The 112,463-nt window shown below is 57.7% G+C and carries 109 protein-coding genes, 6 tRNA genes and 1 riboswitch (2 of these 116 only partly in view); of the genes, 58 read left to right on the forward strand and 57 right to left on the reverse strand.

Features of this window, described 5'->3' with window-relative positions; translation table 11 throughout:
* From ONZ54_RS02300 to ONZ54_RS02345, 10 genes are all read left to right on the forward strand, one after another.
* Nucleotides 1-105: the 3' portion of a hypothetical protein gene (locus ONZ54_RS02300; RefSeq protein WP_271787367.1), read on the forward strand. It extends 213 nt beyond the left edge of the window; 105 of the gene's 318 nt are visible here — the last part of the coding sequence; the start codon falls outside the window, past its left edge; it ends in the stop codon at nt 103-105.
* Nucleotides 106-1,914: 1,809 nt separating this feature from the next.
* Nucleotides 1,915-2,427, forward strand: a complete 513-nt coding sequence (locus ONZ54_RS02305) for a hypothetical protein (RefSeq protein WP_271787368.1) — start codon at nt 1,915-1,917, stop codon at nt 2,425-2,427.
* A 59-nt stretch (nt 2,428-2,486) separates the two neighbouring features.
* On the forward strand, nt 2,487-5,105 hold the full coding sequence (locus tag ONZ54_RS02310; protein ID WP_271787369.1) for a DNA polymerase type-B family protein: 2,619 nt from the start codon (nt 2,487-2,489) through the stop codon (nt 5,103-5,105).
* On the forward strand, nt 5,098-5,355 hold the full coding sequence (locus ONZ54_RS02315; protein ID WP_271787370.1) for a hypothetical protein: 258 nt from the start codon (nt 5,098-5,100) through the stop codon (nt 5,353-5,355). The genes ONZ54_RS02310 and ONZ54_RS02315 overlap by 8 nt, the downstream gene beginning before the upstream one ends.
* 295 nt (nt 5,356-5,650) lie before the next feature.
* Nucleotides 5,651-8,191, forward strand: a complete 2,541-nt coding sequence (locus ONZ54_RS02320; protein WP_271787371.1) for a hypothetical protein — start codon at nt 5,651-5,653, stop codon at nt 8,189-8,191.
* 9 nt (nt 8,192-8,200) lie between these two features.
* The gene (locus ONZ54_RS02325) at nt 8,201-10,072 is read left to right on the forward strand and encodes a DUF2357 domain-containing protein (protein ID WP_271787372.1); all 1,872 of its coding nucleotides are present in this window, start codon (nt 8,201-8,203) and stop codon (nt 10,070-10,072) included.
* A gap of 108 nt (nt 10,073-10,180) precedes the next feature.
* Nucleotides 10,181-10,256 (forward strand) — tRNA-Asn (locus ONZ54_RS02330).
* Nucleotides 10,257-10,546: 290 nt separating this feature from the next.
* Nucleotides 10,547-11,890 (forward strand): potassium channel family protein, encoded by a 1,344-nt coding sequence (locus ONZ54_RS02335; protein ID WP_271787373.1) that lies wholly within the window; start codon nt 10,547-10,549, stop codon nt 11,888-11,890.
* A gap of 65 nt (nt 11,891-11,955) precedes the next feature.
* On the forward strand, nt 11,956-12,471 hold the full coding sequence (locus ONZ54_RS02340; RefSeq protein WP_271787374.1) for a ClbS/DfsB family four-helix bundle protein: 516 nt from the start codon (nt 11,956-11,958) through the stop codon (nt 12,469-12,471).
* A gap of 306 nt (nt 12,472-12,777) precedes the next feature.
* Complete coding sequence (locus tag ONZ54_RS02345; protein WP_059113481.1) at nt 12,778-13,950, forward strand: CD0519/CD1768 family membrane protein; 1,173 nt, start codon at nt 12,778-12,780, stop codon at nt 13,948-13,950.
* A 97-nt stretch (nt 13,951-14,047) separates the two neighbouring features.
* Here the strand turns inward: ONZ54_RS02345 and ONZ54_RS02350 are convergent, their stop codons facing one another.
* Nucleotides 14,048-14,740, reverse strand: a complete 693-nt coding sequence (locus tag ONZ54_RS02350) for a B3/B4 domain-containing protein (RefSeq protein WP_271788239.1) — start codon at nt 14,738-14,740, stop codon at nt 14,048-14,050.
* 334 nt (nt 14,741-15,074) lie between these two features.
* On the reverse strand, nt 15,075-16,088 hold the full coding sequence (locus ONZ54_RS02355; protein ID WP_058394563.1) for a chemotaxis protein: 1,014 nt from the start codon (nt 16,086-16,088) through the stop codon (nt 15,075-15,077).
* A 208-nt stretch (nt 16,089-16,296) separates the two neighbouring features.
* On the opposite strand from ONZ54_RS02355, the gene ONZ54_RS02360 reads away from it, so the two are divergent.
* Nucleotides 16,297-17,016, forward strand: a complete 720-nt coding sequence (locus ONZ54_RS02360; protein ID WP_271787375.1) for an SDR family NAD(P)-dependent oxidoreductase — start codon at nt 16,297-16,299, stop codon at nt 17,014-17,016.
* Here the strand turns inward: ONZ54_RS02360 and ONZ54_RS02365 are convergent.
* Nucleotides 17,003-19,069 (reverse strand): tRNA(Met) cytidine acetyltransferase TmcA, encoded by a 2,067-nt coding sequence (locus tag ONZ54_RS02365; RefSeq protein WP_271787376.1) that lies wholly within the window; start codon nt 19,067-19,069, stop codon nt 17,003-17,005. The genes ONZ54_RS02360 and ONZ54_RS02365 overlap by 14 nt on opposite strands.
* Nucleotides 19,066-19,380, reverse strand: coding sequence for an HlyU family transcriptional regulator (locus ONZ54_RS02370; protein ID WP_058394560.1), 315 nt, complete (start codon nt 19,378-19,380; stop codon nt 19,066-19,068). Before ONZ54_RS02370 ends, ONZ54_RS02365 begins: the two co-directional genes overlap by 4 nt.
* Before the next feature lie 138 nt (nt 19,381-19,518).
* On the opposite strand from ONZ54_RS02370, the gene ONZ54_RS02375 reads away from it, so the two are divergent.
* From ONZ54_RS02375 to ONZ54_RS02390, 4 genes are all read left to right on the forward strand, one after another.
* Nucleotides 19,519-19,725, forward strand: a complete 207-nt coding sequence (locus ONZ54_RS02375) for a bacterioferritin-associated ferredoxin (RefSeq protein ID WP_162626254.1) — start codon at nt 19,519-19,521, stop codon at nt 19,723-19,725.
* Between the two features lie 146 nt (nt 19,726-19,871).
* On the forward strand, nt 19,872-20,351 hold the full coding sequence (gene bfr, locus ONZ54_RS02380; RefSeq protein ID WP_005314068.1) for a bacterioferritin: 480 nt from the start codon (nt 19,872-19,874) through the stop codon (nt 20,349-20,351).
* A gap of 201 nt (nt 20,352-20,552) precedes the next feature.
* The gene (locus ONZ54_RS02385; RefSeq protein ID WP_271787377.1) at nt 20,553-22,658 is read left to right on the forward strand and encodes a DUF885 domain-containing protein; all 2,106 of its coding nucleotides are present in this window, start codon (nt 20,553-20,555) and stop codon (nt 22,656-22,658) included.
* An 88-nt stretch (nt 22,659-22,746) separates the two neighbouring features.
* Nucleotides 22,747-23,205: a methylglyoxal synthase gene (locus ONZ54_RS02390; protein ID WP_021139003.1), complete on the forward strand. Its 459-nt coding sequence runs from the start codon at nt 22,747-22,749 to the stop codon at nt 23,203-23,205.
* A 113-nt stretch (nt 23,206-23,318) separates the two neighbouring features.
* Here ONZ54_RS02390 and ONZ54_RS02395 read toward each other — a convergent pair whose 3' ends face one another.
* Nucleotides 23,319-23,906, reverse strand: a complete 588-nt coding sequence (locus ONZ54_RS02395; RefSeq protein WP_017412541.1) for a superinfection exclusion B family protein — start codon at nt 23,904-23,906, stop codon at nt 23,319-23,321.
* Between the two features lie 204 nt (nt 23,907-24,110).
* Nucleotides 24,111-24,218, forward strand: a riboswitch (yybP-ykoY riboswitch).
* Between the two features lie 88 nt (nt 24,219-24,306).
* Between ONZ54_RS02395 and ONZ54_RS02400 the strand changes: the two genes are divergently transcribed.
* Entirely contained in the window at nt 24,307-25,293 is a 987-nt protein-coding gene (locus tag ONZ54_RS02400) for a sodium:calcium antiporter (RefSeq protein WP_271787378.1), read from the forward strand.
* A gap of 103 nt (nt 25,294-25,396) precedes the next feature.
* On the opposite strand, the gene ansB is transcribed toward ONZ54_RS02400, so the two are convergent.
* The 9 genes from ansB to ONZ54_RS02445 form a co-directional block, all read right to left on the reverse strand.
* Nucleotides 25,397-26,455, reverse strand: coding sequence for an L-asparaginase 2 (gene ansB, locus ONZ54_RS02405; RefSeq protein WP_271787379.1), 1,059 nt, complete (start codon nt 26,453-26,455; stop codon nt 25,397-25,399).
* A gap of 131 nt (nt 26,456-26,586) precedes the next feature.
* Entirely contained in the window at nt 26,587-26,781 is a 195-nt protein-coding gene (locus ONZ54_RS02410; protein WP_271787380.1) for a heavy-metal-associated domain-containing protein, read from the reverse strand.
* 62 nt (nt 26,782-26,843) lie between these two features.
* On the reverse strand, nt 26,844-27,806 hold the full coding sequence (locus tag ONZ54_RS02415) for a LacI family DNA-binding transcriptional regulator (protein WP_021138999.1): 963 nt from the start codon (nt 27,804-27,806) through the stop codon (nt 26,844-26,846).
* A gap of 132 nt (nt 27,807-27,938) precedes the next feature.
* A complete protein-coding gene (locus tag ONZ54_RS02420; protein WP_271787381.1) occupies nt 27,939-29,078 on the reverse strand; it encodes a carbohydrate porin in 1,140 nt (379 codons plus the stop codon).
* 241 nt (nt 29,079-29,319) lie between these two features.
* Nucleotides 29,320-30,249, reverse strand: coding sequence for an ROK family protein (locus tag ONZ54_RS02425; RefSeq protein WP_271787382.1), 930 nt, complete (start codon nt 30,247-30,249; stop codon nt 29,320-29,322).
* Between the two features lie 11 nt (nt 30,250-30,260).
* Nucleotides 30,261-30,572, reverse strand: a complete 312-nt coding sequence (gene chbA, locus ONZ54_RS02430) for a PTS N,N'-diacetylchitobiose transporter subunit IIA (RefSeq protein WP_271787383.1) — start codon at nt 30,570-30,572, stop codon at nt 30,261-30,263.
* 72 nt (nt 30,573-30,644) lie between these two features.
* Nucleotides 30,645-32,030: a glycoside hydrolase family 1 protein gene (locus tag ONZ54_RS02435; RefSeq protein WP_271787384.1), complete on the reverse strand. Its 1,386-nt coding sequence runs from the start codon at nt 32,028-32,030 to the stop codon at nt 30,645-30,647.
* A gap of 53 nt (nt 32,031-32,083) precedes the next feature.
* The gene (locus ONZ54_RS02440; protein ID WP_042467704.1) at nt 32,084-33,412 is read right to left on the reverse strand and encodes a PTS sugar transporter subunit IIC; all 1,329 of its coding nucleotides are present in this window, start codon (nt 33,410-33,412) and stop codon (nt 32,084-32,086) included.
* A gap of 40 nt (nt 33,413-33,452) precedes the next feature.
* Nucleotides 33,453-33,758: a PTS sugar transporter subunit IIB gene (locus ONZ54_RS02445; protein ID WP_042467706.1), complete on the reverse strand. Its 306-nt coding sequence runs from the start codon at nt 33,756-33,758 to the stop codon at nt 33,453-33,455.
* A 264-nt stretch (nt 33,759-34,022) separates the two neighbouring features.
* Between ONZ54_RS02445 and ONZ54_RS02450 the strand changes: the two genes are divergently transcribed.
* A complete protein-coding gene (locus ONZ54_RS02450) occupies nt 34,023-35,315 on the forward strand; it encodes a PTS sugar transporter subunit IIC (protein WP_021138992.1) in 1,293 nt (430 codons plus the stop codon).
* Nucleotides 35,316-35,324: 9 nt separating this feature from the next.
* Here ONZ54_RS02450 and ONZ54_RS02455 read toward each other — a convergent pair whose 3' ends face one another.
* Nucleotides 35,325-36,275 (reverse strand): AEC family transporter, encoded by a 951-nt coding sequence (locus tag ONZ54_RS02455; protein WP_271787386.1) that lies wholly within the window; start codon nt 36,273-36,275, stop codon nt 35,325-35,327.
* A gap of 140 nt (nt 36,276-36,415) precedes the next feature.
* Here ONZ54_RS02455 and treR point away from each other — a divergent pair, with 140 nt between their 5' ends.
* The 5 genes from treR to ONZ54_RS02480 all read left to right on the forward strand — a co-directional run bounded on the left by treR (nt 36,416) and on the right by ONZ54_RS02480 (nt 42,040).
* Nucleotides 36,416-37,363, forward strand: a complete 948-nt coding sequence (gene treR, locus ONZ54_RS02460) for a trehalose operon repressor TreR (protein WP_271787388.1) — start codon at nt 36,416-36,418, stop codon at nt 37,361-37,363.
* 191 nt (nt 37,364-37,554) lie between these two features.
* The gene (gene treB, locus ONZ54_RS02465; protein ID WP_256685919.1) at nt 37,555-38,985 is read left to right on the forward strand and encodes a PTS trehalose transporter subunit IIBC; all 1,431 of its coding nucleotides are present in this window, start codon (nt 37,555-37,557) and stop codon (nt 38,983-38,985) included.
* Nucleotides 38,986-39,055: 70 nt separating this feature from the next.
* A complete protein-coding gene (gene treC, locus ONZ54_RS02470; protein ID WP_271787389.1) occupies nt 39,056-40,717 on the forward strand; it encodes an alpha,alpha-phosphotrehalase in 1,662 nt (553 codons plus the stop codon).
* A gap of 3 nt (nt 40,718-40,720) precedes the next feature.
* Entirely contained in the window at nt 40,721-41,332 is a 612-nt protein-coding gene (locus ONZ54_RS02475; protein WP_271787390.1) for a sugar O-acetyltransferase, read from the forward strand.
* 375 nt (nt 41,333-41,707) lie between these two features.
* Nucleotides 41,708-42,040 (forward strand): hypothetical protein, encoded by a 333-nt coding sequence (locus tag ONZ54_RS02480; RefSeq protein WP_271787391.1) that lies wholly within the window; start codon nt 41,708-41,710, stop codon nt 42,038-42,040.
* A 91-nt stretch (nt 42,041-42,131) separates the two neighbouring features.
* On the opposite strand, the gene nhaC is transcribed toward ONZ54_RS02480, so the two are convergent.
* Nucleotides 42,132-43,541, reverse strand: a complete 1,410-nt coding sequence (gene nhaC, locus ONZ54_RS02485) for a Na+/H+ antiporter NhaC (protein ID WP_058394547.1) — start codon at nt 43,539-43,541, stop codon at nt 42,132-42,134.
* A gap of 301 nt (nt 43,542-43,842) precedes the next feature.
* Here nhaC and ONZ54_RS02490 point away from each other — a divergent pair, with 301 nt between their 5' ends.
* Nucleotides 43,843-44,052, forward strand: coding sequence for a hypothetical protein (locus ONZ54_RS02490; protein WP_212540790.1), 210 nt, complete (start codon nt 43,843-43,845; stop codon nt 44,050-44,052).
* On the opposite strand, the gene ONZ54_RS02495 is transcribed toward ONZ54_RS02490, so the two are convergent.
* From ONZ54_RS02495 to rsmC, 9 genes are all read right to left on the reverse strand, one after another.
* Nucleotides 44,047-44,319 (reverse strand): late competence development ComFB family protein, encoded by a 273-nt coding sequence (locus ONZ54_RS02495; protein ID WP_170946462.1) that lies wholly within the window; start codon nt 44,317-44,319, stop codon nt 44,047-44,049. The two genes, ONZ54_RS02490 and ONZ54_RS02495, sit on opposite strands and share 6 nt — an antisense overlap.
* Before the next feature lie 109 nt (nt 44,320-44,428).
* Nucleotides 44,429-44,514, reverse strand: a tRNA-Leu gene (locus ONZ54_RS02500).
* 71 nt (nt 44,515-44,585) lie between these two features.
* Nucleotides 44,586-44,671 (reverse strand) — tRNA-Leu (locus tag ONZ54_RS02505).
* A 44-nt stretch (nt 44,672-44,715) separates the two neighbouring features.
* A tRNA-Leu gene (locus ONZ54_RS02510) sits at nt 44,716-44,801 on the reverse strand.
* 44 nt (nt 44,802-44,845) lie between these two features.
* A tRNA-Leu gene (locus tag ONZ54_RS02515) sits at nt 44,846-44,931 on the reverse strand.
* 53 nt (nt 44,932-44,984) lie between these two features.
* Nucleotides 44,985-45,070: transfer RNA gene (locus ONZ54_RS02520), tRNA-Leu, on the reverse strand.
* 116 nt (nt 45,071-45,186) lie between these two features.
* Nucleotides 45,187-46,647: a glycogen synthase GlgA gene (glgA, locus tag ONZ54_RS02525; protein WP_271787392.1), complete on the reverse strand. Its 1,461-nt coding sequence runs from the start codon at nt 46,645-46,647 to the stop codon at nt 45,187-45,189.
* Nucleotides 46,637-47,896: a glucose-1-phosphate adenylyltransferase gene (glgC, locus tag ONZ54_RS02530; protein WP_271788240.1), complete on the reverse strand. Its 1,260-nt coding sequence runs from the start codon at nt 47,894-47,896 to the stop codon at nt 46,637-46,639. The genes glgA and glgC overlap by 11 nt, the downstream gene beginning before the upstream one ends.
* Before the next feature lie 107 nt (nt 47,897-48,003).
* Nucleotides 48,004-49,032: a 16S rRNA (guanine(1207)-N(2))-methyltransferase RsmC gene (gene rsmC / locus ONZ54_RS02535; protein WP_271787393.1), complete on the reverse strand. Its 1,029-nt coding sequence runs from the start codon at nt 49,030-49,032 to the stop codon at nt 48,004-48,006.
* Between the two features lie 279 nt (nt 49,033-49,311).
* On the opposite strand from rsmC, the gene dapA reads away from it, so the two are divergent.
* The 4 genes from dapA (at nt 49,312) to ONZ54_RS02555 (ending at nt 53,683) form a co-directional block, all read left to right on the forward strand.
* Entirely contained in the window at nt 49,312-50,184 is an 873-nt protein-coding gene (dapA, locus tag ONZ54_RS02540; RefSeq protein WP_005314009.1) for a 4-hydroxy-tetrahydrodipicolinate synthase, read from the forward strand.
* A 94-nt stretch (nt 50,185-50,278) separates the two neighbouring features.
* A complete protein-coding gene (locus tag ONZ54_RS02545) occupies nt 50,279-51,919 on the forward strand; it encodes a GGDEF domain-containing protein (protein WP_219614682.1) in 1,641 nt (546 codons plus the stop codon).
* Between the two features lie 4 nt (nt 51,920-51,923).
* Nucleotides 51,924-53,027 carry an EAL and HDOD domain-containing protein gene (locus ONZ54_RS02550; RefSeq protein WP_271787394.1) on the forward strand — a complete coding sequence of 368 codons (1,104 nt, stop codon included), beginning with the start codon at nt 51,924-51,926 and terminating at the stop codon, nt 53,025-53,027.
* A 65-nt stretch (nt 53,028-53,092) separates the two neighbouring features.
* Nucleotides 53,093-53,683 (forward strand): HAD family hydrolase, encoded by a 591-nt coding sequence (locus ONZ54_RS02555; protein WP_155602450.1) that lies wholly within the window; start codon nt 53,093-53,095, stop codon nt 53,681-53,683.
* 136 nt (nt 53,684-53,819) lie between these two features.
* Here ONZ54_RS02555 and hfq read toward each other — a convergent pair whose 3' ends face one another.
* Nucleotides 53,820-54,179 carry an RNA chaperone Hfq gene (hfq, locus tag ONZ54_RS02560; RefSeq protein WP_005313994.1) on the reverse strand — a complete coding sequence of 120 codons (360 nt, stop codon included), beginning with the start codon at nt 54,177-54,179 and terminating at the stop codon, nt 53,820-53,822.
* 175 nt (nt 54,180-54,354) lie between these two features.
* Between hfq and ONZ54_RS02565 the strand changes: the two genes are divergently transcribed.
* The 3 genes from ONZ54_RS02565 to ONZ54_RS02575 are packed head-to-tail and all read left to right on the forward strand — an operon-like array spanning nt 54,355 to nt 57,840.
* A complete protein-coding gene (locus ONZ54_RS02565; protein WP_034524269.1) occupies nt 54,355-55,632 on the forward strand; it encodes a paraquat-inducible protein A in 1,278 nt (425 codons plus the stop codon).
* A complete protein-coding gene (pqiB, locus tag ONZ54_RS02570; RefSeq protein ID WP_111588861.1) occupies nt 55,625-57,271 on the forward strand; it encodes an intermembrane transport protein PqiB in 1,647 nt (548 codons plus the stop codon). The genes ONZ54_RS02565 and pqiB overlap by 8 nt, the downstream gene beginning before the upstream one ends.
* Complete coding sequence (locus ONZ54_RS02575; protein ID WP_265431138.1) at nt 57,271-57,840, forward strand: PqiC family protein; 570 nt, start codon at nt 57,271-57,273, stop codon at nt 57,838-57,840. Before pqiB ends, ONZ54_RS02575 begins: the two co-directional genes overlap by 1 nt.
* Nucleotides 57,841-57,915: 75 nt before the next feature.
* Here the strand turns inward: ONZ54_RS02575 and ompA are convergent, their stop codons facing one another.
* Nucleotides 57,916-58,947 carry a porin OmpA gene (gene ompA / locus ONZ54_RS02580; protein ID WP_096119937.1) on the reverse strand — a complete coding sequence of 344 codons (1,032 nt, stop codon included), beginning with the start codon at nt 58,945-58,947 and terminating at the stop codon, nt 57,916-57,918.
* Nucleotides 58,948-59,180: 233 nt separating this feature from the next.
* Between ompA and ONZ54_RS02585 the strand changes: the two genes are divergently transcribed.
* Nucleotides 59,181-59,915, forward strand: a complete 735-nt coding sequence (locus tag ONZ54_RS02585; RefSeq protein WP_181455304.1) for a substrate-binding periplasmic protein — start codon at nt 59,181-59,183, stop codon at nt 59,913-59,915.
* A 59-nt stretch (nt 59,916-59,974) separates the two neighbouring features.
* On the opposite strand, the gene ONZ54_RS02590 is transcribed toward ONZ54_RS02585, so the two are convergent.
* Entirely contained in the window at nt 59,975-60,982 is a 1,008-nt protein-coding gene (locus ONZ54_RS02590) for an SGNH/GDSL hydrolase family protein (protein ID WP_271787395.1), read from the reverse strand.
* Between the two features lie 239 nt (nt 60,983-61,221).
* Here ONZ54_RS02590 and ONZ54_RS02595 point away from each other — a divergent pair, with 239 nt between their 5' ends.
* Entirely contained in the window at nt 61,222-61,602 is a 381-nt protein-coding gene (locus tag ONZ54_RS02595) for a YgiW/YdeI family stress tolerance OB fold protein (protein ID WP_058394537.1), read from the forward strand.
* A 68-nt stretch (nt 61,603-61,670) separates the two neighbouring features.
* Here ONZ54_RS02595 and mltC read toward each other — a convergent pair whose 3' ends face one another.
* The 5 genes from mltC to ONZ54_RS02620 all read right to left on the reverse strand — a co-directional run bounded on the left by mltC (nt 61,671) and on the right by ONZ54_RS02620 (nt 66,628).
* The gene (mltC, locus tag ONZ54_RS02600; RefSeq protein WP_125608465.1) at nt 61,671-62,771 is read right to left on the reverse strand and encodes a membrane-bound lytic murein transglycosylase MltC; all 1,101 of its coding nucleotides are present in this window, start codon (nt 62,769-62,771) and stop codon (nt 61,671-61,673) included.
* Between the two features lie 89 nt (nt 62,772-62,860).
* A complete protein-coding gene (locus tag ONZ54_RS02605) occupies nt 62,861-63,133 on the reverse strand; it encodes an oxidative damage protection protein (RefSeq protein WP_025328361.1) in 273 nt (90 codons plus the stop codon).
* Nucleotides 63,134-63,141: 8 nt separating this feature from the next.
* On the reverse strand, nt 63,142-64,203 hold the full coding sequence (mutY, locus tag ONZ54_RS02610) for an A/G-specific adenine glycosylase (RefSeq protein ID WP_111588859.1): 1,062 nt from the start codon (nt 64,201-64,203) through the stop codon (nt 63,142-63,144).
* Nucleotides 64,204-64,304: 101 nt separating this feature from the next.
* On the reverse strand, nt 64,305-64,985 hold the full coding sequence (exeB, locus tag ONZ54_RS02615) for a GspB family T2SS assembly factor variant ExeB (protein WP_111588858.1): 681 nt from the start codon (nt 64,983-64,985) through the stop codon (nt 64,305-64,307).
* Nucleotides 64,985-66,628, reverse strand: a complete 1,644-nt coding sequence (locus ONZ54_RS02620; RefSeq protein ID WP_271787396.1) for an ExeA family protein — start codon at nt 66,626-66,628, stop codon at nt 64,985-64,987. Before ONZ54_RS02620 ends, exeB begins: the two co-directional genes overlap by 1 nt.
* A gap of 291 nt (nt 66,629-66,919) precedes the next feature.
* Here ONZ54_RS02620 and ONZ54_RS02625 point away from each other — a divergent pair, with 291 nt between their 5' ends.
* A complete protein-coding gene (locus ONZ54_RS02625; protein WP_271787397.1) occupies nt 66,920-68,161 on the forward strand; it encodes a multifunctional CCA addition/repair protein in 1,242 nt (413 codons plus the stop codon).
* A 65-nt stretch (nt 68,162-68,226) separates the two neighbouring features.
* Here ONZ54_RS02625 and ONZ54_RS02630 read toward each other — a convergent pair whose 3' ends face one another.
* Nucleotides 68,227-69,492 carry an inorganic phosphate transporter gene (locus ONZ54_RS02630; protein ID WP_021140559.1) on the reverse strand — a complete coding sequence of 422 codons (1,266 nt, stop codon included), beginning with the start codon at nt 69,490-69,492 and terminating at the stop codon, nt 68,227-68,229.
* Between the two features lie 25 nt (nt 69,493-69,517).
* Entirely contained in the window at nt 69,518-70,198 is a 681-nt protein-coding gene (locus ONZ54_RS02635; protein WP_021140558.1) for a TIGR00153 family protein, read from the reverse strand.
* 169 nt (nt 70,199-70,367) lie between these two features.
* On the opposite strand from ONZ54_RS02635, the gene ONZ54_RS02640 reads away from it, so the two are divergent.
* Complete coding sequence (locus tag ONZ54_RS02640; protein ID WP_271787398.1) at nt 70,368-71,336, forward strand: CYTH domain-containing protein; 969 nt, start codon at nt 70,368-70,370, stop codon at nt 71,334-71,336.
* Between the two features lie 94 nt (nt 71,337-71,430).
* Here ONZ54_RS02640 and ONZ54_RS02645 read toward each other — a convergent pair whose 3' ends face one another.
* Both ONZ54_RS02645 and lpxL read right to left on the reverse strand, forming a co-directional pair.
* Nucleotides 71,431-71,898, reverse strand: a complete 468-nt coding sequence (locus ONZ54_RS02645) for an energy transducer TonB (protein WP_021140556.1) — start codon at nt 71,896-71,898, stop codon at nt 71,431-71,433.
* A 154-nt stretch (nt 71,899-72,052) separates the two neighbouring features.
* A complete protein-coding gene (lpxL, locus tag ONZ54_RS02650) occupies nt 72,053-72,976 on the reverse strand; it encodes an LpxL/LpxP family Kdo(2)-lipid IV(A) lauroyl/palmitoleoyl acyltransferase (RefSeq protein WP_271787399.1) in 924 nt (307 codons plus the stop codon).
* Nucleotides 72,977-73,285: 309 nt separating this feature from the next.
* Here lpxL and hldE point away from each other — a divergent pair, with 309 nt between their 5' ends.
* Nucleotides 73,286-74,713: a bifunctional D-glycero-beta-D-manno-heptose-7-phosphate kinase/D-glycero-beta-D-manno-heptose 1-phosphate adenylyltransferase HldE gene (gene hldE, locus ONZ54_RS02655; protein ID WP_271787400.1), complete on the forward strand. Its 1,428-nt coding sequence runs from the start codon at nt 73,286-73,288 to the stop codon at nt 74,711-74,713.
* Nucleotides 74,714-74,881: 168 nt separating this feature from the next.
* On the opposite strand, the gene tolC is transcribed toward hldE, so the two are convergent.
* Nucleotides 74,882-76,207 carry an outer membrane channel protein TolC gene (gene tolC, locus ONZ54_RS02660; protein WP_011898310.1) on the reverse strand — a complete coding sequence of 442 codons (1,326 nt, stop codon included), beginning with the start codon at nt 76,205-76,207 and terminating at the stop codon, nt 74,882-74,884.
* Nucleotides 76,208-76,514: 307 nt separating this feature from the next.
* Between tolC and nudF the strand changes: the two genes are divergently transcribed.
* The 9 genes from nudF to ONZ54_RS02705 all read left to right on the forward strand — a co-directional run bounded on the left by nudF (nt 76,515) and on the right by ONZ54_RS02705 (nt 85,660).
* A complete protein-coding gene (gene nudF / locus ONZ54_RS02665) occupies nt 76,515-77,156 on the forward strand; it encodes an ADP-ribose diphosphatase (protein ID WP_059169797.1) in 642 nt (213 codons plus the stop codon).
* A gap of 108 nt (nt 77,157-77,264) precedes the next feature.
* Entirely contained in the window at nt 77,265-77,711 is a 447-nt protein-coding gene (locus ONZ54_RS02670; RefSeq protein WP_021141263.1) for a DUF1249 domain-containing protein, read from the forward strand.
* Between the two features lie 26 nt (nt 77,712-77,737).
* Nucleotides 77,738-78,556 (forward strand): 3',5'-cyclic-AMP phosphodiesterase, encoded by an 819-nt coding sequence (cpdA, locus tag ONZ54_RS02675; RefSeq protein ID WP_011898312.1) that lies wholly within the window; start codon nt 77,738-77,740, stop codon nt 78,554-78,556.
* A 12-nt stretch (nt 78,557-78,568) separates the two neighbouring features.
* A complete protein-coding gene (locus ONZ54_RS02680) occupies nt 78,569-79,156 on the forward strand; it encodes a YqiA/YcfP family alpha/beta fold hydrolase (RefSeq protein ID WP_271787401.1) in 588 nt (195 codons plus the stop codon).
* A gap of 2 nt (nt 79,157-79,158) precedes the next feature.
* The gene (locus tag ONZ54_RS02685; RefSeq protein WP_271787402.1) at nt 79,159-79,782 is read left to right on the forward strand and encodes an NUDIX hydrolase; all 624 of its coding nucleotides are present in this window, start codon (nt 79,159-79,161) and stop codon (nt 79,780-79,782) included.
* A 37-nt stretch (nt 79,783-79,819) separates the two neighbouring features.
* Nucleotides 79,820-80,221: a GFA family protein gene (locus ONZ54_RS02690; RefSeq protein ID WP_271787403.1), complete on the forward strand. Its 402-nt coding sequence runs from the start codon at nt 79,820-79,822 to the stop codon at nt 80,219-80,221.
* Between the two features lie 228 nt (nt 80,222-80,449).
* The gene (gene parE / locus ONZ54_RS02695) at nt 80,450-82,345 is read left to right on the forward strand and encodes a DNA topoisomerase IV subunit B (RefSeq protein WP_021141154.1); all 1,896 of its coding nucleotides are present in this window, start codon (nt 80,450-80,452) and stop codon (nt 82,343-82,345) included.
* A 148-nt stretch (nt 82,346-82,493) separates the two neighbouring features.
* Complete coding sequence (parC, locus tag ONZ54_RS02700; protein WP_271787404.1) at nt 82,494-84,788, forward strand: DNA topoisomerase IV subunit A; 2,295 nt, start codon at nt 82,494-82,496, stop codon at nt 84,786-84,788.
* Between the two features lie 59 nt (nt 84,789-84,847).
* Complete coding sequence (locus ONZ54_RS02705) at nt 84,848-85,660, forward strand: hypothetical protein (RefSeq protein WP_271787405.1); 813 nt, start codon at nt 84,848-84,850, stop codon at nt 85,658-85,660.
* Nucleotides 85,661-85,770: 110 nt separating this feature from the next.
* Here ONZ54_RS02705 and ONZ54_RS02710 read toward each other — a convergent pair whose 3' ends face one another.
* On the reverse strand, nt 85,771-86,679 hold the full coding sequence (locus ONZ54_RS02710) for a LysR family transcriptional regulator (protein ID WP_271787406.1): 909 nt from the start codon (nt 86,677-86,679) through the stop codon (nt 85,771-85,773).
* Between the two features lie 87 nt (nt 86,680-86,766).
* Here ONZ54_RS02710 and ONZ54_RS02715 point away from each other — a divergent pair, with 87 nt between their 5' ends.
* Nucleotides 86,767-88,011, forward strand: coding sequence for an MFS transporter (locus tag ONZ54_RS02715; RefSeq protein ID WP_416995601.1), 1,245 nt, complete (start codon nt 86,767-86,769; stop codon nt 88,009-88,011).
* A gap of 150 nt (nt 88,012-88,161) precedes the next feature.
* On the opposite strand, the gene atcC is transcribed toward ONZ54_RS02715, so the two are convergent.
* From atcC to atcJ, 4 genes are read right to left on the reverse strand one after another with little or no spacing between them, the layout of a single operon-like run.
* Nucleotides 88,162-89,067 (reverse strand): cold adaptation protein AtcC, encoded by a 906-nt coding sequence (gene atcC, locus ONZ54_RS02720; RefSeq protein ID WP_271787408.1) that lies wholly within the window; start codon nt 89,065-89,067, stop codon nt 88,162-88,164.
* Between the two features lie 11 nt (nt 89,068-89,078).
* Nucleotides 89,079-89,840, reverse strand: a complete 762-nt coding sequence (atcB, locus tag ONZ54_RS02725; RefSeq protein ID WP_005313872.1) for a cold adaptation protein AtcB — start codon at nt 89,838-89,840, stop codon at nt 89,079-89,081.
* 13 nt (nt 89,841-89,853) lie between these two features.
* A complete protein-coding gene (atcA, locus tag ONZ54_RS02730; RefSeq protein WP_021139714.1) occupies nt 89,854-90,384 on the reverse strand; it encodes a cold adaptation protein AtcA in 531 nt (176 codons plus the stop codon).
* A 6-nt stretch (nt 90,385-90,390) separates the two neighbouring features.
* Nucleotides 90,391-90,675 carry a cold adaptation protein ActJcold adaptation protein ActJ gene (gene atcJ, locus ONZ54_RS02735; RefSeq protein ID WP_005313867.1) on the reverse strand — a complete coding sequence of 95 codons (285 nt, stop codon included), beginning with the start codon at nt 90,673-90,675 and terminating at the stop codon, nt 90,391-90,393.
* Between the two features lie 133 nt (nt 90,676-90,808).
* Here atcJ and ONZ54_RS02740 point away from each other — a divergent pair, with 133 nt between their 5' ends.
* Complete coding sequence (locus ONZ54_RS02740; RefSeq protein ID WP_271787409.1) at nt 90,809-90,973, forward strand: hypothetical protein; 165 nt, start codon at nt 90,809-90,811, stop codon at nt 90,971-90,973.
* 3 nt (nt 90,974-90,976) lie between these two features.
* Here ONZ54_RS02740 and ONZ54_RS02745 read toward each other — a convergent pair whose 3' ends face one another.
* The 5 genes from ONZ54_RS02745 to ONZ54_RS02765 all read right to left on the reverse strand — a co-directional run bounded on the left by ONZ54_RS02745 (nt 90,977) and on the right by ONZ54_RS02765 (nt 95,363).
* Nucleotides 90,977-91,453: a DoxX family protein gene (locus tag ONZ54_RS02745; RefSeq protein ID WP_042868234.1), complete on the reverse strand. Its 477-nt coding sequence runs from the start codon at nt 91,451-91,453 to the stop codon at nt 90,977-90,979.
* Between the two features lie 184 nt (nt 91,454-91,637).
* Nucleotides 91,638-92,162, reverse strand: coding sequence for a protein disulfide oxidoreductase (locus ONZ54_RS02750; RefSeq protein WP_087756581.1), 525 nt, complete (start codon nt 92,160-92,162; stop codon nt 91,638-91,640).
* 2 nt (nt 92,163-92,164) lie between these two features.
* Nucleotides 92,165-92,896, reverse strand: coding sequence for a DsbA family protein (locus ONZ54_RS02755; RefSeq protein ID WP_271787410.1), 732 nt, complete (start codon nt 92,894-92,896; stop codon nt 92,165-92,167).
* Nucleotides 92,893-94,935, reverse strand: a complete 2,043-nt coding sequence (locus ONZ54_RS02760; protein WP_271787411.1) for a protein-disulfide reductase DsbD family protein — start codon at nt 94,933-94,935, stop codon at nt 92,893-92,895. The genes ONZ54_RS02755 and ONZ54_RS02760 overlap by 4 nt, the downstream gene beginning before the upstream one ends.
* A gap of 50 nt (nt 94,936-94,985) precedes the next feature.
* Nucleotides 94,986-95,363, reverse strand: a complete 378-nt coding sequence (locus tag ONZ54_RS02765) for a hypothetical protein (protein WP_059168844.1) — start codon at nt 95,361-95,363, stop codon at nt 94,986-94,988.
* Between the two features lie 176 nt (nt 95,364-95,539).
* Here ONZ54_RS02765 and ONZ54_RS02770 point away from each other — a divergent pair, with 176 nt between their 5' ends.
* The 4 genes from ONZ54_RS02770 (at nt 95,540) to pspG (ending at nt 97,615) form a co-directional block, all read left to right on the forward strand.
* Entirely contained in the window at nt 95,540-96,268 is a 729-nt protein-coding gene (locus ONZ54_RS02770; protein WP_271787412.1) for a 1-acylglycerol-3-phosphate O-acyltransferase, read from the forward strand.
* Nucleotides 96,269-96,478: 210 nt separating this feature from the next.
* Nucleotides 96,479-97,141 carry a phage shock protein PspA gene (pspA, locus tag ONZ54_RS02775; RefSeq protein WP_271787413.1) on the forward strand — a complete coding sequence of 221 codons (663 nt, stop codon included), beginning with the start codon at nt 96,479-96,481 and terminating at the stop codon, nt 97,139-97,141.
* 2 nt (nt 97,142-97,143) lie between these two features.
* On the forward strand, nt 97,144-97,350 hold the full coding sequence (locus tag ONZ54_RS02780; RefSeq protein ID WP_021139706.1) for a PspC domain-containing protein: 207 nt from the start codon (nt 97,144-97,146) through the stop codon (nt 97,348-97,350).
* 46 nt (nt 97,351-97,396) lie between these two features.
* Entirely contained in the window at nt 97,397-97,615 is a 219-nt protein-coding gene (gene pspG, locus ONZ54_RS02785; protein ID WP_059168842.1) for an envelope stress response protein PspG, read from the forward strand.
* A gap of 9 nt (nt 97,616-97,624) precedes the next feature.
* On the opposite strand, the gene ONZ54_RS02790 is transcribed toward pspG, so the two are convergent.
* Nucleotides 97,625-98,023 (reverse strand): GIY-YIG nuclease family protein, encoded by a 399-nt coding sequence (locus ONZ54_RS02790; RefSeq protein ID WP_271787414.1) that lies wholly within the window; start codon nt 98,021-98,023, stop codon nt 97,625-97,627.
* A 44-nt stretch (nt 98,024-98,067) separates the two neighbouring features.
* Between ONZ54_RS02790 and ONZ54_RS02795 the strand changes: the two genes are divergently transcribed.
* Nucleotides 98,068-98,799 carry a substrate-binding periplasmic protein gene (locus ONZ54_RS02795; RefSeq protein ID WP_271787415.1) on the forward strand — a complete coding sequence of 244 codons (732 nt, stop codon included), beginning with the start codon at nt 98,068-98,070 and terminating at the stop codon, nt 98,797-98,799.
* Here ONZ54_RS02795 and rarD read toward each other — a convergent pair.
* Nucleotides 98,781-99,683, reverse strand: coding sequence for an EamA family transporter RarD (gene rarD, locus ONZ54_RS02800; RefSeq protein ID WP_271787416.1), 903 nt, complete (start codon nt 99,681-99,683; stop codon nt 98,781-98,783). The two genes, ONZ54_RS02795 and rarD, sit on opposite strands and share 19 nt — an antisense overlap.
* Nucleotides 99,684-99,785: 102 nt before the next feature.
* On the opposite strand from rarD, the gene ONZ54_RS02805 reads away from it, so the two are divergent.
* Nucleotides 99,786-100,367, forward strand: a complete 582-nt coding sequence (locus ONZ54_RS02805; protein WP_021139702.1) for a uracil-DNA glycosylase family protein — start codon at nt 99,786-99,788, stop codon at nt 100,365-100,367.
* A 1-nt stretch (nt 100,368) separates the two neighbouring features.
* Here the strand turns inward: ONZ54_RS02805 and ONZ54_RS02810 are convergent, their stop codons facing one another.
* Nucleotides 100,369-101,226, reverse strand: coding sequence for a DMT family transporter (locus ONZ54_RS02810; RefSeq protein WP_271787417.1), 858 nt, complete (start codon nt 101,224-101,226; stop codon nt 100,369-100,371).
* A 91-nt stretch (nt 101,227-101,317) separates the two neighbouring features.
* On the opposite strand from ONZ54_RS02810, the gene ONZ54_RS02815 reads away from it, so the two are divergent.
* Complete coding sequence (locus ONZ54_RS02815; RefSeq protein ID WP_005313826.1) at nt 101,318-102,226, forward strand: LysR substrate-binding domain-containing protein; 909 nt, start codon at nt 101,318-101,320, stop codon at nt 102,224-102,226.
* Nucleotides 102,227-102,334: 108 nt separating this feature from the next.
* On the opposite strand, the gene znuB is transcribed toward ONZ54_RS02815, so the two are convergent.
* Both znuB and znuC read right to left on the reverse strand, forming a co-directional pair.
* A complete protein-coding gene (gene znuB / locus ONZ54_RS02820) occupies nt 102,335-103,114 on the reverse strand; it encodes a zinc ABC transporter permease subunit ZnuB (RefSeq protein ID WP_005313824.1) in 780 nt (259 codons plus the stop codon).
* A 20-nt stretch (nt 103,115-103,134) separates the two neighbouring features.
* Nucleotides 103,135-103,899: a zinc ABC transporter ATP-binding protein ZnuC gene (znuC, locus tag ONZ54_RS02825; RefSeq protein WP_087756571.1), complete on the reverse strand. Its 765-nt coding sequence runs from the start codon at nt 103,897-103,899 to the stop codon at nt 103,135-103,137.
* Between the two features lie 98 nt (nt 103,900-103,997).
* Between znuC and znuA the strand changes: the two genes are divergently transcribed.
* Together znuA and ONZ54_RS02835 are read left to right on the forward strand one after the other, a co-directional pair.
* On the forward strand, nt 103,998-104,933 hold the full coding sequence (znuA, locus tag ONZ54_RS02830; protein WP_058394510.1) for a zinc ABC transporter substrate-binding protein ZnuA: 936 nt from the start codon (nt 103,998-104,000) through the stop codon (nt 104,931-104,933).
* Between the two features lie 75 nt (nt 104,934-105,008).
* Nucleotides 105,009-105,683, forward strand: a complete 675-nt coding sequence (locus ONZ54_RS02835) for a transglutaminase-like cysteine peptidase (RefSeq protein WP_017411535.1) — start codon at nt 105,009-105,011, stop codon at nt 105,681-105,683.
* Here the strand turns inward: ONZ54_RS02835 and ONZ54_RS02840 are convergent.
* Complete coding sequence (locus ONZ54_RS02840; protein ID WP_271787418.1) at nt 105,678-106,619, reverse strand: TAXI family TRAP transporter solute-binding subunit; 942 nt, start codon at nt 106,617-106,619, stop codon at nt 105,678-105,680. The genes ONZ54_RS02835 and ONZ54_RS02840 overlap by 6 nt on opposite strands.
* On the reverse strand, nt 106,616-107,914 hold the full coding sequence (locus ONZ54_RS02845) for a LapD/MoxY N-terminal periplasmic domain-containing protein (RefSeq protein WP_271787419.1): 1,299 nt from the start codon (nt 107,912-107,914) through the stop codon (nt 106,616-106,618). The genes ONZ54_RS02840 and ONZ54_RS02845 overlap by 4 nt, the downstream gene beginning before the upstream one ends.
* 260 nt (nt 107,915-108,174) lie before the next feature.
* Here ONZ54_RS02845 and mepM point away from each other — a divergent pair, with 260 nt between their 5' ends.
* Nucleotides 108,175-109,512: a murein DD-endopeptidase MepM gene (gene mepM, locus ONZ54_RS02850; protein ID WP_005313809.1), complete on the forward strand. Its 1,338-nt coding sequence runs from the start codon at nt 108,175-108,177 to the stop codon at nt 109,510-109,512.
* A gap of 71 nt (nt 109,513-109,583) precedes the next feature.
* On the opposite strand, the gene ONZ54_RS02855 is transcribed toward mepM, so the two are convergent.
* Complete coding sequence (locus ONZ54_RS02855) at nt 109,584-110,528, reverse strand: D-2-hydroxyacid dehydrogenase (protein ID WP_087756568.1); 945 nt, start codon at nt 110,526-110,528, stop codon at nt 109,584-109,586.
* Nucleotides 110,529-110,690: 162 nt separating this feature from the next.
* Between ONZ54_RS02855 and ONZ54_RS02860 the strand changes: the two genes are divergently transcribed.
* Complete coding sequence (locus ONZ54_RS02860; RefSeq protein WP_005313805.1) at nt 110,691-111,272, forward strand: YjaG family protein; 582 nt, start codon at nt 110,691-110,693, stop codon at nt 111,270-111,272.
* Between the two features lie 79 nt (nt 111,273-111,351).
* On the opposite strand, the gene ONZ54_RS02865 is transcribed toward ONZ54_RS02860, so the two are convergent.
* On the reverse strand, nt 111,352-111,831 hold the full coding sequence (locus tag ONZ54_RS02865) for a MarR family winged helix-turn-helix transcriptional regulator (protein ID WP_005313803.1): 480 nt from the start codon (nt 111,829-111,831) through the stop codon (nt 111,352-111,354).
* 162 nt (nt 111,832-111,993) lie between these two features.
* Between ONZ54_RS02865 and ONZ54_RS02870 the strand changes: the two genes are divergently transcribed.
* Nucleotides 111,994-112,463, forward strand: partial view of a hypothetical protein gene (locus ONZ54_RS02870; RefSeq protein ID WP_005313801.1) — the 5' portion only. It continues 58 nt past the right edge of the window; only the first 470 of its 528 coding nucleotides appear in the window; it begins with the start codon at nt 111,994-111,996; its stop codon lies off the right edge, out of view.

Here is a 112,463-nt window from a genome sequence, read left to right on the forward strand (position 1 = left end):
GTGAGTGGCACATTCACATATGGGGATATACCTGTACGGGGCATGCTTCAGATGTGGGTTCAAGGTGAGGAGTTCAGCGTTGAAGCGCTGGAGATAAACGGCTAGCCACAGTCGGAGATCATGATAGATGCACTGTTAGATAAGATGTGCGAGGCAGCACAGAGCCAACAGCCCACAGGGCTACAGGAGTCGTCTCAAGCCCGAGCTGATTTACCATTTGTAGGCAAACGGCGTTTCAACTTCTCGGGAGGCAGTGGTACCACCAAGTTCATCACGATCCAGAGTAACGGCCATACCGTTGTTGAGAGTTGCGGCTTGGAATGCAGTACTGATTTTGAAGGACCATTCACTAACCCGCTCAAGTCGCAGTACGGGATCTATCGAGTCGAGGCCAAGCGGATTTTCGAGCTCGATGAGAAGGGAAGGAGCAAAACCTGCCAGAAGGAGCTGGGAGAGCCGAGAGATACAAAGTGCAGTGTAGAGCTATACGTCGCTCAGTAAGAACATAAGGCGGGATCAATCCCGCCTTACTTTTTTCAAGCGTCAGATCTGCAGTTGAGAGGGAATGAACAGGGGCATGTGCGCGGGATCTCAGAGGGCTCAAGAGGCCAGGGCAGATTGCCCCAGCTCAGCAGCCCAAATAGAGAAGAAGGATTGGACCGCGAGAAGGACCACGAAAAGATAAACATATTAGTAACATTGGTGTCCCGGAGGGAGCTGAGTTCAGCTAGCCAGGAAGGCAAGGCCAGTCAGAGCCAAGTCGGTCACTCAGATGGGAAACCAAGTGAGTTTTGGCAATTGTGGGAACCAGCAGGCAACGCTGATAGGGAATGCTGGAGGGGGAATATTGCGATAGCAGGGATGCCATAACTACGCAGAGAGTGCATCAGGGGGGCAAAGCCCCAGATGAGGGCGGGTGGGGCTCTCCCTCATCCCCAACGGTCATAAAACACCGATCCACAAGACCATGCGCCGTATGCGCTCCTGAAATTTGCAACTACGCGGAACCCGATTTTTAGCGCATTTTTTCTGGTCTTTTCGGCACCGTTCGAAGCAGGTTTTACAGCTTGAATGCTGAGGGTGGGCATCGGCAGAGTGATAAACGTTGATGCCAATAACCCAAACGTTCCTGAGCGAGGCAGGGGCATTGCCATTACCTTCGTGTCAGCCGGGTGCCTTATCGACGAGGTGCCCATAGGAAGCCACGCAAGGTGCAAATCGACTGCGCAGTTTTTTGGGATGTGCGCAAGCTTGGCATGCGGAAAAGACTGATACATCAAGGTGGCGTTGAGTAGTGTTATAGCGCGGAGGGGGATGGAGAGCGGATCACCCGCCACACCGAAGCGAGCTCCATCCCCTACCATGATGCTTATACAGTTATCTGACAGTGTGGCTAAGCGCGGCTCTTCGTTTGGATACTGCAAATTGCCATCGTAGACACCTGAAGTGTGAACATGCCACTCGCGTAGTCATCAAGATTCATTCGTTGCTCATGATAGGGGGGAGAAGGCGGTGGATCTGCCTTCTCCCCCTCCAACCTGTTACACCACGGCGGTGGTGTTTATCTGAGGCGGGTTTCCCAGTTTAGGTATTGCGCACGATCGAGGTTATGTGCGCAAAGGGCTCGTTCTGATGTGATGATGGATGCCTCCACACACCCCAAACAAACAGTTTGCTCATATCATTTTTTTTCTGTATCTTTTTCGGCGCACGGGAAAAAGTTACTTATATGTAGGTATATGGATATTACCTATCCGTCTTCGACGGCACCCGTTGCAACCACGCCTCAATGTCAGCCAACTTGTCTGATGGTGATGGGACTGCCTGGTTAACTTAGAAAATCAAAGTGTTATGGGTCGGCGATTAGTTTCGTTGACGTTTGATTTACAAAGTTTTCCTTAAGAGGTAGTCCAAATGACAGTTAAACCGTCCTGCAAACCCCAAAAGCCTGCTACTGCTACTGCTACTGCTGTAGCCAAGCCATTAGTCATCATTGGCCGAAATCTCGTCAATTTGACGCACATCGCCTATACCAAACGTTATCAACCGCTGAATGATCCTTTGGAGGAAATGACTCCCGAGGCCATTGCGCGGTTGGGTATTGGGATCAACAGTCTTGAACGACAAATCGCTTTCGATGCCACTGCTGAATCAGAAAAGCAAATTCAGCTGCTCAAGGATGTTCGCGATGCGTTGGCGAATGCAGGTCTTCTTGAAAAGTACTTTGTTTTAGAAGATGGCACCATTGTCTTACCGGAGTTGGTCAAGTCTGCTGATTACGGTGAAATGGGTAATGGGCATGTTGTCCGCTTATATGCTGGCGGCGCCGAGAAGGCCATAATGACATGCCTCTGCTCATCTGAAGCCGCATGTGTCCATTTGTTGACAGAGCTGTCTGATCGCCTGAACGGGTCATCAACTCAATAACCTCGCCAACCTAACCCCTCCCTGCATGCAGGGAGGGGTTATTTGTATGGAGAAAATTCATGTTTGAATTTAAGAAGGCGGAAATTGGGGTTATAGAAGAGGATCAGCCGGAGCATCTTCACCTTCCTTTCGAGATCCGTAAGGTTCGCTTTGATGAAAAAACAGCCAAGCAAGACATCCAACTTGCTGATGGCGAGGACCTTTGGATCGGGGTTGACGCAGAATGGGTGACCCGCAATGGGCGGAATACCGTGCTGTCCTATCAGAGTTATTGCATCAATAGTCGTGGTGAAGAGCGCGGGATGATCCACTATCCCGAATCTGGCAAGCGCTTCTCTTTTGAAAAGTTCATTTCCCGAGTGGTGGAGGATTGTCGTGCTGCTGGTTTGATTAAGAAGTGGCCTCATACGATAGTCGTCGTAGCTCACTTCATTAGGGCTGATATCACCACATTCAGTAATTTCTGGGGGTTGAAGACCCAAGTGAAGGCGCAGGGTGGAAGTGTGGTTGGCCGGATACTGACTGGCAGTGGTTACGGGGTTGATGAGACAGTTGAGAGAGCTCGTAAAGCAAAGCCTGCCCCTATAGTGTTCCGTGATCGCAACCATAGGAAACAGCAGTCAATTATAGAGTTTGTTGACACTTTGTTCCTCGCCCCGAATAAGTCCCCTTTGTCTGCGCTCGGTGCAATGCTTGGTTTACCCAAGTTGGAAATCCCTGATGGCTACAGTATCGAGCGCATGGACGAGCTCTTGGCCGGTAACAAAGAGGCGTTTGAACAGTATGCTCTGCGGGATGCTGAGATTGCTGTGAAATATGCCCTGAAAGTACGCGATTTTCTCGGCGGCCAGTTTGGCTTGCAGAAGTTGCCACGATCGCTCGGTGCGGTAGGTGTGACAGTGTTTCGTCAGCTACTCAAGGCGGCGGATGTGGATTACATGTCTACCTTTGGGCTGGTGATCAAGAAGGAGGAGCACTGGAATAGTGGTAAAGGGAAGGTGACTACCAAGTCGATGAAACGTCCTTCTCCTGATCGTGGGTTGTGTGAGGCTCTCGCCATCTGCTGTTACCACGGTGGGCGTAATGAGTCATTCATGATGGGACCAACGTTGCTAGTGTGTTTCTATGACTGGGACCTGAAGGGCGCTTACACTACAGGGCTTTGTGACCTGTTGGTGCCGGACTACGCCAACATGCGTATGAGCTCAGATCCCTATGATTTCATCGGCCATGTCATGGGCTTCGCGTACGTTGAGTTCACTTTCCCTGCTGGCACTCGCTTCCCTTGTTTACCTGTTAGATCCGAGCAATATGGACTGCGCTTTCCTTTATCAGGGTTAACGTATGTCACCGCACCTGAAATCGAGTTGGCGTTATCCATGGGGGGGACCATTGTGATCAAGCACGGTGTCATTGTGCCGTGGATCGCAGGTAGTCAGCCCTTGTTTGAGGACTTCACTCGGATGATCCAGCGGTTACGCCGGGAGTATCCCAAAAAGAGCCTCGAAGAAGTGATGGTCAAGGAAATCGGTAACTCGCTCTACGGGAAGCTGGCCCAGGGGCTTAGCGATAAGACAGCGTTCGATACTGCTACAGGTTTGAGCAAGAAGATCGGCCCCTCGGCTGTGACCAATCCGTACATGGCGGCCCATACAACGGGCCTGATCAGGGCTGTGTGCGGTGAGCTGCTTCACCGGATCCCCTCACATCGCACGGTGGTATCGGTCACTACCGATGGTTTCCTCACTGATGCTCCGTTGGAGGAACTCGACCAGACTGGGCCTCTGTGTCGTCGTTATCAGGCGCTGTGTCAGCAGTTGCATGGTGATGAGAGTGGTGAATCCGTGCCGATGCTGGAATTGAAGCACCATGCTCGCCAGATTGTGTCTATCAAAACGAGGGGTCAATGCACCGCTATCCAAGGTGATACGCCCCCTGTGCTGGCTAAGGCTGGCGTTAAATGTGCGGGAACGACAGAGGAGCAGAACGCATGGATCCTGAGGCTCTACCTTGACCGTGAGCCGGGACAGAAGATCGACGCCAGTCACCTGATCTCGCTTCGGGAGCAGTGGCTGACGGAAAGCGACCTGATCGAAATAAAGAAGAAGATCAGGCTGAGTTATGAGTTCGACCAGAAGCGGCAGCTGGTGAACCCACGGGTGGTTGAAGTTGCCGGTGAAACGCATATTGCTTGCGATACGGTGCCTTGGGGCGATGCTGGCATGGCGGATCATTGCCGTGCCCGTTTCGATGGATGGCGAGAGGCCAACTGCCTCAAGACCATGGAGGACTGGGCTAGTTGGGAGGACTACTACGAATCTGCGCTGGCCCTGCAAGGTTCCACGATGCGGATCCGAGAGGATGGCTCGCTGGGCATCTTGACCCGCATCCTGACCCGCTCACTGGTGCAGAAGGCTTGGTTCGACCACACGATGACTTACGGCGAGATTTCGGCGCTGCTGACGTCGGTGGGCTTGCCTGTGACGGTCGACACCTGCAAGAACAGCAAGCGGGCCGCTCTGCCGGAGAATGTCGTGCCTGTCACTGGCGAGGTGCTGCGGGTGCTGGCTCTGCTGCTACGTCAGCTCCCTGGCTACCCTCTTGAGCCTCTGTTTAAGCCCGGGCGGCTGGCTGAGGTTAAACGTCGTTTGGCTGAAGTGGAGATTACCCATGACTGATTTTCTTGACCTTGATGATTGCGACTTTCACATGGAGCCCAGTGGTGAACAGTTCTTGTTGGAAGCTGGCCGGTTGTGGGTCGATTTGAAGGCTAGGAATGTGACCTGCCGCGTTGATACTCTTCGCAAGCTGGTTGAGCGGCGCTTGGAAACGCTGCCTTACGATCCTACCCTTAAGGTTCAGGTTGATGTCTTGTTGGTTGAGAAGCAGGGCTGGGGTCGCTGCGATTTCATCAACCGGTTGTACTAGCAGGTGGGAGAACTTTATGGGGGTGGATGTACCGCGTGAAGAGCCTAAACCCCGACGGTGTTGATTAAAACGTGGAGTATAAAAGACCCCTAGCCTACCGGCTAGGGGTCTTTTTCTATGGCAAAATGTGAGCGTTATCCTTGTCCATTACCTCATTTTGCAAGATGATATCCGCGTTTTCAGCACAAATGAAAACGACCTCACTCAGAGATCTAATACGTTAGATTCATTGCGGGAGGACGTCATTTATTACTGCGCTGCCTTGATTTTAAAATAAAGACATAAGGGATGTCTCATGGGACGATTGATTGTAGTAAAAGACTCGACTAACTTTAATCCAGAACTCGGAAATGTAATACCGGTTGCAATGGAGCATGAAGACGGTGTTTTTAAAAACGTAAATATTACAGACTTTCCTAACTCTGGAGTTTTCATATCTAAAGAATACCAAAAAATTGATGAGCTCTTTAAAGATGATGAGCTATTCATCATTACCGAGTGGCATGAGACTGATAATGAATGGCAGGAAAACAAAAGAAAGCAAAAATATTACTCAAAAGGAGAGTGGGCTGAAAGGCTTGAGCACAATGCACTCATCCCAGTGATAAGCATGCCTATGCCTGATATCGATACTGGTAAAGTTAGTTTGGGATATGATTTACCTAAGAATACTTCATTTTTTATCGATGATTCAGGTGCGATCAGTGGTCCTTTTAATGCGACCAAAGATGACGATGACTGGTTTCTGACGACCTCAACGGTTTTGACGCCGTTAAATCTTCCAACGGATCATATCGCTCAGTTTGATAAACATGTACTAGAAGAAAGTGGGGAGCTGCTACGCTTTGAGGTTAGAGGTGATCTACGTACATTTATCACATCTCTGAAAAAAATACAGAGAGTCTCATTTGAAAAAGTTGATTATATTTCTGCTTCAAGACTAATAAAATATTATACAAAGGCCGGATTTGGAAAAAGTAGTGGCACTTTAGGCAAGAATGAAGCCAATAAATTGACGCAGATAATCGATGCCTACAAGAAGAAAAACAAGGCCATGGATAATGATGGTCGTCTCAAACGATTAGAGAAAGTATTATCTGAATTTCTTGATGATGAGGGTTACGGCAAGGCTATAATTGAGGACTTCCTTCAAGATAATATTGAGGGAAAGAAATATCTAGATGGTTACTTTGCAAAAAATAAAGACTTGCTTATAAAAGAGAAAATAGCTGAGATTGATGCTCAAACGAATGCAAAGAAAGAGCAGGTTCAGCGGGAAATTAAGGAGCTTTCACGGGTGGCTGAATCCCGTAAAATGGAGTTGGAGGTAATAGAACAAAATGTAGCGCGCGCTCGGGTCGATGCGGATCTAGAAGTTAAAAGAATACAAGAACAGTCAGCCGAGCAAGCACATCAAAGTTTGCTTGAGAAGCAAGCCTCTCTGACAAATCAGAATACTGCGCTTGAGCAAAAAATAAAGGAAAACCAAAAAGTATTAGACGAAATTTTTGAGAAAAATCAGGATCTAAAAAATGTTGTTCGCTTGAAAGACGAAATTCAGTTTCAGCAGCGTACAAGTCAGATGAAGCATAAGGAGAATAGTGATCTAGAAAGGACTTTGGCAAATCAACGAACGTTGATTGCGTCACCGCAGCTAGGGGAAAAACTTACTGAGCTAAAAACTTTAATTCAAATGTTAAATGGGAAGCCTGATTATGAGGCAACGATAGATGTTAAATATCCCCCCCTGAAAGTCTCTGAGGTGGAGTTAACTAAGTCGAACAGGGCTGAATACATTTATAATTTGCTCGACTCATTTCACTCCGACGAGGGGCGCCCATTTACGTATGATGAGATGTTAAATCTGGTAATTAGCACTACGCAATCTTTCCTTACCATATTATCCGGCCCACCCGGTACAGGTAAAACCTCAACGGCGATTAGATTGGCAAATGCTCTGTGCATTGATAGTGGTGAAGGGCACAATGCCTCAAACTTCTTAAATGTTGCTGTAGGTCGGGGGTGGGTAGCTGGTAGAGATATCTTGGGCTTCTATAATTCTCTAAAAGATGTTTATCAGCCATCTAGAAGTGGGTTGTACCAATTTCTGAGAAATAAAGATAGCTCCGATAACTTTCTAAAGTTTGTGCTTCTCGATGAGGCTAACTTATCAAGTGTAGAGCATTATTGGTCTGATTTCTTAGGCATGTGTGATACCGAGGGGGCTAAACGCTGTATAGATCTTGGTATTCCTGATGCAGGGCAGCGTTTTCTGGAGGTTGGACCTCAGGTACGATTTATTGCCACTATAAATAATGATGCAACAACCGAAAAACTGTCACCACGCTTAATCGATCGCGCCCCTATAATCACATTAGGTGAAGACGTAAGCATGGATGATTTATCTGATTTTACAAGGAATGTTGGTTTCAACGGGGCTATTCCAATTACTCAAATTGATCTTGCCTTCAATATATCCTCTGGAGAGGCTGATTTCCTACCTGATGAGCAAGCTGCCCTTGAACAAGTGCTAGCAATTCTTGCGGCTCCGGCATCTAAGACGAGCTCAATTCATATTAGCAAGCGTAAGATAAAGGCAATACGACGCTATTGCTTCGTGGCTAATGAAGTGGGCGGTATGAGAAATAGGCCTCTTGACTACGCTATTGCTCAACATATTCTTCCCGCGATTGAGGGGTACGGATCAGGCTTCAGGGAGCGACTAGTCAGACTTGAACAGAAATTAGCCGATCTCGACTTGAACATGTCGAAAAGAGCACTGAAGTCTATCATCGAGGAAGGAGATAGTTATGCAGATACTTACTCTTACTTCTAAGGTGTCCGTATGAAGCTTACTGCGAAAATAATAAGCGGAAAGAGGAGTGGTCTAGAGGTTGAGTTGACTGCCTTTGGTCATCACTCTTCTAATCAGAATTTTTTCCTAGAGGACGAGGCTCTGGAGTTTAGTCTAGAAGTCGCCGCTCCGTTGAATGATGTTTTTTTGTGTCTTCATGAAAATGAAATCGGTGTGACCAGTAGTAAGGAATGTAACGGATTATGGATTTACGAATGGAAGCCAAAATCCATTAGTCGGTCAATGTTTGAGTGCTTCTTTCATAACTATTACGGTATGGCGGAGCTCTCAATAGCAACTAAAATTGATGGGGTGGGTGAAAGAGTTATACTCGAACAATATGCCCCCGTTGAAGTGCTTGCCAAAAAATTGAATGCTGAACGGGCTGAAAAAATGCTCGATTTTTTGGCATCCCATGATAACGATGCTCTAGCGGCATTTTTCCGAGTAACTCGTTTAAAAGCAGGATTCAAAGAAGGGGAGAAATCGGTTGGTTTTTTGATCGAGCAACTAGAAAGAAATGTGTTGTTGCTAATTACAGAGCTTCCAAAAATATACTCCAAACCAATTGCAAAGCTTACACCTGTGACTAAAGTTGTCGTAGTCTCTGAGCGTTCAGTTACCGACGATACCACCCTGGCTTGGCTGGCAGAAAACTCTGACAGCCTATATCCAGTCGATGATCAAGAACGGGCTATATTGGAATTAGATGGTGCTTATTATTCTTCAGAGAAGATTTTGGAAAATCATCTAAAGGAAGAGCTAAATATTTATGAAAACCAAGTCGTTCATGGTTTTATAATATCACTTATGCGCGCCGCTTCAGATGTTCTGAGAGGTCTTGAAGACTATCCATCATCCAAAATTCGTGCACCATCTAGTATATCTGGATATCTTTCATTTTTTACACAATTAAGTAAGTTTGCCAAATCTATTAATAAAAATAAAGTTGCACGATGTAAAGACTTGATTACCAATCTACAGCGATTAAAGCGTACTTTCGATGAACGAGTTCCTGTATCCTGTGCCGTGATTGGTACTCCTCAATTTACAAGGAAAGCTAGATACAATCTTCATTATCAGAAGATTTTTCACAAAATAATTGCTTGGCATAGATTCGGTGCACCTGATTGGAGCATGCAAGAGGAACTTTTTTCGATTCAAAGTATCCCAAAACTTTTTGAGTACTACCTATTGTTTTTGATTAAGTACCACTTTGACAATGCGCGGCTATTGGGGATGAAGCTTGATTTGATAAACAGTCCTGTAGTGGACCGAAATAATTTCGAGTATGACTGGGGTGGTTATACCGTACGACTCCTCTATGAAATGAAAGCGTGGACTCCTGATCATGCAAGTTCTTTTGGTGCGACTCTGATTAACACTGAGGGGTGGACTATCAACTCTGCGAATGGTGACCTGAAACCTAGGGGGCAGTACGGGCCTTACGCTAACCGGTCACCAGATATGATTGTTTGTATTTCAACTCCTACGGGTGAGCAAAGGCAATTAATCCTGGATGCGAAATATACGACTAGTAAAAAGGCATTTACTCATTATCTCCCGGAACTTACGATGAAATATCTTCACGGTATTCATGAGAAAAGTACCGGAAAGAGTTTGTCTTCTGGATTGATGATTGTAAATCCGAGTGAGTCTTGTGGGACTCGGCATTTTCATCACGAGAGGTATAGTATTTACGGGGCTAATCCTGTCACGCCGGCTTTATTGGTTAGCTCTGTGGCTCCTGGCGTGGCTGAGGATCATGACTCAGACTTCAGAACTAATTTGTCCCAGTTTCTTATTTTAATGAGGGCTTCCCTTGGGGGGGAGCAACGACGGTATCTTGAAATAGTTGCTTAAGGAAAGTGAGAATAAGTGTCATAGGCATATAAAATATAAGCCTTAAATTAAAATAAGCTCTTTGACCGTGTCGGCGGTTCGATTCCGTCTCTGGGCACCAAGTACAATTCCTCCTTAGTTCAGTCGGTAGAACGGCGGACTGTTAATCCGTATGTCGCTGGTTCAAGTCCAGCAGGAGGAGCCAACACAAAAGCCCAGCAGCAATGCTGGGCTTTTTCTTTGCCTGTTTGCCACGGCCATTGTCACCCAAGCGTTGCGCAATAAGTGTGTACCTGAGGGACAAACTGTCGCATCCATCCCCCCTTATTCCTTCCCTGTCAGTGACTTGCCTTCTCTTTCTCGCCTAGTATGGTGACGTGCTGGGCGTTTGTCGCGCCGCTTTTCCTGTGCCTGACCCGCCGTATCCGCCAGGGCTTTGTGCACCATGACTCTCAATCTGGCGAGGGCGGGACATCTTTGTGATCGAGGTAATGTATGAATGCAACCGAGCTTTGGCAGCTTTCTCCCGAAAAGTTCAACGAGTGGCGCCGGGAGAATGACTATCCCTTGATTTGGGATCTGCTGGTGGCCTCGCTACCCCATTTCGGCGACTGGATGACGGAGCAGAAAATAGAGAAAAGCGTCATCTTCCAGATCGGTATCGCTCGTTTCATCAGCTCGCGATCCGTGCTCAGCCTCTGCGTCTACATGAGCGACGACAAGATAAGGCTGTATGAAACCGCCTCGATCGCGCTGGAATCGCTGCGCAAGAGCGGTCTCATCCGCTCAGAGATGCGTTTTGAACCCTATTGCATGTGGCTGGCCGGCAAGCATGGCAAAGATGAGGTGAAGCGGGTGCAGAGCCTGCTCTCCGTCTCCGAGAACAACAAGGGAGAGGCACAGGTTCTGGGCAAGCATCGCCTGCTCAACATCGGCGGCGTCGAGCTGAAGAGCCCCATCATCTCCGGTCGGCTGCTCGATTTCACCTGCCTCGACGAGCTCTCGCTGGATGGTGCCGTCAATAACTCCAAGGTCTATCTGTGGCACTGCTCGGCCAAGGGCGTACGGGTCAATGGCGGTGTGATCGGACTCGATCTGTTCGATTCCCTGCTGTGGGATCACAGGGCCTGGGCCAAGAAGCGGGAGCTGGCGCTGGAGGACGGGGTATTTCAGGACTTCACCATAGAGTGCGAGGAGATCCGTTTTCACTCCTCCCGGGCCGTGCTGAAAAACTTCAACGTACGTGCCAAGAACTTCGACGCCACCATGGAGCATACCAATCTGGACAAGGTGCAGGTGGCCTATAACGAGAACGGCCGGATCGATCACAGCGAGGCCAGCAAGTTGTACCGCAACGCCAAGCGGCTCTTCTCCAGCGTGGGGGATACCGTCGATGCCGGTGAGTGCTATTACCAGGAGAAGCTGCATGAGATGAAGTCCCTGGCAAGCCCGAGGGAGCTGTTCAAGGAACGCTGGCTGCGCAGCGGCCCGCTGAGAAAGGGGTGGCTCTCTCTGCTTTGTTATTTGAAGTGCGGTTCCAAGTTTGTCAGTTTCATTACCTGGGGCTTTGGCGAGCGGCCCATAAGAAGCCTGCTGATGTCGATGGTGGTCATATTGCTGGCGACTCTGACCTATTTTCTGGCGCCCGCCTCCGTCACCTATCACCACCTGGGGCGCTCCCTCTACTTCAGCATTGTGACCTTCGTGACCCTGGGTTACGGCGACATTTCCCAGACGTCCTCCCCGCTGCAGCTGCTGTCGGCCATCGAAGCCTTCTGCGGCATGTTTCTGACCGGCCTGTTCCTCGCGGGATTTGCGTCGAAAACCAAGCAGTATTGATGACGGTGCCGACCTGTCGGGGCCGCCATGCCCCGACCGGGTGGCAGGCATGAAGGAGGAAGGTGATGGGGATCCCCAGCAACAAGGCCGAGCTGCTGCTCGCCATCGACACGCATTTTGGCAAGCTGCTCAAGGCGTTGCAGGCCGTCCCCGAGAGCCGGGTGCAGGAGCTGGTGATGGAGGGGCACAGCAAGGGCACCTCCATGAGCGTGGCCAACCTGGTGGCCTACCTCATCGGCTGGAATGAGTTGGTGATCAAGTGGATAGAGCGGGATGCGGCGGGCTTGCCGGTAGATTTTCCCGAGACGGGTTTTAAGTGGAACGAGCTGGGCAGGCTGGCCCAAAAGTTCTATCGGGATTATGAGGGGCTGGCCTATCCGGCACTGCTGGCCCGGCTGATGGCAGCCAGGGCCCGCATCGTCGAGCTGATCGTGACGCGGGGTGACGATGAGCTGTATGGTCGCCCCTGGTATGAGCAGTGGACCCTGGGGCGGATGATCCAGTTCAATACCGCCTCTCCCTACCACAATGCCAACGGGCGATTGCGCAAGTGGTTGAAGGGGAACGGTATTCGGGTATGAATGTTCCCGGTGTTGCAGATGGTGATGCTGGCTGAGGCGGCCGGTATTCTTTCGCTGACTTGCCCCGGTTGTTATACTCCCGCCCCTCCATTCTCCCGGGTGCCGGATTTGTCTTCTCCCTGGCGTGAGGCGGCTTGCCATGCTGCCTTGTCTGGCAAACGGGTGTTTCCTCCTGAGTTCAGTCGCCAGTTCGGCGGGCTGTTCATCCGGATATTACCGTAGCCCTTGTTGTGAGACGAGGGCTCCGGTGTCATGAGTTCAATAACAAAAACAACGATTCACACAGAGACAGTCATCAGGATTGGTATGGAAAATCAAGCAGTTAAAGATTCGCATGCAACGCAAACCTCCCTTCGCCGCTGGCTGGAGCCGGTACTGGTACTGGCCATTCTGGGCAGCCTGTTCGGTTACCTCGGCAGCCTGATGGGGCTCTCCGCCCTGGTCAACACCCTGTTCAATACGGCCCATCAGCTGCTGCTCAATACTGTGCTCTTCATCATGGGGATTACAGTGCTATCCGGGGCGCTGAGCCAGCTGCTCAGCGAGTTCGGAGTGATCCGCTTGCTGGAGGTGCTGCTGGCGCCACTGATGAAGCCCATCTTCCGTCTGCCGGGCCGCACTGCCCTGGCGGCTCTGATGACGTTCTTTTCCGACAACCCGGCGGTGATCAGCCTCGCCAAAGACAGTCGCTTTCGCAAGGGCTTCACCCCCTGGCAACTGGTGTCTCTGACCAACTTCGGGACGGCTTTTGGCATGGGGCTGATCGTGGTGACCTTCATGGCCACCCTGCAACTACCGAGCGGCGAATCCACTGCCAGTGCGGCTTTGATAGGTCTGCTCGGCGCCCTCATCGGCTCAGTGGTCTCGACCCGGCTGATGCAGCGCATGATCAGGCCGCTGGTGGGGGAGACCCTGATTGATGACGAAGTGGTGAGCGTGGGCGCCAAGCCCGGGCTGAGTCAGGAAGCGGCTCCCACCTGGCTCCGGGTGCTCAATGCCCTGCTCGATGGTGGCAAGTCCGGGGTGGAGCTCGGCATGGCGGTGATCCCGGGTGTGCTCATCATCAGTACCTTCGTCATGTTGCTGACCTTTGGCCCTGGCGACAAGGGTTATACCGGCGAGGCCTTCCAAGGGGTGGCGCTGCTGCCCGTGCTGGCGGCCAAGGTGGGCTGGCTGTTCGAGATGCTATTCGGTTTTACCCATGCCGAGCTGGTGGCCTTCCCCGTAACTTCACTGGGAGCGGTCGGGGCCGCCATGTCGCTGGTGCCTCCTTTCATCGGCAAGGGTTGGATCACCGGCAACGAGGTGGCGGTATTCACCGCCATGGGCATGTGCTGGAGCGGCTTTCTGAGTACTCACACCGCCATGCTGGATGCGCTCGGTTATCGCCATCTCACCTCCCGCGCCATAGTGGCTCATACCATAGGTGGCCTCTGCGCCGGTGTGGCGGCCCATCAGCTCTACCTGCTGCTGGGCTGAGTCGGGTTCAGATAACAAAAGAGGCTCTTCGGAGCCTCTTTGCATTTCTCGTTGCGATCACGCGGGCAGCATCGAGACGGCCAGCCCGGCGTTGTAGTCACTCGACATGGCCAATGACGGTTTGTTCTATCACGGCTCCGGGCATCATCTGTTGTATGCCTTCAATCAGCTTGTTCCCGGCTGCTTGCAAAGCGTCCAGGGGCATTTCGGGCAAGCTCTCCAGAATGAACCACATCATGCTCGATTCCACACTGAGCCTGGTCCTGACCCCCTGTCTCCAGTTCCAGCGTCGGCACGTCACCCCCTTGTCATCCCGCCATACCACTTCACCGGGTTCTGGAGATTCATGAGCCACTTCGCCGCCCTTCATTGTGTCGAATAGCTCGCTGCCATCGGCAACCACCAACCTTGGTGTCCCTTCATAGGTGGTCAGGTTTTCGCCCCCTACCGGGATGGCGTACTCAATGCTGATGGCGTTATAGAGGTCAACGACAGGATCGATACTCGGCAGGCTGCCATCACGGACAAGCCGTTTTCTCAGGGCTTCGGCGGAGCAGGGAGTGCGCTGTGGTTTGGCGCCAAACTTTCTAAAGAGGTCCGCCCAAGCAGAGAGGTGTGCATCAGCCCAGGGTGCATCTTCTCTGGCCATGGCAAGAGAGGCTTGTGCCAGAGCCCGCGTCCCCACAGTGGGGTCTGCAATGGCAGCCGCCTGGACAGTGATACTCAAGGCCCGGAATCCGGGGGCCATATCGGTCACTTCAGGGGTGATTAACGGCTTGAACAACGGCATAGCGACTCCAAGGGATTCATTGATAGAGACGACATTTGATGTCTCGATGGCGCATGGCATCAGCCACATCAAACTCAATTTGAGAGCCATCTTGCTTGGGCGATGGCAATAAGAAAATTTACGAAATCTTAAGGCCAATAAGGATTTGGAATGACAAGCAGCCCGTCAGTGAACGATTGGCCTCGGATCTCGATCCAGAAGGAAGCTCTGGCTTTTCATTGATCTCTCGCGAAATGGGATGAGCCGCTCAGGAGCGCTATTTCTGATGCTGCTGAAAAACATCAACAACAAGGGCGCCGAGGCGCCCGTTTGCTTGAGTGTCAGACTGACGACATTACAGATTGCCCGGTTTGGGAATGGGGATGCCGAGCAGCAAGTTATCCATCATGCCGACCATGCGGCCCAGCTCGGGTTTGGTGATGGTGTCATTGGCCCCCAGCTGCAATGCCTTCTGGCGGTTGTCATCACTCATCAGCGACGAGAACATTATGATGGGGGTAGTTTTGAAGGCGGGGGTGTCCCGCAGCCGTTTGAGCAGGTGCATGCCATCCATACGGGGCATCTCGACGTCTGTGATGATGCCGCTGACAAACTCGGACACAGGTATCTTCTCCTCCTGCGACAGACGGTCAAACTCCGTCAGCATCTCCAGCCCTTCTCCCCCGTCCTTGGCCGTCACCACGTTGTAGCCAGCGGTGCGCAGCGTGGTCTCTATCATCTTGCGGATGAAGGCCGAGTCGTCGACCACCAGAACGCTCTTGGCCTGACGCAGTGCCATCATGCGATCGTCGATGATGACCTTGCGATCCTGGGTCACATCGTATTTCTCCATGCTGAGCTCTGGGTTGATGTCGGCGATGATCTTCTCGAAGTCGAGGATCATGATGAGGTTGCCATCGCGCCTGACCACGGCGACCACGCAGTCATTCTCGCCCGCTTCCAGAAACTGGCTGGGGGATTCCACATCCTCCCAGGAGACTCTATGGATCCTGCTGACGCTGTCGATGAGAAAGCCGTTCGCCATCTTGTTGAAGTCGGTGACGATAACCACTTTGTTGCTGTTGTCCGGGTTAGTGCGGATCCCGAGCCAGCCCGCCAGATCCACCAGGGGGATCAGCCGTTCACGCAGCGAGAAAACCCCGACCATGTGGCGCTGGGCATTGGGGTAGTCGGTAGTTTCCGGTACCCGGATCACCTCGCGCACCTTGGCGACGTTGATACCGTAATAGGCAATCTTCTCCCTGCCATCGGGCAGATGCTTCTTGAGATGAAACTCGATGATTTCGAGCTCGTTGGTCCCGCTCTCGGTCAGGATGGATTTACGCTCTTCCCCGTTTTTGGACATCATGGCGACTCTCGTGCTTCTGGTTGCGCTGGCAGCACCGGCTGCGGTTTTCCCTCAGTATAGGAATGGATCCGTCCACACCGGAGAGATCCACACAACATAACCCTCATAACTGCTTGATCCCGCAAGTAGGAAGGCACGTAACAGCTTAACAGGGAAACAAAGATGCGATGGAGAAGACCATCACACTCACCACAAACAGGAGCGGAGCATGGCAGAGGCTGTGGTTGTGATAGGGGCAGGGGGCGGAATCGGGCAGGCACTGGTGGCGCACTGGCTGGCGGCAGGAGCCAACCCAGTCATTGCGGTCAGCCGACAGCAAGCTCCCGTCGGGTTTGATGATCCTCGCGTGCATTGGCTGCCCTGTGATTACAGCGACCAGCAGATGAGCCACTGCGTCAGCCATATTGCCGGACTGGCTCCCGGTTTGCGCCATCTGGTGATCTGCAATGGCGTCTTGCATCAGGGGGAGATCAAGCCGGAAAAACGGCTGGAAGCGCTCAATGTCGAGGCCATGACCCGCCTCTACCAGACCAATGCCTTGCTGCCGCTGTGCTGGATCAACCAGCTGCTCCCGCTGTTTGGCACCTCACCCTGCACCCTGGCTGTACTCAGTGCCAGGGTCGGCAGCATTGGTGACAACCGCGCTGGTGGTTGGTATGGCTATCGTGCTGCCAAGGCCGCTCTCAATATGTTGCTCAAGTGCGCGTCCATCGAACTCGCCCGGCGTGCCCCGGGCGTCAAGCTGCTGGCATTTCATCCGGGCACTGTGGATACCCAGCTCTCGCGCCCGTTTCACGCCAATGTGCCGGCCGGTAGCTTGCAGACGCCAGAGCAGGTAGCTCGTCATCTGGTGAGTTTGATGGCGGGACTTGTGCCTGATGGCGAACTCAGCTATCTCGACTGGCAGGGCAAGACTATCGAGTGGTAGGGGCATCCAGCAGGCGAGCCAGCAGGGCTCGCAGCGCCTTGATGATGGCTGGCTTGCCCGCCAGTTGCAGCCTGGCAGCCAGTCGACCCCAGTCCGCGTATTGCCAGATGGTGGCGATCAGCAGCTGGCATTCGCTTGGCGTCAGGGAGGCCAGTCGCGGCAGATTGCCTGTCAGCCAGCGCTGTAGAGTGGATTGGCACAGTTCGAACGGCTTGTGGTGATGGGCGAAGCAATCAAGCTCATCCCGTTCAAACGCATCCAGCTCAGGCACGGCCAGCTCTTGTCCCTTCACACATTGCCACACCAGTGCGGGATCCAGCTCTTTCAACTCCCCGGCCAGCAGGGTAGGTAGCTGTTGTACGAAGCGCTGGCGCCACAGGTCCAGCTCGGCTTGCCACTCGGGTTTCAACGCCTTGAGCAGCAGGGCGGCATGGCTGCCGCTGGCGGCATCCCGCTGCAAACCGATGCGCAGTGTCACCAGCCCGGCCTTGTGCCAGAAGGGCAACAAGTCGGCGCTGGCCGAGAAAGCGGAGCCGAGATAATCGAGCCCTTCCTCCCGGTAGTAGTCCTCCAGCTGGCCGAGCAATCGTGAGCCGAGCCCGTGACGATGCAGCGCCGGGTGGATGGCGATGCGCATCACCCTAGCGTAGCTGCGTCCCCCGGCTGTCTTGAAACCAGCGTGGGCAAGCAGGGACTGGGGCAGCAGATGGCCGCGCGGGCGTCGTCGGCCCGCCCAGATAGCCTCGGCGAGTTTGGGGGCGATATTGCCCTCCCGCGCTACCAGCGCGACCCCCAGCAGGCTCTGCGCCTGTTCCAGCAGGTGGATGTCGAGATCCGGACTCTCCAGCAGAGATCTGAGGTCGCTCGGCGTGGTCTGGTAGTGGGCCAGCACCAGCAGGCCGAATACTTGATTCAGCAGTGCCTCATCGGCGGCCAGCGTCCCTTGCCCGATCAGCCGCCAGCTCGGGTTGGTCGGCGGTTGGGGAGCATCTACCTCGGTATTGAGGCCAAGGAGGCGAAACACCAGCGGTTCCAGCGGGTCGCGAGTGCTCCAGCGGATGGGCTCGGCCAGGTGGATCTCCTGCCAATCCGGCGTCTGGCGGTCAAGCACTCGCTTGAAACGCAGGTGAAAGCCGCGTCCCGTCCCCTCGTAGCCGTGTTCCGTGGTGGCGAAGACAATGCGACTGTGGCGGGCCAGCATGGCCTCCAGCAGCGGCGTAGGGATGGCGGCGGCTTCATCCACCAGCAACAGATCGGGTTGCAGCGCCTCATGTACCAGTCGATCCGGTGAACAGAACTCGAGGCCCACAAGCTGCTCTTGGGTGGTATCGAGCGCCCGGGCGGCGTGGGCGAACAGGGTGGCGACAGTGGCCTGAGAGGGTGCCGTCACCACTATCTTCAGGTCGGGTTGCTGGCGCAGCAGCCCGGCGGCGGCGAGGCCCAGCAGGCTGCTCTTGCCGCGTCCCCGATCGGCGCTCAGCACCAGGGGGCGGCGGCGATGGCCGTGCAGCACCCTGTGGATGGCGGGCAGAGCAAGAACCTGATCGTCACTCAATGGCCGTTCGGCGCCTATCGGTTGCCAGGGCTGTGGGCTGGTGGGCGGGAGCAGGGAGAGCGCAGGATCGCCTGTCAGCAGCCGCACCAGCCGGGCGATAAAGCCGTGACCCGCCCGGCTTGCCTCCTCCGGCTGGGCCACCAATCTGATCCGGTCGGGATCCGGCCATGCTGGCCACAGCTCTCTGGGTGGCGTCAGCAGCAGCAGCAGGCCCCCTGCGCGCAGTGTGCCCGCCAGGGCGCCGAAGGCGTCGGGGTGAAAACCGCTGAAAGCGTTGAAGACCAGCGTGTCGCACTCCTGACCCAGCCGTTGCAGCGCCTTGGCGGCGGGAACGGGCCCGTGGTGGGCGGGGCCTTCCCCCAGCCAGAAGATGGCACCGTCCAGCAGCGGCTCGGTACGGACGATGCAATCAGCCTCGTCTCCTTCCAGCCAGATCAGTCGCCGCTCGCCAGCATGGGCGAGGGTCTGGCGCAGGGCTTTCACCTCGGCGGGGCTCATGAGGCTGAACTGTCGCCCGCTTTGACGCGAGGTTCAAACATGCGATCCCCTGTCTGGTCGATAAAGGTATGGGCCTTTTGCACCATGAAACGCTCCGCATCGGCTGGGTTGGCAAACAGATCGGATCGGATAAATCGATGGGTTTGCAGCACACCATCCAGCTCCTTGGTGATGCGGCCCGCCAACCGGTACTGACCCCCTTCCGCCATGGGCTCTGGATAGATGAGATAACCGGCGTATTCGGTGGGAGTGACGTCGACGGCTTGGGCTGGTTGGCCCCCGAACAGTGCTGTGAACAGTTTCTTGAGCATGATGTTTTCCTCTGTGACAGAGGCATTGTCCCCAAGGGACTGATGGCTGGCAAGCGGGGGATCTTATTACTAATTGTTATTTGCACTACGAACCATTCTCATTTAGATTTCATTGCATTCCAGCATGAGGTAAACACTATGTACGTCTGTTTGTGCCGTGGCATCACAGATACCCAGATCCGCAAGGCGGTACAGGCAGGCAAGAGCGAGTTTCGTCAACTCAAACAGTCGCTGGAGGTAGGTGCCCAGTGTGGCAAGTGCGTGCGCATGACCATGGAGATCATCGCAGCCGAACTCGACAAGGCAGAGCTGGAACAGGCTCCACTCTATTACGAAGTGGCCTGACCTAGACCCTGGCGTTTTCCAACCCGACCCGGCAGCAGGGTCACCCTTCCTTTCAGGCGAGCTGGCTCGCCATACCTCTTGTTGTCACTTTTCTGGACTAAGCTCTAACGATCGAAGCCTCAGGCACGAACCAAGGAGCAGAGTCGATGAAAGGAGATCCCAAGATCATTGCCCACCTCAACAAGGTGCTGGCCAATGAGCTGATTGCCATCAACCAATACTTCCTGCATGCCCGCATCTACGATGACTGGGGCCTCAAGGCGCTCGGGCACAAGGAGTATCACGAGTCCATCGATGAGATGAAGCACGCCGACGAGCTGGTCAAACGGGTGTTGTTTCTGGAAGGGCTGCCCAACTTGCAGGATCTGGGCAAGCTGCGCATCGGTGAGACGGTGGAGGAGATGCTGCGCTGTGATTTGTCGCTGGAGATGGACGCCATCCCCGACCTGAAAGTGGCCATCGCCTATGCCGAGTCGGTGCAGGACTATATCAGCCGTGACCTGTTCCAGGACATTCTGGAAGATGAAGAGGAGCACGTAGACTGGCTTGAGACCCAGCTCGATCTCATCGATCGCATCGGGCTGGAGAACTACCAGCAGTCCCAGCTGCATCACGGCTCATCCTGAATAGTTATGGCATGAAAAGCTGACTTAAAAACCCGCCAAGGCGGGTTTTTTCATATCCGTTGCATAGCTTTTCATCCGGTTTATCCATATGAAAAATAAGCTTATTTTTGTTAGTCAGGTCGCAAAAATATGTTGAGTAGATGTGCACTATTGGAACCCCTATCGGGGGCACACAATAACAACAGGTTAAAGGACTACACCATGCACTTCTTGCCCAACAAGCTTGCGCTGGCTTGCGCCATCGCACTCTCTCTCGCTGCCTGCAATGACAACAGCTCCAACGCGCCGGCGGATCCCGCCGCTACCAAGGCATCCCTGATGCAAATCATGGACGAGGCCCAGCGTGCGAGTCAGGCGCTGGACCCTTACGGATTTGCCATTGATGCGCCAGGGATCGCCCAGCGCAAGGCGCTTGACGGTTCGCTGCTCACCCGGCTGGATGCCATGGATCCGAGCGTGTTGAGCGAGCGGGACCGACTGTTTTACGACATGATCCGCTGGGATTTGCAGATCAACCTGGCGGGCTATGAGCTGCCTCAATCCCAGATCCCGATCCATCACTTCCGCAATCGGGTGGTGGATCTGGCCGATGAGGTCGGGGCTGCGCCCGCCAGCGGCAAGGCAGCCCGCACAATCAGCAGCGGCTTCGATTACTTCGAGCAGAGCTCGGCCGAGCGAGTCGCGCCGGGAGATGCAGCCTGGCGGCGTGATCTGGACCGTACACCTGCGGGGACTGTTGTAGCCACGCGGGCGAAGGCGGTGACGGCACCGCTGGCCTGGTATAAGGAACACCTCACCTGGCTCAAGGCCTACGACGCCTATCTGGCCGAAGTGAAGCATCAGTTCGAGCTGGGCAGCACCCAGGGCAACACTTTGCCGAATGAGCTGGTGGACAGGCTGCTGGCACAGCTCGACAGTAAGCTGGACGGTGAAGCCATCTCCGGTGCCTACCTCGGCTGGCAACAGCTGCCGGGGGAGGCCGACGAGGCACTGCGCACCGATTACAAGGCGGTGCTGGACAGCATCAACGGCCGCTATCTGGCGCTGCGGGACTATCTGGATTATCAGCATGGCGGCGCTTATGCGGTGCGTCTTGGCAGCGGTGAGTGTGACGATGGCTTCTGCGGCATGACCAATGGCCGTGACTGGTATCGCTGGTTGCTGAAGAAGCACACCACCACCGAGATGACGCCGGAGCAGGTGCATGCGCTGGGGCTGAGCGAGGTGGAGCGGATCTTCGGCGCCATGGTCAAGGTGTGTCATACCGTCGGCAAGTGCGACAGCGAGGAGGTAGCCCAGAGCAAGCAAAGCGGCCAGATCTATGACTTCTTCCGCTATCTCAACGAACCTACCTTCTTCTACCAGAATCCGCTGACTGTCTGGTCTGCCGGTTTGAATCCGAGCAATGTGGCAGGGGCGGCGCTGAGTGAGCCACAACAGCAGGCGCTGGCCGAACATGAGTGGGCACTGCGGGAGTACAACGCCTTCAAGAGCAAGGCAGCGCTGGTGTTGCCGGATTTCTTCGATGCCGAGCGCACCATCCCCAAACTGGATTACGAGGTGGTGCCCGTTTCCTATGAGGATGCGCCCTATGGCGGCGTTGCCTGGTATCAGGACGGCAACCCGCAGACCGGTCGCAAGGGGCAGTTCTTCCTCAATACCTACTATCCCTATGGTTTGCAGAGCTGGAACATCAGCACCCTGCTGGCCCATGAGGCGGCGCCTGGCCACCACTTCCAGATCACCATAGCCCAGGAGCTGGCGGCCAAGGATCCCGACTTCCCGCAGTATGTGGCGAACGCTTCCTATACCGCCTATGCGGAGGGCTGGGCGCTCTACACCGAATACCTGGCGGATCACGACATGGGGCTCTATCAGGGGCGCGGCCTCTACGATCCGGCCGTGGGAGATGTGAAGGTCGAGGGCTCGTCCGCGTTCAACAACCAGCTGCAGTATTTCGGACGCCTCAACGAGGAGATGCTCAGGGCCATGCGGCTGGTGGTGGATACCGGCATTCACTGGTATGGCTGGAGCCACGACAAGGCCGTCAATTACATGCAGGAGAATTCGGCGTTGGGGGCGGGAGACATAGGATCAGAGGTGCCGCGCTACATGGCCTATACCGGTCAGGCCACGTCTTACAAGGCGGGTCAGCTGGCGCTGATCCGGATGCGGGAGTCCGCCGAGCAGGCCCTTGGTAGCCAGTTTGACCTCAAGGCCTTCCACCACCATGTACTGGAATACGGCATGTTGCCCATCTCTGTGCTTGAGCAGAAGAACCGGCAGTGGATTGAACAGTCGAAGTGATCACAGTTACGGCGCCCGGCAAGGCAGCGGGCGCCGCTTTCGATTAGGATACGGCTCTATTTCCATCACAATGCTACGGATGATTTACATGGAACTGATTGCACGTGAGATGGCCCCCCACAAGCGGGTGGCGCTGGTGGCTCACGACAACATGAAGACCCCTTTGCTGAACTGGGTGATGCGCCGCAAGGAGGAGCTCAAGCTCCACCATCTCTATGCGACCGGCACCACGGGCACCATGCTCGGCAAGCAGGCGCAACTGCCTATTACCTGCCTCTTCTCCGGCCCCATGGGCGGTGACCAGCAGCTCGGTGCCCTGATTGCCGAAGGCAAGATAGACGTGCTGATCTTCTTCTGGGATCCTCTCAATGCAGTGCCCCACGATCCGGACGTGAAAGCGCTGCTGCGCCTCGCTGCGGTATGGAACATTCCAGTTGCCACCAACGAGGCGACCGCAGATTTCATCATGGACTGCCCCCATATGCGGCAGGCATTCAGCGTACAGATCCCGGATTATGCTGGCTATTTGAAAGCCAGGACCGAATAAAGGTAGATCCATCACTCTGTGCTGGTTACTTGAAAGCCAGGAGCGAATGTAAACAAGCAGATAGCAAAGAGCCGGACACAGTCCGGCTCTTTTATTTGAAAGATGGCAGCAAGTTAACGCTGGAACCCCTTCTGAGCGAATTTGGGTCTGGCGCTCATGATCTGCTCCACCTGCTCGTCGCTCATCTTGCCGCGGGAGAGGCCCAGCACCTTGTAGGTGAGCAGCGGCCGTGCCGGCAGGGCAATCATCAGTGCCCGGATCTGGTTCTCGTCCTCTTTCTCCCGTACCGGCTTGCCATAGGCGTAGGTGAGTACGCCGGCATCCATCAGGTTTTTGACGGCAGGCTCGGTGATCGGCAAATTTATGACGCTTTTGCGTTGCAGCACAAACTCGCGCAGTACCGCTTTCTCGTTGAAGTCGAGGAAAGCAATCATCTGGGCCAGCAGATCCTGTTGGCGGCGGGACTGCCACTCTTCACAGGCCCACTCCCAGGCGATCAGAAATGCCTGACTGCAGAAGTAGGAGATGGCGATCAGCATACCGACCCCGAGCCAGGCCGCGTGGAGCGTAGCCCACTGGCTGACTGCACCTTTCATCAGACCGGCCGGAAACAGCAATATGATGCTGCAGCAGAGTAACAACCAGACCATGAGCCAGTTGAGGCGGTTCAGTTGATAGAAATGTTGGATCCACCGTTTCATCGTTCATCCTTCCCAAACTATTGTGGACAGTAATCAACTCATAGCAATCGTTGTGCCAAGGCGTGGATGCCAGGGGAAAGAGTGGAGATCCGGACGGAGAAATCGAGGGAGCTGACCGAGTGACGCGTTACATTCCCTTACAACTTACTGAGCTAATGATCATTAATTTGCCTTGTGAGCTGGCCGCCGGTTTGGTAAAAAGCCCGCACTGTCATTGGGGAGTAGCAACCCGCCCGTGATCCGGGCAGGGCTCATGTCAACATTCTTGGATCTTCCGATCCATGGCATGGGCGGCGATAGCATCTATCGCTCTGCAAGACCTTTGGCCTCGATACGCAAGTCAGCCGGGCGAGCCGTATCGGGTCCATCGGTTGTTCTGCTCGCCTGGCGGTTGCCTATTATGTTGATCACCCTGCTGTTATTTCTGCTCTCTGCCGTCATCATCTACCTGGCCTGCGAATATTTCGTCAACGGTATCGAATGGACCGGCCATCATTTCAAGTTCTCCCAGAGTGCCACCGGCTCCCTGCTGGCAGCCCTAGGTACGGCCTTGCCCGAATGCATCGTCACCCTGACCGCCCTGCTTATGGGGGATGCTCCCGCCCAGCAACAGATTGGGATCGGCGCCGCTCTCGGTGGCCCTCTTGTACTCTCCACCATAGGCTATGCCGCCGTCGGCGTGACCCTGTTGCTGTGCATGAGCCGTGCCCATCGAGTCATCGACGGCGAGGTGCAGCGCGAGATAGGTCGGGATCAAGCCTGGTTTGTCGGTATCTTCCTGGTGGCTGTTGCCCTCGGCATGGTGGCCTTCACCGGCAAGGCCTGGCTGGCGCCGCTGTTCGTGCTGGTTTATCTGGTCTATGTGCGGCGCGAGCTGAAGCAGACCGACAGCCACGAGGTCGAGTTGCCCGAGCCCCTCAAGCTGGATCCCGAGGCCGATATCCCGGCGCTCGGCAAGGTGCTGTTGCAGACCCTGGTGGCGCTGGTGGTGGTGGCGCTGGCGGCCCAGCTGTTCGTTCATCAACTGGAGAGCATGGGCGAGCTGTTCGGCCTCTCTCCCGTGCTGGCGGCCCTGCTGCTGAGCCCGGTGGCGACCGAGATGCCGGAGCTGATGAACGTGCTGATCTGGGTGCGGCAGGGCAAGAGCCGGCTGGCGCTGGCCAATATCTCAGGCGCCATGATGATCCAGGGCACGATCCCCAAGGCGTTCTGCCTGCTGTTTACCCCCTGGTTGCTCGACGGCACCATGATGGTCTCCTCGCTGGTGACCCTGCTGGCGGTAGTGCTGCTGTGGTGGGGCTTCAGCCGTGCGCAGATGACGGCGGGCAGGCTGGCCTGGGTTGGGCTGGTCTATCTCGGTTTCTGTGGCTGGTTGGTGGTGAGCTGACGAGATATGGGTTTCATGAGCGTGACGCCATGAGAAAGGGCAGGATTCCATCCTGCCCTTTTTATTGTCATCAAAATATCTCAGCTGACGCTGAGCACTGGGATCAGAACTGCTGGAACCAGCGCTGGATCTGGGCCGGATCCTTGCTCTGGGTCAGGGAGAGCATCAGCAGGATGCGCGCCTTCTGCGGGTTCAGGGTGCCGGCGGCCACGAAGCCGTACTTGGCATCGTCGATCTCGGCATCCAGGGTGGTGGCGCCGGTCGGTACACGGGCGGAACGCACCACGCGGATACCATCCTTGCTCGCCTTGGCCAGGGTATCGAACAGTGTGTGGTAGAGGTTGCCGTTGCCCACCCCGGCGCTGACGATACCGTCAAACTTGGCATCCACCATGGCCTTGGCCGGCAGATCGGTGGCGTTGGCATAGCTGTAAACGATGCCCACTTGCGGCAGCTTGTCGAGCTTGCTTACGTCGAACGGGGTCTTGCTGGTGTGCAGACGTGCCGGACTGCGCTGATAGTCGATTTTGCCGTTGTGGATGTAACCCAGCGGGCCGAAGTTGGGGGCGGCAAAGGTCTGCACCCCTGTGGTGTTGGTCTTGGTGACGTCGCGGGCATCCAGCACTGTATCGTTCATGGCGACCATGACGCCACGGCCCTTGGAGCTGGGGTCGGAGGCGGTGACGACAGCGTTGTAGAGGTTGAGCGGGCCATCGGCACTCATGGCGGTGGAGGGGCGCATGGCACCGACCAGCACCACAGGCTTGTCGCTCTTGACGGTGAGGTTGAGGAAGTAGGCAGTCTCTTCCATGGTGTCGGTACCGTGGGTGATGACGATGCCATCCACGTCATCCTTGGCCAGCAGCTCGTTGACCCGCTTGGCCAGCTTGAGCCACACCTCGTCGTTCATGTCCTGGGAGCCGATCTTGACTACCTGCTCTCCCTGCACGTCGGCCACGTTCTTCATCTCGGGAACTGCAGCAATCAGGGTCTCGATAGCTACCTTGCCTGCTTCATAGTTGGATTGGGTTGCGGACTGTCCCGCTCCGGCTATGGTGCCACCGGTAGCCAGGATATGAACCTGTGGCAGGGCCATGGCCATCGGGGAGAGGGTCAGGCCAAGTACGGTGGCGATCAGTGTCTTGCGGATAGGGAGAGTCATGCTGCAAATCCTTCTGAGTGATAAAAATTGCAGCAAGTTTGCGCTTTCTGTTGAGGGGGTCTGTGATGACTCTCACCAAAAAACAGCTGGGTACAGAATTTTAACCTGATTTATACCTCTATAGAGATAATTTAACTCGCCAGGAAGCCTTTGGCTTCAATCAGGGCGATCAGCTCCGCCTTGCTCAGATCGCTTTCGATGACGGCCTTGCTGCTGGCGAAATCCACCCGGGCCTGGCTAACAGCGCTCTGGGCCAGCAGGGCTTTTTGCAGGCTGGCGGCGCAGCCACCACAGGACATGCCGGAAATGGTGAGTTCGATGGTCATGGGATCACTCCTCTGTTGATGTGCAGCCAGCCTAAAGCTGCCGCCCGCAGCAAGGTCAAGCCCTAGCGAGCCACCACGGATTCACGCACCATCAGACGACCATGGAACTTCTGTTGCTCGTCGGCGGGGCGCAGGCTCTGCGTCAATTGGGCTTGCAGCACGCGCACACTCTCCTGTGCCAAGCGTTCGCTCGGATATTCGATGCAGGTCAGCGGGGGCGTCAGCTGATCTGCCAGGGCCGATCCTTCCAGGCTGATGACGGAGACATCCTGAGGAATATTGAGGTTGAATTCGCGCAGAAGACGCATGGCATCGGCGGCCTGGGCATCTTGCTGCACCACCAGTGCGGTAAAGGGCAGATAGCGGTTGAGCAAGCCGAGCAACGCCTGCTGGTTGTCGGTACCATCGATCACCAGCTGACTGTTGTAGGGCAGGGATTGCTGCTGAAGTGCCTGCTGATAACCCTGGATGGCACTCTTGCCGGCTGGGGATAGTTTGTCATCCAGCATCAGCACCATCTGGCGATGGCCTTTGCCAAGCAAAAAGCGGCAGGCGCTCTCGGTGGCGAAGGTCAGGTCGTAGCAGAGATTGAGATTGCTCGAATCACTCACCCCATCCAGCTGAAGGAGGCGCTCGTCCTGGTTCATTGACTGCTTGGCACCGATCACCAGCACGCCATCACAACGGCCGCCCAGCAGTTCGTCTACTGCCAGCTGTTGTTGCTGCGCCTCGTCGGCAAAGCGCACCAGCATGCTCTTGCCCGCCTTGGCCAACGCCCCTTCCAGCAGCGGTAGCATGCTGGCCAGACGGTTGCCGAGCTGGGGGGAGAGAATGATGCCGATGCAATCCGTCGCCTGAGTCGCCAGGGAGCGGGCCGTGGCATTGGGGCGGAAGTTCAGTTGTTCTGCGGCTTGCAGCACAGCCAGCCGACTCTCTTCACGCACGCCGCGGGAGCCGCTCAATACGCGGGAAACGGTGGCTTTTGATACATTCGCGAGGCGCGACACATCGGTAATATTGGCCATGGCTTCATCAACGGTAACCGGTTAACAGAAGTTCATCCTAACATAGGCCGATACCGCCCGGTAAGGTTTGCCTGTTGGGCAGAATGGAAAAGGGTGGCCATCGCCACCCTCTGCCATCTCTGACCCCGTCCATCAGAAGAAGTATTTGAAACGGACCCGGCCGCCGTAACGATCTATGTTGTCCTCTTCGTTGCTGTCGACATTCAGCTGTGACCAATAGGCACCCAGGTAGATGTCAAAGTTGTTCAGATCCAGCACCTTGGGGATCTTGTAGGAGGCATAGACGGTGTTGATAGTGTGCTTGCCGACCATCTTGCCGAAATCGGCGCTGGCATTGCCCAGGTTGGCGCTGCTGATGTCGTTGATGGCGTAGATGTAACCCAGACCGGCGTTGTGCCAGAGCAGGTTGGCGCCCAGGGTGGTATCGGTTTCAGCTTCGGCATCCATGCGGGCGGCATTGACGTTGACCGTCAGGGCATCCTGGGTCCAGCTGGTGGTGAGGCCATAGCCTATGCGGTCGGAAACGGAGACATCATCCGTGGTGACGATGGCATCGTTGATTGCGTTGCCCTCGGCACCCAGCGCTACTTTCAGGTTTTCACCTTTCCAGGCGATGACAGGGCGTACTATGACGGAGTCCTTGGCCTTGGTCAGCGCATAGCCGTGGTACTGCTGGCCTGCGAACAGATTGGTGCGATCACCCAGCAGGGTGGAGAGTTCCAGATACCAGTTGCCTGCCTCCTTGTTGAGCAGCAGCTGGCCGCCCTTGCCAGCCCGGCCACGGCCTTCTTTGAGCATGTAAACATAACCATTGCCATCGGAGTAGAGGTCGTTGGCGCTATCCCCCGAGTGTTCGACAAAGATGTCCTGTCCCAGCGGGAACATGTCATAGGCCTCGAAACGACCCACCTTCATCCCCCAGTTGCTGCGCTGGCCGAACCCAAGATATGCATCATCGGCACCGGCACCGCCATTGGTGCCTATGGTGGGTTGGATCTGGATCTGGCCATAGCGGCCATCTTCCAGCTCTCGTACGCCGACGAAGTTCAGCAGCAGGCGACCATCCTCATCCCAGCGATCGGTGCGGGTTTCGCTGGTCTGCCCCAGCACATTGCCACGGGTGGTGTTGGAGGCATTGAGGTTGATCTCCGCATCTCCCCCCAGGCTGAGCCGGCCGAAATCCGTATTGGTTTCGACCACGGCACTGACCATGAAAGGAGCGCTCAGGGCCAGGATGGCAAGGAGCTGGACGGACAGGTTTGTCAGTTTCATTATTATCATTCCTTGAGTTTTATGATTTTGATATATAAGCGTTTATTTATTTGTCTCTCCAAAGAGAGGGCAAATTTGGTCATGCCTGTCCCCCATCGGCTAGGCAATGTGGGATTGGGGAGCATGGATTGTTCAGTAGAGGGCCAGAGTGGGTGGCCGCGCTCGACTCAGGGTCTACATCGACAGTCAGGTGCAACGGCGATGGCGCACTGTGGACGATACCCGCCTTGTGCTGGGGGAATCATATTGCCCATGTGGCAATCCCTTCGGCACAGCGTGGCAGCCAGGCTGCGCCTCGCACGCCACTGCTGTCACCATGGCAGGCGGGCACTATGGGGGTGATGCACCCATCCGAAAACAGATAGGGATCCAGCGCCCGGGGCAGGTCTCGGTAGAGGAGGTCGATGTTGGAGAGACCGCCTCCCAGTACTATGACATCCGGGTCCAGTACGTTGATAAGGCTTGCCACGCTGCGGGCCAGAGCCTGGATGAAGTGGCCATAATGGGCCAGCGCCTGGTGGTCTCCTTCTGCGGCTGCCGTGATGATCCCCCGAGGCGAGAGGCTGCGGCCATGGCGTTCGACAAAGCGGCCCGCAAACCCAGTGCCCGAGATGAAGCGCTCGATGCAGTTATGGCGGCCGCAGTAGCAGGGCTGGCTTGGGCCATCCTGTGCCGGGTCATAGCCGGGCAAGGGGTTGTGTCCCCATTCGCCTGTGATGGCGTTGGGCCCGACGATAAGCTGGCGATTGACCACCAGACCGCCGCCACACCCGGTCCCCAGTATGATGCCAAACACCAGTCGTCCTGCGTCGCCTGCGCCGTCGACGGCTTCTGACAGGGTGAAGCAGTCGGCATCATTGGCCAGCCAGACCGGTTGGCCCAGCACCCGCGTCAGATCCCCCTTGAGATCCTGCCCGTTGAGAAACAGGCAGTTGGCATTCTTGATGCGGCCGGTTTGCGGGCTGATCGCCCCGGGCAGTCCTATGCCGATGGTGAATGTGCCGTCCAGCTCCTGGCGTATCTCGTTCACCAGGCCGGTGATGGCTGCAAGAAAATCGCCGTACCCCGTGGTCGGGGTCGCAATGCGTTTGCACAGCAAGCTGACACCCTGGCTATCGAGCAATTGAGCCTCGATTTTGGTGCCGCCGATGTCGAGTCCGAGTCGCAACATGGTTATCTTCCTCAGGCGGCCAGCTTGCGATGCAGCTCAATGAGCTCGGTGACCAGCTCCTTGGCAAGCATGGCGGTCATCAGGTGATCTTGGGCATGCACCAGGATCAGCTTGACCGGGATCTTGCCTTCCCCTTCATCCGCTTCAATCAGCTTGGTCTGCACCGCGTGAGCGGCGTTGGCGGCCTCACCGGCCTGGCGCAGCAGATCGTCGGCTTCGGCAAACTGGCCTGCCTTGGCTTGGCGCAGCGCTTCAAAGCAGAGGCTGCGGCTCATGCCGGCATTGATGATAAGACCCATCACTGTCTCTTCCAGATCGAACATATACGCTCCTTGGTCATGAGTGCCGGCCCCTTGTGCCGGCGCAGTGTCTTTAGCGGTCTCGTGACGAGACCATCAGTTGAAGCCGTGCTCGCGGGCTGCGGTCGCAAACCACTGACCGCTCTTCTTGATGCGTCGGGTCTGGCTCTCCAGCTCCAGTTCGATAAAGCCGTAGCGGTTCTTGTAGGCGTTGCTCCACGACCAGTTGTCGATGAAGGTCCAGAGGTGATAACCCCGGCACTGACAGCCTTCTTCCAGCGCCTTGTGCAACCAGATGAGGTGATCCCGTATAAAGCCGATGCGGTAGTCATCCTGGATCTGGCCATCCGGCCCCTTGAACTTGGCCTCGCCTTCGACCCCCATGCCGTTCTCCGAGACGTAGCTCGGGATGTTGCCGTAGTGGTCGCGCAAGTTGACGAGGATGTCGTAGATCCCTTGTTCGTAGATCTCCCAGCCCCGGTGCGGGTTCATCTTGCGACCCGGCATCTCGTAGTAGTCGAAGAACCACTCCGGCATGAAGGGGCTGGCAGGGTTGACCGCATTGCTGCGGGCCTTGACCCGGCGTGGCTGGTAATAGTTGATCCCCAGCAGGTCGATCTTGCCTGCTGCCAGCAGTGCCTGATCTCCCGCTTCGCAGGCGGGCAGCTGGTCATACTCCTTGAGCAGTGACACCAGTTCGGCCGGGTACTCTCCTTTGACCGCCGGATCCAGGAAGCTGCGGTTGAACATCAGATCGGCAATGTTGGCTGCCTTCAGATCCGCCGGATGCTGCGAGCGCGGATAGGAGGGCGTCAGGTTGAGGATGATGCCGATCTGGCCATCCTGGCCGAGGGCACGGTAACGCTGCACTGCCATGGCATGGGCCAGCATGGTGTGATAGGCCACTGTGGCGGCGCGGCGAAAATCCACCACGTTCGGGTAGTGGAAGTCGTAGAGGTAACCTCCCTCCACCGGCACTATGGGTTCGTTGAAAGTGAACCAGTGCTTGACCTTGTGACCGAACAATCTGAAGCAGGTCTCGGCAAATTCGGCGTAGGCGGCGACCACCTCCCGACTCTCCCAGCCCCCCAGTGACTGCATGCTCATCGGCATGTCGAAGTGGAACAAGCAGATGAAGGGCTCGATCCCCTCTGCCTTGAGTTCGTCGAGCATGGCGTCATAGAAAGCCACTGCTTCCGGATGGGGCTCTCCCCGCCCTGCCGGGATCAGCCGTGCCCAGGCGATGGAGGTGCGAAAGCTGTTGTGACCGAGCTGGCGCAGCAAGCGAACATCATCGCGAAAATGTTCATAGAAACCGGAGGCCTGAGCTGGGCCAATCTGCTGGTGAAAGCGGTTGGGGGCCTGTTCGAACCAGTGATCCCAGATGGTCGGGGCCTTGCCACCCTGCATGCTGGCGCCTTCGGCTTGTGCGGCTGAGGAGGCGCTGCCCCACCAGAACGTTTCAGGAAAACGGTATTGCATCTCGTGTTACTCCAATCTTGAAAAAGAGGCCGCCTGGCGGCCCCGGCAGGCAATCAACGGCTGGTGGCGACTGCCAGCGTCGGCGCTTCCTCGTTCTTTTCTTGCTCTTCCTGCTTGAGCAGGGTGCGCTCATAGGCTTTCAGGAAGGGGTAATACATGGCCGCGGCAGAGCACATGCAAAGCAGGCTCAACACCATGGGGCTGATGGCCCAGTTGGCGGCCCAGGAGGCACCGATGGGGCCCGGTGTAGTCCAGGGGGTAAGGGAGACCACCCGTTCCACCAGACCGAAATCCAGGGCAAACCAGGCCAGGGTGGCGTTGATCATGGGCACCAGGATGAAGGGGAGGAAGAACACGGGGTTCATGACGATGGGCGCACCGAACAGTATGGGTTCGTTGATGTTGAACAGGCCCGGCACCACACCCATCTTGCCGATGGATCTCAGGTGCGCTGCCTTGCTGCGCAGCAGCAGGAAGGCCAGTGGCAGAGTGGAGCCGACGCCGCCGATCAGCAGGTAGTGATCCCAGAAGCCCTGCAGGAAGATGTGGGGCAAGGCTTCACCTGCCGCCATGGCGGTCTGGTTATTGGCCAGATTGGCCATCCAGAACGGGTTCATGATGCCGGTGACGATGAGTGCGCCGTGGATCCCGGCGAACCAGAGTACCTGGCACACCAGCACAGCCAGCAACATGGCAGGCAGGGAGTCGGAGGCAGCGACCAGCGGCTTGACCAGCGACATGATGGCTTCCGGCAATATCATGCCGGTGCTGTTTTCCAGCAGCAGGTTGAGGGGATGCAGGGTCAGGATGATCACCAGTACGGGGATCAGCACCTCGAACGAGCGGGCAACACCGGTTGGTACCTGGGGGGGCAGCTTGATGGTGATGTTGTTGCGTTTGAGGAAGGCGTACACCTCAGCCGCATAGATGGCGGTGATCAGGGCCGTGAAGATTCCCTGACCGGAGAAGTACTGCATGGAGATGGCGCCATCCTTGACGGGGGCGGCTACCAGCATGAAGGACATCAGGCAGAGCAGGCCTGTGGTGACAGGGTCGAGCCCGTTCTGACGGGCCAGACTGGCACCTATTCCCACCGAGATGAACAGGGTCATCAGGCCCATGCTCAGCTGGAATGGGAGCAGCAACTGGGCTTGGTAGGTGGACGAGAAGTCGAGCCAGGCGCGGGCAAATCCCCACTGGGTCTGGGGTGAGAAGGGGGGGAAGATGAACACCAGCATGAAGCTGCCGACGATCATGAAGGGCAGAGCTGCGATGAAGCCATCACGGATGGCCTGCACATATTTTTGCTGGCCAATTCGCCCGGCCAGCGGACTGACCCGGTTCTCTATGGTACTGACAAAGCGTTCGTATAGGGTGTTCATGAAGGTTTCCTTGTGACATTCACTGGTTGGGGCCGGCGCATCAGCGGATGAGAGAGAGGGCGTGGTCGAGGACCTTGTCACCCCGCTGCATGCCGTAATCCATCATGTTGATGGTCTCGACCGGCACGCCGTGAGCCGCCGCTCGCTGCTGCAGTTCGGCCTGCATGTATTTGACCTGTGGCCCCAGCAGCACAACCTGGTAGTGAGGCATCTGCAGATCGAACTCTGCCGCACCGAAGGCTTGTATCTCGGCGCTCACCCCCCGCTTGTCCGCTTCCTCTTTCATCTTCTTGACCAGCAGGCTGGTAGACATGCCCGAGGAGCAGCACAACATGATTTTTTTCATTTCCAGATTCTCCAGTCGTTCGTAACGGATGGCGCATTCTGGATCGATGGATTTAATTTGGAAACCGGTTTCCGTGTCGTGTCCGTATATGTGTGAGTAGGATCGGTAATTTGGGGTTGAAAGCAGTGGAAAATGTGAGCTAGGTAAAGAAACGGCAAAATGGTTGCGGATACTACGGAAACAAAACCACAAAGCCGTCAAAATGGCGTCCAAGCCTCAAGGTGACAGGGGCTAACACACAGCGAAGGGACGGAAAATAGAGTGATGAATCTGCAATGGATGGCAATGCTGGTCGGCATGATCGAGCAGCGCATGGTACCGTTTGCCAATTGGCTGACCCGCAGTCGCCATGTGCTCTCATTACGCGATGGTTTTCAGTTGGCCATGCCTTTCGTCATCGTCGGCAGCCTGCTGGTGCCCATACTGTTTCCCCCCATCGCCCCCGATACCCCCCACGCATTCGGCCAGTGGCTGCACTGGCTGGCCCATGAGCTGCACCCTTTCCTGTTTCCCGTCTATTCCCACACTCTTGGGCTGGTGGCACTGATCATTGCGTTTGGGGCGGCCTCTAGTCTGGCAAAGGCATACGAAATGCCGGAGCGACTGTGCGGTCTGGGGGGGTGCATGGCGTTTTTGATGTTGATCGACTTTCGTTCGCTGCAACCCGGGGTGTTTGGCTATCTGGGTGGGGCAGGGATTTTCACGGCCTTGCTGATGGCGTTCTATTCGGTGGAGGTGACTCGCTTCTTCTATCGGCGTGGCTGGTATATCCATATGCCGGACGAGGTACCAGTGATGACGAGGCGGGGGTTCCAGCTGATAGTGCCTCTGCTGTTCACCATGCTCTCCCTCAGCCTGATGCGACTCTGGTTGCAGCAGCAGTTCGGGATCAGTCTGCCGGATTTCATGGCTTCCCTGTTCCGGCCATTGATAGTCGGGGCCGACACCTTGCCAGCCCTACTGATCACCTTGCTGATTGCCCATCTGCTCTGGTTCATGGGGATCCATGGGGCCCTGATAGTGACCGGTTTGCTGTCACCTTTCTGGATGGCCGGCGTGAGTGCCAATCAGGCGGCCTTGATGGCGGGGGAGCCCTTGCCTCATATTTTCCTGCAAGGGTTCTGGGACTATTACCTGCTGATCGGGGGGATTGGGACTACCTTGCCACTGGTGTTTATGGCCATGCGCAGTCGCTCTCACTCGATTCAGTCGGTGGGAAAACTGGGGTTCATCCCGTCCCTGTTCAATATCAATGAGCCACTGCTGTTTGGCTTTCCCATCATCATGAACCCGCTGTTCTTTTTGCCGTTCATCAGCGTGCCGCTGATCAATGCGGTGCTGGCCTGGCAGTTGACCCAGTGGGGTTTTCTAGACCGCTTCATCGCCTTGTTGCCCTGGTCGATGCCCTCTCCGCTGGGGGCCGCATGGGCGGCCAATGGCAGCTGGAGCAATGGCCTTATGAGTCTGGTCTGCATCCTCAACAGCTATGTACTCTATCGCCCCTTCTTTCTGGCCCACGAGAAGATGGTGCTGGAGCAAGAACATGAAAGAGCCTGACCAAATGGATTACCCCATCAAGCCCAGATAGTTCATCAGAGCGGCGCCCAGACTGGTGGTGATGAGCGAGCCCAGCGTGGTGGTGGCTATGATGTTGGCGGCCAGTGCGCTGTCGCCCCCCATGGCGCGGGTCATCACATAGCTGGCGGCGGCAGTGGGGGTGGAACTTATCAAAAACAGTATGCCGAGGGCCTGCTGGCTGAAGCCCAGCGCCCAGGCCCCCGTCACCAGCAACAGGGGAATGCAGAACAGCCGGTTGGCAGTGGCCCAGCCGGTCAGCATGGCGCCGCCGCGCAGGGCTTTGAGATTGAGACTGGCGCCGGTGCAGAGCAGGGCCAGTGGCAGTGTCATGTTGGCGAAGTAGTTGCCCGTCGTGATGACCAGCTGGGGCAACTCAATGCCGAGCAGGCCAAATGGCAGGGCCGAGAGGATGGCAATGATGAGAGGGTTTTTGGCGATCCCGTTCAGAATGGGTTTGATCCCTTTGCCGCCCCCCAGACTGCGGGTGAGGGTGATGACGGCCAGGATGTTGTAGAGCACGGTTACCGAGCCCACCAACAGGGCGGCGGCGCCGATCCCCTCCGGCCCGTAAGCGTTTTGCACATAGGCCAGCCCCATGATCCCCATGTTGCCGCGAAAGCTGCCCTGCACGAAGATGCCGCGCTGACGCCGCTCCGGGATGAAGCGTGCCGCCAGTGCCTCAAGGATCAGAAAGCTGGTGAGGGTGCCGAGCAAGCCGTAGACGATGAGCCAGGGGCTCGGCATGGTGGAAAAATCGGTGCGCACCATGCTGAGAAACAGCAGGGCGGGCAGGGTGACCTGAAACACCAGGCGGGAGGCGGATTCGACGAAGCTGTCGGGCAGCAGACCCAGCTGCTTTAGCCAGATGCCGAGCAGCAGCACCACGCAGATGGGGCCCGTGATGGAGAGGGAGAAGTGCAGACTTGCCAACAGATCCATAATGCGCGTCCTGTGCAATGGCGAGCGGCGCGGCGATCGCCGGGGCAAAAAAGGCATTCTAACGCCATGGGCTTGTATTCACAGGGCTTAATCACAACAATGTGGGCAATTCCACCGCCGATCCCCCTGTGAGCCAATTCATGGACAAGAAACTGACCATCCTCGATATCGCCCGCCTCTCGGGTGTCGGCAAGTCGACCGTCTCCCGGGTGCTCAACCAGGATCCCAAGGTAAAGCAGGCGACCCGCGAGCGGGTGGAGCAGGTCATCGCCGAGCACGGCTTTGTGCCGAGCAAGTCGGCCCGGGCCATGCGCAGCCAGAGCCAGCAGGTAGTGGGGATCATCGTCTCGCGCCTCGATTCCAGCTCGGAGAATCAGGCGGTGCGTGGCATGCTGGAAACCCTCTACCAGCGCGGCTATGACGCCGTGCTGATGGAGAGCAAGTTTTCCCCCGCCAAGGTGCAGGAGCATCTTGCTGTGCTGGAGCGGCGCGGGGTGGATGGCATCATCCTCTTTGCCTTCAACGATCTGGACTACGACGCTATGGCACCGCTCAAGGACAAACTGGTGCTGGTGGCGCGCGAATATCCCGGTTTCTCCTCTGTCTGTTTCGACGATGGGGGGGCGGTGCGCACCATGCTGGCCGAGCTGGCGACCCGTGGTGTAGGCGATATCGCCTATCTGGGGGTCGATACCTCGGATCTCACCACGGGTCAGCGCCGGCTCGATGCCTATCTCGGCTACTGCGCCGAACAGGGATTGAGCCCGCGCAGTGCCCTCGGTGATCTCAGCCTGCAAAGCGGCTACCGGTTGGCTGCCGACTTGCTTACCCCCACCACCCAGGCGCTGGTCTGCGCCAGTGACACCCTCGCCATAGGTGCAGCAAAATACTTGCAAGAACAAGGGCGTAGCGAAGTGCTGGTGACCGGCCTTGGCAACAACCCCATGCTCAGTTTTCTCTTTCCCAATGCCCTTAGCCTGGATCTTGGCTACAAAAGGGCAGGGGAGCAGGCGGCCCGTCAGCTGCTCGGCCAGATTGAGCAGGGCCGCTGCCCGCTGGCGACCATAGCACCCTGCCACACACTGTGAGCACCATCACTTAGCCCTGAACAAAAAACGCGCTTTCTGTGATGTTGACCACGAAATGGGAACGTTCCCATTTCGGTCTAACCAAATTGCCTGCATGCTTAATGGGAACGATACCAAAAACGCTCCGGCCGACAGACTGGCCCAAAAGGGCGAGGCAGACCAATATCAATGGAGTCACAGAGGGAAGACTCATGTCCAAGATCAACGCACAGCAGCTTGCCACCCTGATCGACAAGATCGGCGGCAAGGAGAACATCGCCACCGTCAGCCACTGCTTGACCCGATTGCGCTTCGTCCTGAACGATCCGGCGAAAGCCGACAGCAAGGCCATCGAGACCATACCGGCGGTAAAGGGTTGCTTCACCAATGCTGGCCAGTTCCAGGTGGTGATCGGCAACGAGGTGGATGACTGGTACAAGGCGCTCACCCAGGAGATTGGTGTCAGCGGTGGCAGCAAGGATGCCGCCAAGCTGGCTGCCCGTCAGAACATGAATCCGCTGGAGCGCGGCATCTCCCACCTGGCGGAGATCTTCGTGCCCTTGTTGCCCGCCATCATCACAGGCGGTTTGATCCTGGGTTTTCGCAACGTCATCGGCGACATCAAGATGTTCGACGACGGGACCCACACCCTGGTCGAGATCAGCCAGTTTTGGGCCCAGGTGCACGCCTTCCTCTGGCTGCTGGGTGAGGCCATCTTCCATTTCCTGCCGGTGGGTGTCTGCTGGTCTGCGGTCAAGAAGATGGGCGGCTCCGAGATCCTCGGTATCGTGCTGGGTATCACCCTGGTCTCGCCGCAGCTGATGAATGCCTATGGCATCGGCCAGCAGACCCCGGAAGTGTGGGACTTCGGCCTCTTTGTCATTCAAAAGGTGGGTTATCAGGCCCAGGTCATTCCGGCCCTGCTGGCGGGGGTATTCCTTGCCTGGGTTGAAACCAACCTCAAGCGCATCATTCCGGCGTATCTCTATCTGGTGATAGTGCCCTTTATCTCCCTGCTGCTGGCGGTGATAGTGGCGCACGCCTTTATCGGCCCCTTCGGTCGCTGGATTGGTGACGGTGTCGGCTTTGCCGCCAAGGCCGCCATGACGGGTTCGTTTGCACCAATTGGTGCCGCCCTGTTCGGCTTCCTCTATGCGCCCCTGGTCATCACCGGCATCCACCACACCACCAACGCGGTGGACTTGCAGCTGATGCAGAGCATGGGTGGCACGCCAATCTGGCCGCTGATCGCCCTGTCCAATATCGCCCAGGCCTCTGCCGTGGTAGGGATCATCCTCATCAGCCGCAAGGAGAACGAGCGGGAGATCTCCGTGCCTGCCGCTATCTCGGCTTACCTGGGGGTGACAGAACCGGCCATGTACGGCATCAACCTCAAGTACAAGTTCCCCATGCTGTGCGCCATGGTGGGCTCGAGCTGCGCGGCCCTCATCTGCGGCTTCGCCGGTGTGATGGCCAACGGCATAGGGGTAGGGGGCCTGCCGGGTATCCTCTCCATCCAGCCGCAATACTGGGCCATCTACGCCATCGCCATGCTGGTGGCGATAGTGGTGCCCCTGGTGCTGACCCTGCTGGTCTACAAGCGTCAACAGGCCTCGGGAAAACTGGCTCAAGCCATCGCTTGAGTGCACTCATCAGGGCGGCCTCGCAAGGGGCCGCCCTCTCCATTTTTTATTCGAGACAAGAGAAAGACCCATGAGCCAAACTCCCTGGTGGCAGAGTGCCGTGATTTACCAGATCTACCCCAAGAGCTTTCAGGATTCGGGTGCCCGTGGCACCGGCGATCTCAAGGGGATCATGGCCCGCCTCGATTATCTCAAGACCCTGGGGGTCGATGCCCTCTGGCTGACACCGGTCTATGTTTCCCCCCAGGTGGATAACGGCTATGACATTGCCGATTACTACCAGATTGATCCCGCCTACGGCACCATGGCCGATTTCGAGGCGCTGCTGGCGGCAGCCCATGCCCGTGACATTCGTATCGTGATGGACATAGTCGTCAACCACACCTCCACCGAGCACGCCTGGTTCAAATCGGCGCTGGGGGATAAAAACAGCCCCTACCGCGACTACTACATCTGGAAAGATCCTGTGGATGGCGGTGTGCCGAACAACTGGCAATCCAAGTTTGGTGGCAGCGCCTGGGAGCTGGATGCCGCCACCGGCCAGTACTATCTGCACCTGTTTGCCCGCGAGCAGGCGGATCTCAACTGGGAAAACCCGGCGGTGCGCGCCGAGGTCAAAAACATCATTCACTTCTGGGCCGGCAAGGGGGTTGATGGCTTCCGCCTTGATGTCATCAACCTGATTTCCAAGGATCAGACTTTCCCGAACGACGACGTGGGCGATGGTCGTCGCTTCTATACCGACGGGCCGCGCATCCACGAATTCCTGCAGGATGTGAGCCGCGACGTATTCGCCCCGGTCGGCGCCATGACGGTGGGGGAGATGTCCTCCACTTCGCTGGCGCACTGCCAGCGCTACGGTGCCCTTGATGGCTCCGAGCTTTCCATGGTGTTCAACTTCCACCATTTGAAAGTCGATTATCCCAATGGCGACAAGTGGACCAAGGCGCCGTTCGATTTCCTCGAACTGAAGCGTATCTTCAACCACTGGCAGAGCGGCATGCATGGCAAGGGCTGGTCGGCCCTGTTCTGGTGCAACCACGATCAGCCGCGCATCGTCTCCCGCTTCGGGGACGAGGGCGAGCATCGCGTGGTCGCCGCCAAGATGCTGGCCAGTACGCTGCACGGGCTGCAGGGCACTCCCTACATCTATCAGGGGGAGGAGATCGGCATGACCAACCCAGGTTATCAGAGCATTGATGACTATCAGGATGTGGAGAGCCGCAACATCTTTGCCATCAAGCAGAGAGAGGGAATGAACGAAGCCGAGATCCTCGCCATTCTCGGCGCCAAGTCTCGCGACAACTCACGCACTCCGATGCAATGGAGCACAGCGCCCAACGCCGGCTTCACCCAGGGCGCGCCCTGGCTCAGGCCCGCTGCCAATTACACCGAGATCAACGCTGAAGCGGCACTGGCCGACCAGGGTTCAGTGTTCTGGCACTACCGGGATCTGATCGCGCTTCGCAAGGCGCATCCCATCTTTACGCAGGGGGATTATCAGGAGCAGTTGCTAGACCATCAGCACATCTGGGCCTATACCCGCAGTGCCAAGGGTCAGACTCTGCTGGTGGTAAGCAATTTCTACGGTGAGCCTGTGGCCTTCGACTTGCCGCAAGATCTGCAAGAGAGGGAAGGCAGTCTGCTGCTTGGCAACTACCCCGATAGTCCGGCAATGCCGCAATCTTGTATGCTGCGTCCCTATGAATCCCTGATCTGGCTGGTGGAGTAGGTGGTGAGCGAGGTGATGGCAAAAGCAATGGCCCCGGTGTACGGCACCGAGTGGCAAAAGATGGTGGCGGGTCAGCCCTATGATGCGGGCGATCCCGAGCTCAAGGCGGCGCGTGAGCGCTGTCGTTTCCTTTATCACACCTTCAACACCAGTTGGCAGGAGAAACCGGCGCGGGATGCGCTGCTGCGGGAACTGCTCGGCAGCCGGGGCAATGTGTGTGCTATCAACCCGCCTTTCTTCTGCGACTATGGCGCCAATATCCATGTGGGGGAGAACTTCTACGCCAACGTCAACTGCACCATCCTCGACGTGTGCGAGGTGCATATCGGCGACAACGTGCTGTTGGCCCCCGGGGTGCAGATCTACACCGCCGCTCACCCCGTTGCCCTTGTCCCTCGGGTGGCGGGGGTCGAGTTTGGCAAACCAGTGCGCATAGGCAACAACGTCTGGATCGGCGGCAGCACAGTTATCTGCCCTGGTGTCACCATAGGGGACAACAGCGTGATCGGCGCAGGCTCTGTGGTCACCAGAGACATTCCGGCCAATGTGGTTGCCGTCGGCAATCCTTGCAGGGTCTTGCGGCCCATGACGGCAGAGGAGCTGGCGAGCATCTAAATATCAAGGGGCAGGGGATCCTGCCCTTTATGCATGAAGTTTCCCCCTCATCCCGGTTCTTATCCCCTCCGAAGTTCAGTGCCAGTTGCGCCGTGAGCTGTATCTGAACCTGTGATTTACATCACGGTCAGTTTTTTTGAACATCTAGGCCAGTTTATCTCGCTAACAAGTGTGGGGTGATATGTTTAATATTCACTCAACGCTTAGGCAGGAACGCCAGGTGGCCAAATAACAGCTCTTCATGGGCGATGACACCAGAAACCAGAGTGTCAGACGTCGGTGAAAGAACTACATACTATTTGAATAACCTCTTGCAAGGATGCATTGATTCAGGCCTAACCGGCCTTGGCAATGACACAAAAACCAAGAGAGTGAATGAACATGAAAAACGTAATCAAGATGCTGGCCATTGCAGGCCTGATGACTGCCGGTTTTGCTCAGGCTTCCGTTCCCGCTGACTTCAACGCTGCACCGGGCGTGCTGTTTGTGAACTGGCATGCAACCGCCGCTGTGGATGGCAAAACCAACCCCATGCTGGAAGTGCGCAACGAGTCAGGGGATGTGGTGGCTTCCGTTCACGCCAATCTGATGGGCACCCAGCAGGTACGTATTCCGAGCCGCACTCAGGGCAACCTGACCGTCAGCCTGGGTGAGCAGAGCAGTGACTACCGCATCCCCTTCGGTATCGGCAGCGGCAAGCAGCGCTAAGCCGAGCCACATCAGCCGCGGTTTCTACCCCTGAAAACTGTCCAGACACAACAAAGGCGCCTTGAGGCGCCTTTGTTGTTTGCTGTGTGGATCAGCGGGAGCTGGCCGCTTCGATGACGGGAACCCGGTTCACCGCCTTGCCCAGATAGGCGAGGGTGATGGTCACTATGATGCAGGTGAAGCTGAGCCACATGTAGGGCAGGTAGTCGAGGGTCGCCACCCCCAGTACCCCAGCCATGAAGATGCCGTTGTCGCTCCAGGGCACCATGCCGCAGGTGAGGGTGCCGCCGAACTCGGCGTTGCGGGAGAGGTTCTTGCGTGCCAGTCCCAGCCGGTCGTAGTTCTTGGCCATGATCTTGGGGGTCAGGATCAGGGATACATACATGGCCGAACCAAATACGTTGGCCAGGAAGGCTGTACCTATGGTGTGGCTAGTCAGGCTACCGACACTGTTGATGCGCTTCTCGAAGGCATTGGCGATCACTTCCAGAATACCTACCTTCTCCAGCAGGCCACCAAAGCCCAGACCGAAGATGATGACGGCGACCGAACCCAGCATGGATTCCATGCCGCCGCGCCCCAGTATGTTGTCGATAAAGCCGATACCTGAGGTAATGGGGAAGGGGCTGTAGGCGGAATGCATCGCCTTGACCGGATCCATGTCCTGGAACGCTATGGCCCAGACCAGCCCCAGCAGGGCGCCGAAACTGATCACCGGGAAGGCGGGTTTGCGGTTGGCGAGCAGACCCAGTACCAGTACCACCGGCACTATGGCCAGCGGGGTGATGTTGAACTGGTTGTCGAGCGCCTCCATCACCAGATTGACCTGCTCCAGGCTGACGTTGCCCGAATACTGCATGCCGACCACGGTAAACAGTGCGGCCGTAATGATGTAGGAGAGCAGGCTGATGGGCAGCATCCCCTTGATGTGTTCCACCACGTCGACATTGGACATGGTGGAGGCCAGTACCACTGAGTCGGAGAGGGGGGAGAGCTTGTCACCGAAGTAGACGCCGGAGAGCACGGCACCCGCCACCAGTGGCGCAGGGACGCCCAGACTGTGGCCTATCCCCATCATGGCGATGCCGGCGGTGGCGGCAGAGCCCCAGGAGGTACCGGTGGCCAGCGAAGTGAGGGAGCAGATGATCAGCGTCGCCAGCAGGAAGATGGACGGGTGTATTACCTTGAGGCCGAAGTAGATGATGCTGGGGACTATACCACCCGCGATCCAGGTGCCGACCAGGGCGCCGACGGAGACCAGGATCAGGATTGCCCCCATCCCTTTGGAAACACCGTCGACGGCGGCTTGCTCCAGGGATTTGTAATCATGACCCAGCTTGATGCCTAGCCCCATGATGACGAACCAGGCGATGAACAGTGCCAACTGAATTGGCAGATCCAGCACGCTGGTGAACGAGAATGCCAGGGCCAGGAAAATGGCCAGACAGCCAAATACCTGCAACATGCCCGGTAATCGAATTTGGTTTTGCTGGTTTTGCATAGATGCTCCCTAAACTCTTGCTCGCCAAGGTCGGTCCCTCTCGTCCTGTGGATACCTGTATCCCGAGGGGCCAACCCAAAAGAGGCCGCAATCTACCACAAACCTGGGGGGGCAAATCCCAACTGATTTAGCAAAAATGCAATTTTGATTGAAAAAATTACAAATTAGTTGATCTCATAACCTGTATTTGAGCGCTCTATTGGCCCGAATGTGACATTCGACACCGATAGCAAAGTCCGATTGCATACTCATAAAATACAAATGATAATCGTTATCAAGTAATGCAAGAGGATATATCACCATGATCTGGATCGTGAGAGTCGTGCTGCTGGTTGGATTGCTGGCCGTGCTGGGCTGGGGTCAGGAAAAGGAGTACGGCATGTGGAGTCTGGGTTTTGTGCTGGCTGCCTGGGTCATGCTGGAACCCAGGCTGAGACCTGTCCTGATACTACTGCCGGTGGCCGGGATGACAGGCATAGCGGCTTTGCTCTGGCAGCAACCCTGGTTATGACTGGGCTGGGGGGGCGTTCTTGACCTTCTCTTGCGCCTGTTTGAGCGATGCGATGACGTTGTTTTCCATCTCGGTACGCTTGGCGTCGGTCAGGAAGTAGATCATGTCGACATCGTGGCGAATATAGTGGGAAGGCAGCTGGTTCAGGGTCAGGCAGCAGAGATCGGCCATTTGCTCGCTGTTCAGTTTCTGATTCAGCCCCTGCTTTTCGATCTCCTTGAGCACCAGATGTTCATAGAAGTTGTGAATATCGGTATCCAGTATCATATGTGCTCCTTGGCATGACGATGGGCGGTAAGTTGTCAAAAGCATAGTCATAACAAAGAGTAAAAACAAAAGGCCCATCACTTTCGTGATGGGCCTTTTATATAAGGAATGGTGCGAAGAGAGGGACTCGAACCCTCACATCCGTGGGACACTAACACCTGAAGCTAGCGCGTCTACCAATTCCGCCACCTTCGCACACTGATTTTCTCCAGCTGGTTTTTAAATGCGGTTGGAACGCATTGCTCTGTTTTTACATGTCAGAATCATGGTGCGAAGAGAGGGACTCGAACCCTCACACCCGGGGGGCACTAACACCTGAAGCTAGCGCGTCTACCAATTCCGCCACCTTCGCACATTGTGTTACCAGTTTTGATTTACATGCTGTCTGGAGAAGCATGGTGCGAAGAGAGGGACTCGAACCCTCACATCCGTGGGACACTAACACCTGAAGCTAGCGCGTCTACCAATTCCGCCACCTTCGCACATTGTGTTACCAGTTTTGATTTACATGCTGTCTGGAGAAGCATGGTGCGAAGAGAGGGACTCGAACCCTCACACCCGGGGGGCACTAACACCTGAAGCTAGCGCGTCTACCAATTCCGCCACCTTCGCACATTCGGGTTTTCCAGTTGGATTTACATGCTTCTGGATCAGCATGGCAGTATTGGTGCGAAGAGAGGGACTCGAACCCTCACATCCGTGGGACACTAACACCTGAAGCTAGCGCGTCTACCAATTCCGCCACCTTCGCATCACTGCGGTGGGGGATTCTATAGAGTTTTGGATGAGCGTCAACAGCCAAAGGGGACTTTTTTCGCTGTTGACGTTCAAAGCAGCATCAAGGGCACAAAAGTTCAGCAATGAGCATCACTGCCGGGCCAGTGCATCCTGATACATCTGCTCGTATTGAGTGACCGAATCCGGCCAGTTGAAGCGGGTATTCATGGCATTGCGCTGTACCTGGGCAAATCGCTCGGGATCCTGCAGGTAATAGAGCAGGCTGCGGCGCATGGCATCGAGCAGGATATTGGCGGTTGGATCGTTGAAACAGAAGCCGGTGGCATGCTCAGGTTCCGCATCCCAGTCCACGACAGTGTCCTTGAGGCCACCGACGGCCCGTACCAGCGGCAAGGTGCCGTAGGCGAGGCTGTACATCTGGTTGAGGCCGCAAGGCTCGAACAGAGAGGGCATCAGGAAGAAGTCGGCGCCCGCTTCCACCAGATGGGCCAGTCTGTCGTCATAGGTGTTGAGGAAGGCGAGCTTGTCCGGGTATCGCTGTGCCGTGGCCTGCAACTGGGCGGCGAGGGAGGGATCACCCGACCCCACTATCACCACCTGCACCTTGTGATGCAGGAACTTGTCCAGCACGGGTAGCAGCAGGTGTACCCCTTTCTGCTCGGTCAGGCGGCACACCATGCCGTAGATGGGCAAGTCCGTGACCGGCAGGCCCGCTTCCTGCTGCAGCGTCTGTTTACAGACCTGTTTACCTGCAAGGTTGTCCACGTCATAGGTGGCGGGCAGGAAGTCGTCAAATGCCGGATCCCAATCCTTATAATCACAGCCATTGAGAATGCCGCGCAAGTCGGCAGCCCGCTGCTGGAATATGTTGGCCATGCCGTGGGCGCCCAGGTGGGTCAGCAATTCACTGGCATAGTTGGGACTGACTGCATTGATTTTGTCGGCATAGAGCACACCGCATTTGAGCAGATTGACGTGACCATAGTCGTAGCTGATGCGCTGTTCATAGTCAGCAATCTCGGGCATGGCCCAGAACTGCTCCCGACCGAATACCCCCTGAAAGGCCGCATTGTGAATGCTGATCACGCTGCGAGTGTGCTGGAAGAAGGGGTTGTGAGCATGGCGGGTCTTGAGCAGCAGCGGCAGCAGACCTGTATGCCAGTCGTTGCAGTGCACTATCTCGGGGGCGAAGTCCAGCTGCTCGCAGGCATGTAGTGCTGCGGCCGAGAAGAAGGCGAACCGCTCACCGTTGTCGCCATAAGCCTGGTTGTTCTCGGCGTAGAGCTGGGGTCGATCGAAATATTGCGGGCAGTCGATCAGGTAGACACAGACCCCTTCCAGCTCCATCTGGTAGATGCGATAGCCGATGTCCGGCAGTCCCGGATGGGTTGGCAACCAGCGAGAGGCGATCAGTCTGGCCTCATCACGGCGCTTGATCGTCTTGTAGAAGGGCAAGATGATCCTGACGTCATGGCCCTTCTGGGCCAGATACAATGGCAGCGCTCTGGCTACATCTGCCAGGCCCCCGGTCTTCACAAGCCCCTCAACTTCCGAGGCAACAAACAGGATTTTCAGTGGGTTAATAGCCAACTCTTGCTCCCTTAGGTACCACGACGATACCGCCTTCGGATACGGTAAATCTCTCTCTGTCATGGTCCAGATTTTCACCGATCACGGTGCCGGGTGCAATTTCAACGTTCTTGTCAATGATGGCGCGTCTTATGGAGCAACCTTCGCCTATCTTCACATCCCCGAGCAACACTGACTCGCTGATGTGGCTGCAGGGGCCTATGTTGCAGCGAAATCCCAGTATGGAGCGCTGGATCTGGCTGCCCTGAATGAAGCAACCGCCGGAGATCAGGGAGTTGGCTATCTTGACCTTGCAGTCATCGGTATCGACGAAGGTGGCCGGTGGCAAGGGCGGATAGTGAGTATGCAGTGGCCACTTGCGGTTATAGAGGGAGAAGGGGGCATCGTCGGCGACCAGGTCCATGTGTGCCTGCCAATAAGAGTCAAGCGTGCCCACATCGCGCCAGTAGACGGTGGGTTTCTCGCCCGGGATCACGTTGGTGCTGTAGTCATAGACATAGACGGGGGCGCGGGGGAACATGCTGGGAATGATGTTCTTGCCAAAATCGTGGCTGGAGTTCTCCTCGGCGGCGTCACGCTTCAGCTCGCGATAAAGCGCTTCGGTTTCGAAGATGTAGTTGCCCATGGAAACCAGCGCCTGCGTGGGGTCGCCAGGAATGTGTTTGGGATGTTTGGGCTTTTCTTCGAAGCCGATCATGCGGCCTTCCTGATCCACTTCTATCACCCCGAAGGCACTCGCCTCCTCGATGGGCATACGCAGGGCGGCGACGGTCAGGGCGGCGGCCTTCTGTTTGTGGAAGGTCACCATCTGGCTCACGTCCATCTTGTAGATGTGATCGGAGCCGAAGATACAGACGTGCTCCGGGTCCGAGATCTCGATGAAACGCAGGTTCTGATAGATGGCGTCGGCCGTGCCGTCATACCAGCGTTTTCCCATTCGCATCTGGGCTGGAATAGGGTCGATGAAGCGGTCCGTGATGCCGACTATGTTCCAGCCCTTCTTCATATGCAGATAGAGGGACTGGGACTTGAATTGGGTCAAGACGTAGATGCGCAGGAAGTCCGCGTTGACGAAGTTGTTGAGGACGAAATCGATCAGTCGATAACTGCCACCGAACGGGACAGAGGGCTTGCTGCGGGTGGTGGTAAGCGGCTGGAGACGGGTTCCTTCTCCGCCCGCCAGTATCATGGTGAGTATGCCTGCCATCGTATTTCTCTCCCTGAGTTGATGACGTGAAAAGGTTTTCAGATCACTGCAAAAAAACACCCCTAAAGGGGTGGTTATACGATTGGTATTTACCTTATCAGATCCCGGATGGGGCTCACTACCAGTTTCCTGGCGCTGGTTACACTTATTTACACTTTGCTCAGATAGACCTTGAATTTGGCATCGCTGCTGATTATGTCAGTCCGTTTGAAGTGCGTTTCCAGTATAGGTTGATATCGCAGGAAGGCGTTGGCGACTATGGTCAGGCCACCATTCGCCGACAGGTACTCAGGTGCCTTGGCGAGGAAGGTTTCGGTGGCCGCATAGAAGGTCTTGAGGCCGGCGTGGAAGGGGGGGTTGGAGACGATGTGGTCAAACTTTCCTGTGATGTCGGAATAGACGTCGGAGGCCTGGACTTGCCCCTGCAAACCGTTGATGGCCAGGGTGCGGCGGCTCGACTCCAGCGCAAGGGCGCTGATATCCACCATCTTGACCTCCAGCCCCGGATTGCGTTTGGCCAGCACAGATCCAATGACGCCGGCACCACAGCCGAAATCGAGCAGCTCGCCCGTCATCGGTGGCACTGCCGCCAGCAGCATCTGGCTGCCCGGATCCAGCTCGTCTGCACTGAATACGCCGGGCAGCGCCAGCACAGTCAGCTCGGTATCACCGGCCTTGCACTCATAACGGCTGAACCAGGCATCCAATTCGAACGGGATAACCGGCTTGCTGAGTTCGCCGTGATAGAGAGAGCAGCGGCGGGCCGAGTCGCGCTTGACTGGCTTGTTGCCATAGGGGGCCAGCAGCTTGTCGGCGCCATTGATGCCGCCGCGGTTGTCACCGGCCAGAAACAGGTCTGCACCCGCCTCCAGCAAGGGGGTCATCATGGCCAGCAGGTATTGGGCCTCTGCCTTGGCCTTGGGCATCAGCAGCAGCAGGGCATCGAAACGGGGGGCACCGCCCAGTTGGTGGTCGAACAGGATAGCGTCACCCAACGTTGCCTGCTGGCTGCGGTAGTAGCAATAATCCGTGGTAAACACAGTCAGGGAACTGGCCAGCTCAGCCAGCTGGCGGGGATAGTCATCCTCCAGGGTGCCGCAGACAAGTAGCCGCTTGCCGACAAAGAGGGCTTGGTTTCGTTCCAGCATCTGGCTGACGGCACTGATAGGGCTGCTCATCGGGTCTCTCCATGCAATTTTGGGCGGCCATTATACATAGCCCCTTTCGCCTTGACATTTATGCCGTGTTCCCGAAATATGCCCAGACACCATTTTTTGACCAGAGATGATGAAATGCGGTCCAACGAGTTGAAACGAAAGCACAAAAAAAGCCTGACATTCGGGCCTGCCGACGTTCGCGCGTAACCTCTCATCCCTGAGAAGATTCAACCCCGGTTGCGCAACCCGTACCGGGGTTTTTTATTAGTATTTTTACCGTATCCAGGAGAAGGAAATCCCATGTTTCAAGGTTCGATAGTTGCCCTGATCACCCCATTTCGACAGGGCCAGCTGGATGAGGCCGCACTGGCCCGCCTGGTGGAGTGGCACATAGAGCAGGGCACCCACGGTATAGTGCCGGTCGGTACGACGGGCGAGAGTCCGACCCTGACCCACGACGAGCATTGCCGCGTGGTGGAGTTGGTGGTCAAGCAGGTAGCCGGCCGGGTGCCGGTGATCGCCGGGGCCGGTTCCAACAACCCGGTCGAGGCCATTGAATATACCCGTCATGCCGAGCAGGCGGGGGCCGATGCCACCCTGCACGTGGCCGGTTATTACAACCGTCCCAATCAGGAGGGACTCTATCACCACTTCAAGGCGGTACACGACGCCACCAGCAAACCCATCATCGTCTACAACATTCCGCCGCGCGCCATCGTTGACGTGCAACCTGCCACTCTGGCCCGTCTGGCCGAACTGCCGCGCATCGCCGGCGTGAAAGATGCCACCGGTGACCTGGCTCGTCCCTGGACCGAGCGTCAGCTCATCAAGAAGCCGTTTGCCTGGCTCTCAGGTGAAGATGCTACCGCAGTGGCTTACAACATAGGTGGCGGGCAAGGCTGTATCTCTGTTACCGCCAACGTGGCGCCCAGACTGGTGGCCGAGGTGCAGAACCTGACCCTGGCCGGCAAGTGGCAGGAAGCGCGTGAACTGCAGGACAAACTCATCCCGCTGCATCAGGCCATGTTTGCCGAGCCGAGTCCGGCAGGCGCCAAGTATGCGGTCTCCCTGCTGGGCTTTTGCAGCGAAGAGTGCCGCCTGCCGGTGATGCCGTTGTCCGAGGCGACTCGCGAGCGCATCCGTAGTGCGATGCAGGCATTGAATTTGTTATAAAAAGTGGGCTCTGGATCGCGCTTTTGACTGCCTAGTCAATTAATGTGCAATGTTTGCCGATATACTCGCTTGGATACAACCAAGGATGGCAGGCATGCAGGAATGGGATCCAGAGCACTTCACCAGTTTTGAACACCTCTGTGAAGTGACACTGGCAGCAGTCAGGGAAAAGACAGAAGCCGAACAGATTTACCTCTGGTTGCGGGCGCCCGAGTCCCAACTTTACAGTTTTCAACTGGAGCAGGGGCTGATCTGCCTGAATGCAGAGGCCCTTGCGCCAGCCAAACTCCCCATCATCTTCATCGAACATGCGCTCGACAAGGGTCAGCTGGTGGTGGAGAAGACAGCCCCGACCGCCGATGTCTGGGAAACCGTCGAACCGGAAACGCCGCGCCTGCGCGCCTGCTTCCCGCTCAAGCGCCACAAGGGGCTGGAGGCCGTGGTCTATCTGGAGACCCGCCGCCGTCTCGATCGCCTCTCCCGACGCCAGCAGCAGAGTATCCAGTTGCTGATGCACTACCTGGCCGCCGAGCTGGAGAGTCGGTTGCTCGCCAGCCAGATCGATCAGGAGCGGGATCAGCGCAGACACACCCAGGCCGATCTCATCCGCAGCCAGGCGTTGCAGGACTCCTTCCTCAGCATGTTGCAGGCGCTCCATCAGGTGGGGGTCAAGCTTTCCCGCTGCGATAGCGAGCAGCAGCTGCTGCACGATGCGGTGGCGCTGGCGCGCCAGGATCTGCAGTTTGATCGCATCGCCATCTTCCTGGTCGACGCCGAGTTCAAGACCATGCGCGGAACCTGGGGAACCAACGAGGCAGGTGAGCTCATCGACGAGCACCACTTCGTCAGCCCCATCCCGGAGCACCCCACCGTGCAGGAGGCGCTGCGTCGCAAGGATTATGTGCTGGTGCTGGAAGATGCGCCGCTCTACTACGAGAAGCAGGAGGTGGGGCGCGGCTGGAATGCCATGGTTTCGCTGTGGGACGGTGACATGCCCATCGGCTGGATTGCTGCCGACAACCTGTTGTGGCGTCGGCCACTCAAGGCCTACCAGAGCGAGATCTTCAAGCAGTACGCCGCCATGCTCTCCCAGCTGTTGATCCGCCAACGCACCCAGGCCGCGCTGGAGCATTTCAACCGGGAACTGGAGCTGAGGGTCAGCGAGCGCACCATGCAGCTGGCAGAAACCAACCGGGCACTGGAGGAGGCCAACAAACGACTGTCCATGCTGTCGCTGGAAGACCCCTTGACCGGCATCGCCAACCGTCGTCACTGGGATCTCACCATGCAACGGGAGTGGGAGTGGGCCCGTCGTCATCAGAGCTTGCTGGCGGTGTTGATGATCGATGTGGATGAGTTCAAGTCCTATAACGATCACTTCGGTCATGCCAAGGGAGACCTGTGTCTGCAACAGGTGGCCAGCCTGCTGCAGGAGGCGGAGCGACGACGCACCAATCTGGTGGCGCGCTACGGCGGGGAGGAGTTCGTGATCCTGCTTTGCGGTCCGCAGCCTGGTGAAGCCGAGCGGTTGGCCGAACAGATTCACCAGGGGCTGAGTGAATTAAAGATCCCGCATCCGGCTTCCCGAGTTGCTGATTTCATTACGGTTAGCATAGGCTTTAGCTATCTGGTTCCCTCGCTGGATGGAACATGGCAGAGCTTGACCGAACAGGCCGATCAGGCGCTCTATCATGCCAAGTCGCAGGGGAGGGCGTGTACGCTAGCCTATCGGTGAGCCCATGCTGTTACGTCGTTACCCCATCTTCAACCGCCGTCTTGCCCTCGTTGCCTATGGCATTGATTACCAGCTTGCCGACCCTGCCGAGTGGGCTCTGCTCGCAGCGCAATGCCGTCTGCTGGCCCAGGGGCGTCAATACTTGTTGCCCTTCAGCCATGAACAGCTCGATGAGCAACGTCCCTTGCTGTTTGATCCGGATACCATTCCGCTGGTCGAGGCCTCTGCCGAACGCCTGCCCGCCTCGTTTCCCGTGTTGACCCAGTGGCGTGACTACCGGCGGCGTCTGGCCGTGCACTGCGCCCAGCGCGAACCACGCTGGCTCAACGCCTGCCGTCTGCTGGTGTTCTGGATGGGGGAGGAGGGGATCAGCCAGCCGACCGAGCACAAGCGAATGGCTCTGGATATCGAGACCTGGGGGGATTTTTTGCCGCTCAAGGAGGCCGGGGTCGATTTCTTCGCCGGCGGTTTTCTTGCTCGTCCCGAACTGGTCAATCAGCGCGCCGCCCAGCCGGACATGAAGCTGGTGCAGGAGATACTGAAAGTCATCTGCCACGAGGAGTTCTCTTTTGCCAGGGTCGCCAGCCTGCTGGAGCAGGACGCCTGGCTGCCGGGCCAGCTGCTTACCTATGTCAATGCTCCCGGCTTTGATCACGTCAGCTCCATTACTTCTGTGCCGAGAGCCCTCTCCTATCTGGGGGAGCAGGAGATCCGCAAGTTCGTCCTCATCTACGGGCTGGCGCGGGTCAGCCATCACATGCCGGAGGCCTGTACCCGCATGGCCATCGCCCGTGGCCGCTTCTGCGAGCTGATTGCCATGACAGCGCTTGGCAAGGATGCCGCCAGCTGGGCCTTTCTGGTGGGATTGGTGCTGGATGGTTCACTGCTCTCCGCTCAGCTCAAGGCTCATCTGCCCAAGGATGTGCAGCGGGCGCTGGAATCCCATGAGGGGCCACTCTTTCATCTGTTCCAACTGGTGAAAACCTACGAGCAAGGAGACTGGCCGCTGCTTGCCCAGTTGGCACCGCACTACCAGCTGGATCCTGCCAGGCTGACACCCATCTATTTTCAGGCACAAATGTGGGGGCAAGCGTTTCTCGCCACCTAGGTCATGGCGATGAGGAGTGGCTCTGGCTAGAATGGGGACCCATTCTCAGACACGGATCCTGCACCATGACCCTATCCGGATTTCAAGGCCTGGTATTTGACCTCGATGGCACCCTGGTGGACTCAATGCCGCTGCATCTTGCCGCCTGGGAACACACTTCCCGAGAGTTTGGCTTTCGCTTCGATGCTGACTGGTTCTATGAGCTGGGCGGCATGCCGAGTCGAAAAATTGCCCTGCTGGTTGCCGAGCAGCAGCAGATCGCCCTGGATCCCGTGGTCGTGACCCGTTGCAAGACAGAGCACTATGTGGCCAATCTGCACAAGGTGGCCGTCTTTCCGGCCATGCTGGAACTGGTTGAGCGTTATCACGGCCAGATCCCCATGGGGATAGGCACAGGGTCGCCGCGTATAAATGCCGAGGCTGTGCTGCGCAATACCGGACTGGATCGCTACTTCTCCGTGGTGGTGACCGCTGACGATGTGGAGTTGCACAAGCCCCACCCAGATACTTTCCTGCTGGTAGCGAGTCGTTTAGGACTTGAACCGACGACCTGTCTGGTATTCGAGGATACGGGAATTGGCGTGCAGGCCGGTCAGGCTGCCGGGATGCAGACCTGCATGGTCAGGGATGGTAAGCCGGTCGACTTGCAGTACTGAAGAGAAAGCGGTGAGGGAGAGACACGAGCGGGCCAAGCATAGAGTCCATTCTCATACGGGACAGACATAATCAATGAGAATGGACTCGGTCACCCTTTGACGCAGCAATGGTCTCGGGGTGATTCAGGCAAGCCAGTTACTGCTCGCTGCTGCCGCCCTGATTGTCGTCGTAACGACTCGGGGCTCCGTGGGGGCGCGGCGCCATGGAGACGCGTGGCTTGCGGGCGCGCTGTATGCTGACCTGGGGACGGCCGGAATGCATGGCGATGGTGGAGATCTTGGCCTTGTAGACCAGCTGCTGGTTACCATGGGCATCGGTCAACAGTACGCTGTACTGGTCGAAGCCGCTGATGGTTCCTTCCAGCTTGATGCCGCTCACCAGGAAGATGGCGACCTGACTGCGATTTTTACGCAACCAGTTGAGGGCAGAATCTTGCCCGTTCCCGAGGGAGAAGGCTTGCTCAATCGTGGAGTAGCTTGGGGATTCAGTTGTCATAAATTATTGTCCCGCGGAAAAAAGTGGCGTTTGATTGTGCTAAATGGCTACTGGCTTGTCAAAGTCATTCTCACGCCCATCCCGTATGGTGTAACGACAGTACTGGTCGGCGGGGGCCGCGGCTGTAATAATTGGCGCCTCTGGCCCGTGGCGGGCCTCATCTTGGGGTTTCATCTTGCATCCGGTTTCAAACCTACACAAACCCACCTATACCCACGACGCGACCGCATGTGAAGAGTGTGACCTGCTGGTACCGGCCACGGTGCTGGCCGTGGGGGAGAAGAGCAGCTGTCCGCGCTGTGGCCATGTCCTGAGCGTCCATCTGCCGGAGCAGGAACGCAGGCCCATCTCCTATGGCTTTGCGGCCATCATCATGTTTGTACTCTCCAACTCCTTCACCTTTATGTCCTTCTCGGCCAAAGGGATAGGGCAGGAGATGACGTTTCTGCAGTGCATCACCACCCTGGTGGATCAGGGCTACCTGTTTCTTGGGGCTGTGCTGAGTTTGACTCTTATCGGCCTGCCGCTGGTCTATGTGGGCTCCATCATGCTGGTGCTGTGGCGGGTCGACAAGGATCTGCACAGCAATTCCCTGCGTGCGCTAGGCCGTCTGCTTTGCAGGATAAAACCCTGGCTGATGGTGGATGTGTTCCTCATCGGGGTGCTCATTTCGCTGGTCAAGCTGATGGGGATGGCCGACATCAAGATGGGGCTGTCGTTCTGGGCCTTCGTCGGTTACACGGTGCTGCTCATCAAGACGATCTCGTCGCTGGATCGCATGTGGCTGTGGCAGCGGCTGTTCGGGCCGACCGAACCCCGCGAGCTCGATGCTGATGCCGAGGCCAGCGCCATGGCATCCGGGCTGGTGGGGTGCCACATCTGCGGCGCTCTGGGTGAGGTGGGGGAGCACAGCTGCAAGCGTTGCGGTGAGCACCTGCACAGCCGCAAGCCGGGTGGCATCAACCGGACCTGGGCCCTGCTCTTCACGTCGGTGATCCTCTACGTGCCGGCCAACCTTTATCCCATCATGGATACCGTCTTCCTCGGGGATGACAGCCCTTCTACTATCATGGGCGGCGTGGTTTTGTTGTGGGCCATGGGGTCTTACCCCATAGCTGCAGTGATCTTCATCGCCAGCGTTGTGGTGCCGCTGGTGAAAATCCTGGCGCTGCTGTGGCTTTGCTATATGGTACAGCGCGGCCACGGGGCCTCGCCCCTTGGCAAGCTCAAGCTCTATCGCATGACTGAATTTGTGGGACGCTGGTCGATGATCGACGTCTTCGTGGTGGCCATATTGGCGGGCCTGATCCGGCTCGACAACCTGATGACCGTCTATCCGGGCCCTGCAGCCGTTGCATTTGCGGGTGTGGTGTTGATCACCATGGTAGCTGCCATGAGTTTCGACTCCCGCCTGATCTGGGATTTACAACAAGGAGAGCGCGAACGTGAGTGAGCGTAAGAAAAGGTGGAAACCCGGCTCTGATTTTTTGAGCTCGGCCGCCGCAATCTGGATGGTGCCGCTGCTGGCGCTGTTCATCGGGGTCTGGATGCTGTTCCAGCATTGGTATTCACAAGGTCCCAGCTTCACCCTGACAGTGGCTACCGCCGAAGGGATAGTGGCGGGCAAGACGGTGATCCGCTCCCGCGAGGTGGAAGTGGGTCGTATCGAGGCAGTGGAACTCAGTGAGGATTACAGCCATGCGGTGTTGAAGGCTCGCTTGACCAACGCTGCTGCCGGCATGCTCAAGAAAGACAGTCAATTCTGGGTGGTCAAGCCCAGGGTTGGCCGGGAAGGGGTCTCCGGTCTCAGCACGCTGCTTTCCGGTGCCTATATCGAGCTGGCGCCTGGCAGAAAGGGCAAGCCCCTTGACGAATACGCCATGCTGGACAAGCCGCCACTGGCCTCCCAGGATGCCAAGGGGCTGCGGCTCTCCCTGAGCAGCCGGGATACCCGTGCGCTCGGGGTGGGGTCGCCCATCAACTATCAGGGCTTTACCATAGGCCAGGTGGAAGAGGCGAAATTCCTGCCCGAGAAGAGCGAGATGCAGTACCAGATCTTCATCAACACCCCCTATGACGTGCTGGTGAGCGGCAACTCCCGCTTCTGGATGACTCCGGGTTTCGAGGTCTCCATGAGCAGCGAGGGGATGAAGGTGAAGATGGATTCTCTGGAGAGTCTGCTCGACGGTGGCATCACAATGGGGTTGCCGCCCGGCTGGGCCCCCGGTGAGCCAGTCAAGCAGATGGATGGTTTCACACTCTTCCAGGATGAAGCCAGTGTGCTTGCCGGTAGTCTGGATCAGTTCATCGATTACGTGTTTCTGTTTGAAGACAGTGTCGGTGGCCTGCATCCGGGGGCGGCGGTGGAATATCGCGGTATCCGGGTCGGCACCGTCATCTCGGCCCCCTACCTCATCGACGAGAAAGGGGTACAGATGTTCCAAAGCCGACAGATACCGGTACTGGCGCGCATCGAGGTGCAGCGGCTCTCTCACCGCTATGCCAATGCTGAGAAGGAGCAGTGGCGTGCCCTGTTCGGCAAGCAGTTCAAGGAAGGATTGCGGGCGACGCTCAAGACCTCCAGCCTGCTGACCGGGGGCAAGGTGGTGGATCTGAACTTCTATCCGGACGCACCCAAGTATCAGGCCGTCAAGCTGGCCGGCTATCAGGTGTTCCCGACCGTTCAGGCCGGGCTGGACCAGATCGAGCGCAAGGTGAACCAGATCCTCGACAAGTTCGTCGACATGGACACGGCCAAGACGCTGACGCAGGTCAACAGCACCCTGGCCACGCTGGATCAGACCCTCAAGAGCATCAGTGCCGTGAGTACCAATCTGAACAAGTTTACCGGTCAGCGCTCGACCCAGCAGTTGCCGGCGTCCCTGAATGACAGCCTGAAGCAGTTGCAGAGCACGTTGCAAGAGTACGATGCCAACTCCCAGACCAATCAGGATCTGCGCCAGTCGGTACAGTCGCTCAATCAGCTGATGCGTGAGTTGCAGCCTCTGGTGCATTCACTCAACGAACAACCGAGTTCGTTGATCTTTGATCGCGCCCGTCCCCGTGATCCTGAGCCCAAGCGAGGTCAATGATGAAAAAACAGATAATGACGCTGGCCTTGCTGGGCCTGCTGGCGGGTTGCAGTTCGGCCCCGACGGCGCTGCACTACTACTCTCTCGATGCCGAGGCACTGCCGGCGGCTGCAGTGACGGCGCAACCCCAGCATCAGCTGGTGTTGCGTCCGGTTGCGCTGTCGGGCCAGCTGGATAGGGTCAGTCTGGTCTATCAGCTGGAAGGCAATGAGCTGCACTTCGCCGAGTATCATCGCTGGGCAGGCTTCCTCGATGCCCAGCTCAATCAGCTGACCCTGAGTGGCTTGTCCAGCCGTCTGCCCGGCTGGGTGGTGCGCCAGGACGGTGCCCGCAAGGGCCCTGTCCTGAGCATCTCGGTCGAACGTTTCCAGGGACGCCACGATGGACGTGCCGTGCTGAGCGGCCGCTGGCGCTTGTTGACGGAAGAGGGCACAGTCTTGCGTGATGTTCCCTTCCAGCAGGTGCGAGTGCTACCAGCCGACGGCTATGGTTCCCTGGTCAGCGAGCTGGGACAAGGCTGGCAACAGCTGCTTGACCAGATTGCGGCAGAGGTGCGCAAAGGCGCCTGAGTCTGACGTGAATGAAAACGGGAGGCCGAAGCCTCCCGTTTTTTATCGTGGCGCCACCAGAGTGGCGTCATGAGACTATTGCTGAACTTCCGATACTCCCTCCACCTTGACCTCGACCCGGCGATCCGGAGCCAGGCAGACGATCAGCTCATGCTTGGATTTGCTGGTGCAGCTGTCGCCGGTGACAGGGGACCCTTTGCCACGCCCCTCCACGTTGACCTTGCCCGCTGGCAGGCCTTTGCCGACCAGATAGTCGGCGACCGTCTGGGCACGCTGCTCCGAGAGCCGCTGGTTATAGGCATCCGAGCCGATGCGGTCGGTATAGCCGATCACGGTAGCGACGCCATCCGTGGGCCGGGCTGCCTCAATCTCACCGTAAAGGGTATCCAGCGCCTGCCCGCCTTCCGGTTTGAGGGTCGCCTTGTTGAAGTCAAACAGTACGTCCGAGCTCAGGGTGAATTGCTTCTCGACCATGACGGGCTCCGGGGCCGGTATAGGCGCCGGGGCTGCTACCACAGGGGCGACCTGGCCGAAGCGATAAACCACGGCGACGGCCAGCAGACCATTGTCCATGCGCAAACCCGTATCTTCGCGGTCTCCGTATGGCGAGCTGTATTGGTATTCGAGGCGGGCGGCCCAATCCAGATTAAAGGCGTATTCTGCGCCGAGTGCCCCGACGAAGTTGAATCGCCCGTCATTATCCAGCTTGTCACTGCTGGCCCAACCGTATCCGCCGCCAAGGCGACCGTATAGGTCCAGATTCTCTGCCACCGGGAAGCCGAGTTTGAGGGTAAGCTGAGCCAGTTGAGCCTCTACTTTATCGTTGAAGGCCGCGCCGCTACGGGTACCGCTGTACTTGTAGTTGCCCAGGTAGTCGTAACCCAGCTCGATCCCCAGATTCTGGTTTATCTGATAACCGGCGAAAGCACCGGCGCCCACTTCATCGTTGTCTTCATCGAGCAGGGTGGTGATGTTGTTTTCATCGACACCGTAGAAATTGGACCAACCCAATTTGGCACCGCCATACCAGGTGTTGTCTTGTCCGGCTGCGTGGGCGTTGGCCGCAAGCAAGCCTGAAACCAGTAAGGTAATCAGTGATTTATTCATGTTGAGCCTCTGCAATTGCATGTTGGGTGAGGGGGGATCTGGTGTCGCCTCTCCTCTATGGGTCGGGGCTTGTAGCACAGCCACAACAGGTTAAAAGTAGTCGCTTTCTTCAGGTTCTCAAGCAACTGATATAAATCATATTGTGATTATTGTTACCGTGGTTTGGCGGTGTGATTTGATCTCTGGGGCGGGGCGGCAATAGTTAAGCGAGGCAGGATCACACCGAGGTGGAGATGAACGGCAAATGGATATGGCTGTGCTGGTCGCTGTGGTTGGCCCCGGGTTGGGCCGTCGAAACCCTACATGTGGTGACCGAGGATTATGCTCCTTACAACTATCTGGAGGAGGCCGAGATCAAGGGGCTGGGCACAGAGGTGGTGGAGGCCATGCTGGAGGAGGCGGGGTTTGAATACAATCTGGATATTTACCCCTGGGCGAGAGCCATTTCACTGGCTCGCAGCAGGCCCAATGTGCTTATTTACAGTATCAGTCGCTTCCCCGAGCGTGAGGCGCAATTTCAGTGGATAGGGGTGATCGCCAAGATCAACTTTCATGTGTTTGCCCTGGCCAAGCGTGACGACATCAAGCCATTCAGCGAGTTGTCGCAGGCGCGAACCTGGTCCATTGGCACTGTGCGCAATGATGCGCTGGAGCAGTACCTGATGGGGCGCAACTTTTCCAACCTGCAGCGCAACAACAATAACGAGGCCAATATGTTGAAGCTGTTGATGGGGCGGATAGACCTCTGGCCCGTGTCGCAGGAGTCGGCCAATTACTATGTGCGTCAGGCGGGCTACGATCCCAGCACCCTCAAGATAGTGCACGACATCGAGGACTTTACCGGAGGAGAACTCTATGTGGCAGCGAGCCTGGAGACGGCGCCGGAGGTGATCAAGCGGCTGCAGGAGGCGCTGGCCACCATCAGGCAGAACGGCATCTATGACGGTATCGTGAAACGTTACCGCTGACCCAATAGGGGATCGAAGGAGCTAAAAGAAGGGGCCGACCATGTGTCGGCCCCTTGTCATCAGTGGGCGAGGAACTCGTACTGGTTCTCGATGAAGGTGGCAGCGCGCTCGCTCAGGGCGGCGTGCACGACAGTGGTCGGGTGTACCTGATCCCAGAACATCTTGCCCTCACAGTTGAGGGTGCTGGCGCTGCGGCGGGCCATAGGACTGGCAACGGCCTGTGCCAGCAGCGGGTTGCCGGCGATGGCGAGGCGTTCCTGCGGACTGAAGGCGGAGAGCTGGCGATCGGTGCTGGCGCTGCGGGTGGCAAACGGCTTCCACACATAGCCGCCGTCGTAGCAGGGGTTTTCGATGTCGCTCAGGCCGAAGTTCTGCGGATCACGCAGCATCTCGGCAAACTGCTTGTCGATCTCGAACAGCTTTACCATGCCGGTGGGGGCCAGCTGGCGTGCCAGGTTCAGCAGCAGCTGGTTGTGATAGGCGGAGACATGGCTGACCGCCTCGACCACCTTCTGACTGCGGGCTGACGGGTTCTGGCCCAGATCCGGCAGGTTGAACAGCAGTATCTGCTTGGCACCGTTCAGTACCATGCGGTTGGCCGCATCGCTGATGGCATCGCGAACCCGCTTGGCATCCTGCTCCGTATTCCAGCCATAGGCCAGATAGTCATTGGCACCGACCCAGAGGATCACCAGATCGTCCGGTTTGAAGCTGTCTTTCTGCAAGAACTGGGTGACCTCGTAGTCCAGGTTGTTGATGACCTGATACTTGGGATTCCAGGAGATCTTGTTGTAAGCCACGGCAGTGGCACCGCCTTCCGCTTCGTTGGCGATGGTCAGACCCGGGAACTGTTTGGTCAGCTGCTCCAGCCAGACGGGTCCGTTGGAGAAGCGGCCCTCATAGTAGGGCGGGCTGGAGGGGAGGTAACCGCGCATCTTGCTGTACATTTTGCCGGTATCGGAGAGGCTGTCGCCGAACATCACGATCCGGGAGAAGGCGGGGCGACTGTCGGCTGCCTGAACTGTCAGCGCGATCAGCCCCAATAAACACACAAACCATTTTTTCATCTTGTTGTTCTCATTGATGTGAAGCAGGTGGTGCCTGCAGGCTTTTCCTCGATAGGGCAAGCTGGGCTGGGAACCCTTTTTGCCATTTTGCAGCGTAACCAGCCGAATTAAATTTCGCAGCAGGCGGGGTTGATTAAATCGATTACGGTCACATGTCCTTCACCCAGATGGGGAGGCTTCACGTTTGTTTCACGCACCAGGCCTCACACTCATCTCGTACCCAATCACAGGAGCATGAAATGAACAAGGCAAGCGTAATCGGTCTGTTGACCCTGATGTCCATCTCTTCTTTCGCCATGGCAGCCTTCACTGGTCCGCAGGAGCAGAACAAGGTATCCGTCGCCCAGTTGAAGGATCTGGCCGATGACAGCTGGGCCACCCTTGAAGGCAAGCTGGTCAAGCACCTGGGCGGCGAGAACTACATATTCCGTGATGCCAGCGGCGAGCTGGAAGTGGAAGTGGATCAGGATGTGTGGCGCGGCATCGAAGTGGGCCCGGACGATCTGATCCGCATCCGTGGTGAAGTGGACCACAGCTGGAACAAGACCGAAGTGGAAGTGGAGAGCCTGGAGAAGGTAGGCGCCACACCGCAGAGCAAGGGCGGGTTTATCGCCAAGTAAGGTACAACCGCAGCACAGGTCATATGTAAAAAGGGCGCCTCCAAAGAGGCGCCCTTCTGTTTTGGCCGCTAGCCGGTGCGGGCCAGCGTGCGTTTGAACCCCTTTTCGGCCTGATTGACCTTGTAGAGGTAGCGGCGCGCTTCCGCCTTGGGATGCTGCTCTGTCAGGATCTGGTAGACCACCTCTGGCGAGAGCCGGTTGATCTTGCCGGGCGCCGCCTTGCGGTCGTTGGAGAAGGTGTTCAGCACCCCGCCTGCACCACCGTTGTAAGCCGAGATGACGGCATAGCGACGGGAGAGCGGGTCCTGGATATCCGCCAGATAGACGGTCTGCAACAGATGCAGGTAGGCGGTGCCCACGTCTATGTTGTAGGCCGGATTGAACAGATCATCCCGGGTTGGCTGGCCATTCTTGCCCTTGACCCTTACATAGACATCCCGTCCTGCGGTGGCCGGGATCACCTGCATCAGGCCGTAGGCATTGGCGTGGCTGACCGCATAGGGGTTGAAACTGCTCTCTGTCTTGATCACCGCATATATCAGGCTCTCTGCCACCCCGTACTTGCGGGACGCTTGACGAATGATGCTGGCGTACTTGTAACCCCGCTTGTCTTCATGGTTGGCCACCATGGGAATATCGACGAAGAAGATGGTACGGATCCCCAGAGTGCGCTTTTTCATCGCCGTACTGAGCAGGTAGTCGGCGTAACGCTCGGCGCGCCAGTCGAATCGGATCGGCTGCCCCTGGTTGTCCAGCACCTGACCATAGAGGAAGGGCTCGCCACCGGGCAGGATTTCCCGGTCGGAGTACAGATCCACCTCAGCCGGATCGTCCGGAGTCAGCAGTGTCTCTATGATGGCGCGGCGCAGGTGAGCCTGGGGGTCGAGTCCGGAGACCGTCTCCACCATGATGTGGCCGCTGGAGAAGTCGATGTGGGCACGGCTCTTGTACTGATCCGTGTATTTGACATAGTCAAATTTGCCCGCAAACAGCGCTTCACGCCCCCATATCTCGTTCACGTTATGGGAGAGCGCGCTGATCATGTGTTCGAAACCGCGAATGTCCTTGCCGTTGACCAGGGCGTCATCCTCGCTCCCGCTGGGCTTGGGGGAAGATGAGCAGGCAGAGAGAAACAGCAGGGTGCAAAGCAGCCAAAAAATTCGGCCCATAGGATCCTCAAACAGGGCGGCGAAGCCGCCCGTCATTCATTGGCTGTGAGCTAAGAGATGCATAGCCGTCGCTGGCTCACAGGTACAACTCATTGGCTGGGAGGGGTATAACCATCGATGGCCACTTCACCCGCTTCAAACAGGTAGTTCACCATCTCTTTTTCCAGCAGCTGACGATGCTCCAGGTTCATCATGTTCAGCTTCTTCTCGTTGATCAGCATCACCTGCTTCTTCTGCCATTCGGTCCAGGCTTCCTTGCTGATGTTGTCAAAAATCCGCTTGCCGAGTTCACCGGGGTAGAGTTGGAAATCCAGGCCCGGGCCCTCTTTTTTCAGGCGTTGGCAAAATACAGTACGGCTCATGTTGACCTCTATGGTTGTAAGTCCGGGTAGGCAAGCAGGCGGGCCGTGGCGGCTGCCAGTCCCACCTCTGCAGGATGGCGTAAGTTATACCAGAGTCGGTTATCCGCTTCCATGAGCTGGGGGGCAGGTGGTGCATCCATTTCAATCAGAAAAGGCTGAATATCGAGATGGAAGTGGCTGAATGTATGCCGAAATCCGCTCAGCTCCCGATAATCGTGGCCGCTCAGCCCGAGCCGTTGCAAGAGTCCGTCGATTTCGGCTGGTGACTCCACCTGCGGGAAGCAGTAGAGCCCGCCCCAGATCCCCTGCGGCGGCCGCTTCTCCAGCAGCAGCTCGTCGCCGTGACGAATGAGCAGCATGATGCCGGTGCGGGCCGGAATGCTCTTCTTCGGCTTTGAGTTGGGGTAGGCAGTGGGCTTGCCCTGCGACAGCCCCTGGCAATCGGCCTGCACCGGGCAGCGGTCACAAGCGGGCTTGCTGCGGGTACAGACAGTGGCGCCCATGTCCATCATGGCCTGGTTGTAGTGGGCCACGCCGAGTTTGGGGGTGAGGCGGATGGCAAGCTCCCACAGATCGTTCTCCACCTGTTTCTGGCCGGGCCAGCCCGGCAGCGCCAGCCAGCGGGTGAGTACCCGCTTCACGTTGCCATCCAGAATGGCATGGGGCTGCCCAAGGGACAGGGAGAGCACGGCACCCGCGGTGGAGCGGCCAATGCCGGGCAGGGCCATCACCTCTTCCAGCCGCTCCGGAAACAGGCCGTCATGCAGATCGCGGATCTGCTGTGCCGCCTTGTGCAGGTTGCGGGCCCGGGCGTAATAACCGAGCCCGGTCCAGTGGTGCAGCACCTCGTCGATGGGGGCGTCAGCCAGGGCCTGCACGTCGGGGAAGCGGGCCATGAAGCGCTGGTAATAGGGGATCACTGTGGCGACCTGGGTTTGCTGCAGCATGATCTCGGAGACCCAGACCCGATAGGGTGTTTTGTCTTGCTGCCAGGGTAGTGTCTTGCGGCCATGGACCTGATACCAGTCGAGGATCCGGGTGGCGAAAGTCGCGTTGTCTGAGTTGTTCACATTATGCTCATGTTATTGATTAAAAAGGGGAGCTCTCGGGCTCCCTCTTGAAATTGACATCAGGTCAGCGGGGCTGCCCCGGTTTTTGGATAACGATTGGATCAGCCGCGCCAGTCCTGCAGTGCCTTGAGGCTGGCGTTCTGACCCGCCACCTGCAATATGATGTAGTCCTGTGCTATGGCGATCAGGGTCACCCCGGAGGCGACCTCGCTCCCCTCACGAAACTCACGTCCGTTCAGCATCACGGCCCGTTTGGCCGGATTGGAAGAGAAGACGTGGGAGCCGTAGGAGAGGGCGGGGATACGTTGCTTCAGCTCCAGCGGCAGGGCGCTGATCGGCATGGCCTGCGCCTCGGGTTGGGCCTGCGGTACAGCCTCTTCCATCAGCGGCGTGTTGTTGAGGGCATTCATGATGCGCTCGGCCAGCCCCTGGCTGCTGTCGGCAGCCGGCGTTTTGTTCTCGGGTACGGCTCTGGGACGCACCACGGGTTCAGGCAGCGGCGGGGGCAGTGGGCGGGTAATCATGGGCCTGGGCTCGATGCGTACGAAGGGGGGAGTGACCACCTCTTTCACTTCGATTGTCTTCTCGATGGGGCGGTTGTTGAGCAGGTGCCAGCCATAGTTGGCGCCAGCGCCCATCAGCAGGGCAAGCGGGGCCAGCAGCCACCAGATCCAGCGCCGGTTCTGTTCCTCTTCCTGAGTGACGGGCAACCCCATCGCCGGAATATGCGAGGTGAACTGGGGCTGATCGGCCCGGCGCAGCGCCTTGAGCAGGGTAGACATCAGGAAGCCTCCTCGGACAGTGTGACCATGGACTCGTCGTCCATGGTATCCAGTTTGGCCGGCGTGCCGGTGCGCTTGGGCTCATCTTCCAGTCTGGGCATGGGTTCGCCCGCCATCACATTGAGACGCAGCAGGGTATTGCTGCCGGCTATGCCGTCCGGATTGAGTCCTTGTTCGCGCTGGAATTGCTGCAGCTTGTTCTTGAGCTCGGCATCGAAGCGCCGCACCTTGCGATCCGGCTGTTGCAGGGCGCGGCTGAGAGCGTTGTCCAGCCACTGTACCTGGGTCGCGCCGGCATTGTTGCCAATCAGGGCGACGCCGCCCTTGGGCATGCGCCACAGCAGGGTATAGCTGCCGCCCCAGAAATCGGACAGCCATTGCCTGTCTACCTGCCAGCTCTGGTTGCCGATGAGCAGGTTGGCTTTGTCCGGCCCCAGGCTCACCAGAGTCGCGTAGTAGATGCCGCCAGTTTCGTCGGTCAGGCTGATGAGGGCCGGGTGCTGCAGGGCCTGCAGATCCGCCAGCGAGGCGTCGCCCTCCTGGCAGCGCAAGCCGGCGCGCGGTGCGTTGTCGCAGGTCGCCTCCTCCAGCTCGGTCTGGTAGCCCCACACCTTGTAGAGATTCTGCATGGCGCTATCCGGCTCCAGCGCCTGATTGATGGCGCGGGTCAGCTGCTCCTGCTGCTCAGGGGTGTCGTCCACCTTGACCGGCACCTCCACCTTGATTACGGGGCGCTCGGGGAAGAAGCCGAAGAACTGCCAGCCCCACCAGCCGGTGGCGACCAGCAAGGCCCCCGCCAGAGCGACCATGAGGCCGGACTGCCAGGTGCCCTCGTCGCGAATGCCGCTCACCTCATAGGCCGCCAGGCTGATGTCGCCGTGAACTATCTTGTGGCTGCCACGGGCGAAGGCGGCGATCAGGGCGCGATCGCAGATAAGGTTGATGAGGCGGGGAATGCCGCCAGAGAGGCGGTGCAGGGTCTGAGTCGCCTTGGGAGTAAAGATGGGCTGAACACAGCCTGCGACCTGCAGCCGGAAGCGTACATAGGCATCCACGTCCTGATGCGAAAGCGGCAGCAGGTGATAACGGGCCGTGATGCGCTGGGCCAGCTGGCGCAGCAGGGGCTGGCGCAGCATCTGTTGCAGCTCGGGCTGGCCGATGAGCACCACTTGCAGCAGCTTCTTCTCGTCTGTTTCCAGGTTGGTGAGCAGGCGCAGCTGCTCAAGCACACCGGGCAGCAGATGCTGGGCTTCATCCACCAGCACAACGCTGCGCTTGCCTGCCGTCAGGTTGGCCAGCAGGTGGTCGCGAATGAGATCGAACAGCAGCTTGAGGCCTGCGTCCTTGTCGTATGGCAGCTGGAACTCGTCACAGATGGCCGCCAGCAGGTCGCGCTCGGTCAGGGATGGATTGAGGATGTAGGCGATCTCGGTCTCGGCCGGCAACTGCTGCAACAGGCAGCGGGAGACGGTGGTTTTACCGGTTCCCACTTCCCCGGTCAGCAGCACGAAGCCGCCGCCATCCTGCAACCCGTAGTTGAGATGGGCCAAGGCTTCCCCGTGACGTTCACTCATATAGAGATATTTGGGGTTGGGCGAGATGGAGAACGGGGGCTCCGACAGACCGAAGAACTGTGTGTACATAAGGATCCATTCCATTGTTATGGGCGGCAGGTTAAAGCCTCCCCACTGGGATGTCAAAGACCCGGATGCCATAAGGGGGGCTGGCGCCGGCCTTGCTCCACTTCGGCATTTTTGAGCGGGGCCAAGGGATCGAAAGTGCCGTCATGGTGTGGGCCGGGAGGTCAGTGCACCTGCTGGCGAAAGCTGTAGTTTGCAGCACGGCAAGGTTATCGCCGGCGAGGCGGGGGGCAGGCATAGTCTCTGCTGGCTAAACCGGTATAATCGGGGCAGGTTTATCAAGGGAGACGCAGATTGCAGACTTATCTGGTTGGGGGCGCAGTGCGGGATCGCCTGTTGGGATTGCCGCAAGGGGATAGAGACCACCTGGTGGTGGGGGCGACCGTGGAGCAGATGCTGGCGCTGGGGTTCAGCCAGGTTGGCCGGGATTTCCCGGTATTTCTCCATCCCAAGACCCAGCAGGAGTACGCGCTGGCCCGCACCGAGCGCAAGCAGGGCCACGGTTACACCGGGTTTGTCTGCCACGCATCCCCCGAAGTGACGCTGGAGCAGGATCTGCTGCGCCGGGATCTCACCATCAATGCCATCGCAGAGGATGAAGAGGGCCGGCTGCACGACCCCTACGGCGGTATCCAGGATCTGGAACAGCGTATGCTGCGTCATGTCTCCCCGGCCTTTGCCGAGGATCCGCTGCGCATCCTGCGGGTTGCCCGCTTCGCCGCCCGCTTCCACGCCCAGGGCTTCGTGGTGGCCCCCGAGACGCTGGCGCTGATGCGCGAGATGACCGACGCCGGCGAGCTGGCTCACCTGACCCCGGAGCGGGTCTGGAAGGAGCTGGAAAAGGTGCTGCTGGGGCAGACCCCTCAGGTCTTCTTCGAGGTGCTGCGTGAATGTGGCGCCCTCAAGGCGCTGTTCCCCGAGCTGGACGCCCTGTTCGGTGTGCCGGCGCCCGCCAAGTGGCATCCGGAGATCGACACCGGTATCCATACGCTCATGGTGCTGGCGCAGGCGTGTCGCCTCTCACCCGAGTTGGCGGTGCGCTTCGCCGCCCTGTGCCATGACTTTGGCAAGGGACTGACTCCGCCTGCATTCTGGCCGAGTCATCATGGGCATGGCCAGAAGGGACTGCCGCTGATCCGCGACTTTTGCGAGCGCTTTCGGGTGCCGAACGACTGCCGCGATCTGGCGTTGCTGGTGAGCGATCTGCACACCCATATCCACATCGCCTTCGAACTCAAGCCCGCGACCCTGCTCAAGGTGTTCGACAAGGCGGATGCCTGGCGCAGACCCGAGCGTTTCGCCCAGCTGCTGGACGCCTGCCGTGCCGATTTCCACGGCCGTACCGGCTTCGAGGAGCGGGTCTATGCCGAGCCCGACTATGTGGCTCAGGCGCTCGGCGCGGCCCAGGCAGTGCCCGTGAAGGAGATAGTGGCAGCCGGTTTCAAGGGGGAGGCCATTCGCGAGCAGCTCGCCAAGCGCCGGCTCGATGCCATCAGTCGGGTGCGCGACGAGTGGACTTTTATCGACGAGGAGTAGCCTCTTTTGCCGCCAGATATAAAAAAGCCCGGGTCAGTGACCCGGGCTTTTTGCTGCGGCTTGCGTCAAGAGAAGCAAGCTTGCAAGACGTAGAAAATGGCGATGGCCAGGATGGCTCCTGCGGGCAGGGTAATGATCCAGGAGACCACTATGTTGCGCAGCACGCCCAGGTTCAGGGCGGCGATGCCACGGGCCAGACCGACACCCATGACGGCACCGACCAGAGTCTGGGTGGTGGAGATGGGCAGACCGGTACCGGAGGCAATCACCACGGTCGCGGCAGTTGCCAGCTGGGCGGCGAAACCACGGCTCGGGGTCAGGTGAGTAATACCGGTACCGACCGTTGCCATTACCTTGCCGCCCATGGTCGCCAGACCGATGACGATACCTATGCCGCCAAGGGGCAGGATCCACCATGCGATGGAGGACTGACCGGCGATCTCGCCACCTGACGCCACTATGGAGGCGACAGCAGAGAGCGGACCTATGGCGTTGGCCACGTCGTTGGAGCCGTGAGCAAAGGCCATGGCACAGGCAGTGATCACCATCAGGATGCCAAATACCTTCTCCACGTTGGCGAAGTGCATCTTGCTGTCATCTTGCGGGTTGTACTTCTGGCCGCGAATGTAGAGCCAGCCTGCAAACGCCACGGCGATGGAGATGGCGACGGATAGCATGATCCCTTCGCCGTCGGTGAGGTGCAGACCGACGTGGGTCAGCCCCTTCTTGATGGTGACCAGACAGATCACCAGCGCTGTCAGGAACATGTAGAAGGGCACGTAACGCTTGGCGTTGGCCAGAGGATCATCTGTGTTGAAGATGAGCTTCTGCACGCTGATGAACATGAAGTAGGCGATGATGCCGGAGATGGCCGGAGTGATGATCCAGGAGCCGACGATGCCGCCGAACTTGCTCCATTGCACCGCTTCCGGACCAATGCTCACCATCGCAAAACCGACGATGGCGCCAATGATGGAGTGGGTGGTCGAGACAGGCCAGCCAAAGTAGGAGGCCAGGATCAACCAGGAGCCCGCCGCCAGCAGAGAGGCGATCATGCCGAGCACCAGCAGATCCGGTGTATCGGCAAAGGCATTGGTATCTATGATGCCATTGCGGATGGTGGCGGTCACTTCACCGCCCGCCAGATACGCACCGGCAAACTCGAAGATCATGGCGATGATGATTGCCTGACGTATGGTCAGGGACTTGGTGCCGACCGATGTGCCCATGGCGTTGGCCACGTCATTCGCGCCTATACCCCAGGCCATCAAAAAGCCGAACAAGGCCGCCACGAGCACCAGAGTAGTGCCGTAATTCGCGATAATGTCCATTAATAGTGTTTACCCAGTCAGTCGATTACGAACGAGCCAGCATCAGTTCCAGACGGGCGCCAACGCGCTCGGCCTGGTCTGCCAGGTCACCTACCCATTCGAGGATCTTGTAGAGGAACATAACGTCGATCGGATTGTACTTCTGCTCAACGGCTTGCAGCTGTTGGCGCAGCCCGATCTGCATGGTGTCAGTATCGTCCTCGATAAGATCCAGCTGGTGGATCATCTCGGCAACCATTTCAACTTCTCGTCCTTTGAAGCCGGTTTCGAGCAGCTCATCGAGTTCTCCGATGGCTTTTTCGGCTTGGGCGGTCGCATCGATACAACGTTTGAGATAGGCCATGAAATCGGCGCGCATCTCGGCAGGGAATTCCATTTTACGACCAAGCATGCGACCGGAGATATCCTTGGCACGGTTGGCAATCTTGTCTTGCTGAGTCAGCAGCTCCAGCAGGTCGGTACGGGCGACCGGCAGGAAGAGACCACGAGGCAGTTTCAGACGAATTTCACGTTTGAGGATGTCCGCCTCTTTTTCCAGCTGGGCGATATGTTCCCGAATCTTCTCGGCATCTTCCCAACGGTCTTCGGCCACGGCATCAAAGAAGGGGATGAGCTGCTCGCAGCACACGTGAACCTTGACGATATGCTTCTGTAACGGCTTGATGGGGGACTTGGCAAAAAGCCCCAAAATAGTATTTACTGGCATGGTCAAACCTGTGTCGGTGAAAAAACACTCGATACGATGTTATGAGGCGCGCATGGTAACCGAACTGCGCCATCAATAAAACCGTGAATTAATCCTGATGTATCGCAGGCATTATATCCTCGCGTTCAGTATCATGCCCCCCCAAGTTGCCTGCCAGCCCGGAATGACTATGCAAACTGAGATCGAGATAAAGTTTTTTGTCTCACAAGACATTCAACAATTATTATCCAACCTGCTGAATTCTATTGAAATTACATCCAATGCCCAGGTGGAGCTTGGCAATGTCTATTTTGATACGCCGACCCTGGATTTACGTCGGCTCGAAATGGGATTACGCATCCGTCGCAGTGACGATTTTGCCGAGCAGACGATTAAATGCCGGGGTCAGGTGGTGGGGGGATTGCACGCCAGGCCTGAATATAATGCCCCTGTGCATGGGGATGTTCCGATGCTATCTGCCTTTCCGGACGATATCTTCCCGAGTCTGGCTGTCCGCGACGAGATCCAGGGCAAGCTGGTTGCCCAGTTCCGTACCGATTTCCTGCGTCGTCACTGGCTGATTGCCTTCGAGGGAGCCGAGATCGAGCTGGCCTGGGATCAGGGCGAGATCGTCGGCTCGCTGGGAAAAACGGCCATCAACGAACTGGAACTTGAGCTTAAATCCGGCGATGCCAGCGCCCTGTTCGCGCTGGCAGAACGGCTGACCGTGCTGGGTGGTGTCAGGCTGGGCGCGCAATCCAAGGCGCAGCGCGGCTATCGGTTGGCAGGGCTCGGCAAGCCGATGGCACTGCAACCCTTGCCTGTGGTCAATGGGGTCGATGCCAAGGCACGCATCACCTCGAGCCTGCAACATTGGCAACATCATGAGCAGTACTGGCTGGAACAGGCGGACCCCGAGCAGCGACGCCTGGCGCTGCAAGAGATCCGGCAGGGTATTGCGCTTGTCATCGAGGCGGCCGGCATGCTGGTGGCACCGACCTGGCTGGCGGCGCTGACCGACTTGTCGACTCATCTGGCCTTGCTGGCGCAAGACGTGGCCGAACCTGAGTGGCAGACGGCACTGTCTGCTCTCTTCCATCGGGCTGACTATGTGCGGCTCCAACTGGCCATCGCCGCTTGGTTGCACGCAACTGCATGATGCTTGTGCCCGGCGGGCGTGACGGGTAGTGACGAAAAAGGTGAGCCCGGGCTCACCTTTTTCATGGCCGACACTCTCATCACAGATGAAGGCTTCAGACTTGGGTGTAGACCAGCCCTGTGCTGCGAACCATGTCTTCCCCCTGGCAGAGTTGCGCCAGCCCGCTGGTGTCACAGGGCTGGCCGTTGTGCTCGATACAGAACTCGAATCGGGTCTGGGACTTGATGGGGGTATGGTCCGGATTGGCGGTAGTCGCCTGCCACTGCCACTGTTGCAGCGTCTCTATGGCGACCTCGCTGAACTGTTCGTCACTGCGAGCCAGTACGCGGATCTGCTCGGCCTGACCCGCTTCATTGATCACATACTCGAGTGAGGTGCATCCCATCTTTTCGGCCAGAATGGCCTCCTTGGGATAGCGTGACTCCACTCTGGTCAGGGGGGTCCACTGGGCATTCACATCCGTGATGTTGCTCAGGGGGAGTGAGGTGAGGTGCACGCTCTGGGTCTGGTGACTGCAACCGGTCAATACGCACAGGGCGCCCAGTAAAAGAGTGGCTTTCATGTTCGCTTCCCTTCGTTCGCTTTATTGTTCCTGGCGGGGCCCGCCCGCCGCTCGGCAGGGTTATTAATAAAATATTCAGCTACGAATGAAAACCCTTTGTGGGCGGCAGGCCATAAAAAACCGCCTTTCGGCGGTCTTTTCATCTTTTTCTTACTCAATAGTAGCCAATGTCATCCGAGCTCGGTCTGGTCTTGAAGCGGCGATGTAGCCACATGTACTGCTCGGGTGCCTTGCGTACTGCGGCCTCTATCTCTTTGTTGGCACGGGTGGCATCGACCACGTCATCGCCGCTGGGGTAGTCCGCCAGAGGGGCGCCTATGTGCAAGACGTAGCCCTCTTTGGTGCGAATGTTGTAGCAGGGCAGGGTAACTGTGTTTTTCACCCGGGCCAGGGTGGCGGTCCCTGTGATGGTGGCCGCCTGCTCAACGGCGAAGTAGGGGACGAACACGCTGGCGTGGGAGCCGTAGTCGTGATCAGGGGCATACCAGAGGGCATCGCCGTTGCGCAGCGCCTTGATCATTCCCTTCACGTCCATGCGGTCCACCAGATATTTGTTGGAGGCGCAGCGACCGTGGTACTGGGCATATTCCAGGACAGGATTGGTGTTGGGGCGGTAGACGCCAACCCCCGGCCTGACCAGGCCGAAGCAGCGGGCGTTGAGCTCCAGCGTCAGAAAATGGCAGGAGAGCAGCAGCATGCCCTGACTTTTTTCCATGGCGGCGATGACGTGCTCTTCCCCTTCTACCTTCATCAGGTTGCGCATGCGCCAGTCGGGCCAGAACCAGGCCATACCCACTTCGAAGATGGCGCAGCCCACGCTTTCGAAATTCTGCCTGAGCAGCTTCTCCCGCTCATCCTTGGTCAATTCCGGCATTGCCAGCTCAAGGTTGCGGCGGGCAATTTTGACGCGGGATTTCAACAATACGCGGGCCAGGGTGCCCAGTTGACGGCCCAACCACATCTGGCTGCGCCAGGGCAACAATACCAGCAACCAAAGCAGGCTGAGGCCGATCCAGCTCCCCCAGTAACGGGGATGGAACAGATGGGGTTCGAGGCGGGGGGCGTGTTCGTGGGCCATGAAAAATCTCTTGTTCGCAATCGCCATGATCTGGAGAGTCCAGCCAAAAAGGGGAGGCGATAAAGGCTCGTGGATATCCTGATTGGATAGTTTTACTGGCAATCGGGGGATTCTAGCCGAAAAGCGGGGTCGGGTGCGAATCGCCTCTCGCCTGGTCAGAGCTGACATGGCTGGTCTATGTCTGCTCACTGTGTCTGCTCACTGTGTCGGCTCGCGGTAGCGAAGCAGGGCCGCGTGCTTTTTTCACACCCCGCAAAAGAGTGTGATAAAATCGGCGGCTGATTTTTCAGGTTTTGAGAGTCGATACAGATGAAAATCACCCTGCCCGAGTTTGCAAAAGCCCGCGTTCTGGTCGTTGGCGATGTCATGTTGGACCGCTATTGGCATGGCCCCACCGGCCGGATATCGCCCGAGGCACCGGTGCCCGTGGTCAAGGTTGAGCATATTGAGGAGCGCCCGGGTGGCGCCGCCAACGTGGCCCTCAACTCCGCCGCTCTGGGCGCCCATGCCGTTCTGCTTGGCCTGACCGGTCAGGATGAAGCGGCCGATGCCCTTGCTGGCCAGATGGCTGGCGTCAAGGTCGCCTGTGATTTCGTTCGTCTGGCCGACTATCCGACCATCACCAAGCTGCGGGTGCTCTCCCGCAACCAGCAACTGCTGCGCCTCGACTTCGAAGAGGCTTTCCACGATGTCGACTCCACTCTGCTGATGAACAAGGTGGAACAGGCGCTGCCCAGCAGCGACGTGATGATCCTCTCCGATTATGGCAAGGGTGCTCTCAACGACGTACCCGGCATGATCCTGCGTGCCCGCGCCGCCGGTATTCCTGTGCTGGTCGATCCCAAGGGGACCGAGTTTGAGAAATATCGCGGCGCCACCCTGCTGACCCCCAACATGTCCGAGTTCGAGGCCGTGGTGGGCAAGGTGAAGGGTGAAGAGGATCTGGTCGCCAAGGGGCTGGCGCTGGTCAAGCGTTTCGAGCTGGAGGCCCTGCTGGTCACCCGTTCCGAAAACGGCATGACCCTGATCCGCGAAGGTCAGCCCGAGCTGCACCTGCCAGCCCAGGCCCACGAGGTCTACGACGTGACCGGTGCCGGTGATACCGTCATTTCGACCCTGGCCACCTCGCTGGCTGCCGGCATGAGTCTGGACGAGGCCTGCGCCTTGGCCAATACCGCCGCCGGTATCGTGGTCGGCAAGCTGGGTACTTCCACCGTCAGCCCGGTGGAGCTTGCCAACGCGCTCTACACCGAGCAGGAGACCGGTTTCGGCGTCATGTCCGAGGCCCAGCTCAAGATTGCCGTGCAGGCGGCCCGTCTGCGTGGCGAGAAGGTAGTGATGACCAACGGTTGCTTCGACATACTGCACGCTGGTCACGTCTCCTACCTCGCCAATGCCGGCAAGTTGGGGGATCGCCTGATAGTGGCGGTCAATACCGATGACTCCGTCCGTCGCCTGAAAGGGCCGGGTCGTCCGGTCAATTCGACCGACCGTCGCATGGCCGTGCTGGCCGCGTTGGGCGCCGTGGATTGGGTGGTGCCTTTCGCCGAAGATACGCCCCAGCGGCTGATCGCCGAAGTGCTGCCCGACCTGCTGGTCAAGGGGGGTGACTACAAGCCGAAGGATATCGCCGGTTATGATGAAGTGACCGCCAACGGTGGCGATGTGCGCGTGCTCAACTTCGAAGATGGCTGCTCCACCAGCGACATCATCAAGACCATCCGCGAACGCGGATGAGTCAAAACCCGGCCCAGGCCGGGTTTTTTATGCCTGGCCCGCACCTGAGTATGGAAGTCTCGCGGCGTTCACCAGCCTGCGGCAAGAGAACCGGCCGGTGCAGGCAACAGAAAGCGGATAACAAAAAGGCGACCCTGGGGTCGCCTTTTTACTGGATGCGCGTCGGGATCAGGACTTGTTCTTGACCTGAGCGGCGGGTATCAGCCCCTGGTTTACTTCTTCCAGATCTTTCTGCTCCAGCGTGCCGGCGGCCTGCTTGAGGGAGAGGATGCTGAGAATGTAGTTGTAACGGGCTTCGGAGAGTTTCTGCTTGGCCTGGTACAGCTTGCGGGTAGAGTCCAGCACGTCGACTATGGTGCGGGTACCGACTTCATAGCCCGCTTCGGTGGCCTTGAGGGCGCTGTCGGCGGAGATGACGGACTGGCCGTAGGCGCGTACCGAACCTATGCTGGCGTTCACGTTGTTGTAGGAGGAGCGCACAGTGCTCTGCACAGAGCGGAAGCTGCGCTCCAGCTGCTCGCTGGCCGCCACGTAATTGAACTGGGACTGCTTGACCTGGGAGGTGGTCGCGCCACCCGTGTAGAGCGGCAGCTTGAAGTTCAGGCCTATGTTGCCCTGATTGCTGTTGCTCTCGGGGTTGCGGATCTCGTCCTTGTAATCGCTATAGGTACTGGAGAGACCGGCACCCAGATCCAGCGTCGGCTCGTGACCGGTCTTGGCCAGATCGATCTGTTCCTTGGCGATGTCTTTACCGATGCGGGCGCTGTGCAGTTGCAGGTTCTTGTCCAGTGCCAGCTCCAGCCACTTGTCGGAGTTGAACGGCGTCTTCTGCGGGCTGAAACGCTCAGTGTTGAGTACGTCCAGCTGACGGTGGTCGATGCCGGTCAGCTCGCGCAGACTCTCGTAGCTGTTGTCCAGCGTGTTCTCGGCATTGATCTCGTCCGCCAGTGCCTGATCGCGCTCGGCCTCGGCCTCATGCACGTCCGTGATGGCGGTCAGGCCCACTTCGAAGCGCTGCTGGGTCTGTTCCAGCTGACGTTCTACGGCGGCTTTGTTGGCGCGGACGAATTCCAGTGTGTCCATTGCCTTGAGCACGTTGAAATAGGCCTGGGCGGTGCGCAGCATCAGATTCTGGATTTCGAGGTTGTAGGCCACATCGGACTGGGTGGCGCTCTTCTCGGTCAGGTCCAGGTTGACCCAGTTGCTGCGACGATAGATAGATTGATCCAGCGAGAGGGAGCCAGTAGCGTTGCTGTTGGTCTGGGTATCACCCTTGTTTTGCAGGTAGTTCAGGCCGGCTCCCAGATTGATTTGCGGCAAGAGGGCTGCGCGGGATTCATTGATCTTCTCGAAGGCTTGGTCACGCTTGGCCTTGGATTCCTGCAGTTGGGTGTCCTTGATCTGGGCTTGTTGGTAAATGTCGAGCAGGTTCTCGGCGTGGGCGCCGGCGCTGACGCCCAGCAACACCATGGCTGACAAGAGTGTTCTTTTCATAGATCGTTTTAACCTTATGTATTAACCCAAAGCTGTCGCTGGATGAAGGAGGGGTATTGTCACTGAGCAAGCTTGATTTCAGCTTAATCACTCTACTATAAGCAAAATATTATGATAACTGTCTCTTTTCCAGCGACAGGAACGTCAAGCACGAGGGGGGAGTTTTCTCCCCCTCGTGCCTAGCCAAATGCCCTGTGACTGCTAAAATCCATCCCTCATCTCCGTCGGGAACGAGTGAATGAATGTTCATTCATGTTCTCGGATTTTATGGTCAAACCGAGCCAAGTCAAGCTGGCGGGAGTCTCGTATGTCGCAGCAAGCCTTGCCCCAAACCCGTCACTATTCTGCTGATGATGTAAAAATTATCGAGAAATCATCGGGATATAACGGCTTCTTCAAAGTAAATGTCTATCGCCTGCAACACAGGTTATTTGCGGGGGGCTGGAATGAGCCCATAGTGCGCGAGCTGTTCGAGCGCGGCCATGCGGCCGCGCTGCTGCCCTATGATCCTGTGCGCGACCAGATAGTGCTGGTGGAACAGTTTCGCATCGGCGCCATCGAGACCAGTTCCACCCCTTGGCTGCTGGAGCTGGTGGCCGGCATCATAGATGAAGGGGAGACTGCCGAGGTGGTGGTGCGCCGGGAAGCGGTGGAAGAGGCGGGCATCGAGGTGGGTCGCTGCGAGCATGCCATCAGTTATTTGGTGAGCCCGGGCGGCAGTACCGAGCGTATTGAGGTCTATGTGGGCGAGGTGGATGCCAGCAAGGCCGAAGGGATCCACGGTTTGGCGGAAGAGGGCGAAGATATCCGGGTGCACGTGGTGAGTCGTGAACAGGCCTATGCCTGGCTCAAGGAGGGGCGCATCGACAATGCGGCTTCCGTCATCGCACTGCAGTGGCTGGCCCTCAATCACGGTGAGCTGCGGGCTCGCTGGCTGGCGGGACGCTGAGGTGGTGCGCGTCCAGCAGCAGGGCAAGCGCTATGTGCCTGACTTGATGTCCTTGCAGCGCACCTGCGAGGTGAACTACTCACGGGTGTTGATTGATGGAGCTGCGCTATGCCGTTAGTCCAGAGCCCGATGAAACGCTATGTGCCTGATTTGATGTCCTTGCAGCGTACCTGCGAGGTGAACTATATGGCCTTGATGAAACTGCTGCCACCCGGTGGCACAGTCGGGGCCGAGCGTCGCTATCAGGTGGGCAACGGGTTGCAGTTCCAGCTCATCGTCAGCGAGGAGAGCCGCTTTACCAGTCAGGTGATCCTGGCACAGCACAACCCGGAATTGCCGAGCTACTTGCAGGCTCGCATCGAGATTCGTTTGTATCATGACGTGCGGATGGCGGAAGTGTGTGCGGCGCAACAGATTTCGAGGTTGCAACCACGTTATGATTATCCCAATAAAAAAATGCACCAGCGGGATGAAAAGGAGCAGGTAAATCTGTTTCTGGCCGATTGGCTAAGATTTTGTCTCAGACATGGTACCAGCCTGATCAACATCCTCTAGTTGAACTTATACAAAGAAGCGTGATTTTGGAAACAGAGCTACCCCAGGCGCAGGACGGCAGTGTGCGCCTGTTACAAATTACCGACACCCATCTCTTCGCGAGTGCCGAGGGGAGGCTATTGGCTGTACGCACTGCGGAGAGCCTGGCTGCCGTGCTGGAACAGGTGCAGGTCAATGAGCACCCGTTCGACCTGATCCTGGCCACTGGCGATCTGTCGCAGGATCACAGTCCGGAGTCCTACCAGCGCTTTGCCAGCATGATGGCCCCGCTGGCGCGCCCCATCTACTGGTTGCCCGGCAACCACGACGACGGCCCCCTGATGACCGAGTACCTGCATGCGGCCGGGATCAGCGAGGCCAAGCAACTGGTGGGCGAACACTGGCAAGTGATGCTGCTCGATACCCAGGTACGCGGCAAACCCCATGGCGTGCTGGGGGATCACCAACTGGCGGCGCTGGACAGCGCACTGCGTCAACATCCCGAGCGCCACGCCCTGATCGCCCTGCACCATCAGGCTGTGCCGGTCGGTTGCGCCTGGCTGGATCAGCACAATCTCAAGAATGCCGACGACTTGTTCGCCGTGCTGGCTCGTCATCCCCAGCAGAAAACCATCTTGTTTGGCCATGTCCATCAGGAGTTTGACGAGGTGCACCGCGGGGTGCGGCTGATTGCCAGCCCCTCCACCTGCATCCAGTTCAAACCGCTCAGCGATGGTTTCGCGCTGGATGAGTCCGGCCCGGGCTGGCGCTATCTCACCCTGCATCCCGATGGCCGGGTGGCGAGCCAGGTGTGGCGCCTGCCAGTGGGGCAGTTTGTGCCAGACCCCGATGCCACCGGTTATTGAGGAGAGCATTGCATGAAGTCGGTTCTCCTTTATCTGCACGGTTTCAACTCTTCGCCAGGTTCTGCCAAGGCGCAGCAGATGGCTGCCTGGGTCGCCGAATACAGACCCGACATCGAGGTCATTATTCCGGCCCAGCCCAATACGCCTGCCGCTGCCTGGGCTGCCATCGAGAAAATCATTGAAGATGTCAGTGCCCGTCATGGTGCCCATCTCAAGCTCGGCGCTGTGGGCAGCTCGCTCGGCGGTTTTATGGCGACCCGAGTGGCCGAGCGCTATGGCTGCCGCGCGGCCCTGATCAATCCGGCGGTGCGCCCCCATGAGCTGCTCTGCGACTATCTGGGCCCCCAGACCAATCCTTATACCAACGAGCGCTTCGAGCTGCTGCCGGTACACATGGACGAACTGCGGGCGTTGGCGGTACCTGTGACTGCGCCTGAACGGCTCTGGATCCTGCAACAGCAGGAGGACGAGGTGCTCGACTATCGCAAGGCGCTGACCGAATATCAGTTCTCCCGTCTCTCGCTGGAGTGCGGCGGCAATCACGCCTTCACCGGGTTTGAACGCTATCCCGCCCAGATCATCCACTTTCTCGGGCTCTAGCGATGCAACCGCCGTTGGCCACCTTTCTGGAACAGGTGTTGGCCACGGCGCAAGCAGGCCTCACCTACTCCAAGGATCCCTTCGATATTGGTCGCTTTGAGGCGCTCAGAGCGGCCACGGTCGCCCTGATTGCCAGTCATAGCGACCTGAAACCGGACGCCATCGCAGAGTGGATCGACCTCGATCGCGGCTACCCCACTCCCAAGCTGGATGTGCGAGCCCTTATCGTTGATAAGGCTGGCAATATCCTGCTGGTGCAGGAGCGCAGCGACGGTTGCTGGACCCTGCCCGGCGGCTGGTGTGATGTCGGTGACTCGCCAGCCGATACCGTGGTGCGCGAGGTCGTTGAAGAGACTGGCCTCACCTGCCGGGCGGTGCAACTGCTGGCGTTGTTCGACAAGCTCAAGCACCCCCATCCACCCCAGCTGCCCCACGCCCACAAGGCCTTCTTCCTGTGCGAGGTGATCGGTGGCCAGCTGCTCGGCGAAACCGATGAAACACAAGGCGCAGGTTACTTCCCCATCGACGACTTGCCTGAACTCTCCCTCCAGCGGGTGGTGGAGCCCCAACTGCGCACCCTGCATGCCCATCTGTTGCAAGGGCGGCGCGAGACGTTGTTCGACTGACCCGATTGGAGGGCGCATCAGCTAGCAAGGAGGCTGGATGATCAAACGCATTGGCAAGACCCGGATTGAGGAAAAGCACAGGGCCAGCTGTCACTGCGGGGCCGTGGTACTGGAACTTACCTTGCCGGATGGGGTGGTGGATCCCCGTCGCTGCGACTGCTCCCTCTGCCGGCGGCGCGGCGCCATCGTCGCCTCTGTACCGCTCTCGGGCATACGCATCCTGCAAGGGGAGGCCGAACTGCGCTGCTACCAGTTCAACACTCGTACCGCAAAGCACTACTTCTGCAGCGTCTGCGGCATTTATACCCATCACCAGCGTCGCTCCAATCAGGCCGAGTATGGTTACAACCTTGCCTGTCTGGAGGGGGTCAACCCGTTCGAGCTGGCTGAGGTGCCGCTGCGCGACGGGGTAAACCATCCAGCCGATCGAGGGAAATAGCCACAAGGGCGTCATCCGCAGATGTCATCATCAGGGTGGCAGCGTCTTTTGGTTTCCATGTCTCCTTCTCCAGGCTGACACAGGCACTCTCTGTGGCGTCAGGCGCATCTGATCCCGGCTCGGTATCTTGTCGGCCCCTGTCTGGATCACCCTTTCCCGCAGTCGGGTTTGTCCAAGGCCCTCCCAACGAGTAAGATTCTCCCCAAACGTCAATTCGCAAGGCCCTCCATGTCCACTCAATACAATGCGGATGCCATTGAGGTCCTCAATGGCCTCGAACCGGTGCGTCGTCGCCCCGGCATGTACACAGACACCACCCGGCCCAATCACCTCGGCCAGGAGGTCATCGACAACAGCGTCGATGAGGCGCTGGCGGGCCACGCCCGTACTCTGGAGGTGACCCTGTTTGAAGACCAGTCCCTCGAGGTGATCGATGACGGCCGCGGCATGCCGGTCGACATTCACCCGGAGGAGGGGGTATCCGGTGTGGAGCTGATCCTCTGCAAGCTGCACGCGGGGGGCAAGTTCTCCAACAAGAACTACCAGTTCTCCGGCGGTCTGCACGGGGTGGGCATTTCTGTGGTGAACGCCCTCTCCGATCGGGTCGAGGTGACGGTGCGCCGCGATGGCCAGGTCTATGACATCGCCTTCGAGCGCGGCGACAAGGTGCAGGAGCTGACCATCACCGGCACCTGCGGGCGCCGCAACACAGGTACCCGGGTGCGCTTCTGGCCGCAGGCGAGCTATTTCGACTCGCCCCGCTTCTCGGTCACCAAGCTGGAGCACCTGCTCAAAGCCAAGGCCGTGCTCTGCCCCGGTCTCACCATCAAATTCCTCGACAAGAACACCGGCATCAAGCTGGAGTGGTGCTACGAAGATGGCCTCAAGGATTATCTGGTCGATGCGGTCAAGCAGTTCACCTGCCTGCCGGAGCAGCCCTTCGTCGGCGCCTTCAGCACAGAGCAGTCCGCGGTGGACTGGGCGCTGTGCTGGTTGCCGGAAGGGGGCGAGTGCCTCGCCGAATCCTATGTGAACCTGATCCCGACGCCGCAGGGCGGTACTCACGTCAACGGCCTGCGCCAGGGCCTGCTCGACGCCATGCGCGAGTTCTGCGAGTTCCGCAACCTGTTGCCCCGCGGGGTCAAGCTGACCCCTGAAGATATCTGGGATCGCTGCGCCTACATCCTCTCCATCAAGATGCAGGATCCCCAGTTCGCCGGTCAGACCAAGGAGCGGCTGTCGTCGCGCCAGAGCTCGGCCTTCGTGTCGGGGGTGGTGAAGGACTCCTTCAGCCTGTTCCTCAACAGCAATACCGAGCTGGCGGAGCAGATCGCCGAGATCTGCATCTCCAGCGCCCAGCGCCGGTTGCGCGCCGCCAAGACGGTGGTGCGCAAGAAAATCACCCAGGGCCCGGCTCTGCCCGGCAAGCTGACCGACTGCAACTGCGCCGACCCCATGCAAGGTGAATTGTTCCTGGTGGAGGGTGACTCAGCGGGCGGCAGCGCCAAGCAGGCGCGAGATCGCGAATTTCAGGCCATCATGCCCCTGCGCGGCAAGATCCTGAACACCTGGGAGGTGGAGGCCGGTCAGGTGCTCGCCTCGCAAGAAGTGCACGATATCTCTGTGGCCATCGGCCTGGACCCGGACTCGGAGGATCTCTCCGGCCTGCGCTACGGCAAGGTGTGCATCCTCGCGGATGCGGACTCGGACGGTCTGCACATCGCGACCCTGCTCTGCGCCCTGTTTGTGAGGCACTTCAGAACCCTGGTCAACAAGGGTCACGTCTACGTGGCCATGCCGCCGCTCTACCGGATCGACATCGGCAAGGAGGTCTACTATGCCCTCGACGAGGACGAGAAGAACGGCGTGCTGCAGCGGGTCGAGGCCGAGAAGAAGAAGGGCAAGGTGATGGTGACCCGATTCAAGGGGCTGGGCGAGATGAACCCGAAACAGCTGCGGGAAACCACCATGGATCCCAACACCCGCCGTCTGGTGCAGCTCACCATGGGCGAGATGGAGGAGGGGGACGAGACCCTGCAACTGATGGACATGCTGCTGGCCAAGAAGCGCGCCCCGGATCGTCGCGAGTGGCTGGAAGAGAAGGGCAACCTCGCCATCATCTAAGCCGTCGGTCACCTGCCGACCCGCATTTCAGGCGTGCCCTCTGAGGGCGCGCCATAGCAAGAGAAAAACATATGAGTGATGCTATCGAGCTCAGTCTGTTGGATGAAGTAGAGCGCCAACCAGCTCCCGAACCGAAAGAGATAATCACATGAGTGATGCTATCGAGCTCAGTCTGGATGGGGTAGAGCGCCAGCCAATGCGCACCTTTACCGAACAGGCTTACTTGAACTACTCCATGTACGTCATCATGGACCGGGCCCTGCCGCACATCGGCGATGGCCTCAAACCCGTGCAGCGGCGCATCATCTACGCCATGAGCGAGCTGGGTCTGTCGGCGCTGTCCAAGCACAAGAAGTCCGCCCGTACCGTGGGTGACGTGCTGGGTAAATACCACCCTCACGGCGACAGCGCCTGTTATGAAGCCATGGTGCTGATGGCCCAGCCCTTCTCCTACCGCTACCCGCTGGTGGACGGTCAGGGCAACTGGGGTGCGCCGGACGATCCCAAATCCTTCGCCGCCATGCGTTATACCGAGGCGCGCTTGTCGCGCTTCTCCGAGCTGCTGCTCTCCGAGCTCGGCCAGGGCACTGTGGACTGGACGCCGAACTTCGACGGCACCATGAAAGAGCCGGTGGTGCTGCCCGCCCGCCTGCCTCACATACTGCTCAACGGCATCACAGGCATAGCCGTGGGTATGGCGACCGACATTCCGCCCCACAACGCGCGGGAAGTGGCCTACGCCTGTGCCGAGCTGCTCGACAACCCCAATGCGGGGCTGGATGCGCTGATGGCGCACATTCAGGGGCCGGACTACCCGACCAGCGCCGAGATCATCACACCGCGCGATGACATCCGCAAAATCTACGAGACCGGCAAGGGCTCCATCAAGCAGCGGGCTGTGTGGAACGAGGAGGATGGCGACATCGTCATCACGGCGCTGCCCCATCAGGCCTCCGGCGCCAAGATCATGGAGCAGATCGCCGCCCAGATGGTGGCCAAGAAGCTGCCCATGGTCACCGACCTGCGCGACGAATCGGACCACGAGAATCCGACCCGTCTGGTGATCATTCCCCGCTCTAACCGGGTGGACATGGAGGCGCTGATGGCCCACCTGTTCGCCACCACGGATCTGGAGAAGAACTATCGCGTCAACCTCAACATCCTCGGCCTCGACAACCGGCCGCAGGTGAAGACTCTCAAGATGATCCTCTCCGAGTGGATCATTTTCCGCCGCGAGACGGTGCGCCGTCGCCTGCAGTATCGCCTCGACAAGGTGCTGGCTCGCCTGCACATCCTCGAAGGCTTGCTGGTGGCCTACCTCAACATCGACGAGGTGATCGAGATCATCCGTACCGAGGATGAGCCGGGCAAGGTGATGGTGGAGCGTTTCAACATCAGCGAGACCCAGGCCGAGGCTATCCTCGAGCTCAAACTGCGCCATCTGGCCAAGCTGGAAGAGTTCAAGCTGCGTGCCGAGCAGGACGAACTGGCCATAGAGCGCGACAAGCTCGAACTGCTGCTGGGCTCCGAGCGTCGCCTCAACACCCTGCTCAAGAAAGAGCTGCTGGCGGATGCCGAGAAGTACGGCGACGATCGCCGCACCCCGCTGGTGGAGCGTGCCAGCGCGGTAGCCCTGACCGAGAAAGAGTTGACCCCGAGCGAGCCGGTCACCGTCATCCTCTCTGACAAGGGTTGGGTGCGTGCTGCCAAGGGCCACGACGTGGACGTGGCGGGGCTCTCCTACAAGGCGGGGGATGGCTATCTGGCCCACGCCTGTGGCCGCAGCAACCAGCAGGCGGTGTTCCTCTCCACTCTGGGGCGTACCTATGCACTGGAAGCCCACACACTGCCATCGGCCCGCAGTCAGGGGGAGCCGCTCACCGGCCGCTTTGCGCTCGGGGCGGGGGAAGAGGTGCGCCATCTGGTGATGGGCAACGAGGGCGAACCGTATCTGATCTGTTCAGATGCCGGTTACGGCTTCGTCTGCACCTATGACGATCTCATCGGCAAGAACAAGAACGGCAAGGCGCTGCTGACAGTGCCGGAAGGTGGCCTGGTGATGGCTCCCCAGAAGATTGGCTCGCCAGAAACCGATCTCTGCATGGCCATCTCCAACGAGGGGCGCATGCTGTTGTTCCCGCTTAACACCTTGCCGGTGCTTGGCAAGGGCAAGGGTAACAAGCTGATCAGCATTCCGTCGGCTCGCGTGAAGGCGCGGGAAGAGTTTATGGTGATGGCCGCCATTATCCCACAGGGGCAATATGTCACCCTGTTCGCCGGCAAGCGCAAGCTGACCCTCAAACCTGCCGATCTCGACTACTACCGCGGCGAGCGCGGCCGCCGTGGCGCCAAGCTGCCCCGCGGTTTGCAGCGGGTGGACAGGATAGAGATAGAGGCTGTGGCTAATGCTGAGCCTGAAGCGGGCGAGAATACTGATGCTTGATAAATAAGTACATGGTTAAATAAAAGGGAGCTAAGGCTCCCTTATTTTAAAGGAATGATATGGATGTTAAATGCTACTTCTCTAATGTAATTTTTAAATACTCAAATTCAGACATTATAACTATTCCGATAATATTTAAATCATTTGGCTATGAGATTGAATGGTTCCAAAGGGAAGGGTATAACAAGCCATTTTCGAATGACTGTAAATATTCTTTTGTTGAGTCATCAGTAGCTATAGTTAGAAATGTAGTAGACATACAGCATTTAGAGCTAAGCATGATGAAGTTGGCATGGATGCTTTCATTTGCGTTGAATGCACAAGTTAGTTTCTATTCATATCGTGACATCACAAATGAAATCCCATCGTGTGGAAAACAATGGTCAGTATCTGGGGTTTACTCCGCATCTCCATCACCAATAAACCCAGCCGATAGCCAAAGCTTGGTTAATTATTTAGAGTGTTGTTGGTATGGATTCGACCATGTATATGAAACAAGAAACATTCCAGTGGTTATTGATTATTTTACACAGCCAGAGGCAAAGCAACTCCCTTTGGAAATAAAATTATCACTATCATATATCTTGCTGGAAGCATTGAAGTATTCGTACGCAGTCAATGATGGTTATCCCTTTATTAAAGGGAAGTTTAAATACAAAATAAATCTTAAGAAAGATATTTGTGCCAGAGAACTAATAATAAGGATGTTTGATAGTGTAAATTTAAAGTTTGATGATGATTTATTGGAGGAGCGAAATGTTCTTATACATCAAGGAATTTCTAATAAAGAGCCTAGTGACATGCACTTACTTTACATTAAGTTAAGGGAGGCTATTTCAGAATATATGTTACGTATTTTTGGATATAAGTAGGGTAGTAGGTCTGATTATCGAAGCGTAATCAGACGTTCGCGAACGATAAAATCTGGTAGACTAACCATTTTTATATATTGAAAAGTCAGCCTGACCTGTTGAGGCTTTACCTACTGACAACTCATGATGTTTTGTCGTACGAACTCAATAAATACACGCGTTTTAGCAGGAAGATATTGGCGGTTTGCATAAACAGCAAACAACTGCAATGGGGCGGCGGGTAACTCAAGTTCAATTTCAACCAAGCTGCCATCATCAATAAACTCTTGGCAAGATACCTTGGCAAGAATGGCAAACCCTACCCCTGCTATTGCTGCTTTTAACGCTAGCTCACCACTATTGACCCGGTAGTGTTCATTCACTTGGATGGTGGAAAATTCACTGTTTGTGCGAGTAAATTGCCAAGGCATCCCTTTCAGAGCGCTAACCGTAGTGATGCAGGGTAGATCTTTTAGTTGTGACGTGTGGTTGGGAAGTCCCCACTTCTGGATCAATGAAGGGGAGCCAACAACAGTGCAGGGAATGGTTGTCAGATTGTTGGCTATATAATCGCAATCATCCATCTTTCCTCTGTGAATGATGATTGCCATGTCCAGATCCTCTCTTAATGACTCAAGTCCGGAAAGATTGGTAATACAGCTGATCTTGATTTCAGGATGTTGACAGGCAAAGTCAGCAATGGCTGTACCGAGCAGCCTGGGGCCGGCTTCATTGGGGATACAGATGCGTAATGGCCCTTTCAGCTGGATCTGTTGTGATGTCAATTCAGCCTCGGTTTGCTCCAGTGATTCCAGTAATGGTTTCACTCTGGTATAGAGCAGTTGCCCTGCCTGTGTGAGCTTCATATGGCGGGTAGTGCGTTCAATCAGTTGAAGGTTCAAGGCTTCTTCCAATTGAGAGATGCTACGGCTCACATTTGACGTGGGTATTTGAAGGGTTTTAGATGCCCCGACAAAACTGCTGTTTTCAACCACTGCAATGAAAATTCTCAGCGCATTAAATTCCATGCCTGTACGCATTGATTATCCCTAATATGATAACAATCTGTGCCATTTTAACGGATAAAATTAAAATGTGATAGTGGGTATACTTTTTATCTCTAAAGATTGAGAGTAAACACTATGATGCTAGATAAAAATAATGTGGGTGAGAAAACTCAAAATAATAGTTTGGTTATGGATTTTAACGTTGTCTGGTTGGCGGCATTGATTCAATTAATCAGTGCTCTTGATTTCATGATGATTATGCCTCTAGGGCCCGATTTATCTCGTGCACTAAATATAAGTCTAGCCTATATAGGATATTTAGGGGGCGGGTATGCACTGGCAGCCGCACTATCATCGTTATTGTGTGCCAGATATCTCGACAGATTTGATAGAAAACATGTTGCACTGATCTCATTGTTGGGCATCACGCTATCCACCTGGGCATGCGCGTTAGCATGGAATATGGAAAGTTTGTTCTTTACCCGCTTACTGGCCGGTGTGTTTGCCGGTCCGGCAACATCCATCGCTCTGGCGATCGTTGTGGATGCCACGCCACTACAGCAACGTGGTCGAGCGATGGCCATAGTGATGGGGGCTTTCTCGTTGTCAGCGATTGCCGGTGTGCCGTTGGGATTGGAGTTGGCCATGTTAAAAGGATGGAGTGCACCTTTCTATGTTGTCGGTGGTTTGGGGTTGTGTGTCTGCGTGGCGGTATATACAAGGCTGCCCGGGATGACGGCCCACTTGGGACGGAGCCAGAAGGCTTTTTCATCCATTGAAATGTTGAAGCGACCTGTGGTGTTGAATGCGTTTATGGCAATTGGGTTGGCAATTTTCAGCACCTTCCTTATTGTTCCCAACATTGCTGCTTATTTTCAATTTAACCTTGATGTCCCTCGTGGTGATATGAGTCATTACTATGTCATGGGCGGTATTTTTAGCCTGCTTTCAATGCAGCTTGGTGGATTTTTCATTGACCGTTTTGGCGCAATGAGAGTGACGATCTTGATGGGGATATTGACGATAGCCGTTGTTTGGGATGGCTTTTTGCATGAGCCTTGGTTGCCGACCATAGTTGTTTTCACGTTATTCATGGTGGTTACGTCGACACGAACGATCACCGTCGCTGCTGTTAATAGTCAAGTGGCAGAGCCTTGGGAAAGAGCGGGGTTCATGTCATTGCAGAATGTCTTCCAACATATATTCAGCGGTTCGGCCGCCGTAGTGTCTTCGATGATTTTAACCAATTTCGATGGTCACCTTGGCAACATGGCTATCGTGGCTTGGTTGGCCATAGTGCTGACGCTTATTCAACCAGTTTTTCTATATCAGTTACTCAAACGTTTATGCTCGGTGACCAAATAACCGAATGTTTGATTGACGACATGTGTAGGGGGTACTCATCGCCGTATACAACAACGCCCGGCAAGCCGGGCGTTGTTGGGTCATGACGGGGTAGATCCTGCTTGCTGCCACCAGCGGTGGCGTTGGCAGTGGCCTCGAGCCAAAGCTGGCCTAGAAGTCGTGGTAGAGCGGCCAGCCGAGCAGGGGGTGCTTGAGACCGGCGCGCATCTCGAAATTGTCGAGCTTCTCCGGCTCGGCGTTCTCTTGTTGCAGCAACTGGTACTGGCGCACAAAGCCCAGGGTGTGCAGCAGGTTGGGGACAAACCCCTTGCTGAGTTCCTGACGCAGACCGGCGATCAGTTCGCCCGGCAGCTCCGCCAGCAGCAGCTCCAGCTGGGCGGCCAGATAGTCGGTGTCGTACCAAGCTTCTTGCAGCACGATTTCCCGTGCCAGACGACGCTTGAGATCCTGCTTTACCTTCAGTTTGGCGGCCCCGCTGCCATTGCCGCAGAGGATGCGGTAGAGCAGGGCTTCGGCCAGCTTGTCCTCCATGGTGGGGTGGTCGTTCTCGCAGGCGAAGAAGTGCTGATCGATCAGGCTCATCAGGCGGGCCTTGTTATGCTCCACCAGCGCCTTCTCGTACTCCTGCCAACCTTGCCACTCCTCCACGTCGGGCGGGCTGGAGATTTTGTCCAAAAGCCGCGCATCCACGTCGCCATAGAGGCTGTTGCCACCTGGCTGCTTGGCGCTGACCGAGATCAGCATGGACCAGCCCTTCTGGAACGGCTTGATGGGCCCCTCCGGCGCCTGCAGCAGGGCCAGTGCCTTGGCGGTATCCCGTTGCGACAGCTCCAGCAGGCCCAGGCTGACCACGCCGATGACGTCGTGGGCGGCCTGTTCCAGCAGATGCATCTTGTACTTGTTGTAGTACTTGTCGGCGAACTTCAGGCTCATCAGCACCGCCTTGCCCTTGATCTGGCCCAGCTGCTGAGCGCTCAAGTGTTCGCTCTCGCGGCCAAAGCGCAGCACCTGAGTGAGAAAGGGGCCCTGATTGACATCGCGTATGACTAGTTGCATGACGGGGTTCCTCAATCCAGGAAGCTGAACATGTCGTCGACTTCGGCGTACTCGTCGGAGGCATCGTTCTTATCTTTGGCCTGCATCACCAGCTCGCTGGCGAACTTGCTGATGATCCCTTCCCAGGATGAGTGCTCATTGCGCAGCAGTGCCTTGATGGCTTTTTCCACGTCCGGGGTCAGCTCGCGGATCAGCATCAAGAGGCTGCGCGGGTCATCCAGCGGGTAGTCGTGGGCATTTTCACTCTGCTGGCGGTCGCTGTAGGAGAGCGCCTCTTCCAAGTCTTCCTCTTCGGCGTGCAGCGTGTCGTGGAAGCCCTCTTCATCCTCGAAGCGCTCACCGCGATAGAACTCGATGAAAGGGATGGCGAGGTAGAAGAGACCGGCCGGATCCTCGGCGATGCACTCCAGGATCTCCGCCTGCTTGGCGTCGCTGTCCTGGGTGCGGATCAGGTAGTTGAGGAAGTCGAAGGTGTGCTGCTGCAGCTCTTCGGCGTTGTTCTTGATTGCCTCTTCCCAGTAAAGGGGCTGCTGGCAGACGATGTCGCGGATCCGCTCCGGGGTCATCAGCTCGGAGATGATCGACGGGAACGACATGTCGTGCTGGCCGTTGATCTGGGTCAGGGTGACGATATCAATCTGTTCAATGACTTCTGCCAACTGATCGTCAGACATTGTCTTGGCGATCAGCTCGAACTTTTCGCTGGCCTGTTTCGGCTCGATCACGGCCAGCTCTTTGATCTCGATGGCGGTAATTTCTATCAGACTGTGCATGCTTTGCCCCAAGTTAGAAACGTACTTCGTCGTACATGTCTTGATCGCCGTCGTCGTCACCATCACCGTTGTAGTCGGCGTCAGCGTTTTCCCCGTCGTCATCGTCGTCGTCACGCAGCTCATAGTCGTCATCGGCACGGCGGCCACCGCGCGGCAGCGGGTTGTCCAGCTGGAACAGCACGGCGCAGGCTTCGATCAGCTGATCTTCGCTCTGGGCCCGTACCGCTTTCACCAGTGGCAGGTCGGCATTGTTGAACGCCACCGACACCTTGAATTCGTCCCATGAGGGTTGTACGCCGCTGCCGAGCCACTTGTTCCACTCGGGCTTGGCCTTGGCCGGGAACTGCACCCGGCCATAGAGGGCCAGCGGCAGGTATTCGGGCATGAATTCCAGCATGCTCATGTCAGCCAGCAGCAGTGTCTTCATCTTGCCGGTGAATTGCTCCAGCGCCTTGGGGTCGTCCTGATCCCGGTAGGATTCGATGTTCTCACTGGCATCACTCATCAGCGCTTTGATCCGCGCCTGGTCCCATTTTTTCTGCATAGCGCCTCAGGGGTAAAATTGGTCCCACATCTCCTGCATGGCAGAAGCGGGATCGGTCACGATGACGTTGTTGAAATCCTTGATGAAAGCGGCCCGTTGTTTCGGGTCTGACAGCACTTCATAGGCCTGCTTTACCTGGTGCAGCTTGATGGCTGCCAGCTCTCGCTCTTCTTCGCTCGCCCCTAACAGCTTGTCTGGGTGGTACTGGTTCGACAGCCGTCGATAGGCTTTTTTGATGTCGTTTTCGCTGGCATTGGACTTGACGCCCAGTACCCGAAAGTAGTTGTTCATGGCAGATCCTGCATCACTGGCATCTTGGAATTCACAATGCGGGCGCCTGATGGTGGAGCTTGAGAAACCAGGCACGGCAAAAACCCGTCATTTTAACGGAAACAGGCCAGCTCCGCCATGAATAGGAGGTGATATGGCAAGCAAGTTGCTCATGCGAGAAAAGCTCCGATCGCTGCCATTTTGGCAAGAAGAGGGTGGGGCATGTGTGATGGCGGTTGAAAAAACGCCCGGCAGGCCGGGCGTTGAGTCATCTGAGCTGAGTGGTGCAGTAAACAAACAACTGCGGCTTGCCAATTAGAGTTCAGCGCCCCGCCTCTGGCAGCAGACGAACAAGATGGCGGTCGAGTCCCCAGGGGCCACAACCCTGTACCACCAGCAAGATGCATAGCAGGATATAGACAGACTCGGGCAGATAGAGCAGCCAGCTATACCATTCGAGCCCGGTCACGTCGGCGGGTATCTGATGAAGACCTATGGTCACCAGGGCAACAATGTTGATCACCAGCAATACCAGCGAGGACAACCTGGTTAGCAGACCAAAAACCAGCAGCAAGCCAAACAGGGTTTCATTGCCTGCCACAAAGGTTGCCATGAAGGCAGGATACGGGAGCCCTGCCTCTATCATGGTGTGCAGCATGGCCTGCTGGTTATCTGGCTGAATCAATTTATTCAAACCGGACGCAAAGAAGAAAAGACCGAACGCTATCCGGATCAGTGTGAGCGGCAAGAAATAGCGTCCACTCCGGGTCGACAGAAAACGCGCGATGATGGAAGTCATATCCACTCCTGTATTTGTATGAGGATGTGAAGTTGATGGTCGATAGAGGCCGGATGCGGGCGGTCAACAGGGGTTGTCCCGCCCGCTTGGGCAAAAGCTACCTCTATCTCGATCATATGTGGGCCGAGTGGCGCTCTTCTTCATCAGGGACAAGAGCACCCATGTCGGCACCATTGAGGCCGGTTTAGCCGAGGCTGGCCCAGGCCAGGCGCAGTTTTAGCCCCAGACCCGAGCTCCAGCCTGTGGTGGTACTCACCACCTTGCCGTCCTTGACGATGAGGAAGCTGGGGGTCACGCTCACCTGCCAGCGGGCGGCGAGATCCCCTCGCTCATCGTTATGGGTCGGGAAGGTCAGCCCCTTTTTGCCCATCCCCTTGCTCAACTGCTGCGCGTTGCCTGAGCGCAGTGCCACCGTCAGCACGTTTTCACCGTCCTGCCAGAGCTGCTCCACGGTCGGTGTGGTGAAGCGGCAGACGGCGCACCAGCTGGCCCAGTAGTAGACCAGCAGCGGCTTGTCCCGGCTCATGGCCTGCAGGTCGGCGGTGGTGCCATCTTGCAGGGTGAGGGTGGGCAGAGGGCTGCCTTCTGGCAGCGCCGGGCTGCGCCAGAAGTCCAGCGCCGTCGAAATGACCACGCCAAACAGCAGCAGCCAGAGTGCCTCTTTGCCCCAGCGTCGTAGGCGATGGGGGAGGGATGGTTTGGCTTCCATGGTCACCCCTTCCTGGCCAGTTCGGCTTTCACGATTTGCTCAAGCTCTTCATAGGGGATGGCGCCCGACACCAGCTGGTTGCCGATCAATGTGGCCGGTGTCCCTTGCACTCCCAGCAGCGTGCCGATGCGAAGGCTGTTGCGTAGCTCCTCGGTGGCCCTGGCTCCGGGTTTGAGCGCAGTGTTGCCGGTGGCCGCCAGCGCCTTGTTGATATCAGCCTCAGTCAGCATGCCCTGCTTGCTCATCAGCTTGTCGTGCAGGGCAAGAAAGCGGGCGGGATCCTGTTGCCACAGGGTCAGGCTGTATTGGGCCGCCTTGGCAGAGGTCTGCCCCTTAAACGGCAACAGCTTGATCACCAGCCCGACATCATTTGGGTAGGCCTTCAGCAGCCTGGCCAGATGGGGATCGAACTGTTTGCAGAAGGGGCAGTTGTAGTCGGTGAACGACACCAGGGTCAGCTTGGGGTTTTTGGCGCCCAGGCGCGGGCTGGTAGCGCTGTTGAACAGCACCTCCTGGTTGCCCTTGATGAAGTTGCCAAGCTGGCTGGCCTGATCCGCCGCATTCTGTTTCTCCCAGGCATCGGCCACCTCATCGAGGATTTTGGGGTTGGCCACCAGGGTCTCGCGGATCAGCTCCTTGATGCGGGACTCCTGCTCCGGGGTGAAGGGGGCTGCGTGCAGGGCCGGGGTCAGCAGGGTGCCCAGCAGGGTCAGGGTGAGCAGGGTCGATTTCATTTGGTGTCTCCTTGAGAAGGGGCTATGGCTGCTTGCTTCAGGGTGCCAAGCAGAGTCGGTCGGTCCAGCAGGGGGGAGAGGATCTCGCCACCCTGCAGGCCCGGCCCATAAATCTGGTTGAAGGGAATGGCCACGCTGCCGCGCTGGCGCAAGAAATCAGCGATGCTGGCGGAGGGACGGCTCCAGTCCCCGCGCAGGGCTACCATATCGGGGGCGCTCAGCGCTTTTTGCACATCATCTCGCAGCAGCACGTTGAATTTGTTGGCTTTACAGGTAATGCACCAGTCGGCAGTGACATCGACAAAAATCCGCTTGTTCTGCGCCAGAGCATCAGCAATGGCTTGCTCAGAGAGCGGCTGCCAGTTGACGGTATCTCGCTGGGGTTTTCCTTCCATCGTAAAGGCACCGCCCAGCAGCAGGGCTCCACCCAGTAGACAGGTGAGGGCCAGTCCCAGGGTCACACCCCGAATGCCATGGCGCCACACCACTGCCAGCAGCAGGGCAGCCAGCATCAGCGCCATCAGGATCAGCATCCAGAATTGACCGATATGGTTGCCGAGCAGGCTGAGCAGCCAGAGGCTGGATCCCAGCATCATCAGACCGAGCAGGATGCGCAGGCGCCCCATCCAGCGGCCCGGCTTCGGCAGCCAGAGTGCGAGACGGGGGAAGGCGGCGATCAGCAGCCAGGGCAGGCTCATGCCAATCCCCAGTGCGGTGAAGATGAGCCAGAGTTGACCCAGCGGTGCTCCGAGCGCAAAGGCGACTGCGGTGCCGAGGAAGGGCGCCGAGCAGGGAGTGGCCAGCAGGGTAGCGAAGCACCCCTGCAGAAAGTGACCGCCCAGGCTGTTGCCACCCGTGGTGGCGAGACGGGTATTGAGGTTGCTTGGCAGCCTTAACTCGAACAGCCCCAGCAGGTTGGCACAAAACAGCAGGGTGACCACCACCATAAAGCCGATAAACCAGACGCTCTGGAACTGGATACCCCAGCCGACCGCTCCCTGGGTGGCGCGCAGCAGTGTGCTCATCAGTGCCAGCGCCCAGAAGGAGACCAGGATGCCGGCACTGGCCGCCAGGAATTGCAAACGAACCGGACGGCGCTCGCGGGTTTCCAGCTGCAACACAGATCCCAGCTTGAGCGCCAGCACCGGCAGCACGCAGGGCATCAGATTGAGGATAAGGCCACCCAGCAGGGCGGCGCCCAGCAACCAGACAAGGGAGTGAGCGCTCTGGGGCAGGGTCAGCGGGTCACCTATGCTGGCGTCACTCTGCCAGGCCTGTTCACCACTGCTCAGCACAAACCCGAGTTGCTGGTTACGGATGTCGGGCGCATCGCCTTGCCAGCCATCGCTGACCGGAATACGGGCGATCAGGGTGTTGCCTTGCACCTCCAGCTCGGGTTTGCCAAATTCGGCCCCTTCCAGACGCTGGAGGAAAACCTGGGGATCCTGCCAGCCTTGCGGGTTGTCGGCGGTCAGCTGCAGCTGGTTTTGCTGATAACCCGCTTTGAGGATGACGGTATCCGGCAGGGTTTGTGGCAGCTTGCTCATCGCCTGGGCGTAGGCAAAGTCAAATCCTTCCGGCGTGGTGCCATCCAGCGCAAGGGTAAAAGGGTAGTCGGTCAGAATGCAGACATTGCTGCAAGTCGAAAGGCGCAGGGTGCCAGTCAGCGCATCGCTGCTGCTGTGGGCAAGCGTGATGGGGAGGCTGACGGTCTTCTGATAGCCCTGGGTCGAGATACCACTGACGTCAAATCGCTCCGGCACGGGCCAGTGCCACTGCTGGGTGGCTTGAGGGGCATCCCAGAAGATTTCAGGGGCAATGCCACCTTCCCCCGGGTTCTGCCAATAGGTCTTCCAGCCGGACTCGAGCTCCAGGCTGAGCAGCACGCGAGTTTGGGCGGGATCTCGGGTATCCGCTTGCAGCCGCACTTTGGCGTGATCGTTCTGGGGGCTGGCAAGCCAGCCGGTATCGCTGGCCAATCCCATGGATTGCCACAGCAGGCCGCCCATCAACAGGGCGGTCTTGATGATGTTTGACATTTTTTTGTCTCTTGAAAATGAAAGTTAGGGTGGTGTAAACCGCGGCTAACTCATTCTCGCCAGACACAGAGAGTAAGATGAAGTCGCCGTTCAGGCGGAGATATGTTTCTGGGGGGGGGCAAGGCGGGGGAGCGGCGCGACAGCGGCGCCAGCAGGGCAATCACGAAGGCGATGGCAAAGAAGATCTGTTCGACGCAGAGCAAGGTGGCGGCACTGAGCCACTTGCCGTTGAGCTGGCAACTGCTCGGCTGGGGTGTCGCGGTTTGGGCATCGTCGGCTTCGGCGCCGGAAGATGGGACAGGCAGCATCTGGCAACTCAGGGCCTGATCGAGCTGAGCCAGCCGAGCCAGCGGCTGGGCCGCACAGTTGAGCACCAGAATGCAGACCAGCAGCAGGAGTCTTGTCGCCACGCGTTGTCGCAAAATCATGCTCGCCCTACCCTGTTGAATGGTGCATATCCTATCGATCAATAATGTCAGGGGCAAGTCAGCAGGATTCGATACGACCATGTGTGCGCTGCGGGGTGGTCAGTTCTGTTTGGCGAACGCTTGTTCGCTAAAAGGGGGATCAGTATACTGCGCCGAGTTAAAATCCGAGGTGTTCGATGCTCAAACTTGCCCGTGTGCTGCTGCTAACCCTGCTGCTCGTCTTCTGGTTCGTGTTCGGTCTGTTGCTCTGTCTGGTGCGTCCGCGTCATCCCAACAACGTCTTTGTCTTCGCCCGCATGTACCATGCGGTTTGCCCGCTGCTCGGGCTCAAGGTCAAGGTAACCATACCGGACGAGATCAAGTCGCTCGGCCCGGCGGTTTACGTCTGCAACCACCAGAGCAACTTCGACATCTTCACCGTGACCGGTGCCGTCATGCCGGGCGTGGTGGCGGTGGGCAAGAAGAGTCTGCTGTGGCTGCCTTTCTTCGGTCTTATCTTCTGGCTTTCCGGCAACGTGCTGATCGATCGCTCCAACCGCTCTCGTGCCATCGGCACCATAGGTCAGGTGGTGGATCGCATCAAGAATCACGGTACCTCCATCTGGATGTTCCCTGAAGGCACTCGTTCCAAGGGCCGTGGCCTGCTGCCGTTCAAGGCAGGCGCCTTTCACACCGCCGTGCAGGCCGAGGTGTCCGTGGTGCCCATCGTCTGCTCCAGCTACTTCGGTCAGGTTGACCTGAACCGCTGGGACAATGGTGAAGTGCTGGTCGAGGTGATGGCTCCGCTGTGCAGCAAGGAGCACGGCGCCGCCGGCATTCGTGATCTGTCCGATACCTGTCGTGCTGCGATGGAAAGCAAGCTGGTCGAACTGGACAGCAAGCTGGGTCGTCATCAGGCCGTCTGAATCTGAACAGAAGACGACATAGAGGGAGCCGCCGGCTCCCTTTTTTGTTGGTTAAAATCACCACTTTATTGGTTATTTTAACCAATGCTCTCGCCTTTAATCTCAGTATGAAATCCATATCTACCTGTAAAACAACAATAAATTATTTTGGCACGGCTCTTGTAATGCTATGGGAAGAGATAGCCATCCCAATGAACAAGGAGCCAGACCATGAGCGTATTCAGCCGCCTGACCGACGTGATGAATGCCAACTTGCACAGCCTGCTCGACAAGAGTGAAGAGCCGGAGAAGATGCTGCGGTTGATGATCGAAGAGATGGAGCAGGTGCAGGTCGAGATGAGAACCCAGGCCGCCCGCGTCATCGCCGAGCAGAAACAGCTGGAGCGTCACCAGCAGGCGTTGCAACACCAGATCCTGGAGTGGTCGGCCAAGGCCGAGCTTGCCATCCAGAAGGGGCGTGAGGATCTGGCCCGGGCCGCTCTCACAGAGAAGCTGGCCGAGGTCAAAAAGTGCGAGCAGCTGGAGCAGGACAAGGCCCGTGTGGCCGAGGTGCTGGCCCAGCTCACCGCCGACAGCGAGCGACTGGCGGCCAAGCTGAGCGAGGCCCGCGAGAAGCAAAAGATGCTGACCCTGCGGGAGCAGACAGCCCACAGTCGCATCCGCGCCCGTGCTCAGGTCGACAATCAGCGCATGCATGAGCTGATGGCCCGGTTTGACGGTTTTCAGGGGCGGGTCGATCAGCTGGAAGCCCAGCTGGAGGCGGCGACCCTGGGGCAGAATCCCTCGCTGGAGGCCCAGTTCCGCGAGCTGGAACTCAATGACGAGATTGAACGCGAGCTGGCCCGTCTGAAGGGTCAGAAGGTGGAGGCATAATCATGACGCCCTGGCCGAAAGACCTTGCCCATCGCAAGTTGACCGGGGTCTGCGCCGGCATTGCCAGCCGGCTGGGGCTCTCCAGGGTGACGGTACGGATAGTGGCGCTGATCGCCCTGATCCTGATGCCGCCGCTGACCCTGGCCGCCTATCTGTTGGCGGTGCTGATCATGCCGCCTCGTCGTGAATTGAAGCGTTGGCTGGACTGACCCCGGGGTCATTCAGCCGGCAAGAGAAGCCTGTGAGGAGCAGAACATGCTGGAATTTATCGTCTTGATGCTGGTGTTGGTCGCGATGGCGCTGACGGGGTTCACCGTGCTGGCCATGTTGGTGGTGAGCGGTGTCTTCGTGCTGTTCGGCGCCCTGGCCGGCATGTTTGCTCTCATCATCAAGCTGGCGCCCTGGTTGCTGGTGCTGCTGGTGGTGTGCTGGTTCCTCAGCAACAGGCGCAAGCAATCCAATACCTACCGTTAACCCTCCCTGTTATCGGATCCTTCCTTGGCCACTGCTTGCAGTGGCCTTTTTTTGTGGTGCTTCCAGGGGCGGCGTGACGACCGTTAGCCAGGGCTGACTCCAGTCGGCCCAGCCATCCGGCTCTTGCACCAGGCGCTCCTTGAAGGCTTTGCTCTGCTGCTTGAGGCGATATTCGAGCCGCAGTGCGGCCCCCTTGTCACCAACTGTCTGCTGCCACACCAGTACCAATGGCCCCTTGCCGCGCAGGGCGCGTGAGCCTTTGCCGTTCTGGTGCTGGCGAAGTCGTCTGATCGGGTCAGTGCTGATCCCCGTATAGAGCAGACCGGCCGCGGTGCGAACCAGATAGAGGGACCACTGGCCGGTTGGGGGTGAGCTAGTCGGTTCGGCGTCCATGGTGGATTTTCTCATTCGATCTGCCTGTGCCAAACTCAAGATCAGCCCAAGGAGGTGCGATGCGAGTCTGGTGTTGGTTGTGGTGTCTGTTGTCGATGTCGGCTCATGGAGAGACGCTGCGTCTCTACGATTATCATCAGCATCCCCCTTTTATGACGGGGGAGACGACCGGGCTGAGCCGGGATCTGGTCAAGTATCTCAACGAAAAGCTTGGCGGAGAACCCAGACTTGAGCTCTGGCTGGTGAATCGCGCCAGATTGGCGCTGGAGATGTCGGATCCTGGCTTTGACGGCCTGGTGAGCTGGGTCAATCCTGCCTGGGTCGGGGATCCTCAGCGCGAGCACTATCTGTGGACCTTTCCCATGATGCGCGACACCAATGAGCTTATCTCCAGCCAGGCCAAACCTGTCACCTATCGTGGCCCGGATTCACTCAAGGGGCTGATCTTCGGTGGCATAGAGGGCTACCGCTATCAGGGCATCGATGATGCTGTGGCCCGGGGCGATCTGGTGCGCCACGATGCCAAGAAGGTCAGAACCAATTTCAACCTGCTGATACGCGGCCGCATCGATGTGACGCTGGTGCCGGGCTCGGCACTCGCTTTTTTCACCCATGATGCCTATGAGGGCAAGCTGTTCGTCTCGCCTTTTGCCCAATCCAGCTATACCCGCCACCTCTTGCTGCCCAAATCTCGCCACGAGTTGCATACCAGGCTGAACGACATTGCCGAGCAGATGGGTAGGGACCCCAAGTGGCTTGCCATTCTGGAATCCTATCGCAGCAGACCCTGAGCATCATTGCTGCCGCCGCGCCTGAGGCGGTGCAGCGGCAGCAGGCTCACCAGCAGGCCCGCCCAGACAAAGGCAAACCCCACTGATTTGACCGGATCCGCCGTCTCGCCAAACCAGAGGATGGCGAGCAGGAAGGCGAGGCTGGGTTCTATGTATTGCAGCAGGCCAACCGTGCTCATACGGGTGCGCATCATGCCGTAACAGAACAGCCCCACCGGCAGCAGGGTGGCGGGAGCGCTGCCCATCAGCAGCAGTCGGTCGGCCCAGTCACCGGCCATGAACTGGCTCATGCCGTTGAGCGTCAGAGCGCCAATGATCAGCAGGGCGACGGGAAGCTGGACCAGGGCTTCGAGGTAGAGGCTGACACCGGCGTCGTAGTGCACTTTCTTTTTGAGCAGACCATAGAAGGCGAAGTTGGCCCCCATGATGAGGGAGAACCAGGGCAGCTGACCGTAGGAGAACAGCATGTAGGCGAGTCCGGCCAGTGCCAGGGCGACTGCCAGGTGCTTTTGTACTGTGAGCTTCTCTTTGAGGAAGATGACGGCGAACACGATATTGAACAGCGGCGTCATGAAGAAGGCGAGGCTGGTGGCCAGCACCTGACCCGTGGTCAGACACCAGGTGAACATGCACCAGCTGATGGACATGACGGGGCCTGCCAGCAGTATGAGGCCCAGCTGGCGGGGTTCACTGCGAAGCCGTGCCCAGGGCACCTGATAGCCGAGGAGAGCAAAGAGCGCAGCCAGCAGAACGACAGACCAGAGCACACGGTGGGAGAGCAGCTCCCACATGTTGACCTCGGGCATGAACTGGTAATAGAGGGGCAGCATGCCCCACAGCGCGAATGAGAGGGCCACGCTGCCGGTGCCCATCCAGTTTTTCATCGTTTTTCGTTTATTAAATTAAACATTAGTGGCCGCATGATAAGTATCTGTTGAATCTTTCACAAGCAGGATCAGGGGGAAAACTCTGTTACCATCGGGCCCATGAACCGACTCGATACGCTGTTTGAACAGATCCGGGCCTGCCGGTTGTGCGAGGCTCATTTGCCGCTGGGCCCGCGCCCTGTGATCCGCGGGAAAGAGAGTGCTCGTCTGCTGATCATCGGTCAGGCTCCCGGCACCCGAGTGCATGCCAGCGGCATCCCCTGGGATGACCCCTCTGGCGATCGGCTGCGTCACTGGCTCGGCGTGGATAAAACGACCTTCTACGACGAGTCCCGCATCGCCATCATGCCGATGGGGCTCTGCTACCCCGGCAAGGGCAAGTCGGGGGATCTGCCCCCTCGTCCTGAATGTGCGCCCACCTGGCACGACAAGGTATTGATGCTGCTGCCCAATATCGAGCTGACCCTGCTCATCGGCCAGTATTCCCAACAGTACTATCTGGGCAAGGCCGGCAAAGGTTCGCTGACCGAGACGGTAAGACAATGGGCCGACTATGGTCCCGCTTGGCTGCCGTTGCCGCATCCGTCTCCCCGCAATACCTTCTGGCTCAGGAAGAACCCCTGGTTCGAGCAGGACGTGCTCCCCCATTTGCAGCAAAGGGTCGCCCCCTTGCTGCTTTGATTCAGGCCGCCGGTTCTGCCAGGGGTTTTGGCTTGCTGCGGGCCATGGCAAGCAGCGGGATTATGATGCACAAGCACCCCAGCAGCAGCGGCAGACCCGGCTGCTCGTCAAACAGCCAGACCCCGATGGCAACCGCCATCAAGAGGCCTGTATATTCCGCCGAGGCGATCTTGCTCGCCTCCGCCTTACGATAGGCCACCACGCACAAGCCGGCATAGACCATGATCAGCGCCGATGAGCCGAAGGCGGGCCACCACATCTGCCACTGCCAGTCGCCCCCTTCCCATAGCGCCAGCGCCAGTATGAAAGGCATGCTCAGCACGTTGGTGAAGAACAGTGTCTGGGCGATGGGCTGCTTGAGCGGGATCCGCTTGATCAGCAAGTTGTTGAGCGCCATGGAGAGCGCCACCCCGAGTGCCGCCAGCGCGGCCCAGTTCACCTCGGTCGGCCGCAGCACGATCAGTACTCCGATAAAACCTATGAGCGCGGTCAGCATCTTCTGGCGCGAGATGGCTTCCCCCGCCATCCACACTGCCAGCGGTACCATCATCAGGGGCGCCGCATAGAAGAGGGCGTTGGCGGTGGCCAGCGGCAAGCGGGTGAGGGCGATCACCATCAGGCAGACGCCAACCGCCCAGATGTGGGCTCGCAGCAGATGCCACTTGATGGCGACCGGTGGATTGCGACGCCAAGACCAAAGCAGCCAGGGCGTCAGCAAGAGGGCGGCGGAGAGCTGGCGAAAGAAGACAAACTGGAACACGGGCTGGCTCGGCTCCAGCACCTTGACCAGCGCATCGGAAAAGACCGCCACCATATTGCCCAGCACCAGATAGAGGATACCGATCCCGACTGCATTCATACCACCTCCCACATCAGATGAGGGCAGGGTAGCGCGGGGTCAGTTATCCAGTAAAATGATAAAAAATCACCATCCATGAGATTTTTGGATAATGAAACTGCCTCCCCTGCGTGCCGTTCAATATTTCGAGGCGGTCGCCCGCCTGCTCAGCTTTTCTCGCGCGGCCCTTGAGCTGAACGTCAGCCAGAGTGCGGTCAGCCATCAGATCCGATTGCTGGAGGATTTTCTGGGGGAGCGGCTGCTGCTGCGCCAGGGGCGGCTGTTGTCATTGACAGCCCAGGGGGAGGTGTATTTTGAGGGCATAGCGGCCGGGCTCGGCCAGATCGCCCAGAGCAGCGAACAACTGCGCGGCGGTGGCGAGATGCGAGTCCGGCTTGCCGTCTACAGTTCGTTCGCGGTGAAGTGGTTGATCCCGCGCCTGGCGGGCTTGCGTCAGCTCTATCCCGAGCTGGATCTGAGCCTGGAGATGGTGGCGGAAGATCCCGAACTTTCCGATCGGGTGGCAGACTGCTTTATCACAGTCTCGCCCCATGGTCGTGGCTATTGCCACGATCTCATCTATCGGGAGCGGCTCTTTCCGGTTTGCAGCCGACGGTTGTTGCAGCAAGTTGAAGGGGAATGGCCGCAGGCCATCTGGCAACTTCCGCTCCTGTCGGTACAGTCCATCTACAAGGCGCGGGGAGAGGATTGGCAGCGCTGGGCCAAGGCGGGTGAGCTGGTCATTCCCGATGAGGCGCGCATGCACCACTTCAGTCATGTGTTGCTGGCGATGGAGGCGGCGGCCTGGGATCAGGGGGTGGCCTTTGTGAACGACTACATGTTGCGGCCGGATGATCCCCAGCTGGTGGCCTTGCCGGTACACCAGCTGGAGACGGGGGATGCCTTCTATTTCACCTGCAAACGATCCCGGGCCCATGAGCCCGCCATCAGCCGGTTGCGCCAATGGCTGATGATGGAGACGCGTCAGAGCATGGCCTTGCAAACAAAAGCCCAGCCCTGATGCTCAGGTTGGGTTTGTTTGAACTGGCTCAGAATAAACAGGCTGGCGGCACAGACGCCACCGAGGGATTTGCAGTGGCCTGATGGCAAGGATCAGGCCACCCGATACTCAGGCTTTCTTGAACTGGCTCAGAATAAACATGCTGGTGGCACAGACCACGACGGAAGGGCCCGCAGGCGTGTCCTGATACCAGGAGAGGCTGAGCCCGCCCAGCACAGCCAAACAGCCGATCAACGCCGCAAAACCGGCCATCTGCTCCGGCGTCTGGCTGAAACGGCGAGCGGTGGCGGCGGGAATGATCAGCAAGGAGGTGATGATCAACGCCCCGACAAACTTCATCGCCACGGCGATCACCAGCCCAATCAGCAGCATCAGCACGCAGCGCAGCACATCGACCCTGACCCCTTCCACCCGCGCCAGCTCTTCCGAGATGGTCATGGAGAGCAGGGGATCCCACAGTCGCCACAGGGTCAGCAGCACCAGGGCGCCACCACCGTAGATCCAGAGCAGATCCACCGGCTGTACCGAGAGCAGGTCGCCGAACAGGTAGGCCATCAGATCCACCCGCACGTTATCCATAAAACTCAAGGTGACCAGGCCCAGCGACAGGGCACTGTGGGCCAGGATGCCGAGCAGGGTATCGGTCGCCACCTGCTGGTTGCGGCTCATGATCACCAGCAGCATGGCCATGGCGAGGCAGCAGACCACCACGGCCAGGGTGAGATCCACCTGCAGCAGTATCCCCAGCGCTATGCCAAACAGGCAGGCGTGGGAGAGGGTGTCGCCGAAATAGGCCATCTTGCGCCACACCACAAAGCTGCCCAGAGGCCCGGCCAGCAGGGCGATGCCGAGACCTGCCGCGAGGGCATATAACAGAAAGCTGTCCACTTGAATGTCCTTAGCTGCGCTTATTGATTGCGAGACGGCAGGCGGATGACGGGCGCCTGCGGTTCGTGATGATGATGTTCGCCGTCGCAGTGATGATGGTGGGTGTAGACCGCCAGCACCTCCTGTTCAGGGCGCCCGAACAGGCGGGCAAATTCGGGATGGCGGGCCACGCTTTCCGGTTCACCGTGACAGCAGACGTGGCGATTGAGGCAGATCACCTCATGGGTGCTGGCCATCACCAGATGCAGGTCGTGGGAGACCATCAGCACGGCGCAGTTGAGCTCGGCCGCCAGCTGGCTGATGAGGGCGTAGAGCTCGATCTGGCCCGTGATATCCACGCCCTGAACCGGCTCGTCCAGTACCAGCAGCTCGGGCTTGACCAGCAGGGCGCGAGCCAGCAGCACCCGCTGCATTTCGCCGCCGGAGAGTTTCTGCATCCGGTTGTCCAACAGGTCCCCCGCGCCGACCCGATCCAGCGCCTCATTGATGGAGAGGCGGCCATTCTTGCCGAGCTGTAGAAAGCGACGCACTGTCAGCGGCAGGGTAGGGTCCAGATAGAGGCGCTGGGGGACATAGCCGACCCTCAGGTCCCGACTGCGATTGATCTCGCCGGAATCTGGGGTGAGCAGGCCCAGCACCAGCTTGCTCAATGTGCTCTTGCCCGCCCCGTTGGGGCCGACCAGGGTAGTGATTTTGCCTTTATTCAGGGTAAAGGAGACCTTGTCGAGCACGGATCGTCCGTCGAACGAAAGACAGACCTCTTTCAGCTCCACCAGTTGGGTCATGACAGCTCCGGGGTTTACAGCCTGTGAGAGTTATAATATAACAGCAGTATTGGTTTGTTATATTATCACACACACACTCACTTCCTGACGAGATCTCTATGCGAATTCTTACACTGATCACTGCCCTGCTGGCGGTGAGTCTGCCTGTCCGTGCCCTCGAGGTGCTGACCACCATCAAGCCCCTCGGCTTTATCGCGGCCGCGATCACCGATGGCGTGAGCGAGCCCAAGGTACTGTTGCCGACCGGCGCCTCTCCCCACGATTTTGCCCTGCGCCCCTCCGATATTCGCAGCATCAACGGCGCCGATCTGGTGGTGTGGGTGGGTCCAGAGCTGGAAGGTTTCATGGCCAAGCCGCTGGCCAAGCATCCTCACGTGCTGACCCTTACCCAGATTGAAGGGATGCCGCTGTTCAATTACGCAACTCAGGCGAGCCATGACAGCCACCATCATGATGCCGATGAGCACGACCATGCTGCCCATGATCACGCAGACCATGACGGACACGAAGGGCATCATCATGAAGGGGTCGACCCGCATATCTGGCTGGGGCCGACCCAGGCGCTGGTCATCGCCAGCGCATTGAGCGAAACCTTGAGCGCCCAGGATCCGGCCAATGCCGAGCGCTATCGTGCCAACCTGCTGACCTTCAAGGGCAAGGTGGATGCCAAGGACAAGCTGATTGCCGGGCAGATGAAGGCGGTGAGTCAGAAGGGCTATTTTGTGTTTCACGAGGCTTATGGTTACTGGGAACGTCACTACGGCATGAGCTCCAAGGGGCACTTTACCGTGAGCCCGGAGCGTCGCCCTGGCGCCAAGACGCTGGTCGATATCCGCAAGGCGCTGCAGGAGAAACAGGCGAGTTGCATCTATGCCGAGCCGCAGTTTTCGCCGGCAGTGATCGAGTCGGTCGCCCGCAATACCGGTGCCAAGGTGCTGCTGTTGGACGAAGTGGGTGAGCAGGTGCCGCTCGGGCCGGATGGCTATCCGCAGTTCATGCAGCAACTGGCCGATGCCTTCGCCCAGTGCCGCTGAGCTAGGGCGGGTTGATCGATAGGGCAACCGTGGCCAACTATACTGACCTTCATCATCTGACATGGAGTGTCTCGTATGAAATGGCTGCTCATTCCCACCTGCACGCTGGCGCTGCTCTGCGCCAGCGTGCAGGCCTCTCGCCTCTCCGAATATATCGCCAGCCCTGAACTGCGGGCAAAATTGCAGGAGGTCTATGGTGGCAGGGCGATCCAGCGGGCCGAGGCGTTCTCCCGTTTGCTGTCACCGAGGGCTGGCACCACGGATCAGCAGAAAATAGAGCTGGTGAACAACTACTTCAACAACCTGACCTACAGCGAGGATCCCAGACTGTGGGGAGATGAGGATTATTGGGCCAATCCGCTGGAGTTCATCGGTGCCCGAGGTGGGGATTGCGAGGATTACAGCATCTCCAAGTACTACACCCTGATGGAGCTGGGGGTGGATGAGAAAAAGCTGCGGCTGGCTTATGTCAAGGCGGTGAAATACAACCAGTTTCACATGGTGACGCTTTATTTCCCGACTCCCAAGTCTGACCCTATGGTGCTCGACAATATCAACAGCCGGATCCTGCCCGGTAGCCAGCGGACCGATCTCATCCCTGTTTACAGCTTCGATGCCAAGAGCATCTGGATCATGAAATCCCGCCGTGAGGGAACTCTGGCGGGCAGTGCTGACCGGTTGGCGCAGTGGACATCGATGAAGACCCGTTTTTCCAGCGAGCAACTGCGCTCTCCCCGTCGTCAGTTATAGTTTTCCCGCTGTTTTCAGCTCCTCGAAATATTTGGCTGCACCCGGGTGCTGTTCGATGCTCAGCACCGGGCCTGTCTTGTTGCGCGCCTTGTGAAACAGGTTGGCATAGCCATAGGTTTGTTCGTTGAAGTTGGTCTGCTGGGTCAGCATGGCCCTGGTCAGGCGATAGACATCGGCCTCTGGCGTAGCGGCATTGGTCACCAGGGTCGCCGCGATGGCAAAGGTGGGGGTCGCTTTCAGGTTGCCGGGATAGATGCGAGCCGGCACCTGACTGCGCTGGTAGTACTTGACCCCCTTGATCAGTTGCTCCCGCAGCGTTCCCTCAATCGGCAGAAAGCGGATGGCGCAGCGCTTGGCGGTATCGAGCACGATCCGGTTCGGGTGGCCCATCACCAGGCCATAGGCATCTATCTGTTTGCTGCAGAGTGCATCGACCAGATTGCCTGCACTCTTCAGATCGAGATCCTGCTCCTTTGCACCCAGCAGGTCGAACAGCGCCAGCGCCGTCTGGCGGGTACCCGAGCTCTTTAGCCCCATGTCGATGGGAGCCAGCTTGAGTTGCTCCAGGCTGGTGATATCGCCATCGGCCCGCACCACTATGGTGAAGGGTTCTGCATGAGTGGCAAACAGGGCTCTCAGCTCGGGTTGCGGCTGGCTGACATAGGGGCCCAGCCCCTTGCTGGCCTGATAGAGCCAGTCCGATTGCACCAGAGCGTAGCTTGTCTGGCCAGCCTGCAATTGGCGAAGGTTCTCGATGGAACCTGAGGTGGCTTGCGGTTTGCATTGCAGCTCGGGATCACTCTTGTTGGCCAGTCGGCAGAACTCCCTGGCGACCTGATGATAGATCCCCTGCTCACCGCCGGTGGCGAGGGTAACGGGGTTGGCCAGCAGCGGCAGCGGCCACAACAGGGCGAGCAACGACCAGATTCTGTTCATGATGCCTCCTTGCTGGCATAGCCATCGATACCCCAGGCGCGCAGGGTATTTATATCCTGGATCTCACTGGCTTCAGCCAGCAGGGTGTAGCCCGAACTGTGCAGGCATTGAGCGACCAGATTCCAATAGAGGGGATCCTGGGTCGGCTGGCAGCTGATGAAGACGGGATTGATGGGGTCGAGCTGGTTGAAGGTGTCGTTGGTCATGGGAATGGCGCTAAATGCCATCTCGACGCCCTGCTCCTGCAAGGTAGCGAGCCGTTCCTCCCCGAGAGGCGGGAAGCTTGCCAGATCCCAGCGCCAGTCGAGGGTCTTTCCCCTTGCTTTGGCCAGTAGCGGCGCAAATTGTGTCCAGTCGGCATGATTGAGCAGGCTGAGGGGCAGTTGCAGCCCTTCCGCCGGGTTGCGGAGCCAGAGTTCAAGCAGGTGCTGGATTTCGTCCGGCGAGCTGTCCAGAGAGGGGGAAATGGTCGGGACAAGGCGGCTGTAGAGGCGGATCTTGCCCTGGGTGGAGAAGAAATATTGTTGCTGCATTCCCTCTTCTTCGTCCATCAGCCCTTGCAGCGGAAGTTCAGCAGTCACAGCCTGCAGTTTGCCAAGCTGGGTGATCTTGAGCCTTTGTTGCAGCAGGTCACGCTTGCGCTCGGAGACCAGCTGATTGACCGAGATGACCAGCTCCTTGAGGTCCTGCAGCCAGGGGGATTCCAGGCTGCCGCTGAACTGGCGTTTGCGGATCCTGACCAGTTGCTGGTTGATCTGCTCGAGGGGGCGCAGCAGACGGCTGCACACCCAGGAGATCACCAGAGTGAATACCAGCAAGCCGGCGAGCAGGGCCAGTCCGGTACGGCTGATGGCATTCCACAGATGCTGGTAGGCGTAGCCGGTATGTCCCTCCAGGGTGAGGGTGCCCAGCATGCGCCAGCCATCGGTCAGTTCCTGCTCAATTTTGACTGGCGGCATGTCGATAACAGAAGGGAGCCAGCTTGGTACGTTCTGCTGCGCTGTGTGGAAGACCTTCTGAAACAGCGGCTGACCGTCAGGATCCAGCAGGGTGACCGAGCTGACAAAACCGCCGTCAAACATGGCATTGACGATGGTTTCTGCCAGCACCTTGTCATCGTTGAGCAGGGTACCTTGCAGTACCAGCCCGAGTGCCGTGATGGCCGTTTCAAGATTGGCTGACATCTGGTCGAGGATGGATTGACGTACCGTGGTGACTTCCAGCATGAACAGCAGGGAGGCACCGATAACGAACAGGATCAGGATGATTCGGTTTAACAGTTTTGCTAACGACATATCCACTCCATGGAAAAGTTATCGCAACATCATGAAACCTTGGGTCAAACACGATCGGACCCGGTTCTTAAAAATAGGAAAAAATAGTTAAAAAAGACGATCATTTCTGCCCATAAGGGAATGTTATGCATAAAATGTGAGGTTCATGCAGATTGGTATGAACTTATTGTGAGTATTTAGGTCAAACAATCAGTTTTATACGGTTTTATAACAATCAGACCGACCACTAACACCCATTGAATCTAATGACAGGATAGCGGATGAAACGTCTCCGTCCCTTGGTAGCACAGGCTGCCAATTGGGAACCCCCGGTTCCCCGCAAGCATTTTTATGCCATGTTACTGCTCACGGCCATGACGCTGTCAGCGGTAGCCATATTGCCAGCCCCAGGTGACATCCTGGAGCGGCCATTGCGTCTTGAGTTGCCGATTGCGACCCATGGCACAGCAACCAACGAAGACAATACGGACTTTAACGACATCCCGGATCATGAGCTGGTGGAAGCGGCGACCCCGGAAGATGACATCCCGACCGATTCCACCCCCCAGTGGCAGGATTATCGGGTTCGCAACGGCGAAAATCTGACCACCATCTTCAACAATCTGGGACTCTCTACCACCACCCTCTACAAGGTGCTGGATGCGGACAGCAAAAACAATCTGGCCCGCCTCAAACCTGGCCAGACCATAGAGTTGTTGATCGATCAGGACAACATACTGCAACAGATGAAGATTCGTCTGAATATTAAGCAGACCCTGGTCCTGGAGCGCACTGACGATACTTACAGCGCCAACATGCTCAATGAAGAGGTGGAGTGGCAGCAGAAGAGTTATGACGGTGTCATCAACGGCAGTTTCTATGTCAGTGCCCGCAATGCCGGGATCCCGGCCAGCCATATCCAGAAGATTGCCAACCTGTTCCAGTGGCGGCTGAATTTCGCCAAGGATTTGAAAAAGGGCGACAAATTCAGGGTGCTGGTTCGTCAGGAGACGGTCGAGGGCAAGAGCACAGGCAACACCCAACTGCTGGGCGTCGAAGTGTTCAATCAGGGCAAGGGCGTCTCGGCCTGGTTGTCGGAAGATGGCAACTACTATGACGGCCAGGGCAACAGTCTGGAGCGCGGCTTCCGTCGCTATCCGACCCACAGCCGCTATCGGGTGAGCTCCAGTTTCAACCCGAACCGCCGTCACCCCATCACCGGCCAGGTCCGCCCCCACGAGGGCACCGATTTTGCCTTGCCGGTGGGCACGCCTGTATTGGCTACCGGCGATGGTGTCGTGCTCAAGGCGACCAGCCACCCATTGGCAGGTACCTATGTGGTGATCAGGCACGGTCGTACCCTGATGACCCGTTATCTGCACCTGAGCAAGCTGCTGGTGAAAACCGGCCAGAAGGTGAAGATGGGTGACAAGATTGCGCTCTCCGGCAACACGGGCCGGTCCACCGGTGCTCACCTGCACTATGAGGTGCGGATCAACAACCGCCCGGTCGATGCCATGAAGGTCAAGTTGCCGATGGCGGAGCCGCTCTCCGGCAAGGCCAAGCGCCAGTTCCTCGCCAAGGTGAAGAGCTATCGCAAGGAGATGGAGGCAGGCTGAAGCCGGTTTTCAGCCAAATAGAAAAGGCCCCGCCACATTGGCGGGGCCTTTTCATTGGTGTCATGGGCGTATCAGTAACCCTTGTCGAAGTCTATCTTGCCATCCAGCGGCTGGCCGTCGATGAAGCGGATGTAGTTGCGCACGAAGATCTGGGCCACATCATCGGGGAAGCTGTAGGCGCTGTTGTGCGGCGTGATGATGAGGTTGGGCTGGCCCCAGAGCGGACTGTCAGCAGGGAGGGGCTCCTGCTCGAACACATCCAGCACCGCCATGCCCAGCTTGCCGGTACGCAGGGCAGTGAGCAGATCGCCTTCGTTGATGGCATTGCCGCGACCGACGTTGAACAGAATGGCGCCCGGTTTGCAATGTTCGAAACGAGATGCGGTGAACAGATGATGGGTCTCGCGGGTGGCGGGCAGGACGCTGACGATGACATCGGCCTGGGCCAGCATCTTGTTGAGTGCGGGTAGCTGATACACCTGATCGAAACCAGCGCGCTCGCGGCCGCTGCGGCTGACGCCGAGCACCTTCATGCCAAAGTGCTTGCCGGTGTGGGCTATGTGCTGGCCTATGCTGCCTGTGCCCAGGATCAACAAGGTGCGCCCCTTGAGCCCCTGATAGGGATGACTCTGCCACAGTCGCTGTTTTTGCTGTTCCCGATAGAGTGGCAACTGACGCATCAGGCTGAGCAGGTGGCCGAAGACATATTCGCTCATCAGCGGGCCGAAGATGCCGCGCACATTGGTGAGCTGGTAATCGCGGCGGCAGCGTGCATCCAGCAATACATCGACCCCGGCATAGGTGGACTGAAACCAGCTCAACTTGTTGGCCTTGGCCAGCAGCGGCTTGGCACGTGCCGGCTCGGCCATCAGGATATGGGCATCCCCGATCAGTTTCTCGGCATCGCTTTGGTTGTCGGCTCTCAGAATGCGCAAATGGGGGAGGTGAGCCGCCTTGAGCAGACGCTCGTAGTGCGCGTTGTCCTGGCTGAGCAAAAGAAGGGTACGTTGACTCATACTCTTGTTCCTTATCAGATTTGCGGCGTGGGAGAGAGGCCGCTCTGTCTTCATCTTACCCGAGTTGATCGGGCAAGATAGTCGACCAGGCCGCTTTTTCGTTTTCGTGCGGCCCCTCGTGGGCTACAATCTGCCCCACATTTTGCAAAGGATCCGACTCCAGTGTTTGGTGACAAGTTTTATAAGCGACTGGCCGAGCTACAGCCTTGGCAACAGACCGTCTACACCCTGGCGCTGGCAGAGCGCATGTACCCCAACTATGCGTTGTTTGCCCAGGCGTCCGGCTTTGGTGATGCGAAGGCTTTTCGACACGCGCTGGATCAGATGTGGAACTACCTGACAGTGAAGGGATCCCGCGTCAATCTGGGGGCTATCCTGGAGGCGTTTGAAGTTTACATTCCGGAGCCCAGCAAGTTTGAATCCTACGGTGCCTATCCGGCGCTGGATGCCTGCGTGGCACTCGGCAGTGCCTACAACTCGGTGATCTGCCGGGTCGGTGAAGAGGCCGAAGATGCCAGCCATGCCTCAGTGGGAACCGTAGCCGGTTTCATCGAGATGCTGGAAGAGCGTGAGCTGACCGAAGAGGAACTCTACGAGCACGAGTACATCGAGGCCGAGCTGGAGTTTCAGGTTGAGCTGCTCAAGCGGGTGGCCCACGAGCGTGACAGTGACCGCATTCTGGCAATCAAGGTATTTGCAGCCCAGGACGGTGTGTCCAACATCGGCATCAGCCTGGACGACTGATATCGCCACTGGGTCTGTAGAAAAAGTCTCCATAGAAAAAAAGCTCCCGACGGGAGCTTTTTTTATGCCCGTTCCCTTTTCATGCCCGTTCTTCGGTGAGCGGCCGAACGCTCAGTACGGGAGCGGCATCTATCGCGTCGGCATTCATCATCGACGAGATGCGCTGCAGGGAGGAGAGCAGCAGGGTCTGCTCCCAGGCTTCCAGTGCCTGAAAGCGCTGGATGAAACGTTCTTGCAGCGGGGTTGGCGCCTGGGCCAGCAGGGCACGGCCTGCGTCAGTCAGTGTCGCGTGAACCTTTCGCTTGTCGGTTTCACTGCGAATGCGCTGTACCAGCTGGCGGCTCTCGAGACGGTCCATGATGGTGGTCGCAGTAGCCTGACTCATGTTGGTGTGGTCGGCCAGCTGACGCATGGAAATCTGTCCCAGCTCGTTGATCCCCTTGAGCAGCAAGAGCTGCGGCGACGTCAGCCCGGCTTCCTTGATCAAGCGCTTGGAGTGCATATCGATGGCACGAATAATCTGGCGCAGGGCAACCAGCACTTCATCATGTTTTTCCATGGGTGTGAGTCATTGCAGGGCTGTTGAGAGGCGCGAAATTCTCCGCCTAATTCGTGACAAGGTCAATATGGTTTTCACTGTAATCATTTCTGCTCTAATGATTTTTGTGTTAGGTTATCGGGCATTTTCTGAATATCAACCCAATAATCGAGGAGCGAGATGATGAATGACTATCTGGACATCAAGTCTCTGGTTGCCGATCTGCGCGTGGTCAGAGTCCGTTATGAACTGCCTGATACCTCGGCATTCGTGCGTTATCAGCCCGCCTATGAAGAGGACCCCAATACCCTCAAGGTACACCACTATGATGGTGAGCTTCCCCTCTCCTGCAGTGAGACAGGTGCTTTCAACCTAAAGGAGTTGGTGAACGAATTGCGCTATGCCTATGTGCTGGTCCACCTGTTCCCTGACGAGAGTGCCATGAACTTCTACCTGACCGGTCTCGATACCGGCCTGGCCCAACTGGAGTTCATCGGTGGATCCTACGATTTCAACCGGCTCTGGATCACCAGCGGCATCTCCAATCTGGGTGTGCCCATGGCCATCTTCCTTGGCAAGCGTCACGCCGTTAATGGCCAGCCTTCCGTCACCCTGGTGGATCATCGTGAACTGGCCGCAGGCCGTATGGTCTA

This window comes from Aeromonas salmonicida (genome assembly GCF_028355655.1).
In the GTDB taxonomy this organism is placed as follows: domain Bacteria; phylum Pseudomonadota; class Gammaproteobacteria; order Enterobacterales; family Aeromonadaceae; genus Aeromonas; species Aeromonas salmonicida.

Bases quoted from the DNA above. Each gene is read 5' to 3' on its own strand.
- ONZ54_RS02305 (WP_271787368.1), top strand. From the start codon at position 1,915: ATGACAGTTAAACCGTCCTGCAAACCCCAAAAGCCTGCTACTGCTACT.
- ONZ54_RS02310 (WP_271787369.1), top strand. From the start codon at position 2,487: ATGTTTGAATTTAAGAAGGCGGAAATTGGGGTTATAGAAGAGGATCAG.
- ONZ54_RS02315 (WP_271787370.1), top strand. From the start codon at position 5,098: ATGACTGATTTTCTTGACCTTGATGATTGCGACTTTCACATGGAGCCC.
- ONZ54_RS02320 (WP_271787371.1), top strand. From the start codon at position 5,651: ATGGGACGATTGATTGTAGTAAAAGACTCGACTAACTTTAATCCAGAA.
- ONZ54_RS02325 (WP_271787372.1), top strand. From the start codon at position 8,201: ATGAAGCTTACTGCGAAAATAATAAGCGGAAAGAGGAGTGGTCTAGAG.
- ONZ54_RS02335 (WP_271787373.1), top strand. From the start codon at position 10,547: ATGAATGCAACCGAGCTTTGGCAGCTTTCTCCCGAAAAGTTCAACGAG.
- ONZ54_RS02340 (WP_271787374.1), top strand. From the start codon at position 11,956: ATGGGGATCCCCAGCAACAAGGCCGAGCTGCTGCTCGCCATCGACACG.
- ONZ54_RS02345 (WP_059113481.1), top strand. From the start codon at position 12,778: ATGGAAAATCAAGCAGTTAAAGATTCGCATGCAACGCAAACCTCCCTT.
- ONZ54_RS02350 (WP_271788239.1), bottom strand. From the start codon at position 14,740: ATGCCGTTGTTCAAGCCGTTAATCACCCCTGAAGTGACCGATATGGCC.
- ONZ54_RS02355 (WP_058394563.1), bottom strand. From the start codon at position 16,088: ATGATGTCCAAAAACGGGGAAGAGCGTAAATCCATCCTGACCGAGAGC.
- ONZ54_RS02360 (WP_271787375.1), top strand. From the start codon at position 16,297: ATGGCAGAGGCTGTGGTTGTGATAGGGGCAGGGGGCGGAATCGGGCAG.
- ONZ54_RS02365 (WP_271787376.1), bottom strand. From the start codon at position 19,069: ATGAGCCCCGCCGAGGTGAAAGCCCTGCGCCAGACCCTCGCCCATGCT.
- ONZ54_RS02370 (WP_058394560.1), bottom strand. From the start codon at position 19,380: ATGCTCAAGAAACTGTTCACAGCACTGTTCGGGGGCCAACCAGCCCAA.
- ONZ54_RS02375 (WP_162626254.1), top strand. From the start codon at position 19,519: ATGTACGTCTGTTTGTGCCGTGGCATCACAGATACCCAGATCCGCAAG.
- bfr (WP_005314068.1), top strand. From the start codon at position 19,872: ATGAAAGGAGATCCCAAGATCATTGCCCACCTCAACAAGGTGCTGGCC.
- ONZ54_RS02385 (WP_271787377.1), top strand. From the start codon at position 20,553: ATGCACTTCTTGCCCAACAAGCTTGCGCTGGCTTGCGCCATCGCACTC.
- ONZ54_RS02390 (WP_021139003.1), top strand. From the start codon at position 22,747: ATGGAACTGATTGCACGTGAGATGGCCCCCCACAAGCGGGTGGCGCTG.
- ONZ54_RS02395 (WP_017412541.1), bottom strand. From the start codon at position 23,906: ATGAAACGGTGGATCCAACATTTCTATCAACTGAACCGCCTCAACTGG.
- ONZ54_RS02400 (WP_271787378.1), top strand. From the start codon at position 24,307: ATGTTGATCACCCTGCTGTTATTTCTGCTCTCTGCCGTCATCATCTAC.
- ansB (WP_271787379.1), bottom strand. From the start codon at position 26,455: ATGACTCTCCCTATCCGCAAGACACTGATCGCCACCGTACTTGGCCTG.
- ONZ54_RS02410 (WP_271787380.1), bottom strand. From the start codon at position 26,781: ATGACCATCGAACTCACCATTTCCGGCATGTCCTGTGGTGGCTGCGCC.
- ONZ54_RS02415 (WP_021138999.1), bottom strand. From the start codon at position 27,806: ATGGCCAATATTACCGATGTGTCGCGCCTCGCGAATGTATCAAAAGCC.
- ONZ54_RS02420 (WP_271787381.1), bottom strand. From the start codon at position 29,078: ATGAAACTGACAAACCTGTCCGTCCAGCTCCTTGCCATCCTGGCCCTG.
- ONZ54_RS02425 (WP_271787382.1), bottom strand. From the start codon at position 30,249: ATGTTGCGACTCGGACTCGACATCGGCGGCACCAAAATCGAGGCTCAA.
- chbA (WP_271787383.1), bottom strand. From the start codon at position 30,572: ATGTTCGATCTGGAAGAGACAGTGATGGGTCTTATCATCAATGCCGGC.
- ONZ54_RS02435 (WP_271787384.1), bottom strand. From the start codon at position 32,030: ATGCAATACCGTTTTCCTGAAACGTTCTGGTGGGGCAGCGCCTCCTCA.
- ONZ54_RS02440 (WP_042467704.1), bottom strand. From the start codon at position 33,412: ATGAACACCCTATACGAACGCTTTGTCAGTACCATAGAGAACCGGGTC.
- ONZ54_RS02445 (WP_042467706.1), bottom strand. From the start codon at position 33,758: ATGAAAAAAATCATGTTGTGCTGCTCCTCGGGCATGTCTACCAGCCTG.
- ONZ54_RS02450 (WP_021138992.1), top strand. From the start codon at position 34,023: ATGAATCTGCAATGGATGGCAATGCTGGTCGGCATGATCGAGCAGCGC.
- ONZ54_RS02455 (WP_271787386.1), bottom strand. From the start codon at position 36,275: ATGGATCTGTTGGCAAGTCTGCACTTCTCCCTCTCCATCACGGGCCCC.
- treR (WP_271787388.1), top strand. From the start codon at position 36,416: ATGGACAAGAAACTGACCATCCTCGATATCGCCCGCCTCTCGGGTGTC.
- treB (WP_256685919.1), top strand. From the start codon at position 37,555: ATGTCCAAGATCAACGCACAGCAGCTTGCCACCCTGATCGACAAGATC.
- treC (WP_271787389.1), top strand. From the start codon at position 39,056: ATGAGCCAAACTCCCTGGTGGCAGAGTGCCGTGATTTACCAGATCTAC.
- ONZ54_RS02480 (WP_271787391.1), top strand. From the start codon at position 41,708: ATGAACATGAAAAACGTAATCAAGATGCTGGCCATTGCAGGCCTGATG.
- nhaC (WP_058394547.1), bottom strand. From the start codon at position 43,541: ATGCAAAACCAGCAAAACCAAATTCGATTACCGGGCATGTTGCAGGTA.
- ONZ54_RS02490 (WP_212540790.1), top strand. From the start codon at position 43,843: ATGATCTGGATCGTGAGAGTCGTGCTGCTGGTTGGATTGCTGGCCGTG.
- ONZ54_RS02495 (WP_170946462.1), bottom strand. From the start codon at position 44,319: ATGATACTGGATACCGATATTCACAACTTCTATGAACATCTGGTGCTC.
- rsmC (WP_271787393.1), bottom strand. From the start codon at position 49,032: ATGAGCAGCCCTATCAGTGCCGTCAGCCAGATGCTGGAACGAAACCAA.
- dapA (WP_005314009.1), top strand. From the start codon at position 49,312: ATGTTTCAAGGTTCGATAGTTGCCCTGATCACCCCATTTCGACAGGGC.
- ONZ54_RS02545 (WP_219614682.1), top strand. From the start codon at position 50,279: ATGCAGGAATGGGATCCAGAGCACTTCACCAGTTTTGAACACCTCTGT.
- ONZ54_RS02550 (WP_271787394.1), top strand. From the start codon at position 51,924: ATGCTGTTACGTCGTTACCCCATCTTCAACCGCCGTCTTGCCCTCGTT.
- ONZ54_RS02555 (WP_155602450.1), top strand. From the start codon at position 53,093: ATGACCCTATCCGGATTTCAAGGCCTGGTATTTGACCTCGATGGCACC.
- hfq (WP_005313994.1), bottom strand. From the start codon at position 54,179: ATGACAACTGAATCCCCAAGCTACTCCACGATTGAGCAAGCCTTCTCC.
- ONZ54_RS02575 (WP_265431138.1), top strand. From the start codon at position 57,271: ATGAAAAAACAGATAATGACGCTGGCCTTGCTGGGCCTGCTGGCGGGT.
- ompA (WP_096119937.1), bottom strand. From the start codon at position 58,947: ATGAATAAATCACTGATTACCTTACTGGTTTCAGGCTTGCTTGCGGCC.
- ONZ54_RS02585 (WP_181455304.1), top strand. From the start codon at position 59,181: ATGAACGGCAAATGGATATGGCTGTGCTGGTCGCTGTGGTTGGCCCCG.
- ONZ54_RS02590 (WP_271787395.1), bottom strand. From the start codon at position 60,982: ATGAAAAAATGGTTTGTGTGTTTATTGGGGCTGATCGCGCTGACAGTT.
- ONZ54_RS02595 (WP_058394537.1), top strand. From the start codon at position 61,222: ATGAACAAGGCAAGCGTAATCGGTCTGTTGACCCTGATGTCCATCTCT.
- mltC (WP_125608465.1), bottom strand. From the start codon at position 62,771: ATGGGCCGAATTTTTTGGCTGCTTTGCACCCTGCTGTTTCTCTCTGCC.
- ONZ54_RS02605 (WP_025328361.1), bottom strand. From the start codon at position 63,133: ATGAGCCGTACTGTATTTTGCCAACGCCTGAAAAAAGAGGGCCCGGGC.
- exeB (WP_111588858.1), bottom strand. From the start codon at position 64,985: ATGTCTACCCTGCTCAAGGCGCTGCGCCGGGCCGATCAGCCCCAGTTC.
- ONZ54_RS02620 (WP_271787396.1), bottom strand. From the start codon at position 66,628: ATGTACACACAGTTCTTCGGTCTGTCGGAGCCCCCGTTCTCCATCTCG.
- ONZ54_RS02630 (WP_021140559.1), bottom strand. From the start codon at position 69,492: ATGGACATTATCGCGAATTACGGCACTACTCTGGTGCTCGTGGCGGCC.
- ONZ54_RS02635 (WP_021140558.1), bottom strand. From the start codon at position 70,198: ATGCCAGTAAATACTATTTTGGGGCTTTTTGCCAAGTCCCCCATCAAG.
- ONZ54_RS02640 (WP_271787398.1), top strand. From the start codon at position 70,368: ATGCAAACTGAGATCGAGATAAAGTTTTTTGTCTCACAAGACATTCAA.
- ONZ54_RS02645 (WP_021140556.1), bottom strand. From the start codon at position 71,898: ATGAAAGCCACTCTTTTACTGGGCGCCCTGTGCGTATTGACCGGTTGC.
- lpxL (WP_271787399.1), bottom strand. From the start codon at position 72,976: ATGGCCCACGAACACGCCCCCCGCCTCGAACCCCATCTGTTCCATCCC.
- hldE (WP_271787400.1), top strand. From the start codon at position 73,286: ATGAAAATCACCCTGCCCGAGTTTGCAAAAGCCCGCGTTCTGGTCGTT.
- tolC (WP_011898310.1), bottom strand. From the start codon at position 76,207: ATGAAAAGAACACTCTTGTCAGCCATGGTGTTGCTGGGCGTCAGCGCC.
- nudF (WP_059169797.1), top strand. From the start codon at position 76,515: ATGTCGCAGCAAGCCTTGCCCCAAACCCGTCACTATTCTGCTGATGAT.
- ONZ54_RS02670 (WP_021141263.1), top strand. From the start codon at position 77,265: ATGCCGTTAGTCCAGAGCCCGATGAAACGCTATGTGCCTGATTTGATG.
- ONZ54_RS02680 (WP_271787401.1), top strand. From the start codon at position 78,569: ATGAAGTCGGTTCTCCTTTATCTGCACGGTTTCAACTCTTCGCCAGGT.
- ONZ54_RS02685 (WP_271787402.1), top strand. From the start codon at position 79,159: ATGCAACCGCCGTTGGCCACCTTTCTGGAACAGGTGTTGGCCACGGCG.
- ONZ54_RS02690 (WP_271787403.1), top strand. From the start codon at position 79,820: ATGATCAAACGCATTGGCAAGACCCGGATTGAGGAAAAGCACAGGGCC.
- parE (WP_021141154.1), top strand. From the start codon at position 80,450: ATGTCCACTCAATACAATGCGGATGCCATTGAGGTCCTCAATGGCCTC.
- parC (WP_271787404.1), top strand. From the start codon at position 82,494: ATGAGTGATGCTATCGAGCTCAGTCTGGATGGGGTAGAGCGCCAGCCA.
- ONZ54_RS02705 (WP_271787405.1), top strand. From the start codon at position 84,848: ATGGATGTTAAATGCTACTTCTCTAATGTAATTTTTAAATACTCAAAT.
- ONZ54_RS02710 (WP_271787406.1), bottom strand. From the start codon at position 86,679: ATGCGTACAGGCATGGAATTTAATGCGCTGAGAATTTTCATTGCAGTG.
- atcC (WP_271787408.1), bottom strand. From the start codon at position 89,067: ATGCAACTAGTCATACGCGATGTCAATCAGGGCCCCTTTCTCACTCAG.
- atcB (WP_005313872.1), bottom strand. From the start codon at position 89,840: ATGCACAGTCTGATAGAAATTACCGCCATCGAGATCAAAGAGCTGGCC.
- atcA (WP_021139714.1), bottom strand. From the start codon at position 90,384: ATGCAGAAAAAATGGGACCAGGCGCGGATCAAAGCGCTGATGAGTGAT.
- atcJ (WP_005313867.1), bottom strand. From the start codon at position 90,675: ATGAACAACTACTTTCGGGTACTGGGCGTCAAGTCCAATGCCAGCGAA.
- ONZ54_RS02740 (WP_271787409.1), top strand. From the start codon at position 90,809: ATGGCAAGCAAGTTGCTCATGCGAGAAAAGCTCCGATCGCTGCCATTT.
- ONZ54_RS02745 (WP_042868234.1), bottom strand. From the start codon at position 91,453: ATGACTTCCATCATCGCGCGTTTTCTGTCGACCCGGAGTGGACGCTAT.
- ONZ54_RS02750 (WP_087756581.1), bottom strand. From the start codon at position 92,162: ATGGAAGCCAAACCATCCCTCCCCCATCGCCTACGACGCTGGGGCAAA.
- ONZ54_RS02755 (WP_271787410.1), bottom strand. From the start codon at position 92,896: ATGAAATCGACCCTGCTCACCCTGACCCTGCTGGGCACCCTGCTGACC.
- ONZ54_RS02760 (WP_271787411.1), bottom strand. From the start codon at position 94,935: ATGTCAAACATCATCAAGACCGCCCTGTTGATGGGCGGCCTGCTGTGG.
- ONZ54_RS02765 (WP_059168844.1), bottom strand. From the start codon at position 95,363: ATGATTTTGCGACAACGCGTGGCGACAAGACTCCTGCTGCTGGTCTGC.
- ONZ54_RS02770 (WP_271787412.1), top strand. From the start codon at position 95,540: ATGCTCAAACTTGCCCGTGTGCTGCTGCTAACCCTGCTGCTCGTCTTC.
- pspA (WP_271787413.1), top strand. From the start codon at position 96,479: ATGAGCGTATTCAGCCGCCTGACCGACGTGATGAATGCCAACTTGCAC.
- ONZ54_RS02780 (WP_021139706.1), top strand. From the start codon at position 97,144: ATGACGCCCTGGCCGAAAGACCTTGCCCATCGCAAGTTGACCGGGGTC.
- pspG (WP_059168842.1), top strand. From the start codon at position 97,397: ATGCTGGAATTTATCGTCTTGATGCTGGTGTTGGTCGCGATGGCGCTG.
- ONZ54_RS02790 (WP_271787414.1), bottom strand. From the start codon at position 98,023: ATGAGAAAATCCACCATGGACGCCGAACCGACTAGCTCACCCCCAACC.
- ONZ54_RS02795 (WP_271787415.1), top strand. From the start codon at position 98,068: ATGCGAGTCTGGTGTTGGTTGTGGTGTCTGTTGTCGATGTCGGCTCAT.
- rarD (WP_271787416.1), bottom strand. From the start codon at position 99,683: ATGAAAAACTGGATGGGCACCGGCAGCGTGGCCCTCTCATTCGCGCTG.
- ONZ54_RS02805 (WP_021139702.1), top strand. From the start codon at position 99,786: ATGAACCGACTCGATACGCTGTTTGAACAGATCCGGGCCTGCCGGTTG.
- ONZ54_RS02810 (WP_271787417.1), bottom strand. From the start codon at position 101,226: ATGAATGCAGTCGGGATCGGTATCCTCTATCTGGTGCTGGGCAATATG.
- ONZ54_RS02815 (WP_005313826.1), top strand. From the start codon at position 101,318: ATGAAACTGCCTCCCCTGCGTGCCGTTCAATATTTCGAGGCGGTCGCC.
- znuC (WP_087756571.1), bottom strand. From the start codon at position 103,899: ATGACCCAACTGGTGGAGCTGAAAGAGGTCTGTCTTTCGTTCGACGGA.
- znuA (WP_058394510.1), top strand. From the start codon at position 103,998: ATGCGAATTCTTACACTGATCACTGCCCTGCTGGCGGTGAGTCTGCCT.
- ONZ54_RS02835 (WP_017411535.1), top strand. From the start codon at position 105,009: ATGAAATGGCTGCTCATTCCCACCTGCACGCTGGCGCTGCTCTGCGCC.
- ONZ54_RS02840 (WP_271787418.1), bottom strand. From the start codon at position 106,619: ATGAACAGAATCTGGTCGTTGCTCGCCCTGTTGTGGCCGCTGCCGCTG.
- ONZ54_RS02845 (WP_271787419.1), bottom strand. From the start codon at position 107,914: ATGTCGTTAGCAAAACTGTTAAACCGAATCATCCTGATCCTGTTCGTT.
- mepM (WP_005313809.1), top strand. From the start codon at position 108,175: ATGAAACGTCTCCGTCCCTTGGTAGCACAGGCTGCCAATTGGGAACCC.
- ONZ54_RS02855 (WP_087756568.1), bottom strand. From the start codon at position 110,528: ATGAGTCAACGTACCCTTCTTTTGCTCAGCCAGGACAACGCGCACTAC.
- ONZ54_RS02865 (WP_005313803.1), bottom strand. From the start codon at position 111,831: ATGGAAAAACATGATGAAGTGCTGGTTGCCCTGCGCCAGATTATTCGT.